The organism is Puia sp. (genome assembly GCF_035546395.1).
Classification (GTDB): domain Bacteria; phylum Bacteroidota; class Bacteroidia; order Chitinophagales; family Chitinophagaceae; genus Puia.
Genome location: NZ_DASZXR010000019.1, coordinates 630,971 through 746,313, shown reverse-complemented (window position 1 = coordinate 746,313; position 115,343 = coordinate 630,971). Strand labels below are relative to the sequence as shown.

Annotated in this window: 96 protein-coding genes, 2 tRNA genes and 2 riboswitches (1 of these 100 cut by a window edge); of the genes, 51 read left to right on the top strand and 47 right to left on the bottom strand. The window is 54.8% G+C overall.

The window, feature by feature from the left end:
- Positions 1–846, top strand: the 3' portion of a protein-coding gene (gene pbpC / locus VHE34_RS29500) for a penicillin-binding protein 1C (RefSeq protein ID WP_325594864.1). It extends 1,446 nt beyond the left edge of the window; the window shows 846 of its 2,292 coding nt (coding positions 1,447–2,292); its start codon lies off the left edge, out of view; the stop codon is at positions 844–846.
- On the opposite strand, the gene VHE34_RS29495 is transcribed toward pbpC, so the two are convergent.
- Positions 843–1,385, bottom strand: coding sequence for a hypothetical protein (locus tag VHE34_RS29495; protein ID WP_325594862.1), 543 nt, complete (start codon positions 1,383–1,385; stop codon positions 843–845). The two genes, pbpC and VHE34_RS29495, sit on opposite strands and share 4 nt — an antisense overlap.
- A 127-nt stretch (positions 1,386–1,512) precedes the next feature.
- The gene (locus VHE34_RS29490; RefSeq protein ID WP_325594860.1) at positions 1,513–2,253 is read right to left on the bottom strand and encodes a head GIN domain-containing protein; all 741 of its coding nucleotides are present in this window, start codon (positions 2,251–2,253) and stop codon (positions 1,513–1,515) included.
- A gap of 56 nt (positions 2,254–2,309) precedes the next feature.
- On the opposite strand from VHE34_RS29490, the gene guaA reads away from it, so the two are divergent.
- The 5 genes from guaA (at position 2,310) to VHE34_RS29465 (ending at position 9,330) form a co-directional block, all read left to right on the top strand.
- A complete protein-coding gene (gene guaA, locus VHE34_RS29485) occupies positions 2,310–3,863 on the top strand; it encodes a glutamine-hydrolyzing GMP synthase (protein WP_325594858.1) in 1,554 nt (517 codons plus the stop codon).
- Position 3,864: 1 nt separating this feature from the next.
- Entirely contained in the window at positions 3,865–5,079 is a 1,215-nt protein-coding gene (locus tag VHE34_RS29480) for an ABC transporter substrate-binding protein (RefSeq protein ID WP_325594856.1), read from the top strand.
- Between the two features lies 1 nt (position 5,080).
- Positions 5,081–6,127, top strand: coding sequence for a ligase-associated DNA damage response exonuclease (locus tag VHE34_RS29475; protein WP_325594854.1), 1,047 nt, complete (start codon positions 5,081–5,083; stop codon positions 6,125–6,127).
- 10 nt (positions 6,128–6,137) lie between these two features.
- Positions 6,138–7,796: an ATP-dependent DNA ligase gene (locus tag VHE34_RS29470; protein WP_325594852.1), complete on the top strand. Its 1,659-nt coding sequence runs from the start codon at positions 6,138–6,140 to the stop codon at positions 7,794–7,796.
- A 151-nt stretch (positions 7,797–7,947) separates the two neighbouring features.
- A complete protein-coding gene (locus VHE34_RS29465) occupies positions 7,948–9,330 on the top strand; it encodes a hypothetical protein (RefSeq protein WP_325594850.1) in 1,383 nt (460 codons plus the stop codon).
- 20 nt (positions 9,331–9,350) lie between these two features.
- Here VHE34_RS29465 and VHE34_RS29460 read toward each other — a convergent pair whose 3' ends face one another.
- On the bottom strand, positions 9,351–10,064 hold the full coding sequence (locus tag VHE34_RS29460; RefSeq protein WP_325594848.1) for a hypothetical protein: 714 nt from the start codon (positions 10,062–10,064) through the stop codon (positions 9,351–9,353).
- Positions 10,065–10,167: 103 nt separating this feature from the next.
- Here VHE34_RS29460 and VHE34_RS29455 point away from each other — a divergent pair, with 103 nt between their 5' ends.
- Positions 10,168–12,702 carry a ligase-associated DNA damage response DEXH box helicase gene (locus VHE34_RS29455; RefSeq protein WP_325594846.1) on the top strand — a complete coding sequence of 845 codons (2,535 nt, stop codon included), beginning with the start codon at positions 10,168–10,170 and terminating at the stop codon, positions 12,700–12,702.
- A gap of 38 nt (positions 12,703–12,740) precedes the next feature.
- On the opposite strand, the gene VHE34_RS29450 is transcribed toward VHE34_RS29455, so the two are convergent.
- Positions 12,741–13,238: a hypothetical protein gene (locus VHE34_RS29450; protein WP_325594844.1), complete on the bottom strand. Its 498-nt coding sequence runs from the start codon at positions 13,236–13,238 to the stop codon at positions 12,741–12,743.
- Positions 13,239–13,346: 108 nt separating this feature from the next.
- Between VHE34_RS29450 and pdeM the strand changes: the two genes are divergently transcribed.
- Positions 13,347–14,117: a ligase-associated DNA damage response endonuclease PdeM gene (pdeM, locus tag VHE34_RS29445; protein WP_325594842.1), complete on the top strand. Its 771-nt coding sequence runs from the start codon at positions 13,347–13,349 to the stop codon at positions 14,115–14,117.
- A 9-nt stretch (positions 14,118–14,126) separates the two neighbouring features.
- On the opposite strand, the gene VHE34_RS29440 is transcribed toward pdeM, so the two are convergent.
- A complete protein-coding gene (locus tag VHE34_RS29440) occupies positions 14,127–14,879 on the bottom strand; it encodes a LexA family transcriptional regulator (protein ID WP_325594840.1) in 753 nt (250 codons plus the stop codon).
- Between the two features lie 203 nt (positions 14,880–15,082).
- On the opposite strand from VHE34_RS29440, the gene secA reads away from it, so the two are divergent.
- The 3 genes from secA (at position 15,083) to VHE34_RS29425 (ending at position 22,174) form a co-directional block, all read left to right on the top strand.
- Positions 15,083–18,448 (top strand): preprotein translocase subunit SecA, encoded by a 3,366-nt coding sequence (gene secA, locus VHE34_RS29435; RefSeq protein WP_325594838.1) that lies wholly within the window; start codon positions 15,083–15,085, stop codon positions 18,446–18,448.
- Positions 18,429–19,529, top strand: a complete 1,101-nt coding sequence (locus VHE34_RS29430; RefSeq protein WP_325594836.1) for an alginate lyase family protein — start codon at positions 18,429–18,431, stop codon at positions 19,527–19,529. Before secA ends, VHE34_RS29430 begins: the two co-directional genes overlap by 20 nt.
- A 77-nt stretch (positions 19,530–19,606) precedes the next feature.
- On the top strand, positions 19,607–22,174 hold the full coding sequence (locus VHE34_RS29425) for a zinc-dependent metalloprotease (RefSeq protein WP_325594834.1): 2,568 nt from the start codon (positions 19,607–19,609) through the stop codon (positions 22,172–22,174).
- 27 nt (positions 22,175–22,201) lie between these two features.
- Here VHE34_RS29425 and VHE34_RS29420 read toward each other — a convergent pair whose 3' ends face one another.
- The 3 genes from VHE34_RS29420 to VHE34_RS29410 form a co-directional block, all read right to left on the bottom strand.
- The gene (locus VHE34_RS29420; protein WP_325594832.1) at positions 22,202–24,592 is read right to left on the bottom strand and encodes a bifunctional YncE family protein/alkaline phosphatase family protein; all 2,391 of its coding nucleotides are present in this window, start codon (positions 24,590–24,592) and stop codon (positions 22,202–22,204) included.
- Positions 24,593–24,702: 110 nt separating this feature from the next.
- A complete protein-coding gene (locus tag VHE34_RS29415; RefSeq protein WP_325594830.1) occupies positions 24,703–26,034 on the bottom strand; it encodes an amidohydrolase family protein in 1,332 nt (443 codons plus the stop codon).
- A gap of 5 nt (positions 26,035–26,039) precedes the next feature.
- Complete coding sequence (locus VHE34_RS29410; protein WP_325594828.1) at positions 26,040–29,168, bottom strand: amidohydrolase family protein; 3,129 nt, start codon at positions 29,166–29,168, stop codon at positions 26,040–26,042.
- Between the two features lie 192 nt (positions 29,169–29,360).
- Here VHE34_RS29410 and deoC point away from each other — a divergent pair, with 192 nt between their 5' ends.
- Genes deoC through VHE34_RS29395 form a run of 3 tightly spaced genes read left to right on the top strand, consistent with a single transcriptional unit; the run spans position 29,361 to position 31,685 of the window.
- On the top strand, positions 29,361–30,044 hold the full coding sequence (gene deoC / locus VHE34_RS29405) for a deoxyribose-phosphate aldolase (RefSeq protein ID WP_325594826.1): 684 nt from the start codon (positions 29,361–29,363) through the stop codon (positions 30,042–30,044).
- Between the two features lie 10 nt (positions 30,045–30,054).
- Positions 30,055–30,462, top strand: coding sequence for an SPOR domain-containing protein (locus tag VHE34_RS29400; protein WP_325594822.1), 408 nt, complete (start codon positions 30,055–30,057; stop codon positions 30,460–30,462).
- A 41-nt stretch (positions 30,463–30,503) separates the two neighbouring features.
- On the top strand, positions 30,504–31,685 hold the full coding sequence (locus tag VHE34_RS29395; protein ID WP_325594820.1) for a M20 family metallopeptidase: 1,182 nt from the start codon (positions 30,504–30,506) through the stop codon (positions 31,683–31,685).
- Here the strand turns inward: VHE34_RS29395 and VHE34_RS29390 are convergent.
- Positions 31,658–32,110, bottom strand: coding sequence for a hypothetical protein (locus VHE34_RS29390; RefSeq protein WP_325594818.1), 453 nt, complete (start codon positions 32,108–32,110; stop codon positions 31,658–31,660). The genes VHE34_RS29395 and VHE34_RS29390 overlap by 28 nt on opposite strands.
- A 701-nt stretch (positions 32,111–32,811) precedes the next feature.
- Here VHE34_RS29390 and VHE34_RS29385 point away from each other — a divergent pair.
- From VHE34_RS29385 to sucD, 4 genes are all read left to right on the top strand, one after another.
- Entirely contained in the window at positions 32,812–35,142 is a 2,331-nt protein-coding gene (locus VHE34_RS29385) for an NADP-dependent malic enzyme (protein WP_325594816.1), read from the top strand.
- A 66-nt stretch (positions 35,143–35,208) separates the two neighbouring features.
- Complete coding sequence (locus VHE34_RS29380; RefSeq protein WP_325594814.1) at positions 35,209–35,898, top strand: ABC transporter permease; 690 nt, start codon at positions 35,209–35,211, stop codon at positions 35,896–35,898.
- 25 nt (positions 35,899–35,923) lie between these two features.
- Positions 35,924–36,733, top strand: coding sequence for an ABC transporter ATP-binding protein (locus tag VHE34_RS29375; RefSeq protein ID WP_325594812.1), 810 nt, complete (start codon positions 35,924–35,926; stop codon positions 36,731–36,733).
- A gap of 20 nt (positions 36,734–36,753) precedes the next feature.
- Positions 36,754–37,626, top strand: a complete 873-nt coding sequence (gene sucD / locus VHE34_RS29370; protein WP_325594810.1) for a succinate--CoA ligase subunit alpha — start codon at positions 36,754–36,756, stop codon at positions 37,624–37,626.
- A gap of 85 nt (positions 37,627–37,711) precedes the next feature.
- On the opposite strand, the gene VHE34_RS29365 is transcribed toward sucD, so the two are convergent.
- Entirely contained in the window at positions 37,712–37,975 is a 264-nt protein-coding gene (locus VHE34_RS29365) for a hypothetical protein (RefSeq protein ID WP_325594808.1), read from the bottom strand.
- A gap of 164 nt (positions 37,976–38,139) precedes the next feature.
- Here VHE34_RS29365 and VHE34_RS29360 point away from each other — a divergent pair, with 164 nt between their 5' ends.
- Positions 38,140–44,151, top strand: coding sequence for an alpha-2-macroglobulin family protein (locus tag VHE34_RS29360; RefSeq protein WP_325594806.1), 6,012 nt, complete (start codon positions 38,140–38,142; stop codon positions 44,149–44,151).
- Here VHE34_RS29360 and VHE34_RS29355 read toward each other — a convergent pair.
- A complete protein-coding gene (locus VHE34_RS29355; RefSeq protein WP_325594804.1) occupies positions 44,148–44,654 on the bottom strand; it encodes a hypothetical protein in 507 nt (168 codons plus the stop codon). The genes VHE34_RS29360 and VHE34_RS29355 overlap by 4 nt on opposite strands.
- Positions 44,655–44,685: 31 nt before the next feature.
- Here VHE34_RS29355 and VHE34_RS29350 point away from each other — a divergent pair, with 31 nt between their 5' ends.
- Positions 44,686–45,756 (top strand): FAD-binding oxidoreductase, encoded by a 1,071-nt coding sequence (locus tag VHE34_RS29350; RefSeq protein WP_325594802.1) that lies wholly within the window; start codon positions 44,686–44,688, stop codon positions 45,754–45,756.
- Here VHE34_RS29350 and VHE34_RS29345 read toward each other — a convergent pair.
- Both VHE34_RS29345 and VHE34_RS29340 read right to left on the bottom strand, forming a co-directional pair.
- A complete protein-coding gene (locus VHE34_RS29345) occupies positions 45,753–46,586 on the bottom strand; it encodes a zinc-dependent peptidase (protein ID WP_325594800.1) in 834 nt (277 codons plus the stop codon). The genes VHE34_RS29350 and VHE34_RS29345 overlap by 4 nt on opposite strands.
- 197 nt (positions 46,587–46,783) lie before the next feature.
- Positions 46,784–47,575: a zinc-dependent peptidase gene (locus VHE34_RS29340; protein WP_325594798.1), complete on the bottom strand. Its 792-nt coding sequence runs from the start codon at positions 47,573–47,575 to the stop codon at positions 46,784–46,786.
- 62 nt (positions 47,576–47,637) lie between these two features.
- On the opposite strand from VHE34_RS29340, the gene aspS reads away from it, so the two are divergent.
- Both aspS and VHE34_RS29330 read left to right on the top strand, forming a co-directional pair.
- Positions 47,638–49,476, top strand: coding sequence for an aspartate--tRNA ligase (gene aspS, locus VHE34_RS29335; RefSeq protein WP_325594796.1), 1,839 nt, complete (start codon positions 47,638–47,640; stop codon positions 49,474–49,476).
- Positions 49,473–49,964 (top strand): hypothetical protein, encoded by a 492-nt coding sequence (locus tag VHE34_RS29330; protein WP_325594794.1) that lies wholly within the window; start codon positions 49,473–49,475, stop codon positions 49,962–49,964. Before aspS ends, VHE34_RS29330 begins: the two co-directional genes overlap by 4 nt.
- Here VHE34_RS29330 and VHE34_RS29325 read toward each other — a convergent pair.
- Positions 49,959–51,350: a S1C family serine protease gene (locus VHE34_RS29325; protein ID WP_325594792.1), complete on the bottom strand. Its 1,392-nt coding sequence runs from the start codon at positions 51,348–51,350 to the stop codon at positions 49,959–49,961. The genes VHE34_RS29330 and VHE34_RS29325 overlap by 6 nt on opposite strands.
- A 123-nt stretch (positions 51,351–51,473) precedes the next feature.
- On the opposite strand from VHE34_RS29325, the gene VHE34_RS29320 reads away from it, so the two are divergent.
- From VHE34_RS29320 to VHE34_RS29305, 4 genes are all read left to right on the top strand, one after another.
- Positions 51,474–52,739, top strand: coding sequence for a replication-associated recombination protein A (locus VHE34_RS29320; RefSeq protein WP_325594790.1), 1,266 nt, complete (start codon positions 51,474–51,476; stop codon positions 52,737–52,739).
- 16 nt (positions 52,740–52,755) lie between these two features.
- Positions 52,756–53,205: a GNAT family N-acetyltransferase gene (locus VHE34_RS29315; RefSeq protein ID WP_325594788.1), complete on the top strand. Its 450-nt coding sequence runs from the start codon at positions 52,756–52,758 to the stop codon at positions 53,203–53,205.
- 176 nt (positions 53,206–53,381) lie between these two features.
- The gene (locus VHE34_RS29310; protein ID WP_325594786.1) at positions 53,382–54,353 is read left to right on the top strand and encodes a hypothetical protein; all 972 of its coding nucleotides are present in this window, start codon (positions 53,382–53,384) and stop codon (positions 54,351–54,353) included.
- A 113-nt stretch (positions 54,354–54,466) separates the two neighbouring features.
- The gene (locus tag VHE34_RS29305; protein ID WP_325594784.1) at positions 54,467–54,910 is read left to right on the top strand and encodes a T9SS type A sorting domain-containing protein; all 444 of its coding nucleotides are present in this window, start codon (positions 54,467–54,469) and stop codon (positions 54,908–54,910) included.
- Between the two features lie 192 nt (positions 54,911–55,102).
- On the opposite strand, the gene VHE34_RS29300 is transcribed toward VHE34_RS29305, so the two are convergent.
- The 3 genes from VHE34_RS29300 to VHE34_RS29290 form a co-directional block, all read right to left on the bottom strand.
- Entirely contained in the window at positions 55,103–55,627 is a 525-nt protein-coding gene (locus VHE34_RS29300) for a 5' nucleotidase, NT5C type (protein ID WP_325594782.1), read from the bottom strand.
- Complete coding sequence (gene uvrA / locus VHE34_RS29295) at positions 55,624–58,488, bottom strand: excinuclease ABC subunit UvrA (protein ID WP_325594780.1); 2,865 nt, start codon at positions 58,486–58,488, stop codon at positions 55,624–55,626. Before uvrA ends, VHE34_RS29300 begins: the two co-directional genes overlap by 4 nt.
- An 83-nt stretch (positions 58,489–58,571) precedes the next feature.
- Positions 58,572–59,459, bottom strand: coding sequence for a DUF4382 domain-containing protein (locus tag VHE34_RS29290; RefSeq protein WP_325594778.1), 888 nt, complete (start codon positions 59,457–59,459; stop codon positions 58,572–58,574).
- A 202-nt stretch (positions 59,460–59,661) separates the two neighbouring features.
- Positions 59,662–59,783: riboswitch (SAM riboswitch) on the top strand.
- Positions 59,784–59,922: 139 nt separating this feature from the next.
- Here VHE34_RS29290 and VHE34_RS29285 point away from each other — a divergent pair.
- Together VHE34_RS29285 and VHE34_RS29280 are read left to right on the top strand one after the other, a co-directional pair.
- Complete coding sequence (locus VHE34_RS29285) at positions 59,923–61,152, top strand: PLP-dependent aspartate aminotransferase family protein (protein WP_325594776.1); 1,230 nt, start codon at positions 59,923–59,925, stop codon at positions 61,150–61,152.
- A 22-nt stretch (positions 61,153–61,174) separates the two neighbouring features.
- Positions 61,175–62,431, top strand: coding sequence for a homoserine dehydrogenase (locus VHE34_RS29280; protein ID WP_325594773.1), 1,257 nt, complete (start codon positions 61,175–61,177; stop codon positions 62,429–62,431).
- A gap of 48 nt (positions 62,432–62,479) precedes the next feature.
- On the opposite strand, the gene VHE34_RS29275 is transcribed toward VHE34_RS29280, so the two are convergent.
- The 6 genes from VHE34_RS29275 to VHE34_RS29250 all read right to left on the bottom strand — a co-directional run bounded on the left by VHE34_RS29275 (position 62,480) and on the right by VHE34_RS29250 (position 71,910).
- Entirely contained in the window at positions 62,480–63,265 is a 786-nt protein-coding gene (locus tag VHE34_RS29275) for a porin family protein (protein WP_325594771.1), read from the bottom strand.
- Positions 63,266–63,326: 61 nt separating this feature from the next.
- Positions 63,327–65,720 (bottom strand): ABC transporter permease, encoded by a 2,394-nt coding sequence (locus tag VHE34_RS29270; protein WP_325594769.1) that lies wholly within the window; start codon positions 65,718–65,720, stop codon positions 63,327–63,329.
- A gap of 126 nt (positions 65,721–65,846) precedes the next feature.
- On the bottom strand, positions 65,847–67,646 hold the full coding sequence (locus tag VHE34_RS29265) for an ABC transporter ATP-binding protein (RefSeq protein ID WP_325594767.1): 1,800 nt from the start codon (positions 67,644–67,646) through the stop codon (positions 65,847–65,849).
- A gap of 21 nt (positions 67,647–67,667) precedes the next feature.
- A complete protein-coding gene (locus VHE34_RS29260; RefSeq protein ID WP_325594765.1) occupies positions 67,668–68,975 on the bottom strand; it encodes a hypothetical protein in 1,308 nt (435 codons plus the stop codon).
- 148 nt (positions 68,976–69,123) lie between these two features.
- Positions 69,124–69,837, bottom strand: coding sequence for a HAMP domain-containing sensor histidine kinase (locus VHE34_RS29255; RefSeq protein ID WP_325594763.1), 714 nt, complete (start codon positions 69,835–69,837; stop codon positions 69,124–69,126).
- 57 nt (positions 69,838–69,894) lie between these two features.
- Positions 69,895–71,910, bottom strand: a complete 2,016-nt coding sequence (locus VHE34_RS29250) for a glycoside hydrolase family 97 protein (protein WP_325594761.1) — start codon at positions 71,908–71,910, stop codon at positions 69,895–69,897.
- Between the two features lie 28 nt (positions 71,911–71,938).
- Between VHE34_RS29250 and VHE34_RS29245 the strand changes: the two genes are divergently transcribed.
- Together VHE34_RS29245 and VHE34_RS29240 are read left to right on the top strand one after the other, a co-directional pair.
- Positions 71,939–72,511 (top strand): hypothetical protein, encoded by a 573-nt coding sequence (locus VHE34_RS29245; protein ID WP_325594759.1) that lies wholly within the window; start codon positions 71,939–71,941, stop codon positions 72,509–72,511.
- Between the two features lie 213 nt (positions 72,512–72,724).
- Entirely contained in the window at positions 72,725–73,087 is a 363-nt protein-coding gene (locus VHE34_RS29240; protein WP_325594757.1) for an SWIB/MDM2 domain-containing protein, read from the top strand.
- 51 nt (positions 73,088–73,138) lie between these two features.
- Here the strand turns inward: VHE34_RS29240 and VHE34_RS29235 are convergent, their stop codons facing one another.
- A complete protein-coding gene (locus tag VHE34_RS29235; protein WP_325594755.1) occupies positions 73,139–73,576 on the bottom strand; it encodes a hypothetical protein in 438 nt (145 codons plus the stop codon).
- Between the two features lie 208 nt (positions 73,577–73,784).
- Entirely contained in the window at positions 73,785–74,279 is a 495-nt protein-coding gene (locus VHE34_RS29230) for a nuclear transport factor 2 family protein (protein WP_325594753.1), read from the bottom strand.
- Positions 74,280–74,318: 39 nt separating this feature from the next.
- Between VHE34_RS29230 and VHE34_RS29225 the strand changes: the two genes are divergently transcribed.
- Entirely contained in the window at positions 74,319–74,561 is a 243-nt protein-coding gene (locus VHE34_RS29225; protein WP_325594751.1) for a CBU_0592 family membrane protein, read from the top strand.
- Between the two features lie 82 nt (positions 74,562–74,643).
- Here VHE34_RS29225 and VHE34_RS29220 read toward each other — a convergent pair whose 3' ends face one another.
- The 3 genes from VHE34_RS29220 to nagA are packed head-to-tail and all read right to left on the bottom strand — an operon-like array spanning position 74,644 to position 78,138.
- Complete coding sequence (locus VHE34_RS29220) at positions 74,644–76,119, bottom strand: beta-N-acetylhexosaminidase (RefSeq protein ID WP_325594749.1); 1,476 nt, start codon at positions 76,117–76,119, stop codon at positions 74,644–74,646.
- Positions 76,116–76,913, bottom strand: a complete 798-nt coding sequence (locus tag VHE34_RS29215) for a glucosamine-6-phosphate deaminase (RefSeq protein WP_325594747.1) — start codon at positions 76,911–76,913, stop codon at positions 76,116–76,118. The genes VHE34_RS29220 and VHE34_RS29215 overlap by 4 nt, the downstream gene beginning before the upstream one ends.
- Positions 76,885–78,138 (bottom strand): N-acetylglucosamine-6-phosphate deacetylase, encoded by a 1,254-nt coding sequence (gene nagA, locus VHE34_RS29210; protein ID WP_325594745.1) that lies wholly within the window; start codon positions 78,136–78,138, stop codon positions 76,885–76,887. Before nagA ends, VHE34_RS29215 begins: the two co-directional genes overlap by 29 nt.
- 116 nt (positions 78,139–78,254) lie before the next feature.
- Between nagA and VHE34_RS29205 the strand changes: the two genes are divergently transcribed.
- Positions 78,255–78,974: a type II CAAX endopeptidase family protein gene (locus tag VHE34_RS29205; RefSeq protein ID WP_325594743.1), complete on the top strand. Its 720-nt coding sequence runs from the start codon at positions 78,255–78,257 to the stop codon at positions 78,972–78,974.
- Positions 78,975–79,072: 98 nt separating this feature from the next.
- On the top strand, positions 79,073–80,536 hold the full coding sequence (locus tag VHE34_RS29200; protein ID WP_325594741.1) for a hypothetical protein: 1,464 nt from the start codon (positions 79,073–79,075) through the stop codon (positions 80,534–80,536).
- Here the strand turns inward: VHE34_RS29200 and VHE34_RS29195 are convergent.
- Positions 80,533–80,784, bottom strand: coding sequence for a hypothetical protein (locus tag VHE34_RS29195; RefSeq protein WP_325594739.1), 252 nt, complete (start codon positions 80,782–80,784; stop codon positions 80,533–80,535). The genes VHE34_RS29200 and VHE34_RS29195 overlap by 4 nt on opposite strands.
- A gap of 54 nt (positions 80,785–80,838) precedes the next feature.
- Between VHE34_RS29195 and VHE34_RS29190 the strand changes: the two genes are divergently transcribed.
- Complete coding sequence (locus VHE34_RS29190) at positions 80,839–81,027, top strand: hypothetical protein (protein WP_325594737.1); 189 nt, start codon at positions 80,839–80,841, stop codon at positions 81,025–81,027.
- Between the two features lie 89 nt (positions 81,028–81,116).
- Positions 81,117–81,479, top strand: a complete 363-nt coding sequence (locus tag VHE34_RS29185) for a hypothetical protein (protein WP_325594735.1) — start codon at positions 81,117–81,119, stop codon at positions 81,477–81,479.
- Between the two features lie 302 nt (positions 81,480–81,781).
- On the opposite strand, the gene VHE34_RS29180 is transcribed toward VHE34_RS29185, so the two are convergent.
- Positions 81,782–82,492 (bottom strand): LytTR family DNA-binding domain-containing protein, encoded by a 711-nt coding sequence (locus VHE34_RS29180; RefSeq protein ID WP_325594733.1) that lies wholly within the window; start codon positions 82,490–82,492, stop codon positions 81,782–81,784.
- Complete coding sequence (locus VHE34_RS29175; protein ID WP_325594731.1) at positions 82,489–83,511, bottom strand: sensor histidine kinase; 1,023 nt, start codon at positions 83,509–83,511, stop codon at positions 82,489–82,491. Before VHE34_RS29175 ends, VHE34_RS29180 begins: the two co-directional genes overlap by 4 nt.
- A gap of 170 nt (positions 83,512–83,681) precedes the next feature.
- On the opposite strand from VHE34_RS29175, the gene VHE34_RS29170 reads away from it, so the two are divergent.
- The 3 genes from VHE34_RS29170 (at position 83,682) to VHE34_RS29160 (ending at position 89,384) form a co-directional block, all read left to right on the top strand.
- Positions 83,682–85,907 carry a TonB-dependent receptor domain-containing protein gene (locus tag VHE34_RS29170; protein ID WP_325594729.1) on the top strand — a complete coding sequence of 742 codons (2,226 nt, stop codon included), beginning with the start codon at positions 83,682–83,684 and terminating at the stop codon, positions 85,905–85,907.
- A 36-nt stretch (positions 85,908–85,943) separates the two neighbouring features.
- Positions 85,944–86,708: a type I methionyl aminopeptidase gene (map, locus tag VHE34_RS29165; protein ID WP_325594727.1), complete on the top strand. Its 765-nt coding sequence runs from the start codon at positions 85,944–85,946 to the stop codon at positions 86,706–86,708.
- A 186-nt stretch (positions 86,709–86,894) separates the two neighbouring features.
- Positions 86,895–89,384 (top strand): ABC transporter permease, encoded by a 2,490-nt coding sequence (locus tag VHE34_RS29160; protein WP_325594725.1) that lies wholly within the window; start codon positions 86,895–86,897, stop codon positions 89,382–89,384.
- Between the two features lie 38 nt (positions 89,385–89,422).
- Here the strand turns inward: VHE34_RS29160 and VHE34_RS29155 are convergent, their stop codons facing one another.
- The 4 genes from VHE34_RS29155 to VHE34_RS29140 all read right to left on the bottom strand — a co-directional run bounded on the left by VHE34_RS29155 (position 89,423) and on the right by VHE34_RS29140 (position 93,480).
- A complete protein-coding gene (locus VHE34_RS29155) occupies positions 89,423–90,010 on the bottom strand; it encodes a dihydrofolate reductase family protein (protein ID WP_325594724.1) in 588 nt (195 codons plus the stop codon).
- A gap of 209 nt (positions 90,011–90,219) precedes the next feature.
- Entirely contained in the window at positions 90,220–90,933 is a 714-nt protein-coding gene (locus VHE34_RS29150) for a hypothetical protein (protein WP_325594723.1), read from the bottom strand.
- A 169-nt stretch (positions 90,934–91,102) separates the two neighbouring features.
- A tRNA-Pro gene (locus VHE34_RS29145) sits at positions 91,103–91,176 on the bottom strand.
- A 117-nt stretch (positions 91,177–91,293) separates the two neighbouring features.
- The gene (locus tag VHE34_RS29140) at positions 91,294–93,480 is read right to left on the bottom strand and encodes a carbohydrate binding family 9 domain-containing protein (RefSeq protein WP_325594722.1); all 2,187 of its coding nucleotides are present in this window, start codon (positions 93,478–93,480) and stop codon (positions 91,294–91,296) included.
- 42 nt (positions 93,481–93,522) lie between these two features.
- A riboswitch (Fluoride riboswitch) is annotated at positions 93,523–93,596 on the top strand.
- A gap of 36 nt (positions 93,597–93,632) precedes the next feature.
- Here VHE34_RS29140 and VHE34_RS29135 point away from each other — a divergent pair.
- From VHE34_RS29135 to VHE34_RS29125, 3 genes are read left to right on the top strand one after another with little or no spacing between them, the layout of a single operon-like run.
- Complete coding sequence (locus tag VHE34_RS29135; protein ID WP_325594717.1) at positions 93,633–94,931, top strand: voltage-gated chloride channel family protein; 1,299 nt, start codon at positions 93,633–93,635, stop codon at positions 94,929–94,931.
- Complete coding sequence (crcB, locus tag VHE34_RS29130) at positions 94,928–95,296, top strand: fluoride efflux transporter CrcB (protein ID WP_325594715.1); 369 nt, start codon at positions 94,928–94,930, stop codon at positions 95,294–95,296. Before VHE34_RS29135 ends, crcB begins: the two co-directional genes overlap by 4 nt.
- Before the next feature lie 22 nt (positions 95,297–95,318).
- Positions 95,319–95,792: a hypothetical protein gene (locus VHE34_RS29125; RefSeq protein WP_325594713.1), complete on the top strand. Its 474-nt coding sequence runs from the start codon at positions 95,319–95,321 to the stop codon at positions 95,790–95,792.
- Here VHE34_RS29125 and VHE34_RS29120 read toward each other — a convergent pair.
- The 3 genes from VHE34_RS29120 to glgP form a co-directional block, all read right to left on the bottom strand.
- Entirely contained in the window at positions 95,789–96,040 is a 252-nt protein-coding gene (locus VHE34_RS29120) for an alpha/beta hydrolase family protein (protein ID WP_325594711.1), read from the bottom strand. The genes VHE34_RS29125 and VHE34_RS29120 overlap by 4 nt on opposite strands.
- A 13-nt stretch (positions 96,041–96,053) precedes the next feature.
- Complete coding sequence (locus tag VHE34_RS29115) at positions 96,054–96,224, bottom strand: hypothetical protein (RefSeq protein WP_325594709.1); 171 nt, start codon at positions 96,222–96,224, stop codon at positions 96,054–96,056.
- 67 nt (positions 96,225–96,291) lie between these two features.
- Entirely contained in the window at positions 96,292–98,817 is a 2,526-nt protein-coding gene (gene glgP, locus VHE34_RS29110) for an alpha-glucan family phosphorylase (protein ID WP_325594707.1), read from the bottom strand.
- A gap of 104 nt (positions 98,818–98,921) precedes the next feature.
- On the opposite strand from glgP, the gene pgm reads away from it, so the two are divergent.
- A complete protein-coding gene (gene pgm / locus VHE34_RS29105) occupies positions 98,922–100,565 on the top strand; it encodes a phosphoglucomutase (alpha-D-glucose-1,6-bisphosphate-dependent) (RefSeq protein ID WP_325594705.1) in 1,644 nt (547 codons plus the stop codon).
- A gap of 95 nt (positions 100,566–100,660) precedes the next feature.
- Here the strand turns inward: pgm and VHE34_RS29100 are convergent, their stop codons facing one another.
- Both VHE34_RS29100 and VHE34_RS29095 read right to left on the bottom strand, forming a co-directional pair.
- Positions 100,661–101,506, bottom strand: a complete 846-nt coding sequence (locus VHE34_RS29100) for a DUF2911 domain-containing protein (RefSeq protein ID WP_325594703.1) — start codon at positions 101,504–101,506, stop codon at positions 100,661–100,663.
- Between the two features lie 138 nt (positions 101,507–101,644).
- Positions 101,645–102,673, bottom strand: coding sequence for a serine hydrolase (locus VHE34_RS29095; RefSeq protein ID WP_325594701.1), 1,029 nt, complete (start codon positions 102,671–102,673; stop codon positions 101,645–101,647).
- 65 nt (positions 102,674–102,738) lie between these two features.
- Here VHE34_RS29095 and VHE34_RS29090 point away from each other — a divergent pair, with 65 nt between their 5' ends.
- Both VHE34_RS29090 and VHE34_RS29085 read left to right on the top strand, forming a co-directional pair.
- Entirely contained in the window at positions 102,739–103,665 is a 927-nt protein-coding gene (locus tag VHE34_RS29090; protein WP_325594699.1) for a hypothetical protein, read from the top strand.
- A gap of 24 nt (positions 103,666–103,689) precedes the next feature.
- On the top strand, positions 103,690–104,004 hold the full coding sequence (locus tag VHE34_RS29085) for a hypothetical protein (RefSeq protein ID WP_325594697.1): 315 nt from the start codon (positions 103,690–103,692) through the stop codon (positions 104,002–104,004).
- A gap of 776 nt (positions 104,005–104,780) precedes the next feature.
- On the opposite strand, the gene VHE34_RS31255 is transcribed toward VHE34_RS29085, so the two are convergent.
- From VHE34_RS31255 to VHE34_RS29075, 3 genes are all read right to left on the bottom strand, one after another.
- Positions 104,781–105,086: a type II toxin-antitoxin system RelE/ParE family toxin gene (locus VHE34_RS31255; protein WP_414709929.1), complete on the bottom strand. Its 306-nt coding sequence runs from the start codon at positions 105,084–105,086 to the stop codon at positions 104,781–104,783.
- Entirely contained in the window at positions 105,080–105,310 is a 231-nt protein-coding gene (locus tag VHE34_RS29080) for a hypothetical protein (RefSeq protein ID WP_325594695.1), read from the bottom strand. The genes VHE34_RS31255 and VHE34_RS29080 overlap by 7 nt, the downstream gene beginning before the upstream one ends.
- A 101-nt stretch (positions 105,311–105,411) precedes the next feature.
- Positions 105,412–105,780, bottom strand: a complete 369-nt coding sequence (locus VHE34_RS29075; protein WP_325594693.1) for a DUF7677 family protein — start codon at positions 105,778–105,780, stop codon at positions 105,412–105,414.
- 89 nt (positions 105,781–105,869) lie between these two features.
- Here VHE34_RS29075 and VHE34_RS29070 point away from each other — a divergent pair, with 89 nt between their 5' ends.
- From VHE34_RS29070 to VHE34_RS29055, 4 genes are all read left to right on the top strand, one after another.
- Positions 105,870–106,139 (top strand): hypothetical protein, encoded by a 270-nt coding sequence (locus VHE34_RS29070; RefSeq protein ID WP_325594691.1) that lies wholly within the window; start codon positions 105,870–105,872, stop codon positions 106,137–106,139.
- A gap of 169 nt (positions 106,140–106,308) precedes the next feature.
- Positions 106,309–106,560 (top strand): hypothetical protein, encoded by a 252-nt coding sequence (locus VHE34_RS29065; protein WP_325594689.1) that lies wholly within the window; start codon positions 106,309–106,311, stop codon positions 106,558–106,560.
- Between the two features lie 792 nt (positions 106,561–107,352).
- Complete coding sequence (locus tag VHE34_RS29060; RefSeq protein ID WP_325594687.1) at positions 107,353–108,348, top strand: transposase; 996 nt, start codon at positions 107,353–107,355, stop codon at positions 108,346–108,348.
- Positions 108,349–108,552: 204 nt separating this feature from the next.
- Positions 108,553–108,822 (top strand): hypothetical protein, encoded by a 270-nt coding sequence (locus VHE34_RS29055; RefSeq protein ID WP_325594685.1) that lies wholly within the window; start codon positions 108,553–108,555, stop codon positions 108,820–108,822.
- A 203-nt stretch (positions 108,823–109,025) separates the two neighbouring features.
- Here the strand turns inward: VHE34_RS29055 and VHE34_RS29050 are convergent, their stop codons facing one another.
- Positions 109,026–109,304, bottom strand: a complete 279-nt coding sequence (locus tag VHE34_RS29050; RefSeq protein ID WP_325594681.1) for a helix-turn-helix domain-containing protein — start codon at positions 109,302–109,304, stop codon at positions 109,026–109,028.
- Positions 109,305–109,434: 130 nt separating this feature from the next.
- Here VHE34_RS29050 and VHE34_RS29045 point away from each other — a divergent pair, with 130 nt between their 5' ends.
- The 3 genes from VHE34_RS29045 to VHE34_RS29035 are packed head-to-tail and all read left to right on the top strand — an operon-like array spanning position 109,435 to position 111,141.
- Entirely contained in the window at positions 109,435–110,064 is a 630-nt protein-coding gene (locus VHE34_RS29045) for a hypothetical protein (RefSeq protein WP_325594679.1), read from the top strand.
- 6 nt (positions 110,065–110,070) lie between these two features.
- Entirely contained in the window at positions 110,071–110,787 is a 717-nt protein-coding gene (locus VHE34_RS29040) for a hypothetical protein (protein WP_325594677.1), read from the top strand.
- 24 nt (positions 110,788–110,811) lie between these two features.
- A complete protein-coding gene (locus tag VHE34_RS29035) occupies positions 110,812–111,141 on the top strand; it encodes a hypothetical protein (RefSeq protein ID WP_325594675.1) in 330 nt (109 codons plus the stop codon).
- Positions 111,142–111,181: 40 nt separating this feature from the next.
- Here VHE34_RS29035 and VHE34_RS29030 read toward each other — a convergent pair whose 3' ends face one another.
- From VHE34_RS29030 to dnaA, 3 genes are all read right to left on the bottom strand, one after another.
- On the bottom strand, positions 111,182–112,405 hold the full coding sequence (locus VHE34_RS29030; RefSeq protein ID WP_325594673.1) for a site-specific integrase: 1,224 nt from the start codon (positions 112,403–112,405) through the stop codon (positions 111,182–111,184).
- Between the two features lie 453 nt (positions 112,406–112,858).
- Positions 112,859–112,949: transfer RNA gene (locus VHE34_RS29025), tRNA-Ser, on the bottom strand.
- Positions 112,950–113,244: 295 nt separating this feature from the next.
- Entirely contained in the window at positions 113,245–114,678 is a 1,434-nt protein-coding gene (gene dnaA, locus VHE34_RS29020) for a chromosomal replication initiator protein DnaA (RefSeq protein ID WP_325594671.1), read from the bottom strand.
- Positions 114,679–115,343: the final 665 nt, after the last annotated feature.

Below are 115,343 nucleotides of genomic sequence, written 5' to 3'. Positions count from 1 at the left end.
ACCTTATCCAAGGTGAACCGGCCGGATTTCCCGCTCAACTGGGAGAGTACGGTGCATCTGCCAAAGATCGCCTGGAAGACCGGCACTTCGTACGGGCGGCGGGATGGGTGGAGCATCGGGTACAATAAACGATATACCGTGGGTATCTGGGTGGGCAACTTCTCGGGCCTCGGTATCCCTGAGATCAGCGGGGCCAATGTGGCGACACCGCTTTTGTTCACCGTATTCAATACGATCGATTATGACGATGATGCGAGCTGGTTTGGCAAGCCCGAAGATTGCGATGTGCGGACGGTGTGTTCAGAGACGGGGTTACCGCCCACGGACGACTGTACTCACCTGGTGACGGATTATTTCATTCCGCTTGTGTCGACGGCGAAGAAATGCGATAACCGGCAGGAGCTGTTCGTTTCGGCTGATGAGAAGATGACGTATTGCCGGGTTTGTCTTCCGTCCGCGGGATACAAGAAGAAGTGGTATACGGTGATACCGCCGGAAATGAAGGAATATTTCGAGATGAACCGGATCAGCTATCAACATATCCCGCCTCACAATCCGGCCTGTGAAAGATTATTCAGGGAAGAGGCGCCCGTAGTGACCTCGCCCGCGAATGGGAGTGAGTACCTGATCAACCGGAAGGACCCTGAGCCGTTGCTGTTGCGATGCCGGGTGAGTAACGATGTGGCGAAGGTGTTCTGGTATATCAACGACAAGTTCTACAAGAGCGGGGAGGCGGGGGCGAAGGAATTCTTTTTTCCCGGGGAAGGGCCGGTGAAGATCTCGTGTACGGATGATAAGGGGAGGAACCGGAATGTGTGGATACGGGTGAGGTATGTGAATCTTTAGGACGACCAGTTGACATACTGCCCTATCAGACGCCATTCGCCAGTGGTGGTCAGACGAAAGACATAGGTCGTGCCCCGACCGCAGAGACTGCCGCAATGGAAATTGAAGTCGATGACCGCATATTGGCCATTGTCTGTGAATTGCGGAAGGGAGGCAGTGAAGATGACATTTCCCTTCCGGATGAGTGAGTCGGCTTGTCTTCCGTTGATACAAACGGCTTTATTCAGTTTTGGCTGATGCCAGATATAGGGATATCGGGAGAGGTAGACTTTTCCCGCAAGCTCGTTGAGGACATTGATGGAGAGAGGTTCTTTTAGAACATATTGTATCCACCTGTCATAGTCGTATTTGACGAACAGGCAGGAATCGGCGCCTGTCATGAGATAGTATTGTTTGACGTCTTTGGGCATGACGGTGGTGTCGATGGAATTGATGAATTCTTCGGGACCGGGCAAAGCGGCGCCTGTGGGCGACTGTTGCGACCGGGCGCTGAGGGTGAGGAGAATGGGAAAAATCCCGATGACAATTCGGCGGAGCATATACTAAGTTCGAAAATAGTACGTTAAGAAGATTCTAAAACGGGAGCGCCCGGCGTAGGCCGAGCGCTCAATAGTAAATGATTATGGGGTAGCCGGGGCTAGGGCCTCCCGTTTGTCTACAAAGTGTTTATTCAGCTTTCTTTACGCTACCGGCGCCGCTGACGTGCTGGTTGACGTCGCTGGCATTTCCCTTATACTTGACGCTTCCCGCACCACTGACCTCTGCATCCAGTTTTACGCTGGCGTATACTTCGGCATCCCCGGCGCCGGAGATGTCCACTTTTGTATTCTCGGCGAGCAGCTCATAGCAATGCGCGTGAGCCGCACCGGTGAGGTCGAGGGTGACGTCCCTGGTCTGGCCTTTGAGGTAGACCGATCCGCTGCCGGTGACTTCGGCGCTAAGCTGGGGGGCGTCTATTTCCATTTTTATATCGCCGGCCCCGCTGACATGCAATTCGAGACTTTCGGGGTTGGTGATCTTTGTCTGGCCCAGGATGTCGCAAGCGCCCGACACATCGATGGAGTGGTACACGGGCGAGGTGACATAAATGCGGATGCCGTTTGTAGGCCTCAGGTTGAAACCCTTCCTTTCGTGGATATGGATCTTGTCCCCTGCCTGGCTGACCTCGATATACTGTAGGAGATTTTCGTCGGTCTCTATTTTAACGGCGGAACGATCGCCCTGGGAGACCATGATCTTTGCTGCGCCGTCGACCTCCACGTTCTTGAAATCACTGACCTGGCGATCTTCGGTCCGGACGTTGCCATTGCCATGCACCCTTTTTCCGAACATACCCTGACAGGAAGCGAGGAAGAGGGGGACGGAGAGAACCAAGGCGAACCGGAGTTTGGGAAGAGCGTTTCTCATTTTGTTTGTTTTAGGTTCGCGAAAATTAGGATTTTCTGCGGTAACTTCGCGTCACCATGACGGAAAAGATCTTAATTCTGGACTTTGGCTCCCAATATACTCAATTGATCGCCAGGGCTGTACGTGAGGCGAATGTATACTGTGAGATCGTTCCTTACCACAAATCCATCGAATTCGACGCATCACTGAAGGGGATCATCCTTTCGGGGTCGCCTTTTTCGGTCAATGACGCCAATGCGCCGCAAATTGATATCCAGGCTTTGAATCGGTTGCTGCCGGTGCTGGGGGTTTGTTATGGCGCCCAGCTTACGGCCAAGCAGTTCGGCGGGCGGGTGGCCAATTCGAACAAGCGGGAATATGGCCGGGCGTTGTTGCATAAGCAAAAGGACAGTGTGTTGTTGCGGGATGTGACGGAGCTGTCGCAGGTGTGGATGAGCCATGCCGATACGATATTGGATCTGCCGGCCGGTTTCGAGGTGCTGGCGAATACGGAGAATATCCCGTATGCGGCTTTTAAGAAGGGGGCGGCCTCGAATGGAACGGCTGCGGCTGAGAAGCCACTGTATTGTCTGCAGTTTCACCCCGAGGTGTATCATTCGATCGAGGGGAAGAAGATCATCAGGAATTTTTTGGTGAATGTCTGCGGTTGTAAACAGGATTGGACTCCCGCGCATTTCGTGAGCGATACGATCGCCGCGCTGAAGAAGCAGATCGGCGACCGGAAAGTGATCATGGCGCTTAGCGGTGGGGTGGATTCGACGGTGGCGGCGACGCTGATCCACCGGGCGATCGGGGACCGGTTACATGGGATCTTTGTGGACAACGGCGTGTTGCGGAAGAACGAGTTCGAGCAGGTGTTGAATACCTATCACCAGATCGGGCTCAACGTAAAGGGTGTCGACGCAAAAAAACTATTCTATACCGAGCTGGCGGGCAAGACCGATCCCGAAGCGAAGCGGAAGGTGATCGGCCGGCTTTTTATCGAAGTATTCCAGGACGAGGCGAAGAAGGTGGCCGGTGTGGAATTGCTGGGGCAGGGAACGATCTATCCCGATGTGATCGAGAGTGTGTCGGTTCACGGGCCGTCCGTAACGATCAAGTCTCACCATAACGTAGGCGGGTTGCCGGAGAAGATGCATCTCGAGCTGGTGGAGCCGTTGCGGTTCCTTTTCAAGGACGAGGTTCGGCGGGTAGGCGCGGAGTTGGGGATCCCCGATGAGCTGTTACAACGGCATCCATTCCCCGGCCCGGGGCTGGCGATCCGAATTTTGGGCGAGGTGACCGAAGAAAAGGTGCGATTATTGCAGGAAGCTGATGATGTCTATGTGAAGGGGTTGAAAGATCACCAGTTGTATTCCGTGGTTTGGCAGGCGGGGGCGATCCTGTTGCCGGTGAAGAGTGTAGGAGTGATGGGTGATGAGCGGACCTACGAATATACGGTTGCCTTGCGGGCCGTCACGTCGGTAGACGGGATGACGGCGGACTGGGCGCATCTTCCTTATACATTCCTGGCGGATATCTCCAACGATATCATCAATTCGGTGAAGGGGATCAACAGGGTGGTGTATGATATCAGCAGCAAGCCGCCGGCGACCATCGAGTGGGAATAGAATGAAAAGCGCATTTCTATATTCTTTGTTATTCTTCTTTTGCCTGGGCGTCAGGGCTCAGGTGGATACGACGCATCACGGGGTCGATAGCCTGCGGCGGGGAGTGGACAGTTCGCGGCGGATGATCGCCATTTTTGCCCCGTTGTATCTCGACTCGGCGTTTGATGCTACGGGCGCCTACCGATACGATAAGAATTTCCCCAAGTTCATCAATCCCGGGCTGGAATTTTATGAGGGGGCGCAGATGGCGCTGGACACTCTTGGCACCGAGCATGTTCCATTGGATGTGCGCATCTATGATACCCGTTCGGCAGGTATGACGCTGCAACAGCAGCTGGACAGCGCGATGTCCTGGGGAGCCGGGTTGATGATCGCACAAGTGAGCAGCGCTACCGAGCTGCAACAGATGGCTGCGGCTGCGTTGAAGAAGAACATTCCCTTTATCAACAGCAATTATCCCAACGACGGCGGGGTCACCAACAACCCCAGTCTTGTCATCCTCAACTCCACGTTGCGGGCGCATTGCGAGGGCATCTACCGCTATCTCCAGCGGAACTATCCCACCAAACCGCTTGTGTTCTTCCGGAAGAAGGGGACGCAGGAGGACCGCTTGAAGGGTTATTTTACCGAATTGGACAAGAAGACGGCGGGTGTTCCGCTGAAGATAAAATATGTCACGCTGGACGATAATTTCGGCGCCGCCGCGATGGCTGCCAATATGGACAGCAGTGCCGGGCAGACGGTATGCATTGCCGGCTCGCTCGATGAGGATTTTGCGGCAAAGATCTGCGCCCAGCTGGCGTATCTGAACAAGTCCTATCATACGACGGTCATCGGGATGCCGACCTGGGATGGGATCGATTTCGCGAGGCCGGAATTTGCGGGCGAGGAGATAACTTATTCCACGCCTTTCTATATCAATCCCGCCGATACCCTGGTGAAGCTGATCACACAGAATTTCAAAACAAAATTCTATTCCCGTCCCAGCGATATGGTGTTTCGGGGATATGAGGCCGCCTGGCGGTTTGCGAAAATGCTGTTGCTGCATGGAAAGGACCTTGGCGGCAGCATCGGGGAAAAGAAATTCAAGGTCTTCAATGACCTGGAGATCATGCCGGTGTTTTCTACCAGGCCGCCGATGACGCTGGACTACTTCGAGAACAAGAAGCTTTACTTTATCAGGAAAGTGGATGGGAATGTAGTGGGAGTGAACTAAAATGCCTTTAATCGAATTTACGGATAAGGGTCTCTATTGCGCCCGGGGCGCTTTTTATATCGACCCCTGGCGACCGGTGGACAGGGCCGTGATCACGCATGCCCATAGCGATCATGCGCGGGCGGGCAGCGGCGCCTATCTTTGTCACCGGCTTTGCAAACCTATATTGGACCTGCGGTTGTCCCTTGATGGCGTCCTGCCGGCAGTGCAGACTGTCGAGTGGGGCGAAGCTGTCGTTTTGAATGGGGTCCGGGTCAGCCTGCATCCCGCGGGTCATGTCATCGGAAGCTCGCAGGTGCGGATGGAATACAATGGGGAAGTTTGGGTGGTCAGCGGCGATTACAAGACCGAGGATGATGGCATCAGCGGGGCTTTTGAGCCTTTGCGATGCCAGGTCTTTGTGACGGAGTCCACTTTTGGATTACCGATCTATAACTGGAAGCCACAGGCGGAGCTGTTTGCGGGTGTTCGCGACTGGGTGGCGGAGAACCGGGCGCAGGATAGAACGAGCGTGTTGATGGCTTACAGTCTTGGGAAGGCGCAGCGGCTGTTGAAGGCGTTGGAGCCTATGGGCTCACCTGTGTGGGTTCATGGAGCTGTGTGGAATGTTCACCAGGCGCTTGCCGGCGCGGGAGTGTGGTTGCCTCCTGTGGAGCGGATCTTGCCGGATACGCCGAAGGAGTTGTTGCGGGGGCAGGTAGTAATTGCGCCTGGGAGTGCGGAGGGTTCGGCGTGGATGCGTCGGTTCTCTTCTTATTCGCTGGGGGTTTGTAGTGGCTGGATGCAGGTGAGGGGGAATGTGCGGCGGCGGAATGCGGATGCGGGTTTTGTCATGAGCGATCATGCGGATTGGAAGGGATTGCTGGCGGCGGTGGCCGCGACGGGGGCGGAGAAAGTGTTTGTGACGCATGGGTTCCAGGCGGTGCTGACGAGATACCTGAATGAATTGGGGGTTGCGGCGGCGGAGGTGAAGACGGAATATGGGGATGACGAGGGCGTAGTGGATAGCGGCGAGGGGGAGGCGCCGGGAGATGGAGACGCAGGATAGTTTTGGTGGGATGCGGCGGTTTTCTTCGCTGGTGACGAAATTGGGGACGAGCACGAAGACCAATGACAAGCTGGCGGCGCTGGACCGGTATTTTAATGAGGCGGCGGATGGCGATAAGGTGTGGATGATCGCGCTATTCAGCGGGCGGCGGCCGAAGCGGACTGTAACGACCACTCAATTATGGGAGTGGTGCCGGGAGATCACGGGGCTGCCGGGTTGGCTTTTTGAGGAGAGTTATCACACGGTGGGGGATCTGGCGGAAACTATTGCTTTGTTGCTGCCGGAGGGGGTGCCTGGGTTGGCGGGGAGCGGGTTTGCGGCGGCCTTGCCGGGGACCGAGTCGCTTGCGTATTACCTGGTTCGGCTGATGGAGTTGGGGAAGAAGGAAGAGGCGGAGAAGAAGGCCTTTGTGCAGCGAAGTTGGGCTTCGATGAATAAGGAAGAACGGTTTGTTTTTAATAAATTGATCACGGGTGGATTTCGCATCGGTATTTCGCAACAGACGGTGGTGAATGCGCTGGCGAAGACGGCGGGTGTGGATGCGGCGGTTGTCGCGCACCGGATCAGTGGCGACTGGGATGCGGCGACGACGCCATTTGCGGCGTTGCTGAGCGGCGAGGGGGCCGGGAGCGAGGTGTCGCGCCCCTACCCTTTCTACCTGGCGTATGCGCTGGAAGGAGAGCTGGCTTCGCTTGGTGAGCCCGGCGAGTGGCAGGCGGAGTGGAAATGGGATGGTATCCGCGGGCAGGTGATCCGGCGGGGGGATGTGCTGGTGGTTTGGAGCCGGGGTGAGGAGTTGATGACGGAGAAGTTTCCGGAGTACCAGGAGTTTTTGGGCCGGTTGCCGGTGGGGACGGTGCTGGATGGGGAAATTATTGGATTGCGGACGGGGGGTGGCGGTGAGGGATCGACGGGCGGTGGGTTTACGGTGATGCCGTTTGCCGCGTTGCAGACGAGGATCGGGAGGAAGAATGTGACGAAGAAGGTTTTGACCGAGGTTCCGGCGGGATTTATTGCCTACGATCTGCTTGAGTTTGGTGGGGAGGATTGGCGAGCGCGGCCGCTGGCGGAGCGAAGAGCAAAGTTGGCCGAGGTTGTTGCGGCGGCGGGGCATCCGTTGCTGGTGTTGTCGCCGATGGTGGAATTTGATGAGTGGAGCGCATTGGCGACTGCGCGTGAGGGTGCGCGCGAGCGGGGCAGCGAGGGGATCATGCTGAAGCGGCGCTCTTCGCCTTACCAGGTGGGGAGGAAGCGGGGGGACTGGTGGAAATGGAAGATCGATCCGTTGGTGATCGATGCCGTGCTGGTGTATGCGCAGAAAGGGCATGGACGGAGGAGCAACCTGTATACGGATTATACTTTTGCGGTGCGGGACGGCGATCGGCTTGTGACGTTTACGAAGGCCTATTCGGGACTGACGGATAAGGAGCTTGCGGAGGTGGATGCGTTTGTCAAGCGGAACTCCCTTGAGAAGTTTGGGCCGGTGCGGACGGTGAAGCCGGAATTGGTCTTTGAGATCGCGTTTGAGGGTATTGCTGCTTCGTCCCGGCATAAGTCGGGAGTGGCGCTGCGGTTCCCGCGGATCAACCGGTGGAGGAAGGATAAGACTCCTGCGGATATCGATACATTGGCGGGGCTGAAGAAGATGTTGGAATTGTTCGGGCGGTGAATGCCTTTGGGGGAAAAATAAGGGCATTCACCGAGAGGGGCCGATGATGGTCCTTGCGGACGATACGCCTGTGGCGGATAAGCAGTAAATTTACTCTATGACACGAGGCGTAGCCGACTGCATAACTCAATTGAAAAATTGTTGACTCGTTATGAAAAAGATGATGATCCTGCTCTTGCTGGGGATGGCGGGCATTGCCTTTATGAAGGGTGTGCCCATGGAGGACGAACCTGTCAAGGTCCCGGCCAGTCCGCAGCGCAGCGGAGATGCGGACAGGGGATATGCCTACCTGACGACGGGGGATTATATCAAAAGCGGAGTTCCCTACGATCTTTTCTTCCTGGGTGTCCCCAGGAATACCCAAAACTATCTGAAACGGGACAGCCTGAATGCGGTGGTCCCGCATGAATATACGGCGGTGAAGGCTGCCAATGGTGAGGTCGTAGTGGCGCCCAACTGCCTGGAGTGTCATGCGCAGGTTTTCGAGGGCAAGCTGTATGTCGGATTGGGGAATTCGATGATCGATTTTACCGATCGGCGAAAACTGAATCCCCGGGCGGCCGGGCTGGCGGAGAAAATGCTGATGCAGCGCGATGCGCGGAAATATGATGCGGCGATGCCCTTTCTGCGGGCGATGAAAGCGATCAGCGGTCAATTATATACGGAGGTAAGGGGTGTGAATTCCGCCGACCGGCTGGCGGACCTGCTGGTGGCGCATCGTGATCCGCAGACGCTGCGTTGGAGCAATGAGCCGGTGATCGATGTATCCGGCAAGGTGGTCCCGACAGATACTCCGCCGTGGTGGCTGCTGAAGAAGAAGCATGCGATGTTTTACAATGGTTTTGGCCGGGGGGATTTTGGGCGGTTCCTGATGGCGTCGAACCTGTTGACGGTGAGTGACAGTTCGGAGGCGAGGGAGGTGGATGGGCATTTCAATGATGTGCTGGCGTATATTTATTCTATTCAGCCGCCGAAGTATCCGAAGCCTATAAACGCTGCCTTGGCGAAGAAGGGCGGGATCGTGTTTGTGCGGAACTGTTCGAAGTGTCATGGCAATTATGGCAGTGATGGCAGCGGGGAGTATCCCAACCTGCTGATCCCCGAGTCACTCGTGAAGACGGATTCGATGTTGTACAAGGCCAATTATCAGAGTCCGCAGTTTATCGAATGGTTCAATAAGAGCTGGTTTGCGCAGGGGGATCACCCGGCGAGGCTGGAACCCTTTGACGGGTATATTGCGCCGCCGCTGGACGGTATCTGGATGACGGCGCCTTATCTGCATAATGGGAGCGTGCCGACGCTGGAGGCGCTGTTGAACAGCAAGCTTCGGCCGGCGTACTGGTCGAGGGACTTCGATCATCCGCAATACGATTATGAACGGGTGGGCTGGAAATACACCCGTGAAGACAGCGCAAGAGGCACGGCCGTGTACAATACGGACTTGCCGGGTTATGGAAATTATGGTCACCCCTTTGGCGACAAACTGAGTGAGCAGGAACGGAAGGCCGTCATCGAATATCTGAAGACGTTGTAGGATACCTGCGGCCACCGTCGTCACTTGTATCGGACATAGAGCTGATCGGACTGGCTTCCATAGTTGACAATATACTGCGGCGCCTTACCGGTCTGCATGATCCTGGAGACATAGAACGAATGTGTCTCGGCGAATTCCCGTCCGTTGTCAAGCCCTACCACGAAAGTGAAATAGCTCTTGAATCGGACGAGTGAATGCCCCTCATCGAAGTTCATCTCCTTATATCGGATCATAAATCCGTGCTCTTGTTTCATCTCCCGCCTGGGAAGGGAATCGGGAAGGTGGGTAAGAAGGGGGCCGGTATTGCTGAGCGACAGAAGATATTTGGTGATACCGCTGGAAGGGGGGATGAACTCCATTCCTTCCGGCAGATCGACGACACCATTGATCGTCGAACCGGTGGTGCTGATGCCGCCGATCCGGTACCCCATGGAGCCGGCAACACCGGAGAAGTTAGCCTGCGGAGAATAGAGGGCAATGGAACTTTCGTTGCGGATAAAGGCTGACTTTTTCCAGTTGACGTACAACGGTTGGGTGGTTTTATTGAAGAAAGTGGCCCATACCGGCCCATGATCGCCGTTGAACGAATAGGTGATGCGCAGGGTATCGTTCTCCCAGGACAATTGTTGTTGCTGGTTCTTTTGCATTTGGGAGGAGTCGATGGTAAGGTATTGGTAGGTGCTGCAACCCGAAAGGGAGGCCAGGAGCAGGAGTAAAGGGGTGAATTTTTTCATCGGTTTTTCTTGTTAAATTACTCAACGGTTCACCTCTTTTTGGTTAAAAGCTGATTAATGAAAATGAATTTAATCTTGTAATTAAAATACAATTAATATACGCGTGAGGCAGACCATCGGATATAAGGTGATCGAAAGCTGGATGAAAGCAGAAGGAAGGGCGCCATTTGCGTTCCAGGAAGAGGCCTGGGAGCAGATATTGGCGGGGCGGTCGGGGCTGGTGAATGCGCCGACGGGATGTGGGAAGACCTTTTCGGTGTTTCTTGGCGCGTTGATCGATTTTATCAATGCGCATCCTACGGACTATCAGACGCGAAGCGGTGGTGGGTTGCAGTTATTGTGGATCTCACCGCTGCGGGCGCTGGCGAAGGACATTGCCCGCGCGATGCAGGAAGTGATCCAGGGACTTGGGATGCGCTGGCAGGTGGGAAGCCGGAATGGGGATACGGAGATGAGTGAGCGGCAACGGCAAAAGCGCCGGATGCCGGAGGTGTTGATCATTACGCCGGAGAGTCTGCATTTGTTGCTGGCGCAGAAGGGGTACCCGGAGGTGTTCAGGTATTTGCGGATCGTGGCGGTGGATGAGTGGCATGAGCTGTTGGGGAGTAAGCGGGGCGTACAGGTGGAGTTAGCACTGGCGCGCCTGGTGTGGATGCGGCGGGGTGGGGTCTCGGTGATCGGCATCAGTGCGACGATCGGAAACCTCGAGCAGGCAAGAGATGTATTGCTGGCGTCGCTGCGCGGAGTGCCGGATGAGGATGGGGTGATCGGGGCGGCGACGGATGAGGGGGATTCGGCCGGGCGTGGGGCGGAGAGCTTTATCGTGCGGGCGCGGATCGAAAAAGCCATCGATGTCGAATCGATCCTGCCGGATGAGATCGAGAATTATCCATGGGCGGGGCACTTAGGATTGCGGTTGATCCACAAGGTGCTTCCGATACTCGAGAAGAGCCGGACGACGCTGATCTTTATCAATACGCGGGGGATGAGCGAGACCTGGTATCAGTCCCTGCTGAATGTGGCGCCCGACCTGGCGGGTGCGTTGGCGCTGCATCATGGATCGATCGATATGGAGCTGCGGAACTGGGTGGAAGAAGCGTTGCATGAAGGGAAGCTGAAGGCGGTGGTCTGTACAGCGAGTCTCGATCTTGGGGTCGATTTCCGGCCGGTGGAGACGGTGATCCAGGTGGGCAGTCCCAAGGGGGTTGCACGATTTTTACAGCGGGCGGGACGGAGCGGGCATCAGCCGGGCGAGGTGAGCAAGATCTATTTCCTGCCGACGCATTCGCTGGAGCTGATGGAAGCGGCGGCGTTGAAGTCGGCGATGGTGGAGGGGTTGATCGAGAGCCGGGAGCCGATGTTGCTTTGTTTCGACGTATTGATCCAATACCTGAGTACACTTGCTATTTCGGATGGGTTCCGGCCCGATGTGTTGTTCCCCGAGCTGCGATCGACCTATTGTTTCAGCGAGATGACCGGGGACGAATGGCGGGAGGTGTTGCATTTTATTACGGAGGGCGGGGTGGCCCTGCAGCAATATGATGAGTTCAAAAAAGTGGAGGTGATGGAGGATGGGTTGTACCGGATCAACAGCCGGCGGGTGGCGATGCGACACCGGTTGCATATCGGGACGATCGTCAGCGATGCGATGTTGAAGGTGCGGTTTACGAGTGGCGGGTTTATCGGGATGATCGAAGAATATTTCATTTCCCGGCTGGAGCCGGGGGATGTGTTCACGCTGGCGGGGCGCAACCTGGAATTTGTGGCGATCAAGGAGATGACGGTGCTGGCGCGGAAGTCGAATGCGAAGAAGTCGAGGGTGCCGAGTTGGAATGGGGGGCGGATGCCGTTGTCGGCGAATTTGGGGATGATGTTGAGGCGGAAGCTGGATGAGGCTTCGGCGATGGTGGAGGGGGAACCGACACCTGACGACATTGAATTAAGGGTGTTGAGGCCGTTGTTTGAGCTACAGGCGGCCTTGTCGTATATGCCGAAGGAGAATGAGCTGCTGATCGAGCAGATCGAGACCAAGGATGGGTTTCATTTGTTCGTGTATCCATTTGAGGGGAGATTGGTGCATGAGGCGATGGCGGCGTTGCTGGCCTACCGGATCAGTCTTACGACGCCGATCAGCTTTTCGTTTGCGATGAACGACTATGGGTTCGAGCTGTTGAGCGATCAGCCGATCCCGTTGGATGATACGAATGCGATGGAATTGTTCAGCGCGGAAAATCTGACGGCGGATATTCAGCGGAGTGTGAACAGTGCGGAGATGGCCCGGCGGAAGTTTCGGGATATTGCGGTGATCGGGGGGCTTATCTTCCAGGGCTATCCCGGCGAGTATGTCAAGGCGCGGCATCTGCAGTCTTCGGCGGGACTGCTGTTTAATGTGTTCAGCGAGTACGATCCGCACAACCTGTTGATCCGCCAGGCGTATAACGAGGTGATGGACCAGCAGATGGAGGAGCGGCGGCTGCGGAATATGCTGGAGCGGATCGGCCGGGGGAAGATCGTGTTGCGTTGGCCGAAGAAGCTCACGCCGTTCTGTTTCCCGTTGAAGGTGGACAGTATGCGGGAGGACCTGTCCTCGGAGAAGTTGGAGGACCGGGTGCGGCGGATGCAGGCGCAGTTGCGATGATGGGCGGCGGGGCTTGCGGGCCGGGCGCCGGGGATCGGCTACTTCAGGTATTTCAGCTGGGTGGCGTAGAGGACGACGAACAGAATGGCGATGCAATAGCCGAAGATGGCGCCCAAGCCGGTGGCGCTGCTGCCCATGAGGACCACGGTAAAGATGATCGGGAGCAGTTCGCCGATGGTATAGATGGTAAAGCCGGACTTCCTGAGCTTGCGCATCTGGATGGCTCCGGCGAGGCAGAGTCCACAGGCGATGAGGGTCAAGAGGAGAATGGGAACGCGCAGCTCGTAGGATTTGCGGGCTGATTCGAGGATATCGCCGCCGGAAAGTTTCTTTACGAAATCGGGCATCTGGTCTAAGTTGGTTGAGGAAAGAGTCTCATAGGTGGTTTTTGCTTTTGCGAAGGTCCAAAAGCTGCCAATGATGCCCAGCCCACAGCCGATGAAGGTGAGGATGGTCAGGACATTGATCATATCCGTCATTTTTTTTGGCTCTTCGAGGAAGGAGCCGCTGTCGGCGGGGCGATTGAGATCGGCCATGGTAGTTAATTTTAGTGTATCTAAGTAAATACAATTTTCAGGAATCGCCAAGGGGATGATGAAGAAGTTTGTGCTTTTCTACTATATTGCACCTAAGGGAACCATTCTATGCAACCAGCATTTCCATATCGTTTACGGGATCAGCAGCTATGGCTTTCGGCCGACCGGTGTATCTATTGGGAGGAGGGGCAGTCGCTGATCTTATCGGATCTTCATTTTGGCAAGACGGGTCATTTCCGGAAGGCGGGGATTGCGGTGCCGCAGTCGGTGTACCGGGAGGATTTGCTGCGGTTGCTTTGCCAGATCCAGTATTTCCGGCCGCGGCAGCTGCTGGTGGTGGGCGATCTGTTCCATAGCCGGGAGAATAAGGAGCTGGAGTTGTTCCTGAAGTGGCGGGAGGATTTTCCGCACCTGGGTATCCGGCTGATCGAGGGGAATCATGATATCCTGCATAAGGACTGGTATGAGAAGGCGGGCATTGTGGTGAGCCCGGGGGTTTTGCCGCTTGGGCCTTTTTCGTTCGTGCATGATATCGAAGATGCGGTTGGGGGGAATACTTATTATTTCTCGGGGCATATCCATCCGGGCATCCGGATTACGGGGATGGGCAGGCAGCATCTGCGGTTCCCATGCTTTTATTTCGGGGCTGCGTATGCGGTATTGCCGGCCTTTGGCCGTTGGACGGGTACGGTGGCGGTTGATCCGGCGCCGGATGATCATGTGTTTGCGATCCTTCCGCCGGCGGGTGGGGAGCGGGCGAGGGTGTGGGAGGCTGGGACGGCGGCCAGGAGGGGTATTGGCGGGGGTGTGAGGAATGTGACGGCGATGAGGCCCCGTGCCGGATGGACGGGGCCCGGGAGTATCTTTCAGATCCAGTAGAATCTGGGGTTAATTCATCTTCTTTTTCAATGTGGTGACCTGTTCCTGCAGGTTGGTGACCAGGTTGGCGAGCTGGTTGACATCCCAACGTTGCTGTGTATTGGCTTTGCTGATGATCATTTGGGCTTTCCAAACCTCAATCACGTCATCCGAATTGACATTATAAGGCTGATACGCCGTATTGTCACTTATCAGGGTCAGCTTGTTCCTGGATTTGTTATTCTTCATGACCCTTTTATAGACGATGCCTTCATTGCGTGACACGACGACATAGGTCTGGTTGCTTTTGATGTCTTCGAGGTCGTCCACTTTTTCCCCGACGATGACCGAGCCGCTGGGGGTGGGCAGCATCGAATCTCCTACGATCTCGAAGGCGCGGTAGGAACCGGGGGCGAGCATCGGGAGGGTAAAGGTATTGAGCTCATCAAGGAATTCGGGGTCGGCATAACCTGCGAGGTAGCCGGCGGCGGCTTTTACGGGCACCAGCTGGATATCGGTGCTGGCGGCGATGAGCTTCTGGGCGCGGCGCTTGGAGAGGTAGCTGCCGCCCTTGCTGTCACCGAGCTCTTTGCGGAGGAGCTCATCGAGCGTGAGCTTGAACATGTCGGACACGGTTTCCAGCACTTCCAGCCTGGGTTCGGCTCTTTCTTCCTCATAGGCGCCGAGGAGGGAGCGTTTGATCCCCAGTTTGCCGGCGAATTCTTCCTGGGTCCAGCCCCGCAGTTTGCGGAGGTATTTGAGATTTTGGCCTGCGATTGACATGGGCTAATATATTTAGCACTAAGATACTAACATATTTATCAACTCAAAAAAAATATTTTTTCGGGCCCCGCCCGCACCGGCGGTGCGGGCGGGGCGGGATGCGCGATATTTTGTACATTTGCCGTCCTGCCAATTTGACTTTTCGTCAAGGGTAGCACTATATTTGACTAAAATAATACAAAATCATTAATACTTAAGAAGTTATGTTAGGTATTCTATCCAAAATATTCGGCGGTAACAAGTCGGAAAAGGATATAAAGCAGATCCAACCCGTTGTAGAGCAGATCAACCAACATTTTGCGGCATTTCAATCCCTTAGCAATGACGAGCTGAGGGGTAAGACCGTAGAATTCAGGGCCCGGATCCGGGAGCATCTCAGCAAGATCGATACGCAGGTCGCCGAGTTGAACAAACAGGCGGAAGAACTGCCTTTCAACGATATCAATGGGAAGGACGTGATCTATCAGCAGATCGACGAGCTGAAAAAGGAGCGGGACGAGCAGATCGAAGAGGTGTTGGAGACGCTGTTACCCGAGGCTTTTGCGGTAGTGAAGGAGACGTCACGGCGGTTCAAGGAGAATTCCGAGATGGTTGCGACGGCAACGGAGATGGACCGGAACCTGAGCGTGAAGAAGGAGCATATCCGGATCGACGGGCATCAATCCGTATACAACAACAGCTGGATGGCTGCGGGTACGCCGATCACCTGGAACATGGTGCACTACGATGTCCAGCTGATCGGCGGTACGGTGTTGCACCAGGGGAAGATCGCGGAGATGGCCACGGGGGAAGGTAAGACCCTGGTCTCGACGCTGCCGGCCTATCTGAATGCGCTGGCGGGGGAAGGGGTCCATATCGTGACGGTGAACGATTACCTGGCCCGGCGGGACTCCGAGTGGAACGGCCCCATATTCGAATGGCTGGGTATCTCGGTGGACTGTATCGACAAGCATGAGCCCAACAGCGAGGCCCGGCGGAGGGCTTACCTGGCCGATATCACCTATGGTACGAACAACGAATTCGGCTTTGACTACCTGCGGGACAACATGGTGCATACCCCGGAAGAGATGGTCCAGCGCAAGCACCACTATGCCATGGTGGATGAGGTGGACAGCGTGTTGATCGACGATGCGCGGACGCCGCTGATCATATCCGGTCCGGTACCGAAGGGGGACGACCAGCAATATCATATCTTAAAGGGCCGGGTGGAGAAGCTGTTTGAAGCCCAGCGGCGGGTGGTCAACCAGTTCCTGATCGAGGCCAAGAAAAAGATCAGCGAGGGGAATGACGATCCGAAGGATGGGGGGTTGGCGCTGATGCGGGCCTACCGGGGTCTCCCGAAGTCGAGTGCGCTTATCAAATTCCTGAGCGAGCCGGGCGTGAAGGTGCGCTTGCAAAAGTCGGAGAACTACTATCTTTCCGATCAGCAGAAGGAGATGCCGAAGGTGGACGCCGAGCTGTTCTTCCATATCGACGAGAAGCAAAACCAGGTGGACCTGACCGATAAGGGGATCCAGATGATCACCCGGGAAGGGGAAGACCCGGAATTCTTCGTGTTGCCGGATATCGGCATCAAGCTTGCCGAGATCGAGAAGAGCGAGCTGAATGCGGATGAAAAATTGCAACGCAAGGAAGAGCTGCTGAATGAATATTCGATCAAGGCGGACCGGATCCACACGGTGCAGCAGTTGTTGAAGGCGTACACGTTGTTCGATAAAGACGTTGAGTACGTGGTGCTGGACGGCCAGGTGAAGATCGTGGATGAGCAGACCGGCCGTATCCTGGATGGCCGCCGGTACAGCGACGGTCTTCACCAGGCGATCGAGGCGAAGGAGAATGTGAAGATCGAGGCAGCCACGCAGACCTATGCGACGGTGACTTTACAGAACTATTTCCGGATGTATCATAAGCTGGCCGGGATGACGGGTACGGCGGAGACGGAAGCGGCCGAGCTTTGGGATATCTACAAATTGGATGTGGTCACGATCCCGACGAATGTGCCGGCGATCCGGAAAGACCACCAGGACCTTGTCTACAAGACCAAGCGGGAGAAATACAAGGCGGTGATCGAGGAGATCGAAAAGCTGAGGACCGAAGGCCGGCCGTCGCTGGTGGGAACCACCTCCGTGGAAGTGAGTGAATTGCTGAGTAAGATGCTGGCGGTGAAGAAGATCCCCCATAATGTCCTCAACGCCAAGCAGCATGCGCGGGAAGCGCAGGTCGTGGCGGAGGCCGGTCTGGCGGGCGCAGTGACGATCGCTACGAATATGGCCGGCCGTGGTACGGACATCAAGCTCGGGCCGGGTGTAAAAGAGGCCGGTGGACTGGCGATCATCGGTACCGAACGGCATGAAAGCCGCCGCGTAGACCGGCAGCTCCGGGGTCGTAGCGCCCGGCAGGGTGACCCCGGAACCTCGCAGTTCTATGTCTCGCTGGAGGACGACCTGATGCGGCAGTTCGGGAGTGACCGGATCGCTTCGCTGATGGACAAGATGGGTTATAAGGAGGGAGAGGTGATCCAGCACAGCATGGTGACGAAGAGCATCGAGCGGGCCCAGAAAAAAGTGGAGGAGAACAACTTCGGCATCCGTAAGCGGCTGCTTGAGTATGACGACGTGATGAACAAGCAACGGAATGTCGTCTATAAGAAACGGAATCACGCGTTGTTCGGTGACCGGCTGGCGCTGGATCTCGACAATGCATTTTATATCGTCGCGGAAGGGGTGATCAATTCGTTCCGGGAGCAGGATGACTATGAGGGTTTCCGATTGTCGACGATCGTCAATTTCGGCGTAGACACACAGATAACGCCGGAAGAATTCCTGAAGGGGGATGTCCAGCAGGTGGCAGAGAAGCTGTACCAGGAAGCTACGGCGAGCTATGAGCACAAGCTGGAGGATATCCGCAAGCAGGCGGTGCCGGCATTTGCGAGTATCCGGGCTACGCGGGACAGTCATGTGGAGAACGTGGTGGTGCCTTTTACCGACGGGAAGAAACGGATCAATGTGCTGGCCAGCCTGCAGAAGACGCTGGACACCAATGGCCGTGAGCTGACGAATGCGGTCGAGCGGCAGATCACGCTGGCTATCATCGACGATGCCTGGAAAGAGCATCTGCGGGGGATGGACGATCTGAAGCAAAGCGTACAGACGGCTTATCTCGAGCAAAAAGATCCGCTTGTGATCTATAAGGTAGAAGCCTTCGAGCTGTTCCGGAACATGGACAGCGAGGTGAACCGGGATATTATCAGCTTCCTTTGTCATTCCGGTATCCAGCAGGCCGGTCAGCAGCCTGGTCAGGCGCCGCCCGCGATCCGTGAGGGCCGCGAGCAGAAGACCGATATGAGCCGGCTGAAGGTGCGGAAGGACGAGATGGCCGCGGCCGGAGCCGGTGTTGGGGTAGGTCCGCAGGGGGGAGTGCCGCAGGAGGGTGGGAAGGATTATTATGAACCTTCCGAACCGGTGAAGCAAGAGCCAGTGAAGGTGGGGCCGAAGATCGGGCGCAATGATCCCTGTCCGTGTGGAAGTGGAAAGAAGTATAAGAACTGCCATGGCAAGGATGCGGTATAATCGTGTCTTTGTATTTATTTGCCTTTGCCTCGCCGTTAGCGGGGCAAAGGCGCAATATGTGGGTCTCTCCCGGAAAGAGGCTAACCGTTTGAGCAAGCGGGCGAAGGAGGACCCCAATGTGAAGCCCCTGTTCGATTCGATCCGGAAGGTTGCCGATGCCGCGATGGGCGAAGGCCCCAACCCGATCGACACCCTCCGCACGGAGGGACTGCTGCAGGGCGATCCCCGGAAGACGGCGACCTGGGAGGCGATCGGGGATTTTCATAAGATGTATGCCCTATCGATAGCGTGGAGGGTGACCCGGAAGAAGGAATATTTCAACAAGGCGAGTGTCTATCTCATTGCCTGGGCCGACAGCAATCATTCGCGGGGTGATCCGATCGACGACACCAATCTCGATCCGGCCATCGCGGCCTTTGACAATATCAAGGATTGGCTGACGCCGGCGGAGAACCGGCGGATCGGGCGTTGGCTGCGACAGGCGGCGGATGCGGAGATCCGTGCGGCTTACAACCGGCCGGAGCGGGCCACGGCCCGGAACAACTGGAATTCGCACCGGCTGAAGATCGTCGGGGAGATCGGGTTCGCCGTCGGCGACAAGGCGCTGCAACAATATGCCATCGAGGGCATCCAGGAGCAGATCGGCCGCAACCTGCTGGCCGACGGGCGTAGCGAAGACTTCGTTTCGCGGGACGCCTTACACTATCACGTTTACGATCTTGACCCGCTTTTGCGGCTTGCGATCGTCCTGCAACGGGCGACAAGGAAAGACTACTATCATTATGTAGCTCCGTCGGGATCCTCGCTCGTGGGATCGGTGGAGTGGCTTCTCCCCTTTCTCGACGGCAGTCAGACCCATGCCGAATTCGTGAACAGCACCGTCGAGTTCGACCGGCGGCGGGCACAGAACGGGGAAGCGGGTTATAAGGCGGGAACCCTTTTTGATCCGAGGTCCGGCATTGCCACGCTGGTACTGGCTGCCTATTTCGATGAGGGGAAGCTGGCGCTTGCCCGGCGGCTGGCTGGCAGCGGGGAAGGTTATCCCAGCTGGCAGGCGGTGATAAACGCGGTGAGCCGGTAAGGATGGAAGGATGAGCGGGCCGGTGGAGCGCGTTGTTTTGCTTAATTTCATCGGTCTAAAAAAAATCGAGCTACATTATGAGAAAAATTTTCAGCGGGCTGCTGCTGACGGCTGTCGTATCGACGGCTATTGCGCAACAACGCCCAGGCAACCCTAACCAACCACCGGCCGGCGGTAATGCCGGGAACCCGGCCCAGCGGTCTGCTGCCGGAAGACAGGAACCTCCCAAACCATATAAGGAAGTCATAACGGACAAGGCCATCAGCCGTACCGGGCTTTTCACCGTCCACCGGATAGAGGACAAATGGTATTTCGAGATCCCCGACTCCATCCTGGGCCGGGATATCCTTGTCAGCACGCGGTACAGCCGGACCTCGGCGGGCGGCAATTACGGCGGGGAAGCGGTGAACCTGCAAACCATCCATTGGGAGAAGGGGCCTTCGCATACGCTTTTCCTGAAAGTGCTGACGATTGTCAATGTCGCGGCGGACAGCTCCCAGCCGATCGCGCAGGCGGTGACGAACTCCAACATGAACCCGATCGCCGCTGCCTTCGACATCAAGGCGTACGGAAAGAGTGCGGACTCGACCTCCGGCACGACGGTGATCGACGTGACGGACTTCTTCAAGGGCGATAACCAGCCGGTAAGCCTGACGCCGGCGATCAAGCGCCGGTTCAACCTGGCGGCTATCGATGCCCCCAGAAGCTATATCGAAAGCATTCGCACCTACCCCATCAATACCGAGATCCGGACGGTGAAGACCTATACGGCTTCGACCGCGCCTGCGGCGCCGGTTGCGGGCGGCCGTGCGCCCCAGGGGACGCTGAATGCCGCCGAGGTATCGGGGGCCGTTACGGTAGAACTGAACAACTCTTTTTACCTGCTGCCCAAGACGCCGATGCGGCGCCGGCTGTTCGATGCCCGGGTCGGCTTCTTTGCCAGCCGTTATACCACCTACAGTGATGATCAGCAGCGGGTGGAAGAAACGGAGTTTATCCATCGCTGGCGGCTCGAGCCAAAGGATGAGGATATCGAGAAATGGAAGCGGGGCGAGCTGGTAGAACCCAAGAAACAGATCGTCTATTATATCGATCCCGCCACCCCGAAGCAATGGCGGCCTTACCTGATCGCGGGGATCAATGACTGGCAGGCGGCCTTTGAGAAGGCCGGCTTTAAGAATGCCATCGTCGGCAAAGAATGGCCGGAGAACGACAAGACGATGTCGCTGGAGGATGCGCGGTTCTCGGTGATCCGGTATTTCGCGAGCGATATCGAGAATGCTTATGGTCCCAATGTAGCCGATCCGCGTAGCGGCGAGATCCTTGAGAGCCATATCGGGTGGTATCATAATGTGATGAAGCTGGTGCATGACTGGTATATGATCCAGACGGCGGCGGTGGACCCGCGTGCCCGGAAGATGAAGTACGACGATGCGCTGATGGGCGATCTGATCCGGTTCGTCTCCTCCCATGAGGTTGGGCATACGCTGGGGTTGCGGCATAATATGGGCAGCAGCAGCAAGACGCCGGTGGAGAAGCTGCGCGATAAGGCCTGGGTGGAAGCCAATGGGCACACGGCCTCTATTATGGACTATGCGCGGTTCAACTATGTAGCGCAGCCGGAGGACGGCATCGCGCCGCGGGGGCTGTATCCGCGGATCAACGACTATGACAAATGGGCGATCCAATGGGGTTATAAGGGTATACCCGGTACGAAAGATGCGGAAGAGGATAAGAAGATATTGAATAAGCTGGCGATCGACAGCCTGAAGAATCCCCGGCTCTGGTTTGGCGGTGAGGGACAGAATTTCGATCCCCGCGCCCAGACCGAGGACCTTGGCGACAACGCGATGAAGGCCAGCGAATATGGGATCAAGAACCTGAAGCGTATCCTGCCGAACCTGCCCGAATGGTGCAAGGAGGAAGCGGATCAATATGATAACCTGCAGGAGATGTACCAGCAGCTGGTGGGGCAGTATGGACGGTATATGGGGCATGTGGTCAAGAATGTCGGCGGCGTACAGGAGACCTTCAAGAGTATCGAGCAAGCGGGAGATGTGTATGAGGCGACGCCGAAGGCAACGCAGAAAGAGGCTGTCGACTTCCTCAACAAGCAGCTGTATGCCACGCCTGCCTGGTTGTTGAATAAGGACATCCTGAACAAGTTCAGTAATCCGGGTGTCGAGGACCAGGTTGCTACGGTACAGGCCAACAACCTGAAGAGCCTGTTGTCGCCGGCGCGGCTGTTCCGCCTGTCGGTGTGTACGGCACGGTTTGGCAGCGCTGCCTATTCCGTGGATGAGCTGCTTACCGATGCGAAGAAAGGCGTCTGGTCGGAGCTGGGAGGCGCCGGGCCGATCGATCCGTATCGCCGGAAGCTGCAGAAAGAATATATCGCCGACCTGGTTGCGCTGATCGGCGAGGAGACGCCTTCGGCGCCGGTGATCCCTGGGGCGTTGCCGAGGGGCTTCAATATCTTTACGGGCGATATCCGGAATACGGATGTGCCTTCCGCTGCGCGGGCGCAGCTGGTGGAGCTGCGGTCGGAGATTACCGCGGCGATGGCCAGAGAGGCGGACCGGGCGAGCAAGGAGCATTTGCAGGATGTGGCGGAGAGGATACGAAGGGCGTTGAATCCGAAATGATTTGAAAAGAGGCCGATGGCCTCTTTTTTATTTTGTATTTACGAAGGCTGCGCGGCGGGGTTTGGGAATGGGACTCCCCTCGCCTTTTATCGCTTTCCAGAGAACGGCGTTGAACAAGTCATCGGGGATGCGATCGGGGTCGGCGAGATTGAACCGATGGGGCGAGCTTGCCGTGTTGCGGGCGTTGATGTCGACACCGGCCGGCAGGGCGTTGAAGGCCGTTGCGTCGGCGGTGGGCGAGAAGGCGCTCCACATCGGCGTGGAGCCTGCGTCGAACTGGCTCATGGGGGGAAGGCCGAGGATCAGCTCCATGGTGTGGAGGATCGAAGTTGTCGAATAGAGGGTATGGTTCACCGCATGTCTCTTGATAAAGGGGCTTATCAAATAAGCGGGGGAGCGATGGGCGTCGACGTGGTCAGGGCCGTCCTGGGCGTCATCTTCCAGCACGAAGATGGCGGACTCCTTCCAGATGGGGCTATGCGAGATATGGTCTACCAGCCTGCCCAGGGCAAGATCGTTGTCCGCTACCTGCGCGATGGGGGTATAGGCGCCTTTATGCAGACCGCTGGTGTGGTCATTCGGCAGATAGATGGTGCTAAAGCGGGGCAAGGCGTTGGCCTGCAGCAGGGAATCGAAATCGGCTTCGAATATCTTTTCGCGGCGGATATCCTGGATGTCCAGGTTCCAGCCCGGGTAGGACTTGCAATAATGCTCTTTTTCTTTCAGCACTTGTAAAGTTGGGAAACCATTGTCCTCGAATTCTCCATAGTTGCGGAAGGAGACACCTGCCCGCCGGCAGTAGTCCCAGATAAAACCCTTCGTTGGATTGGCGACGGGGCGGTGGCCGTCAAAGTCGTATTCCCCACCGCGGCCGCTATAGTTGGTGGGCCAGTTCTTTTCGACGAAGTCGGTGGCATAGCCGGCCATTGACCAGTTGTGACCGTCCGCGCTGACCTCGGCGTCGACATAGAAATTATCCAGCAGGACGAATTCTTCGGCGAGGGCGTGGGCGTTGGGTGTGACATTGCGACCGAAGAGGACGAGACTGGTGTCGCCGTTGCCCTGGGGCAGATCGCCGAGCACCTGATCGTAGGTGCGATTTTCTTTCAGTACATAAAAGACGTATTTAATAGGCGAGGCGTCGCTGCTGTTGCGGGGTATGGGATTGCCGGGGTTGCCCGCTGCATCCGAAGCCTTTGCGGCTGCCTGCACGAAAGGAGTATTGGCATAGGTGTCCAGGGTATATGCCGAAAGGGCTGCTTCGTCGGGCGTGGGGATGAACGAGAGGGTGCCTTTGAACAGGCTTCCGATGTACTGATAGCTGGTGGCTGTCGCCTTTTTATAATTGGCGTCATGCGCCGTGGGGTTGGGGCCGTTGACATTGGATAGGGACGACATTCCCTTACCATTGGCTACCAGGAGGGTGTTGTTTATCCTACGAACGCAGGTGGGATACCAGCCGACCGGGATGAAGCCATTGGACCGGCTGTGACCCGGGTGGCTGACATCGAAAACGGCGAGGCAGTTGTTGTCGGCATTGGCGATATAAAGAGTCTTGCCCGCTGCATCGAGGCAGACGCTGTTGGTCGTCGAGCCAATGATGGCGCTGGCCATCAGCCCGGCGTTGAGGGTTTCGATGACCTTGCGGCCTGCCACGTCGATGACGGAAACCGAATTGGAGTTGGCATTTGCGACATAGAGCGTGCGGGCTTTGGGATCGAGCGCCATGTCGGTGGGGTGGTCTTCGGTGGTGACCGAGTCTTGTATCTTATTTTCTCTTGTGTTATATATCCAGATCTTGCGGCCGCCCCAGGCGGAGATGTAGAGTTCGGGCTTTGCGGGGTTCAGCAGGCAGGTGTAGGCTTCGGCGGAGAGAGGTATCTTATGTTCGAGTTGTTTTGATTCTATATTGAATATGTAGAGCGAGTTGTCCTCTTTTGTGACGACGTATAGTTTGTCGTGGTTGTCGTCGAGGGCCAGACCCGTAGGGCTGATCTTGTCTTTTGGCCAGGGACGGCCGAGGACGAGGGTGTCCTTATTGATGAGGCTATCGCCTTTTACGGTATAGCGGATGATCCAGTCGTCGTTGCCGCCGGAGGCGTAGAGGTACGGGTGTCTTTTGCTGAAGGCGAGGCCGAGCCAGGCTTTACCGATGGGCGTGCTGGTGACGTGGCGGGTGGAGAGGTTGATGAGATCGATCGTTTGGGCGCCGTTGCCGTTATTGGTGACGGCGGCGTGGGTACCGTCCGGGGAGAGGGCGATGTTGAGCGGGAGGTCCGAGCTGAGGGGGATGGAGGTGCCGGCGGGGGTGAGGGACCAGCCGTTGGGCAGTTGAACGCGGGGCCCGGGTTGGGGCGACGGCGATTGTTGAGCGACGAGGCTGAGGGAGAGAAGGAGGGCGGGGAGGAGGAGTTTCATAGCAGCAAAAATAGGGACAAAAAAGGCCCCGCTTACGCGGGGCTCAGTTATCTAATTATTGTCCTTCGGACGATGGGCTTCCTGCCCATCCGGTCCTTCGGACGATGGGCCTATTGGCCGCCCAGGCCATATTTCGCCATGTACCGATGATATAGCTGTGTCTGCTTGTTCTCCAGGCTGACTTCGCGGCCCTGGATGAAGCAGTGTTCGATGAGGCTGGTACGCATATCGAGGATATCGCCGCCGCTGATGACGATGTTGGCATCTTTGCCGGGTTCGATGGAGCCGGTGCGGTCGTCGATGCCGGCAATCTTTGCGGCGTTGAGGGTGATGGCCTGCAGCGCCTGCTCTTTGGAGAGGCCGTAAGCGACGGCCGTGCCTGCGTTGAACGCCAGGTTGCGGTAGCGGGCCTCTTCGTGGTTGTCATTGAGGGCGAAAAGAACGCCGGCCTTTTGCAATATGGTGGGCGTCTTGAAAGGCTGGTCGACGTCATCGTCCTCTGTGGTGGGGAGGGCATGCAGCTGCTGGAGGATCACGGAGATATTGTTCTGTTTCAGGAGATCGGCGATGAGCCAGCTTTCGCTGCCGCCGACGATGGTCACGTCAAAGCCGAACTCCTTTGCGAAGTCGATGGCGGTGAGCATCTGCTTGACCTGGTCGCCATGGACGAACAGTTTTTGTTGTTTGGTAAAGAGACCTTTTACCGCTTCGAACTTTAGGTTGGTGGCCTTATGCGTCGTCTCGGCGTTGTAGGCTTTTGCTTCGCGGAAGAAGGCCTTTATCTCTTCGATCCTGGCGAGGGCTTCTTTTGTCGGATCGGTCGGGGGTTGATTTCCGCCGAAGCGGCCCCCGAAGCGCCGGGGGCGGGCGAGGAAGGTGGGCATGTTGAGGTGGATCGCGTTGTCCATTTTGTAGGCGGCGTCTTCCCAATTCCAGGCGTCGAGCTGGACGATGGTGGAGGAGCCGCTGATGGTGCCGCCTTCGGGTGTCGTGCCGGCCAGCAGGATGCCGTTGGCGCGGAGCGTACCGATGATCTTCGAGTCCGTGTTATAGGCGACGATGGAGCGGATGCTCGGGTTGAGGTCACCCAGTTCCTGGTAGTCGTTGGAGCCGCGGACGCCGCTGCCGATCTCTTTCAGGCCGAGGTCGGTGACGGAGAGGATCAGGCCGGGGTACACTTGTTTCCCTTTGGCGTCAATGACTTTAGCGCCCGCGCCGGCCGGGGCGTTCGCGTCCGTGCCGACCTTTACGATCTTGCCGTTATCGATCTCGATGCTGCCGTTCTCGATCACCTGGCCGTTGCCGACGTGGATGGTGCCGCCGGTGATGAAGAGCTTGCCAGCATAGGGTTTAGCCGGGTAGACGTCATCCTGGGCCTGGGCCGCGGACAGCGTCAGCAATAGCGCCGGGAGGAGTCGTAAGGTTCTATATATTGTGTTCATTCTTTTTACTTGTTGGAGTTTGCAATTTCAGTTTCGTCATCGCCCTGGTCGATCGTGAGCAGGCCGTCATGATGGTCGTGATCGCCGCAGCTAAGTTCAATGTGATAGCTGGGTGTGGCCGGGGCCATGGGGGCGCCGGTGCGTTTTTCGGCGATCATTTTCTGGATGAGGCGGTTGCGTTCGGCCGCGATGTTCTTGCGCAGCTGGGCGTCGCGATCGATATCATAGTAGACGATGCCATCCACGATGGTCTTCTCGGCGCGTGCATAGATGCTGAGGGGATTGTCGCTCCAAAGAACGAGGTCGGCGTCCTTGCCTTCTTTTATGCTTCCTACGCGATCGGCCACGTGCAGGGCTTTGGCGGGGTTGAGAGTGACCATTTTGAAGGCTTCGTCTTCGGTGAGCCCGCCGTATTTCACGCTCTTGGCCGCTTCCTGGTTGAGGCGGCGGGCCTGTTCGGCGTCGTCGGAATTGACACAGACATTCAGCCCTTCCCTGACCATGATCGCCGCGTTGTAGGCGATAGCATCCGACACTTCCACCTTATAGGCCCACCAGTCGGAGAAGGTGGAGGCGTTGCAGCCCTGCTCCTTCATTTTGTCGGCGACCTTATAGCCTTCGAGGATATGGGTGAAGGTGTTGACTTTGAAGCCAAATTTGTCGGCCACGCGGAGGAGCGCGGTGATCTCGCTTTGCACGTAAGAGTGACAGGTGATGAAGCGTTTGTGCTCGAGGATCTCCACGAGCGCATCCAGCTCGAGGTCGCGGCGGGTGGTACTGGGAGCCGCCTTGCGTTGCCGCTCGTAATCGCGGGCGCGGGTAAAGGCATCCGTCAGCACTTCTTCCACGCCCATGCGGGTGTCGGGGAAGCGGTTGTTGTTTGTCGAGGTGGTGCGTTTTACGTTCTCCCCGAGTGCAAACTTGATAAAGGGATCCCAATTCCTGAACTTCAGGCCTTCGTCGTCCTGACCCCAGCGGAGCTTGATCAGCTGCGTCTGGCCGCCGATGGTGTTGGCTGAACCGTGGAGGATATGGCTGCTGGTGACGCCGCCGGCGAGCTGGCGGTAGATGCTGATGTCTTCCGGGTTGAGGTTGTCCGCGATCCGCACTTCGGAGGTGACGGACTGGGCGCCTTCATTGATCGAGAACGCTGCGATATGCGAATGTTCGTCGATGATGCCGGGGGCCAGGTATTTACCTGTTCCGTCGATCACCTGGGCGGCGCCCGCGTCGAGGCCTTTGCCGATCTTCACGATCTTCCCGGCTTTTACCAGGACGTCGGTATTGGCGAGGCGGCCTTCTTTTTCGTTTGTCCAGACGGTCGCGTTTTTGATCAGCAGATCGTGTTGGGTTGGAAGGCTGTCCCAGCCATATCCGTCGAAGGGATATTGCACCCTGCCGATGTGGTTGGGGCGGTGGCGGGGGGTGCTGTCGGCTGCCGGCGGTGCTGCTTTTGCGAAGGTGGCGGACCAGATGACGAGGTTACCGGCGGAGTCGGTGCCGTTGCCGTTCCAGGTCTGGCCGTTGACGACGCCGCTGAGGCGGGTAGCGTTCACGGGGCGCCCGCCGGCGGGTCTTCTGCCGGCGCCGCGGGTTCCGGCTCCGCCGCCTTCCGGCGGTGCAGGGAAGCTGAGAGAGACAAGCTTGCCGTCATAGCTGAACTTTGCGGGTATTGTATCCTTCCCGATAATCGATGCCGAGGTTGGCGTCTTTATGTCCAGGATGAGTGTAGCGGAGGTGCCGTTTGTTGAAGAAACGATAAGATTATATTGTCCTTTGGATTCTTTCCAGGCTTCTTCTTTTACGGCGTATTTCTTACCCTGTACCCAGTTCTCGACAATATTGGTCTTTTCGTTGAAAACGGGGCCGGTGGTGATGATGAAGTTGGCAAGCTTGCCGGCGTCGAGAGAACCTACCTTGTCGTAAATGCCGACCAGGGTAGCCGGGGTCTTTGTCAGCGCTTCGAGGGCTTTCCCTTCGGTGAGGCCGAACCCGAAGGCCTTGCGCAGGTTGGTATAGAACTGTTTTGTATCGCGGAGATCGGCCGTGGTGAGACAGAAGGGGATGCCGGCTTTTTCAAAGGCGCCGGGGTTGGTGGGCGCCAGTTCCCAATGTTTCATGTCGGCGAGGGAAACGAAGCGGGCGTTGTCCGGGTCTTCCAAGTCCTGGGCCTGCGGGTAGTTGACGGGGACGATATAGGAGGCCTTTGTGGCGGCGATCTCCTTTATGCGTTGGTATTCGTTCTCACCTGCCTTTATAATATACTGTACGCCGAACTCGTCGCCGATGCGGTCGCCGTGGAGGTCGCCCCATTTGTCGCTGCCATCGAAGATCTGCGGCAGGCTTTGTTCCTCGTTCCAGGCTTGGAGGCTGAGGTTGGTCCCCTCATGCACCGGCTGGCTTTTGTACCAGGCGGCGTCGATATAGGTCTGGCGCAACAGTGCGATGGAGCCCATCAGCGAGGAGGGATAGCTTTGGGTGGAGGTGCCTTTATTGAGCGAGTAGAGGGCGGCGGCTCTTTGCTTTACGATGACGAGGTTCTCGTTGTCATTGGCCAGTGTGACCACGACCCCGGTGCCGCGGGCGATGCCGTCCTTGACATGAGTGAGCACGGTGCCGAAGCCGAGGTCGCGGAGGGGCTTGGCCTTTGCGTCATCGACGTTGAAGAGCTTTGAGGCGTCCGTCTCGGGATGAACGGCCTGGTTCCAGTTATACGCTCCCTTGGTGGCCGATTCAATCTGCGCCGGTTGGCGGAAGAAGTCGGCCGGTGACGCTGCTCCACGGCCGCGCTGGCCTTCGGGGGTGGGGATGCCGTAGTCAGTATAGAGATCGATGAACGAAGGATAGATGTATTTCCCCGCGCAGTCGATGACGACGGCGTCTTTGGGGATGGGGACCTGCCCGGTATTGGCGGCGACGACCAGGCCGTCGCGGATCACCAGGGTGGCATCGATGAGGGTGGTTGCGCCGTCCTTTACCAGTGTGGCATGGGTAAAGGCGTAGCAATGTTCCCGCTGGTCGGCGACGCCGTTGACGGGGAAGGTGGTCTGGGCCGATGAGAATACGGTGAGGAATAGCAGGGAGGACGAGAGGGCGAGGATCTTCCCCCTCGGGTGGTGTCGGGAGTTTCTCATGTCGTAGTAGTTTTAGGTTCGATGAAAAATGAGCCTCAATTTAGGTAAATGGAGTAATTTTAGGGTTTGAATATTTTACTAGCGGTAAAACACTTACAAAAAGTCGGCGAAAAATTGACCCAAAAAATGATTTTTCACCTCCTTTGGCTAATGTCTGTACGCAAAGCGTACGGATAGAGCTCCGCTCAATCAATGTCGGTGAGTATGTTGGCGCGTTATATTGACCATACCATTTTGAAACCTACAGCCTCTCATATAGAGATTAGTAAGATATGTAGGGAGGCGGTGGAATATGGATTTGCTGCGGTGTGTGTACCGCCGCCGTTTGTGACTTTTGCTTTGCAGGAGCTGGGTGGTGATGGACGCGTGAAAGTGGCAACGGTGATCGGTTTTCCCTTTGGCTATTCCGTGGCTTCGGCCAAGCTCGCCGAGGTGGAGCAGGCGCTGGCGGACGGGGCAGATGAATTGGATGTGGTGATCAATCTCATCGCGTTGAAGGCGGGGGATTGGGGCTTGCTGGAGAAGGAGATGCGGTTGTTGACGACGGCGATCCATACGGCAGGCAAGATTGTGAAAGTCATCATCGAGAGTGGGGTTTTGACGGATGAGGAGATTGTGCGTTGTTGTGAGCTGTATGGTGGCGTGGGTGTGGACTTTTTGAAGACTTCGACGGGTTATGCGGAGAAGGGGGCGGCGGTGGAAGCTGTCCGGCTGATGCGGGCGCATTTGCCGGCGGGGGTGCGGATCAAGGCTTCGGGCGGGATTCGGACTGCGGCATTGGCACAGCAATTGATCGATGCAGGTGCGGACCGGCTGGGGTGTAGTGCGAGCGTGGAGATCGTTAAAGGTGAGGCTGGGGCCGGCGGGGGCTATTAAATATAATATTATGTATAAGATCGTGTTTGTCGCCTTTTTATTCATTGCCCGTCAGGGGTTGGCCCAGACCGACACGGCGGGCGTGGTGGTGAGGAAGGATCCGCGGGTGGATTCGCTGGTGCAAAAGCAGATCGAGATCAACGATCTGACCACCCGGGATGCGCGGCGGAATGTCCCGGGGTTCAGAATACAGGTGATCAATTCCCCCGACCGCAACAAGGTCTATGCGGCGAAGGTGAAGGTGTATGAAGAGTTCCCCGATCTGAAGCCGTATCTTTTGTATCAGGCACCCAACTACAAATTAAAAGTCGGCAATTTCAAGACCCAGGAAGAGGCGGAACAGGCGATGCAACAATTGTCGCGACTGTTTCCATCCGGCCTTTACGTGATACGGGACATCATCGAGATCAAGCTTTGATGAGTCTCATTTATGCTTTGCTTCGGGCCATTTAATACAATATGTTAAAAGAAAATATCCGGCAATTAGCCAGGCAGTACGCCCCTGAATTCATCGATATCCGGCATCATCTGCATGCGCACCCGGAGCTTTCCTACCAGGAATTCCAGACCTCGGCATTCGTACAGGAACAATTGGCAAAAATGGGCATCCCCTTCCGGGTGATGGCCGGCACCGGCGTGGTCGGATCGATCGAGGGAAAGAACCCGGGCAGCCGGGTGGTTGCCCTGCGGGCGGATATGGACGCCCTGCCGATACAGGAAGCCAATGAGGTTCCGTATCGCTCCCAGAACCCAGGGGTGATGCATGCCTGTGGGCATGATGTGCATACGACCGTGCTGCTGGGCGCGTCGAGGGTATTGCAGGAGTTACGGAAGGAATGGGAGGGAACGGTAAAGCTGATCTTTCAGCCGGGGGAGGAGAAGAATCCGGGCGGCGCCAGCCTGATGATCAAGGAGGGTGTGCTGAAAGATCCCGCTCCGCAGGCCATCTTCGGGCTACATGTTCACCCCGGGCTGGAGACCGGAAAGCTGAGTTTTCGCGGCGGCATGGTGATGGCCAGCGCCGACGAGCTATATATTACGATCCGCGGAAAGGGCGGGCATGCCGCTGCGCCGCATCTCACCGTCGATACGATCCTTGTCGCGTCGCACCTGGTGGTGGCGATGCAGCAGATCATCAGCCGGAACCGGAACCCGTTGTCGCCGTCTGTGTTGTCGATCACTTCGGTGCAGGGTGGGTTTACGACGAATGTCATTCCCAGCGAGGTAAAGCTGATGGGCACCTTCCGGGCGATGGACGAAGAATGGCGGTTCAAGGCGCATGAGCTGATCCGCAAGCAGGCGACGGAGCTGGTACACAGCATGGGGGCGGAGATCGATCTGCATATCGACGTCGGCTATCCCATGGTGCATAACAACGAGGCGCTGGACGCAGTGGCGCGGGCGGCTGCGAGGGAATTCATGGGCGCGGACCGGGTGCTCGAGACGGAAGTGAGAATGGGGGCCGAAGATTTTGGCTATTATACGCAGCAGATACCCGGCTGTTTTTACCGGCTTGGGGTGATGAATGTGGAGAAGGGCATCACGTCGGGGGTGCATACGCCGACCTTCAATATTGATGAGAGCGCGATCGAGATAGGGGTGGGGATGATGGCTTATCTTGGTGCGACCCTGCGGTTTTGAGCGTTATAATAGAGAGTGGAATCATTTGTCGGCTTGTATCCTGGCGGGTATTTCCGGTCCAGCTCGGAGTCGCAATGGTACCCTTCGCGGATTTCCTCCCAACCTGAATAGATAGTGAGCCGGACCTGGGCGACATTAGCGGAGCCGCCGCAAGAATAGATCCTTCCATTCCTGCTTTCCAGTCTACGGACCCAGGCAGTATCGATTCGCTTGAATATCAATTGCTCCGGTGGAAATGGCGGCCCAATTAAAGAGTCAGGCTCGAAGGAATATTGTGACCTGTATGCTTCCACCTCATCAAAGATATCTTCGCCGAATACACCCTTGCGATCTTTTCTGAAAGCCATTCCCCCGGCATCAAACTGGACGCCATGGGTAGACTCATGAACGAAGGTGCCGATACCAGCCACCTGGAGTACGATCATACCCTGAGGATGCTGAATGGAGGGATGCTCATAGTATGTTTCTGATTCGTCGTTCGAGCCTACTCCCAAACGGACCGAATAAACCACTTTACTTTTTCTTAGCCCTTTCAAACCCTTAAGAAGATTATGTAAGGCAGGTTCCCGCCTTTGCAATTCAAACACCTGCAATCCCAATAACCGGATCGTTTCCCCGTCTAAGAACGACCGTATGGAATCTTTTTTTAGCGAGTCGCATTTTTCAAAGATCTGACGCTGCAGACTTGCATCTTTTCTACGGATTTGTCTGACCAGTTTTTTCCAGACCCGTTTTGTCTTTGGGTCGATCCGAGTGGGAGAAGTGTTGTGAAAATCTGTCCAATAGCCTGAAGTTGCCGCGGAAAGGAGCGGTAAGGCAAAGAGTGCACAAAAGATGACTCGTTTGCAGGACAGGCAAAGGTGCGTAAAAGGCATAAGGTCAAAACGGGGTCAAAAAAGGGACAAAACGGGATTAATGGTTTGAATTACAACCACTTAAGCGTAAACTTACAAAGAAGACGCGCATTTTTGCTGCAGTGGTACCGAATTCGACCAAAATGGGTGTTTTCACGGGGAATGCGGCCTGGGGCAAAAAACGGCCGGTGCAGGGTAAAAATGGATAAAAGCCTGATTTGCGGCATTTTCGTATTTTGCACCCGGTTATTATGTCCGCGTAAATACCTGTAATGCAAAAAAAACAGCTCCGTAAAGAGCAGGCGCTTGAATATCATTCCAAAGGACGGCCGGGAAAGATAGAGGTCGTACCGACGAAGGAGGCAAAAACACAGCGGGACCTCTCCCTTGCCTATTCACCCGGAGTGGCGGAACCCTGCAAGGAAATCCACAAGAACGTCGAGGAAATCTATAAATATACAGCCAAGGGCAACCTGGTGGCGGTGATCACCAACGGCACGGCCGTGCTGGGATTAGGGGATATCGGCGCCGAGGCATCGAAGCCGGTGATGGAGGGGAAGGGGGTATTATTCAAGATCTTCGCCGATATCGACGTCTTCGATATCGAGATCAACGAGAAGGACCCCGAGAAATTCGTGCAGATCGTCAAAGCGCTGGAGCCGACCTTCGGGGCTGTCAACCTGGAAGACATCAAGGCCCCGGAATGTTTTTATATCGAGGCGGCGCTGCGGGAGAAGCTGAAGATCCCGGTGATGCACGACGACCAGCATGGCACGGCCATTATCAGCAGCGCCGCGTTGCTGAACGCGCTTGAGATTCAGAAGAAAAAGATCGATAAGGTTCGTTTTGTGGTCAGCGGTGCGGGTGCTGCGGCGATGGCCTGCGTAAAGCTATATGTGGCGTTGGGGGCCCGGCCGGAGAATTTTATCCTGTTTGACAAGGACGGGGTGTTGCATATCGACCGGACCGATCTCGACGACGAGAAGAGGAAGTTTGCGGTACAAAAGAACGACTGGACGCTTGAAAAAGCGATGAAGGATGCGGACGTCTTCCTTGGGCTCAGCGTTGGGAACCTGGTGACCCCGGAGATGGTCAGGAGCATGGCCCGGCGGCCTATTGTGTTCGCCATGGCTAATCCCGACCCCGAGATCACCTATGATGCCGCGACGGCTGCGAGAGAGGATATCATCATGGCCACGGGCAGGAGCGACTATCCCAACCAGGTGAATAATGTGCTGGGATTCCCTTTTATCTTCCGGGGCGCGCTGGATGTCCGGGCGACGCAGATCAACGAGGCGATGAAGCTGGCGGCCGTCAAGGCCCTTGCCGAACTGACGAAGACTCCTGTCCCGGATATCGTCAACATGGCCTATAACGAAAAGAACATCCTTTTCGGACCTACTTATATCATTCCCAAGCCGCTCGATCCGCGGCTTTTGTCGACCGTCGCGCCGGCGGTGGCGCGGGCGGCGATAGAGAGCGGTGTGGCGCAACACCAGATCGACAATTGGGAAGCATATGCTATCGAGCTGAACCGCCGACTGGGGCTGGATAATCAGCTGATGCGGGTGATGAGCACCAAGGCGCGGCTGAACCCCAAGCGCGTGGTGTTTGCCGAGGCGGACAACGTAAAAATCTTAAAAGTTGCTCAGCTGCTGTACGATGAGGGGATCGCTTACCCGATGTTGCTGGGCGATGAACGGAAGATCAGGCATATTGCGGCCAGCAACCAGATAGACCTGGAGGGCATGCCGGTGATCAACCCGTATAATGACGAATACGAAGACCAGCGGAGGCGGTTCGGGGAGATCTTCTTCCAGAAGCGCCAGCGGCGGGGCTTCAACAAATACGAGGCCTACAAGCGGATGCGGGAACGGCTGTACTTCGGCTGTATGATGGTAGAGACGGGCGAAGCCGATGCGATGATCTCGGGGTTGACCAAGAACTATCCCGATACGATCCGCCCTGCTTTGCAGATCATTGGTACGGAGGACGGGGTAAAGAAGATCGCCGGGATGTATCTCCTGCTGACGAAGCGGGGCCCGCTGTTCCTGGCCGATACTACGGTCAACTTCAATCCGACCGCCGAAGAACTGGCGGATATTACGCTGCTTGTGGCACGCGAGGTCCAGAACTTCAATCTAACTCCCCGGGTGGCCCTTTTGAGCTATTCCAATTTCGGTACGAGCGATTCGCCGGAGGCGCGGCTTGTGGCCGAGGCCCGGGAGATTGTCAAGAAGAAGGAGCCGGGGCTTATCGTCGATGGGGAAATGCAGGCCAGTGTGGCGCTCAATAATGATATCCTGCGGGAGAACTACCCCTTTAGCGAGCTGGTGGACCAGGAGGTGAACACGCTGGTGTTCCCCAATCTCGCGGCGGGGAACATCGCCTATAACCTGTTGAAGGAAGTGGGGGGCGCCGATGCGATCGGGCCGATCCTGCTGGGGCTTAAAAAACCCGTGCATGTCCTGCAGCTGGGCAGTACGGTCCGGCAGATCTATAATATGGCGTTGGTCGCCATTGTCGACGCACAGATCAAATGCAAGTCCACCTCGGAGGAAGAAGCGAGGAAAGCGCCGTGGTGGAAGCGGGCGAGGCATTAAATGATATAATTTTAGGTAATGACTTTTTTTACGGAATTCGGGCGTTATCTGTTAACCTTACGGGGAATGTTTACCAAGCCGGAGAACGGCAAGATGTATTGGAAGGAATTCATGCATCAATGCTCGGAGATCGGTATCGGGTCGTTGGGGATTGTGGCGATCATTTCGGTGTTTATGGGCGCGGTGTCGACGCTGCAAACGGCGTATCAGCTGGTCAGCCCGCTGATACCCCTGTCGACGATCGCCCAGATCGTGCGGGATACGGTCATCCTGGAATTCTCGCCCACGCTGGTGTGTATCGTACTGGCGGGGGTTGTGGGCAGCAAGATCGCGAGTGAGCTGGGCAATATGCGGGTGAGCGAGCAGATCGATGCGCTGGAGATCATGGGGATCAACACCAAATCTTATCTCATCCTGCCGAAACTGCTGGCCGCTACGGCGACGATCCCGATGCTGGTCGTCATCTCGATGGTGCTGGGCATGCTGGGGGGCCGGCTGGCGGGAACGCTGACGGGTATTCTTTCGCCTGCTGCCTTCGATAAGGGTCTCCACCAGTATTTCAAGCCTTATAATGTGTTTTTTGCCATGGCAAAGTCCTATACATTTGCGTTCATCATCTCGAGCATTCCGGCTTATTATGGCTACAATGTTTCGGGTGGGGCGCTGGAGATCGGGCGGGCGAGCACGAAGTCGGTGGTGGTGTCCTGTGTTTTGGTATTGTTTGCCGACTATGTGTTGTCGGCTGTATTGCTTTAAGTGGCTCCGGCCCAAACCATTTCAAATGATCGAGATCAAGAACATAAAAAAGGGATTTGGCGAAAAGACGGTGATCGATGACGTGAGCACTCAATTCCGGACCGGGAAGTGCAATCTGATCATCGGCACGAGCGGCAGCGGGAAGACGGTGTTGATGAAATGCCTGGTCGGCCTTTTTGAGCCGGATTCGGGCGAGATCGTGTACGACGGGATGAACTTCTCCGAGATGACGGAAGAGCACCGCAAGGAGTTGCGGCAGAATATCGGGATGCTGTTCCAGGGATCGGCCCTTTTCGACAGTATGACGGTGGAGCAGAACATCCTTTTCCCGCTGGATATGTTCACGAAGAATACCGCGGGCGAGAAGTTGAAGCGGGTGGACGAGGTGCTGGAGCGGGTGAATCTGCAGGGGGCCAACAGCAAGTTCCCGGCCGAGATCTCGGGGGGGATGAAGAAGCGGGTGGGGATCGCCCGGGCGATCGTATTGAACCCGAGATACCTGTTCTGCGACGAGCCCAATTCGGGGCTGGACCCGCAGACCTCGCTGCTGATCGACAAGCTGATCAAGGAGATCACATTGGAATACAATATCACGACGGTGATCAATACTCACGATATGAACAGCGTGATGGAGATCGGGGATCACATCATGTATATGTACCAGGGACACAAGGAATGGGAGGGGACGAATAAAGAGATCATCTTTAGCAAGAACAAGCTGTTGAATGACTTTATCTTTGCCTCGGAATTTCTGCAGGATGCCAAGGACATGCGGATGCTGGAATCGAAGGGGAAGATCGACAATAACCGCAATATGGATGAATTGCTCAAATAAAAAATATCAAATCTACTCTAATGGCAATCTTAGTTAACAAACAGTCCAAAATTATCGTACAGGGATTTACGGGTACAGAGGGGACGTTTCACGCTACGCAAATGATCGAATATGGTACGCAGGTGGTTGGCGGTGTTACGCCGGGTAAGGGTGGCAGCACGCACCTGGAGCGTCCGGTGTTCAATACCGTGGCTGACGCTGTAAAGGCGACGGGTGCGAATGTATCGATCATCTTCGTTCCGCCGGCTTTTGCGGCCGATGCGATCATGGAGGCGGCGGAAGCGGGGATCGGGCTGGTGATCTGTATCACAGAGGGTATCCCGGTACAGGACATGGTGAAGGCTAAGAATTACCTGTTGGGTAAGAATACGCGGCTGATCGGGCCCAACTGTCCGGGCGTTATCACGGCCGGGGAGTGTAAGGTGGGGATCATGCCGGGGTTTGTCTTCAAGAAAGGCAAGATCGGGATCGTGAGCAAGTCGGGTACGCTGACCTATGAGGCGGCGGACCAGGTGGCGAAGGCGGGGTTGGGCATTTCTACCGCCGTAGGGATCGGCGGAGATCCGATCATTGGAACGCCGACGAAAGAGGCGGTAGAGTTGCTGATGAACGATCCCGAGACGGAGGGCATCGTAATGATCGGCGAGATCGGCGGTAGCATGGAGGCCGAGGCGGCGCGGTGGATCAAGGAGAACAATCGCAAGCCGGTAGTTGGGTTTATTGCCGGTCAAACGGCGCCTCCCGGCCGGCGGATGGGTCATGCGGGAGCGATCATCGGCGGTGCGGATGATACGGCGGCGGCGAAGATGAAGATCATGGCGGAGTGTGGGATCACGGTGGTGCAGACACCGGCGGAGATCGGTTCCACGATGGCGAAGGTGCTGAAGAAATAATTTTTCTTTTTATACGTGGAAAAGGCTCCCTTTCGGGAGCCTTTTTTGTTTGATGGCCTATGTGTAGTCAGAAACAGTGCCTGTCTTAGTAGCAGTTCCGATCACGGTTGAGGTCGCGCCGGTCGAAGCGGAGGTTGCGGCGATCGTGGTAGAGATCGCGGCGATCGTGGGCCAGGTCGCGCCGGTCGAATGCGCGGTCGTATCTTACGTCGCGGCGGTCGTGACGGATATCGTTACGGTCATGACGGATGTCCATGCGGTCGTTGCGAATATCATGACGACCCTGGGCCTGGGTGCCAACGGCGAAGAAGAGGCCGGCTGCGAGGAGTATTGTCAATTTCGTTTTCATACAAGTAAATTTTAAGTTTTTGTTGAACTCAATAGCGGGTTCATATATAAGATGCCGGCTAAGGCGTTGTGTTTAAGGGCTAAAAGTTAGGGTCCTGTTAAAAGGGCCGATCTTTGTGTAATGGGTTCAGGGATCGCATCTTATCTTTAAATAAATTATCTCCTATGGGCCTTAAGCGGGTATTGTTCTTTGCGTCGTTTTGTTTGTTGGGGTTTATCGTCGATGCGCAGGTGAAGTCAGCGGATTATGATGCGAGGTGGAAGGCGGTTGATTCGCTGATCCAGAAGAAGGGATTGACGCAGTCGGCGTTGAATGAGGTCAATAAACTTTCTGTTATAGCGCGGAAGGAGAAGAATGATCCGCAGCTGATCAAGGCGTTGGTGTATCGGTTGAACCTGGAGCAGAGTCGTACGGACAGTGGGGTACTGTTTGCTATCAAGGACCTGGAGAAGGAACTTGCCCCGGGGCTCGACCAACAGCCGGCCCGATCGATCCTGGAATGTATCCTGGCCAAATTATATATTGACTATCTGCGGCAGCACCAGTACACGATCGAAAGCCGGACCACTACGGTGAACTTTGTCAAGACGGATGTGGCTACCTGGTCGGTGCAGGACCTTACTCAAAAGATCGTCGCTGTTTTCCGGGCCGCGCTTGCCGATGAAGACGTGCTTTGGCGGACCCCGGTCGACAATTATTCACCGATCGTGATAAAAGGGAATACGGCCGGTTTGCGCCCGACCCTTTTCGATCTGCTGGCGCATGTGGCGTTGGACTATTTCAAGACCGGGGAGACCGCCCAGGCCCGGTTGTTGTTCGAGCGGCTTTTGCAGCGGCATCGCGCTGACAAGACCCCGAATGCATTGATCGATGTAGAGATCGAACAACTCGTTTTTGAACATCAGTATGGGGACGCGGCGGATAAAGAGCAGCGGTACATGAACGGCCTGCGCCGGTTGACGGATCGGTATGGCGATCTTCCAGCTGCGGCGGAAGCCTGGTATCTGCAGGCGCAACAATATGCCGACCAACCTGGTGTCCCGAAGGATCAGCGGGATACTCTGGGAAACCGAAAAGCGATAGAGATCTGCGAGAAGGTGATCGCGCAGCCCAATGAGAGCGAAGGAAAGCAGAACTGTTCGAACCTGCTGACTGCGCTGCAACGAAAAGAGCTGACGCTGACCACCGAACGGGTGAATATTCCCGGAAAACCGTTCCGTGCGCTGGTACGTTGGAATAATCTATCGCGGCTGTACTTGCGGATCGTCCGGTTGGACTGGAATGGCGCTGAACGAGAAAATGTTTATGACAGTATCTTCTGGGTTAAGCTGCTTCAATTGCCGGCTGTCCGCAACTGGTCGCAGGACCTGCCGGATACAAAGGACCATAACCCGCATCAGACGGAGATCGCGGTGGGTTCGCTTCCGCCGGGTCACTATGGTATTGTAGCTGGTACGAATGCCGACTGGAGCTTGAAGGGATCGGCGATGTGTTTGCTGGACCTGTATGTTACGCGGATAAGTTGGATCAGCCAGGACGACGATTATTTCGTGCTGGATCGGCAGACCGGTCAACCGCTGGCAGGCGCCTCAGTGCAAGTGTGGTACCGGGAGGACGGCGGGAAACGGAAACAGGACCAGAAAGGGGGATCGTATACGGCCGATCAGCAGGGGCACTTCCGGCTTGAAAAGAAGAGCAGACCGGATTCCTGGGCTTCGACCATCCTGGAAGTGACGATCCCGGGAGACCGATTTTCGACGACGGAACCGATCTATCGGCTCTATTCTTCTACTGAGCAGGCTACGGGAGAGCCAGAAGACAGACGCGAATATGAACGACGGCTCGCGCGCTGTTTCCTGTTCACCGACCGGAGTATCTACCGTCCGGGTCAGACTGTTTATTTCAAAGGGATCGAGGTGACGAAGGATGCCGGTGATCATAAAGACAAACCGGTGACGGGTGATCCGGTGAAGCTGTTCCTGCAGGACGCAAATAACCAGGTCGTGGACAGTCTTTCTTTGACCACGAATGAATTTGGAAGCTATCATGGCGCCTTCCGGTTACCGGAGAACCGGCTCAACGGTTCATATACGATCCGTATGGGAGACAACCGGGGCAGTGTGGATTTTTCGGTAGAAGAGTATAAACGACCGAAATTCTTTGTCGATTATGACACGCTGAAGGGTAGCTACCGGGTAGGCGATAGTATTCGTGTGACGGGAACTGCCAAGGCCTATTCGGGGAACGGGATCGATGGGGCGAAAGTCGTTTATCGGGTGACGCGCAGGGCTCGTTTCCGGTATTCCTGGCTATTTTGGCGGCGGGTGATGCCGAACAGCTTTACGGAGATCCAGCATGGTGAAATAAAGACCGATGGACAAGGAAAGTTTTCTGTCTCCTTCTTTGCCTTGCCGGACCCGAAGGTGAGTCCTGACACGAAGCCGGAATACGACTACGAGGTGAGTGCGGACGTGACGGATCTCAATGGGGAGACACGAAGCGGGCACGCGTCGATCGTGGCGGGTTACACGGCCCTCCGGCTGGGAATCGATCTGCCGGCAGGGGGGCAGTTGCCGACAGGCAGTTTAGGGAAGATCCCGGTAACGGTCAGCAATCTCGCCGGTCAGCCGGTGAACGCCGATGTCGAGTTGACCATGACCCTTTTACACGCTCCGCAACGGTTGATCCGTGCACGGCTTTGGGAAGCGCCTGACCGTTTCGTGCTGAGTGAAAAAGCGTTCCTGGATTCTTTCCCGCATGACGAGTATCGGGAAGAAGGCAAGAAAGAGAGTTGGGAGAAGGAGAATGTTACCTGGTCGACGGCTTTGGCCGTGCCCGCATCGGGGAAAATGGATGCCGTGGTACCCGGACCTGTGCAACAGCCGGGGTGGTATGTCCTTGAAGCCCGGACGGTGGATAAATATGGCCAGGCGGTGGTCGACAGGCAATATATCCAGTTGTATGACGGGAAGACAGGGCGGACGGCGAGCCCGCAATACTTGTGGCCGGCCGATGACGTGATCTCCGCGGACCCGGGGATGCGGGTGAGTACAGCCACGGGGTCATCGGATGTGGCGCTGAATGTCATTCGGATGGTGGAACGAAACGGCGGAAAGGAATATACCTCCTTTGCCATGAATAAAGAAAGAAAGAGTACGGAGTGGATGGTCACAGAAGCGGACCGGGGCGGATTTGGCGTCACGGATATTTTTGTGCGCGACAACCGGGTCTATACTCATGCGATGACCGTGAGAGTTCCGTGGACGAACAAAACATTGAACATTCATTATGTGAGCTTCCGGGACAAGACCGAGCCCGGCAGTGCGGAGAAATGGCGAATGACCCTTAGCGGAAGCAAGGGGGAGAAGGTGTCGGCGGAAGTTTTAACGGCGATGTATGATGCGTCGCTGGATGCATTCCGGGCGCATGATTGGACGAAGCCTGATCTCTACCCGGACTTTGGTGGGCCTGCGGCCTGGTCGACCGGGCAGATGTTTACCAGCGTCCGGTCACAGGGGCGGCCGTTCTTCGAGCGGTGGGTGATGGGGCGTCAATATTCGTATGACGTGCTGTTGCTGCCGGGGAGTGCCCTGACGCCGCGATATCAAATCCTGCATGACATGAATCCGGATATAAGGTACAAATCGAACGAGCGGCCGGCGATGAGGGCTGATGCGGTGATAGAAAGGAATGTCACATACAGTGGAGAGATGTATGCGGATGCGAAAGTGATGAAAAAGGAGGACGCGGCTGACTATTTTGGGTCGGCGCCGACGGCGCCGCCGCCTGCGCAGCTGCGGAAGGATTTCCGGGAGACAGCATTCTTTTTTCCGGATCTGTCGACTGACAGTGCAGGGAATGTCAGCTTCAGCTTTACGATGCCGGAGGCGCTGACGAGCTGGAAGTGGATGACGCTGGCGCATACGCGGGATCTGGCCTTTGGGTATGCGGAGAAGACGGTCATTACGCAGAAGGAGCTGATGGTGCAGCCGAATGCGCCGCGGTTCCTGCGGGAGGGGGACCGGATGGAGCTGCCGGTGAAGGTGGTGAATTTGACGGATTCGGAGATGACGGGGCAGGTTCATTTGGCGCTGACCGATCCGACGACGGGGCAGACGGCGGATGGGTGGTTCGTCAACCGCCAGGCTAATCAATATTTCACCGTGCCTGCGCATGGGAGTGTGTCGGTTGGGTTCCCGCTGGACATTCCTTACCAGTACAACCGGCCGCTGACGTACCGTGTGACGGCGGAGGCGCGCAACTATAGCGATGGAGAGGAGGCGACGTTGCCGGTGGTGAGCAACCGGATGTTGGTGACCGAGAGCCTGCCACTGAATATGCCGGGAGATGGGACGAAGCATTTCCGGTTCGAGAAATTGTTGAAGAGCGGGAGCAGCGAGACGCTGAACCATCATGCGCTGACGGTGGAATTCACGGCCAACCCGGCCTGGTATGCGGTGCAGGCCCTCCCCTACCTGATGGAGTATCCTTATGAATGCGCCGAGCAGGTGTTCAACCGGGCTTATGCCAATGCGCTGGCGACCCGGATCGTGAGCAACACGCCGCGGCTGCGGGAAGTTTTTGAGAAGTGGCGGACGGCGGATACGGCGGCGTTGCTGAGCAATCTGCAAAAGAATCAGGAGTTGAAGAGTATCCTGTCAGAGGAAACGCCGTGGGTGCTGGAGGGGAAGAGCGAGGAGCAGCAGAAGAAGAATATTGCGATGCTTTTCGACCTGGACCGGATGAGCCGGGAGCTCGAGTCGGCGGTGGATAAACTGCGGGGGATGCAATCGACGGGCGGTGGTTTTCCCTGGTTCAAGGGGGGGCTGGACGACCGGTATATCACGCAATATATCCTGACGGGGATCGGGCGGCTGCGGCAGCTGAAGGCCGTTCCGCCTTCGCTGGATGACAAGCTAAAGAATATTGTAGCCCTTGCACTGCCCTTTTTGGATGAGCAGCTGAAGAGGGAATATGAGGAATTGCTTGCTGCGCGGAAACGCGCGAAAGGGCCCAGGCCGATTTCCGGCGACTGGGTCAGCCCGGTGGCGATCGAATACCTGTATATGCGGAGCTTTTTCAGCGATGCCGGCATTCCCGGGAATGTTTTACCGGCGGTGAGCTTTTATCGCAAGCAGGCGCAGAAGAGTTGGGTGGGTCTTGGAAATTATCTGCGGGGCATGGCGGCGCTGGCGCTGTACCGGACCGGTGATGTGCAGACGGCGAAGGATATCCTTGCCTCCCTGAAGCAGAATGCCATCCGGGACGAGGAAAAGGGCATGTACTGGAAGGGAATGGAAACCGGTGGGTACTATTGGTACCAGGCGCCGGTGGAGACGGAGGCCTTGCTGATCGAGGCATTCCGGGAGATCGGCGGGGATGCCGGAGCGGATCGGGATATGAAGACCTGGCTGTTGCGGCAGAAGCAGACCCATCACTGGGCGACGACCAAGGCGACTGCCGATGCCTGTTATGCGCTGATGCTGGGTGGACAGGAGTGGTTGAATGCGGAGCGGGACGTTGTTATTACGCTTGGGGATAAGGCCATCGATTGGCCCGCTGGTAGCGGGGATGCGGGGACGGGTTATAATAAGAAGGTATTCGACGGACCGTTCGTCAACCCTTCGATGGGAGACATCACGGTGAGAATGACGACAAAGGGGAATGGTTCGCCGGCTTGGGGAGCGGTGTACTGGCAATATTTCGATATGCTGGACCGGGTCACGATGACGGGACGGGATAAGGTTGCGTTGAGCGTGGAGAAGAAACTTTTTGTGTCGCGCAATACCGATCGCGGGCCGGTGTTGGAGCCGCTGGCCGATAATGGGTCATTGAAGCCGGGCGACAAGGTGGTGGTGCGGATGGTGATCCGGGCCGACCGCAGCATGGAGTATGTGCATCTGAAGGATATGCGGGGAGCGTGTTTCGAGCCGGTGAATGTACTCAGTGAATATAGGTGGCAGGATGGATTGGGGTATTATGAGAGCACGCGGGATGCGAGCACAGACTTTTTCTTCTCGTGGCTACCGAAGGGGACGCATGTGTTCGAGTATACGCTGTTTGCGGGGCAGGCGGGGAATTTCAGCAATGGGGTGACGACGATCGAGTGTATGTATGCGCCGGAGTTTGCGTTTCATTCCGAGGGGATACATGTAAATGTGGAAGCGGCGCGTTAAAGGGGAATTCTTTTTACGGAGGCGCCGACGCTTTTTATGAAGAGATAGTTGGTCGTTCCGCCGACTACTGCGCCGACGACGGGGACGAGGCGGCCGCCGACTTTTGCGCCCATGCGGAGCAGCAGCTTTTCTGCCACATTTTCGAGGAGCTCGCGGGTGAGGATCAGGCCGGCTTCGAGGCCGAGGGAGATGCCGACGACGGACATCAGCTGTTCGAAGGTGACGGTATAGCTGCCGCGGCGGGCATAGATGACGGCGAGGGTGACGCGGAATTGTTGGGCGAGATTGTTGAAGAGGTCGGCGGGGATGCCGACGATGACGGTTACGGCTCCGCCCATGCCGGTGATGGCGCCGGTGGAGGCTGCCAGGCGGGCGCAGTGTTCTATAAAGCCATCGAGCCCCATTCGGTCGACGCCTTTTTGGATGCCATGCTGGTTGATGCTGTCGAAGATCTTTCTGAAGCCATAAAAGGCCAGACGTTGAGACAGACGGTGTCCTTCCATAACTTATCTTCATGCAAACTTCAAACCAAGGATGGGACAGGCGGTTGATTTTTTGGTGATCGGCCAGGGCATTTCGGGGAGCTTCTTATCCTTTGAGCTCGAGCGGGCGGGATTGACGCATCTCGTGATCGATGAGGCGTTGCCCCATACGGCCTCGCGGATCGCGGCGGGGCTGATCAACCCTGTGACGGGTCGAAGGCTGGTTACGACCTGGATGATCGACGAGTTGCTGGGTTTTGCACGGGAAGCTTATGGCAGGCTGGGTGAGGCGTTGGATGGCTCCTTTTTCTCCCCAGTGACGGTGGTGGACTTCTTTCCCACGGCGCAGATGCGGCTGGCATTTTTGCGACGGCTGGAAGAGGGTGGGCCTTATCTGCGGGTGCCCGGAGATGAGCGCGACCAGTTGGATCGTTTTCAGTATGAGCTGGGGTATGGGTCGATCGGGCCCTGCTATCTTGTCGATGTCCCCGGCCTGCTGGATGCGTGCCGGCGGCGGATGAAGGCGGCGGGGGGCTTGCTGGAAGAACGATTTGAGTTGCGGGACCTGATCGTCGCCGGCGACGGCGTGCGCTATCGCGACCTCGAGGCGCGGCGGATCGTGTTTTGCGATGGGGCGGCGGGCTTTGATAATCCTTATTTTTCGCGGCTGCCATTTGCTCCAAACAAGGGGGAGGCCCTGATCGTGGAGGTGCCGGGATTGGATATGAAGGACATGATCGCCAAGATGGGGATCAGCCTGGTGCCCTGGGGGGACGACCTATATTGGACAGGTTCGTCGTATGAATGGTCGTTTGAGCATGGGGAGCCGACGGAGCTTTTTCGGCAGCGGACGGAGGCGACGTTGCGGAGTTGGCTGAAGCTCCCCTTCCGGACGCTCGAGCATTTTGCCGCGGTCCGGCCGGCGACGCTGGAGCGCCGCCCGTTTGTGGGGTTTCATCCGGCGTATCCGGCGGTTGGGATACTTAACGGAATGGGGACGAAGGGGTGTTCGCTGGCTCCATATTTTTCGCATGCGCTGGTACAACATGTTTTGACGGGCGCGCCCATCCGGGCGGATGCCGACGTGAAAAGATTTACGAAGGTTCTTTTGAGGCAGACTTAAACTGCGGTGGCCGTTTCGGGACGCAGGAGGATGGTCGTGCTGCCGGTGACACAATCCAGCGGGTCCTGGTTGAGGACGCGGGACATGGCCTTGTACAATTCGGGGAGCTCGTGCCGGAAGGGAACCGGGCTTTCGAAGAAGACCTCGACGGCCACGGCCCAGAACTCGTGGTAGTTAGTGGCCGCATAGTCGCCCAGCATATTGCGGATGCCGTGTTCACCCTGCATAGCGGTAAAGATGGGGCGGGCAACCTTGGAGAAGTTGGGGAATTCTTTTTTAAAGTGTTTGTCTTCCTCGGTCTGGGTAATGAAATTGACATAGGCGAGGGCGTGTGCCATCTCATGAAGGCCGACATTGCAGTTGGCCGTCTGGCCGGTGATGCCGCGCATGAAGTTATCCCAGGAGAGGTAGATGCCGGTTTGATCCACATGGCCCATAAAGGGACGGGAATAGAATCCGTAGTGATAGTCATCCCGGAGGATGAAAATGTCATCGAAATAGTTGAGCTTGAACTTATCGAGGCCGAATGTGAGCTGGACGGCGGCGGCGCTGACCAGGATCGGCATTTCGGCCGACTGTTCCACCTCTATATAATGGAAGTTCTTCGAATGCTGGAAGAGCCAGGTGCGGAAGAGGAATTTCCGCTGATCTTCCAGGCCCAGGCGGTTATAGTAGCGAAAGTGGCGGGCTACCACGGAATGGTAGAACGTTTCTTTTCCGAGGAACCTTTTGAACTGATGTCTTGTGTAAAGTCGTTGAAAAAGGGATGTGACCGGACGATTTAGAAGTAGAATCCCCAGCACCAATGAAAAAATGACAATGATTTCCATAAGGTTCATTTTCTGTAGTTCTAAGAAGTGATAAAACAAACCAGGTCTTACATTGGCTATGGATACGGAACTCAGGTTTTCAGATTGGATGGGAAAACCTACAGTGGGGTTTAATCAAGAGGAATGAATCGTACGGATGCCAACAAAGTAGACATTATTCCTGAAAAAGAGAAGTGTTGTGAAAAAATTTTTATCAATCAATTGATTGTCAAAATTTTACGAGGCGTCAGCGGATCCTGGTTGAGCAAGACGCAGAGAGAGGAGTAGAGGTCCGGCAACTGGCGTTTGAACGCTGTCGACTTTTCGAAGAAGGTTTCGATACAGACTGCCCAGAATTCCTGGTAGTTGGTGGCGGCATAGGGGTCGAGGAAGATGCTTTCGCCCGTCTTCATGCGTTCAAAGATGGGGCGGCCAACGGCGGAAAAGGCAACGAATTGATCATGGAAGGCATAATCGCGGCCTTCCCGGACCGTAAAATTTACATAAGTGAGCGCATGGGCCATCTCATGAAGACCGACGTTCTGTCCGTCGGAATAATTGCTGAACTCACGGAGAAAATGCGCCCAGGAGAGATAGATGCCATCCTCGCTTACATGGCCTTCGAAGGGCATGTTGTAGAGACCAAAAAGGTATTTGTCCTTTATAATATAGATGGTCCTGAAGTGATCGAGGAGGAAATGTTCGAGGCCGAAGGTGAGTTGTACAGCGGCTGCGCTGATGAGCAGGGGCATTTTTTCCTCGGGTTCGATGTCGACATATTTAAATTCCTTTGCCTGCATGAAGAGCATCACCCTTCGCAGGAACCGTTCACGGTCCATGTTGCTGAGGCTGCGGTAATAGGGATTATAGCGGGCAAGCAGGGTATTGAAGTTGTCTCGCTGCAGCTCGAGGGTGCGGTTGCGCAGCTTGAACCGGATCCGCTTCAGTCCTGCGGTGATCAGGACAACCAGCGGCAAGGCGAGGATCGAAAGTATGGTACCCGGCTTCATTATCCGGAAAAATAGCAATTTTTCCCGCATCCTACCTACCTTTGGCGCTCAAAAAACGGGCAATGTATAGGACTCACACCTGTGGAGAATTAAGAAGCGCCCAGATCGGCCAGACCGTGACGCTGGCAGGATGGGTGCAGACGCTTCGGAAATTTGGCAGTATTACTTTTATCGATCTGCGTGACCGTTATGGCATCACGCAGCTTCTGTTCGGCGAGAACCTGAACAAGCAGCTGTCGGACCAGCCCCTGGGCCGGGAATATGTTCTGCAGGTGAAGGGGGTCGTGACCGAGCGGACCAGCAAGAACCCGCAGTTGCCCACGGGCGATATCGAGATCACGGTGCAGTCCTTTGCGATCCTGAACAAGGCCGCGACGCCGCCTTTTACCATCCAGGACGATACGGATGGGGGCGATGACCTGCGGATGAAATACCGGTTCCTCGATCTGCGGCGGCCGGCCGTCCGCAAGAACCTCGAGTTGCGGTATGCCGTGAACCGGGCGGCCCGCAATTATCTCCATGAGAATCATTTTATGGACCTGGAGACTCCTTTTCTGATCAAATCGACGCCGGAGGGCGCCAGGGATTTCGTGGTGCCGTCGCGGATGAACCCGGGCCAGTTCTATGCCCTGCCGCAGTCGCCGCAAACCTTCAAGCAATTGCTGATGGTGAGCGGTTATGACCGGTATTTTCAGGTCGTGAAGTGTTTTCGCGACGAGGACCTGCGGGCTGACCGACAGCCTGAATTCACCCAGATCGACTGCGAGATGAGCTTTGTGGAGCAGGAAGATATCCTGGCGATGTTCGAGGGCATGGTGAAGTACATCTTCAAGACCGTGAAGGATATCGACTATACGGCTGTTGTGGAGCGGATGACCTGGGAGGAAGCGATGTGGCAATATGGTAATGACAAACCCGATATCCGGTTTGGGATGAAATTGTTGAATTTGAAATCCGCCTTTACGAAGGGTGGGGCGATTACCGCCACCGGCGAGCTGATCAATGGCGCCGGGTTTGGCGTTTTCGACAATGCCGAGACGGTGCTGGCCATCGCCGTGCCGGGGGGCAATGAATATACGCGTAAGCAGCTCGATGAGCTGACGGAATGGGTGAAGCGGCCGCAGATCGGCATGCAGGGGCTGGTGTATATCCGGTGCGCTGAAGATGGATTCAAGAGCAGTGTCGACAAGTTTTATGGTACCGAGAAGCTGAAGGCCATTGCGGATGCCGCGGGGGCGAAACCCGGGGATCTCGTCCTGGTGCTGGCGGGCCGTGAGGAGCGGACGCGGAAGGCGATGAGCGAGCTGCGGCTGGAGATGGGCAAGCGGCTTGGGCTGCGGCGGGAGGATGAGTTCAAGCTGTTGTGGGTGCTGGATTTTCCGTTGTTCGAATATGCCGAGGACGAGAACCGCTGGGTGGCAAGGCATCATCCTTTTACGGCACCTAAGCCGTCGGACATTGAAGTGATGATCAATAATAGCCCTGTTATCGAGGATGCGGATAAATATCTCGAGCATCCTTACAGTCACATCAAGGCGAATGCCTATGACATGGTCCTCAACGGGAATGAGATCGGGGGCGGTTCGATCCGCATTTATCAGCGTCCGCTGCAGGAGAAGATGTTCGCTGCGCTGGGAATGACCAATGAAGAAGCGCTTCATAAATTCGGTTTCCTGCTGGGGGCCTTTGAATATGGTGCTCCCCCGCATGGAGGGATTGCGTTTGGCTTTGACCGGCTGTGTGCGATCCTGGGCGGCAGTGAGAGCATCCGGGACTTTATCGCGTTCCCGAAGAACAATGCCGGCAGGGACGTGATGCTGGATGCGCCGAGTACGATCGACGAAAAACAGCTGAAGGAGCTGTCGATCCAGTTGGATACGAGTGGGAGGGACAGTCTATGAAACGAGCATTGAAAGTAGCCAGCGTACTGACCTGGTTCAATCTGATCTTTTGGGGTCTTATGACTGTATTTGTATTATTGGCGGCGCCGGTCATGGGCCTCGTGGCGTTGGTAGGCGCCGTTTTGTTGAGCGCCATTCCGCTGAACTGCTACGCTGCCCTGCAGCTGCATAAGAGCATCCGCCGGCCTGAGATCCGGCTTAGCCACCAGACGCCTGTCGGCATCCGGTTCATTGGGTTTGTGTCCCTGTTCTTTGGTCTGACGACGGTGATGGATCAGTTGACCAATCTGCAACAGCCGGCCAAGATGCTTACCCTACTGAAGGAATCCATATCCGGCATGAAGGGGCTTGAATTTATGACTGTGAATACGGTCAGGATCGTATCGGTGGTGGGTCTTGTGTTGGGATTGGCCGTGGTAGTGAATGTGATCCTTAATTTCCGGCTTTTGCGGTGGTATTACCTGGTGCATCAGAGCGATGCCTCATAGTTTTGAGCGGCGGCTGATGACGAGGCGGGCCAGGAGGGCCAGCAGTGCGACCGCGATCGTTGCGAGGAAGAGCAGGCGTTCGACTGCGCCCAGGGGCCTTCCTTTTCCTTTCTGAATATTTGTCCGGCAGTCGGCAAGGTAGTTGTAGATGCCGGGGTAGTGGGGATTCAGTCGTTGTACGACTTCGAAGCTCTGCAATGCTGCGCCATACCGGTGCCGGTCGTATTCTTCCAGCGCCTGCGCGAAGCGGTGGGTAGCGCTGCCGGGCCTGGCGTCGATGCCGGCGCTGTCGAGGTATTCATTCAGGATGGTGACAGGGACGGCGAAGTTGAGCCCGGCGGCGAGGATACCATTGTTCTCCAGACTGCCGAAGGTTGTGAGTCCTACCACTTCGCCCCGTTGGTTGCAAACGGGGCCGCCGCTGCTTCCATGATTGATATTGGCGTCCATCTGGACCAGGGGCCAGCCGCCCACGGAGCGTTTTATGGCGCTGACGATGCCGGTGGTGAGGGTCGGTTCGATGGCGGAGGCGGCGGAGACAAAATCATTATTCGTTACGGGGCCGGGATAGCCATAGACGAAGAGCTGCTCACCTACCTGGGGAAGATCGTCAGGGGCGAGTGTGAGCACCGGCATTTCTTCTTTGGCGTCGATCTTGAGAATCGCGATATCCTTGCCGGGCATCGGCTGGCCTTTGATGATGACGCCTGCCTGGCGTTTGACCGTATCGGAGTGTTGTCTGCCGCTGTCGCTGCGGTAAACGACATAGATATTCTTCCGGAGATCGTAAAGGATCATCGAGAAGAGGCGGGAGTAAACGGAGGCGTAGGTGTCGTAGAGCAGGCTGCGTTGTTGTTCGGTAAAATGCGTGGCCCAGGAAGTCTCGAGGGCGGCGATGGAGGCTTCGGTGATCTGGCGGAATGCCGAGAGGATGAACTGGCGGCGGATAAACGCATCGTCCCGATCGATCAGGTGGCAGTTGGTTGCCACATAGCCATCTCCGGTGATGAAGAAGCCGGTGCCGGTGGAGGTGATCTGTTCGGGTTGCTTGATGTAATCGAAGGTCGTCTGGAAGAACCGCGTCGGGCGGCTGTTCATTTCACGGAGGACGATGTCCAGTTTTTGTTCGGCGGTGACGCCGCCGCCATGGTCCAGGTTTTGAATGGAGTCCAGCAGGGTATTGAATGCCCTGTTATCCATTTTCATGCTATTGACGTAGACGTTGGCCGTGTACTCGGTCCGGATCATGACGATGCCCGGACGGTTGAGGGCATAGTTCTCAACCCCCGACAATTTGGGGTCCTGACCGGCGGCCATAGCCATGAGAGCGACCAGGCTCAAAAGAAAAGCCAACAGGCAAGGATTTGGCTTGAGGGTTTTGATCATTTCCGGCAAGAATTTTTGCGCCTTCGGCGCTTAGCGCTAAAGTTGGGCCTTCGGCCAATAGCCCTCCGGGCTATTAACAGCAAAACGGATAACTTGTTGTACTATTGTTGTTTAAATTTTGTTATGGTAGCTCCACAGGCCCCGCTGGCCGAGCGGCTTCGTCCGCAGACGCTGGATCAGCTGGTCGGTCAGCAGCATCTGACCGGGAAGAAGAGTGTATTGCGGACCGCCATCGAGCATGGGAAGCCGCCTTCCATGATCCTTTGGGGGCCGCCGGGAACGGGTAAGACGACCATTGCCGGGATCATTGCCAACACCCTGCGGGTACCCTTCTATACGCTCAGCGCCATCGCGGCGGGGGTGAAGGAGGTACGGGAAGTGATCGCCGAGGCCAAAGATAAGGAGAAGGCCATCCTTTTTATCGACGAGATCCACAGGTTCAACAAGGGTCAGCAGGATGCCTTGCTGGGGGCCGTCGAGAAGGGGATCGTTACCCTGATCGGCGCCACGACGGAGAATCCTTCTTTTGAGGTAAACAGCGCCTTGTTGAGCCGTTGCCAGGTGTATGTGCTGAAACCGCTGACCGATGAGGACCTGAACAAGCTGATCGACCATGCGCTTAGCGCCGATGCCTGGCTGAGGGAACTGGGTATCGAGGTGCGGGACCGGGAGGCGTTGATCAATATTTCCGGCGGCGATGCGCGGAAGCTGCTGAACCTGCTGGAGGTGGTCTGCGATGCGGTGGGCAAGGGCGCCGTCGTCACGGATGCCATCGTGATGGATATCGCGCAGCAACGGATCGCGCTGTATGACAAGAAGGGCGAACAGCACTACGATATCATCTCCGCTTTCATCAAATGCATCAGGGGAAGCGATCCTAACGCTGCCGTATATTGGCTGGCGAGGATGATCGAGGGCGGCGAGGATGTGAAGTTCATCGCAAGAAGGATGCTGATACTCGCGAGCGAGGATATCGGCAATGCCAATCCGAACGCCTTGCTGCTCGCCAATGCCTGCTTCGATGCGGTGAACAAGATCGGCTATCCTGAAGCCAATCTCATCCTTTCTCAATGCGCCATCTACCTGGCAACATCACCCAAGAGCAATTCCGCGACGACGGCTATCGGCGCGGCGCAGGCGGCCGTGCGCAATAACGGCGACCTTCCGGTTCCGCTGCATATCCGAAATGCGCCGACGCGGCTGATGAAGAACCTCGATTACGGCAAGGGATATCAATACAGCCACAGCTATTCGGGAAATTTTTCTTTGCAGGAATACCTGCCGAAGGAACTCGAGGGAACGAAGTTCTACGAGCCGGGGAAGAATGCGCGGGAGGAGGAGCTGCGAAAGTTCCTCAAGGGTCTTTGGGGCGACAAATATGGATACTGAGAACTTTCTTTTAAATATGATAAACTGGAGCATTAAACCTTTCGATCAATTGACGCAACAGGAATTGTACGCCATTCTCCGGCTGCGCAGCGAAGTATTCGTCGTCGAGCAGAACTGTGTCTTTCTCGATATGGATAACAAGGATCAGCATTGCGAGCATATTATGGCGTGGCGGGGATCCTTGCTTGCCGCTTATTCACGGATCGTGCCCGCGGGAATTTCCTATGTGGAATCTTCGATAGGAAGGATCGTAACATCCCCTGCTGCGAGAGGCAGCGGTATCGGCAGAGAGTTGCTTGTGAAGAGCATCGATTATTTATATGGGTTGTATGGACGATGCGATATTCGTATCGGTGCGCAGTACTATCTGAAAAAATTTTATACCTCTTTTGGATTTGTCCAGAAAGGGGAAATATATCTCGAAGACGGAATCGAACATATAGAGATGCTGTTATCCAAGCACTAATGCAGTTCCCTCATTGGGAATGAGTTGGGAAAGTTTTTCGAATGTCCCCTGTGGATAAAATAGTTAACTCTATGTACACAATTTGATTCCCGATTTTCGTTTCTTACATACAACCCCCTTTCCAATTTCGATTGAGAGGAGGAATCCAAACCATCGGAAAACTAAATCTAATATCAATGAAACAGAGTTTACACTCCTTGAGATGGAAGTGTTTGTTTGTGGCCGTAACCTTATGCTTCTCGTCTTCCGTTTTCGCCCAGGAAGATGCACAAAAAACAACCGAGGCCGGTATCACAGTAGGACCCATGGTCTTCTTAGGCGACCTGGGTGGTCACGCGGGGAAGGGTACGACCTTCATCAAGGACTATAACATGAACACTACGAAGCTGGCATTTGGGGCTTTTTACGCCGCCTATCCCACGCAGTGGTTGGGTTTTCGACTCTCAGCAACTTTTGGCAGTATCGAAGGAGATGATGGCAACATCACGCCGAAAGGCGGTGATGAGGAGACTCGTCTGGCCCGTCACCTCGATTTCCGCAGCAAGATAATTGAAGGAACGATCATGGCCGAAGTATATCCGACGGTGTTCCTGGAAGAGGAACCGGATGATGTGACTGCCCGTCTTCGTCCTTATGGCGTCATCGGTTTGGGTTTGTTCCATTTCAATCCGCAGGGCAGCTACCGCAATCAATATGGCGATGTGACCTGGGTCGATCTGCAGCCTCTGCACACGGAGGGTCAGGGTTTCCCCGAGTATCCCGACCGCAAGCCTTATAAGCTGACGCAGATGAATATCCCGATCGGTGTAGGTATCAAGTACTTCCTGTCCGAGAACCTGAACCTTTCGTTCGAGATCGTGCATCGCAAGACGTTCACGGACTATATCGATGACGTGAGCACCCGGTATGTCGATCCGGCGTTGTTCGCGAAGTATCTGTCCCCTTCGCAGGCGGCCATCGCGCTGGCGATGTCCAACAAGTCTGCCCAGGGTTACAATACGCCCGGATATGGCGTCAATGCGAAGAGAGGCGACCCCACCCAGAACGACGCGTATTTCACGGCGCAGTTCAAACTTGGGATCCGCATCGCGGGACGTACCGAGACCCGCTGGAGGAACTCTACGCACTGTCCGCTGTTAAGGTTCTAAGAATTAGCTTTAGTTGTTGATCGTACTCATATTTTTCTCAGATCGTTGTTTTAAGTGTTTGTTTTAAGTTGTTGTTTAATCCGTACCCTTTTTTTTCATCTATCGATTGATCTATGAACCATTTTGTACCCCTGAAGAAAACTAACCCGTCTCTGAGCGCCGTATACAGGCTGGCCATCATCGGTCTGGCCCTTGGCGTTCAATGTTCTTCCGCCCTTGCGGCCGGCACGGACCCGAGCCCGTCGCAAGTCACTTCTTCAAGAGGGTCCTATGATACTATCCACAGTATCCAGATCAATAAAGCCCAGACCAGCAAGAAGCACAAGATCAAGCTGTATTCCGATGCGAGGCAGCAGGTGCTGTTCTTTTCTGCTAATGGGGACGAGGGTAAGGTCTACCAATTGTACCTGTTCGACATGGACGGCCGGCTGGTGAGTCAAACCCGTATCCGCAGCCGTGAGACCACGGTGCTTTCAAATATTTCAGAAGGAAACTTTCTTTTCGAGGTTTTCACCGATGACGAGCGTATTGAAAATGGGCAATTGACGGTGAGGTGATATCTCCATTAATGTCTAACCAATAAGCAAGCAGGGAAATTGGTAAAATCCGAATATCCGAAGGTTAAGTAAAACCTGATCCGTTCCCTATTTAGGTACCCTTTCTAAACACAAAGATTTTATTAATCACTCCCTGCTACCGCTTATTGGGAGTCATTCCAAAAAAATCGCCGCACAAAGCGGCGATTTTTTTTACAGGAAAATCTTCGCCGCCTCTTTCCAGTTGTTGATGCGGTCGTAGCCGGTGACGTTAAGGTTATGCTGGGAGGTGTATAAATAGGGTTTCCCTTTGAATCCTTGCAGGTTTTTCAGGTGGTCGTCGATCATATAGTCGCCGAAGACCAGGTCCTTGCTGCCGGTGAGGGCGATCTGTTTCCAGGTGAAGAAGGGAAAATGATCCATCAGCCATTCATATTTATCTTTCAGGGAATTGGGGAACTCCATGGCTGCGGAGACGATGAACACCTCATAGCGTTTGTTGAGCTCCCGGAGCACGTCCACGCTGTCTTCCATGACGGGCAGGTGGCGGAAGAAGCCGGGGGAACGGAGGCGGTCGAGGATCAATTGCCGGTGTTGTTCGGGGAAGCCGGTCAGCCAGCTGCCGATCATCCTGCTTTTATCGGGTTCGGCGCCATATTCTTTCTTATACCATTCTATCATTTCGCCCATCGGGTCGGCTATGACCTCGTCCATGTCGATAATAATGCGTTTGCTCATAGTTCGTCTTTCAGGAATTTTGCAGTATGGCTCTCCTTGTTCTTTATCAACTCTTCGGGAGTGCCTTCGAAGAGGATCCTGCCGCCGCCGTCGCCGCCTTCGGGTCCGATGTCGATAATTTGGTCGGCGACCTTTATCACGTCGAGGTTGTGTTCGATGACCAGCACGGTGTTGCCGCGATCGACGAGTTTGTTGAGGACATCGAGCAGGTGCCGGATGTCCTCGAAGTGAAGACCGGTGGTGGGTTCATCGAGGATATAGAATGTTTTGCCGGTATCTTTTTTGCCGAGTTCGGTGCCCAGTTTGACGCGTTGTGCTTCGCCACCGCTGAGGGTAACGGCGGACTGGCCGAGGGTAATATAGCCCAGGCCCACCTCCTGCAACACCTTTATCTTGCGATAGAGGTAGGGAACGGCCTGGAAGAATTCGACGGCTTCGTCGACGGTCATATCGAGGACATCGCTGATGGATTTGCCTTTATAGCGGATCTCGAGTGTTTCGCGGTTATAGCGCCGGCCGTTGCATTTCTCGCAGTGGACGTAGACGTCGGGCAGGAAGTTCATTTCGATGACGCGCATGCCGCCGCCTTCACAGACGTCGCAGCGGCCGCTTTTTACGTTGAAGGAGAAGCGGCCCGCGTTATAGCCTCGGATCTTTGCTTCGGGTACCGAAGCGAAGAGGGTCCGGATATCGGTGAAGAATCCGCAATAGGTGGCGGGGTTGCTTCTCGGCGTGCGGCCGATGGGTGACTGGTCGATCTCGATCACCTTGTCGATGTTCTCGAGGCCCTTTACACTTTTATATGGCAGCGGCGTTACGCGGCTATTGTAGGCGTGTTTGCTGAGGATGGGATAGAGCGTCTCGTTGATGAGGGTCGATTTCCCGCTGCCGCTTACGCCGGTGACGACGATGAGTTTTCCGAGGGGGAATTTAGTGTCGACGTTCTTCAGGTTGTTGCCCCTGGCGCCTTTCAACTCGAGGAATTTCCCGTTGCCTTTCCGGCGTTCGGCGGGGACCTCGATCTTGCGGCGACCGTTGAGGTAGTCCGCCGTGAGGGTATTCAATTTGAGCAGGGCGGGTGGGCGGCCCTGGGCGACGACGCGGCCACCGTGGAAGCCGGCCTTCGGGCCGATGTCGACGAGGTAGTCCGCGGCGAGCATGATATCCTTGTCGTGTTCGACGACGAGGACGCTGTTGCCGATATCGCGAAGGTTCTTCAGCGCCTGGATGAGGCGATGGTTATCGCGCTGGTGGAGGCCGATGCTGGGTTCGTCGAGGATATAGGTGATCCCCTGCAGCTGCGAGCCGATCTGGGTGGCGAGCCTGATCCGTTGGGACTCCCCGCCGCTAAGCGTCCGGGAGGAGCGGTCGAGGGTAAGATAGGTCAGCCCCACATCTGAGAGGAACTGGAGTCTTTCGCGGATCTCTTTGAGAATATCCTTTGCGATGATGTTCTGTTTGTTGCCGAGCTTCTTTTCGACGGTGGCGAACCATTCCATCAGGAGGTTGAGGTTCATGGCGCTGAGTTCGGCGATGTTCTTCTCCCCTACCCTGAACCAGAGGCTTTCCTTGCGAAGGCGGGCGCCGCCGCAGGTATCGCATGTTTTGAGTTCCATGAAGCGTTCGACCCAGTCGCGCAGGGACTCGCTCTGGCCGCCGCCGGAGAACCAGCGCTTCAGCGCCGGGATGATGCCTTCGTAGTCCGTGGTGTAGATCTGCCCCATGCCGGCATTCTCATCATATTCCACGTCAAGGGTTGTGTCGCCGGCCTCGTTGCCATAGAGTACGAGGTTCAGCGCCTTTTTGGGCATTTCCTTTACCGGGGTATCGAGGGAGAAGCGGTTCTTTTTTGCGAGGGCCTGCACCTGGCGGAACATATAGGCTTCGCGTTCTTCGCCGAGGGGCGTGATGGCGCCTTCATTGATACTTTTTGAATCGTCGGGAATGATCGCGTCCAGGCTGATCTGATAGACGACGCCCAGGCCCTTGCAGGTGGGGCAGGCTCCGTAGGGAGAGTTGAACGAAAAGCTGTTTGGCGAGGGCTCTTCATAGCTGATGCCGGTGTCTTCGCACATCAGCTGTTTGCTGTATTGAAACAGCTTGTTATCGTCGTTGAGCAGGAGGAAGAGCAGGTCTTTGCCCATCTGGAGTGCTTTCTGAACGCTTTGGCCGAGCCGGGCCTTCATATCCTCCGTAACGGCCAGGCGATCGATGACGACCTCGATATCGTGGATCTTATAGCGATCGACCTGCATCTTGGGGACGAGGTCTTTTACTTCGCCGTCGACCCTGACCTTGAGATAGCCTTTTTTCCGGATGTCCTCGAAGAGCTCGCGGTAATGGCCTTTCCGGCCGCGGACGAGCGGTGCGAGGATGGAGATCTTTTTATTCTTGAATTTTTTGAAAACGTTGTCGACGATCTCCTCTTCGCTGAACTTGGTCATCTTCTTCCCGGTGTTGTAGGAATGCGCTTCGCCGATACGGGCGTAGAGGAGGCGGAGGAAGTCATAGATCTCTGTGACGGTGCCGACGGTACTACGGGGATTCTTATTGGTGGTCTTTTGTTCGATGGAGATGACGGGGCTGAGGCCAGTGATCTTGTCGACGTCGGGTCGTTCCATGTCGCCGATGAATTGCCGGGCATAGGCGCCGAAGCTTTCCATGTACCGGCGTTGGCCTTCGGCATAGATCGTGTCGAATGCGAGGGAGGATTTACCGCTGCCGCTGATGCCGGTGATGACTACCAGCTGGTTGCGCGGGATGCGGATGTCGATGTTTTTGAGGTTGTGTACCCGCGCGCCGGATACTTCGATGCTCTCTTCGCCGGGCTGTTGTGTACCGGCTTCCGTATTTATCGCCATATCCGCGCAAGTTACGAAATCTTTGCTAAAAAATTTGGGCCGGAGCAGCGCTCCGGCCCACGATACAGCTAACTAGTTATGGCTCAGCGATGTAAAGTAATGGTTGGCAGTTTCACCGTCTTCATCGAGTCGACCTTTATGTTCAGGATGGTCGTGTCCTGGTAGCCGTTGCGGCCTTTGAAGTTGAAGGACCAGGTGCCGGCCGGAACGCCGCGGAACTTATATGCGCCATTTCCGAAGGGCACGGCATAGATCGTATCGGCGCCGTTGGTGCCGGTGACGAGTGCGCCTGCGCCGGGCGGCAATACGGTACCTTGTACTTTGGAGCTGACCATGTCGTTAAAGACGACGAAGAAGGGCTTCAGGTAGAAGGTGCCGCTCCAGAAGAAGATCGAGCGCCCGAGATTGAAGTCCAGCCACAGCTTGAATTCGTTGTTGGTGACGTTCTGTACGTTGGTGCGGCCGACATTGATGGTGAATGATGGGCTGGGTCCGAAGATCTCGAGCGGATAGTGCGTTGTGCTGTCGGTGTAGATGGTATTATCGGAGCCGAGGGTGACCCTGATCTTGAGGATCTTCCCCGTGGAATAGAGTCCGGAAGCCAGCAGCGTGTCGGTGCCGTTGCGCAATTGGAGAAGATCGTATACACCGGGCGTGATGTTGAGCGTGTCCCAGATGACGGAGCTGTTTTGTCTCGTGCGATGTTCGCCGCAATAGCTGTCGTCCCATTGATCATCATGGTCGGCATCATTCTGTTTGGAGGCGGTGTCTATTTCCACTGCCACCTGGCGGATGTCGATCAATACTTTTGTATAATCGGCGGGGCCGTCCATCATGTATATCGATACCTGTGATTGTCCTTTAGGGATGTTGGGATTGGAGTCCGAAGAGTTGCTCTTGTGGCACGCAGCAAAAACTAATACGGCCGTGGCGCCGGTTGCGGCTGCCAGCCATTTGGTTACCGTTTTCATGTTTGTGTAGTTTTATGCGTAGAGATACTCCATCCTTCATCCAAGGGTTGCCAAAAACCGTTCCAAAAATGCGTTATTGACCGGTTAAGGGTTGGTTAACCTATGTTAATCAACCATTAACGGTCAGTCTGAACAAAAAACCGGGGGTGGATTTGGAAATATCGCGAAGGTGATGGTATATTTGCGGCAGTTCTTACAACATCTCTTATCAAGAAAGGCTGAGGGAAATGGCCCGTTGAAGCCTTGACAACCTGCATTCATCCGCATTGCGGAGGATTGTAAGGTGCCAACTCCATCCCGATGGAATATCGGGACAGATAAGTCAGATCCCGGCTTGAAAATATCGATACAACATATTCAAAGCTCTTCTGACAGATCAGAAGAGCTTTTTTTTGTCCTCTTCTGAAGGCCTTGGTAAGTGGTGTCGCTGAACAATTTTTTAATCAATAAAAATTTGTTTCTCATGCAAGCGACAACACAACTGATCCACAGCATTCCTGTTGACCCCGCAACCGGCGCGATTGCGGTGCCTATTTACCAGACCTCGACTTTTGTGCAGGAGGCGCCTGGGGTGAACAAGGGTTTTGATTATGCGCGTACGGGCAATCCTACCCGCGCCACACTGGAAAATCTTGTAGCACAACTGGAAGGGGGCAGCACCGGGGCTGCTTTTGCCAGCGGGCTGGCTGCCATCGACGCGGTAGTGAAGCTGCTGGAAGCCGGCGACGAGATCGTTGCGGTGGATGACATTTACGGCGGCGCCTTCCGGCTTTTCGAGCAGGTGTACCGCAAGTTCGGCATCACCACTCACTATGTGGACACATCGAATCCCGAGGCTGTTTTTCATGCACTGACCCCCAAGACCAGGCTGATCTGGATCGAGACGCCGACCAATCCTACGTTGAAGATCACGGATATCCGGGCGATCGCCCGGATTGCGAAGGCGCATAAATACGTCGGTCCTTTGGACAAGCCGCTTTCAGCGGCTCAAGGCGCATTGCTTTGCGTGGACAATACCTTTGCTTCGCCGGCCCTGCAGCAACCGCTGTTGCTGGGCGCCGATATCGTGGTGCATTCCGGGACCAAGTACCTGGGCGGGCATAGCGATCTCATCGCCGGGCTGGTGGTGACCGCGGAAGCCGAGCTGGGGCAGAAGATCAAATTTCTGCAGAACGCCACGGGGTCGATCCTGGGCCCGCAGGACAGCTTCCTGCTGATCAGGGGTATCGAGACCTTACATCTGCGGGTACGGCAGCACTGTGCCAGTGCGCGCGCTATCGCCGCCTTCCTCGAAAATCATCCCGCGGTGAACAAAGTATTCTATCCGGGGTTAGTTAAGCATCCCGGTCATAACGTAGCTGCGGGTCAATCCAAGGGGTTTGGCGGGATCGTTTCCTTCTCATTGAAGGAGGACAGCATCGATGCGGCTACCGCCTTTGTCACGTCAACCCAACTTTTCAAGCTTGCCGAGAGTCTTGGGGGGATCAAGAGCCTGGTCTCGCATCCTGCCCAGATGACGCACAAGTCGATCCCGGCCGAGAAGCGGAGGGCTGCGGGTGTGACGGATGGGCTTGTCCGGCTTTCGGTGGGGCTGGAAGATGCGGAGGATCTGATCGCCGATCTGCGGCAGGCCTTGGACCGGTTGCCGGTGAAGGCGGCAACGCGGAAAAAGTTGGAATTAGAAAAATGTTAACGATAAAAAACAAGTGCAATAAATGGACACACATAAGCAGCTGACGATAGGTCTTTTTGGTTTTGGCGTAGTGGGAGAGGGTCTTTACAAGGTGCTGAAGCAAACACCTTCGCTGAGGGCCTCCATCAAGAAGGTATGTATCAAGCACCCGGGCAAGAAGCGGGATGCTCCGGCGGAGTTATTTACGACGGACCGGGAAGTTATCCTGAATGATCCGGAGATCAATGTGATCGTGGAAGTGATCAACGAGTCGGGGCCGGCCTTCGAGATCGTAACGCGGGCGTTGAAGAGCGGCAAGTCGGTTGTCAGCGCCAGCAAGAAGATGATCGCCGAGCATCTGCCCGAGCTGCTGGAGCTGCAGAAGGCGACGCACGCCTCATTCCTGTATGAGTCGGCGGCGTGTGCGTCCATCCCGGTGATCCGGAACCTGGAAGAATACTATGACAACGACCTGCTGCATTCGATCAAGGCGATCGTTAACGGCAGCACGAACTTCATCCTGACGAAGATGTTCGAAGAAAGCCTCGATTTCCAGGAGGCGTTGTTGCTGGCACAGCAGTTGGGGTTTGCGGAAAGCGATCCTTCGCTGGATGTAGAGGGCTATGATGCCGCCAATAAGTGGACCTTCCTGCTGACGCATGCTTATGGCATCGTGGTGGCGACCGATGAGCTGGTCTTCAACGGCATTCAGCATGTGCAGGCTGCGGATGCGGAGGTGGCGCGGGAAAAGCACTATGATATCAAGCTGGTCGCGCAGGCCAAGAAGCTGGCCAATGGGAAAGTGGCGGCGTTTGTGCTGCCGCAATTCATCAAACAGGACGATCATCTTGCGTTTGTGAAAAACGAGTTCAATGGCGTGGTGATCGAGAGCGGGTTTGCGGACAAGCAATTCTTTTACGGCAAGGGGGCGGGCTCCTTCCCTACTGCGTCTGCGGTGCTTAGCGATCTGTCCGCCCTGCGGTATGAATACAAATACGAATACAAGAAGCTCTATCATCATCAGCCCCATGAACTGACGGATGATTTTCATGTGCGGGTCTACCTGAGCTTCGATGACCTGAAGTATATCCCGAGGGAACGTTTCGAGGCCATCGAGGAATGGCATGCGGACAACGACCGCAAGTACCTGGTGGGCGTGATCCATTTCCGGGACATCAAGGGGCAGACCTGGTGGAAGGAGAATGGGACGTCGCTTGTTCTGACGCCCGACCCGATCATCGAGGACATGGAGGTGCGGCAGCTGAAGAAGAAGAGCCTGGAGTTGGCGGGACTTATTTAGGGATCCGGCTTTGCGGCCGGCCGCCTGGTTAGCCTGCGGCGCCGGGCGTCAGAGCCGGTAGGCATAGCCCAGCGAAAGCAGCACGTTACCCGTATTGTTCTTCCCGTCTTCCTTATATTTCTGGATATTGATGAACCCGTATTCGAAGCGGGTGTCGAAGAAGATCTTATTTCTTGTTCCCAGCGGCTTTGCGACGCCGATACCGCCGGTTACGCCGACATTCCATCGCTTAATGCTGGAAGTGACATCGGTCGTTGCAGCAAAGTCCTGCGGCGGCACCGGGCCGTACTGGGTCCCGAGGGGCTGTTGTCCCTGGGGATCGGCATAGATGAGGCTGGCGCCGCTGGTCTTTTCTTTGGCGTGGAGGAGGTAGCCGGCGTAGGGTCCTGCATTGACATAAAACTGCCAGGGAGTGCCCCAGGTAAGCTTAGCCAGGATGGGCAGCTCGAGGTAATCGAGGATTGCCTTGTTCTTGAATTTTGCGTAGAGAAAAGATCCGGGGGGCACCATCTGCGCGAGTTCGGGCGGGAGATCGGAGATCGGCTGGAGGCCGTCCCGTTTGCCGCCCTGGCCGGCATAGTTGAGCTCGGCCTGGAGTGACCAGTGGCCGTGCAGGCGGTGTTCCGCGAAAATACCGAAGTTGGCGGCCAGCCGGGAGCTGTAGTTGTCACTGAGTGGGTTGCCGCCGCCGCCGGTGAGATTGGGGATGCTGATGCCGCCCTTGAGGCCGAGCCAGGGGGTGCATGGGGTGTGCGTGCTCTGGGTGGTTTGCGCATGAGTCACAAGGGCATGCGACAGGCATGCCACCACGAGAAAGGGATGGAAATTTCTCATGATGTCGCAGTTTGAGTATAGATGGATATACTCCTCTATACAAAGGAATGCAGCGGTTGGTTCACTCGGCCCGGAGGCTGTCCACCGGGTTGGCGCGAGCGGCCTTAATGGCCTGGAAGCTGATCGTCAGCGCGGCGATAACCAGCGTCGTTGCGGCGGCTCCGACGAAGACCCAGCCATTGAGGGATACCCGATAGGGAAAATTATCGAGCCAGCGGCCGACGACAACCCAGGCGACGGGGATCGCGATGCCGAATGAAAGGAGTACCAGTGCGATAAAATTCCGTGCTACGAGGGCGCTTACGCGCCAGACGCCGGCTCCCAGCACTTTGCGGACGCCGATCTCTTTGGTGCGTTGACGGATCGACAGCAGAGAGAGCCCGAAGAGGCCGATACAGGAGATAAAGACCGTGATGACGGCGCTGCTGGTGATGATCCGGCGCCATCTTGCTTCCTGCTCATAGTATTTGAAGTTATCGTCTTCGACAAAGGAATGTTCGAAAAGATGCCAGGGATAGAAGCGCCGGTAGACGGCTTCGATCGCCGCCAGGGTCCGGGGCGTATTGGCCGGGTCGAGGCGGATCGCATAGGCGCCATACGGATCACGGGGGCCGGTGATGAAAACCTCGGGGCCGATCTTCTCTTTTAAGGTCGCGAAATGATAGTCTTTTACAACCCCAACCACGTACAGTTTTCTATCATCACCATTTAGCCTGTCGATGATCTTACCGATCGGGTGCTTCCAGCCGGCAGCCTCCGCAAAGGCCTGGTTGATGAGGGCGGACCGGGCGGAGTCGGCCGGGAAATCCCGTGAGAAGTTGCGGCCGGCCGAGAGGGATATGCCCATGGCAGACAGGTAGTCCTCGTCGACATGCATGAACCGGACATCGATGTCATGGCCTTCGGCGCGGGCCAATGTGCCCCACGTGCCGTTCAGGGTCTTGGCGACCGATCGCACACCGGGTATCCGGCTTACCTCGGTCTTGAAGGCGTTTTGCAGCGCCAGGCTGTCCGTATCACTGGACACACTCACCGTAAGAAGGTTCTTATCGTTATAGCCCAGGTCAGTATGCGAGAGGTAATCATACTGCGAATAAAAGAACATCGTGGCGATGATCAGGAAGGTAGCAAGGGCAAACTGCAGCACCACCAGCCCTTTTGCGAGGTAGTTCCTGCCACGCAACCGGGTGACCCGATGGTAGAGCGTTTCCACGGGTTTGAACCGGGAAAGCACGAGTGCCGGATAAAAGCCGGCGATGAAACCCGTTGCAAGATAAAGCCCGAGAAAGGCGGCTGTCAATGGACCGTCGACGAGATAGCTTAGGCTAAGTCGTTTGTTGGCCATTTCGTTGAACAGCGGAAGGGCCAGGCTCGCCAAAGTCAGCGCGAGGATAAAGGCGCAAGCGCATACGATGAAGGATTCACCGAGGAACTGACGGATGAGTTGGCTGCGGCTACCGCCTACGACCTTTCGCAACCCGATCTCCTTGCTGCGTTTCAGCGACTGGGCGATGGTCAGGTTGATAAAATTGATACAGGCGATGATGAGTATAAAGGCGGCAATGCCGATGAGGATGTAAGAATAGGCGGGGTCGCTCCTGTTACTGATGCCCGCATCGAGGATCGAGGTATCCAGGTGCATTTTTGAAAAGGGCTGTAACCCCCAGACGGTACTGATCTCGAAGCCGCGTTTGGCCAGCTGGGCGCGTTGTTCCGCCGATGCCGCCCAATAGACTTCTTGCATTCTGGCGGACACCCCCTGCGGAGAAGCCCCCGGTTCCAACAACAGATAGGTGCTATAGGAACCATACAGCCAGCCAGCATTGGGGTGCAGACGTTCGAACTGGGCAAATGGCAGGAGCATATCGAATTGGATGGAAGAGTTTTCGGGCGATCGCTTTGCGATCCCGGTGACGGTGAATGTTTGAAACTTTCCATCGATCTCCAGCTCCAGTGTTTTTGCGACCGCATCGCTTGTTCCGAAATATTTTTTTGCCATTTCGTCGGTAAGGACAATGGAATACGGCTCGCTCAACACTTTTGCGGGGTTACCGGCCAGCAGGGGAAAAGAAAAGACCGTGAAAAAGTTGTCGTCCACCCATGTTGCAGTCTGGCGGAAAACCTCCTTACCCCGGCGGAGCGTGAAAGAGTAATCATTGGTGCGGACATAGCTTTGGATCCCCGGGATGGCGTGTTCGAAGGCAGGTCCCTGCACCATCCCGGAAATACCCATCGTCATGTCTCTGCCATGTTTCTTATCGATGATGTGCCGGGTGACACGATACAGCCGGGCATTGTTCTTTTGAAACCGATCAAAGGTGAGTTCATCCTTGGCGTACAGTAAGATGAGCAAGCAACAGGCGAGGCCGATGCCGAGGCCGACGATGTTGATCAGTGAAAAGACGGGGTTGCGGGCAATGGTGCGGAGGACGATGGTAAGGTAGTTCCGGAACATGGCGTTGTGTTTTGGATGATGTTCAACCGAAAACCCGATGCCAAAGCGGGATTCGGCTAACTCCTAATGGATTAGGAGTTTTGCTTTTGCGGTTCCCTGTCCGGGTTCGATACAGAGAGTGTCCGGTTATGATACAGCCTGCTGTTCCTTCTGGTGGCGCCACATCTCCTGGAAGTGGGGGTCGGTGTCGCGGAGCTGTTCGAATGCTCCTTCGGCGACGATGCGGCCCTGGTGGAGGACGTAGATGTAGTCGAACCGCGGGAGGAGATGGAGGCGGTGGATGGAGGAAATGACGCCCTTATCGGCGAAGGCTTTGAAGAGACCTTCGTAGATGAGTGCTTCGGTGCGGGTATCGACGCTGCTGGTTGGTTCATCGAGGAGGACGAGGTCGCTGTCGCGGGCGGCGAGGATGCCCCGGGCGAGTGCGAGCCGTTGTTTCTGGCCGCCGGAGAGGTTAACCCCTTTCTCACGGATATCGGATTCGAGGCCCTGGGGCAGCTGGCGGATGACTTCGGTGAAGTGGGCGCATTCGCAGACCTCGAGGATCTCTTCTTCCGGGAAGGGCAGGCCGAGGGTGATATTATAGGCCAGGGTGTTCTCGAAGATCTCGGGTTCCTGCGGAAAGAGGGTGACGGCTTCGTTGACCCGGTCGAGCAGGGCCTGGGGGCTTTCGGTCCCGACCGACCTGTCGCCGGCCTGGAGCTGTATCCCGAAGCCGGTTTCGGGCATGTAGAGACCGCGCAGCAGGGCGAGGAGCGTGCTTTTGCCGCTACCGCTCTCGCCGATGAGGGCAATGCGGTGGCCGCGCCGGATGTTCAACTGCAGGTTGTGGAGACTTTGGGCGCGTTGCTGCTGGTCGTAGGTTTGCTGGTAGGAAAAGCTCAGGCGGGTGATGAGCAGGCTGTTCCAGCCGGCGGGCAGTCCGTCGGGGCGATCGGCGCGATGCTGTTGCCGGTATGCTTCCGTGATGGCCGAAGCTGTCTGTACGTTGGTGTTGTAAGTAATGATATCCGTATACATCCAGGCAAAGTCCTGGAAGCTACTGGTAAACGTGTTGACATAGAGCAGCAGGGTGCCGAGGCCGCCGATGACGAATACCTGGCCGGGGTTCCAGTGCTGGTGGACATAGCCGATGGTGATGAGGGCGTAGATGCTGACGATGAGCATTTCGGCGCAGAACCATTTCCATTCGTTGACGATCGCACTTTTGCGGAAGGGCCGGAAGATTGCCATCACTTTATTCATCAGTCCCGTTTCCATGCTCCTTTCGAGGCGAAGGGTGATCACGGTCATGATATTGGAAAGGCTGTCAAAGAGCGTTGCGGAGACGGCATGTTCCTTTTCGTTGACCTCGTCGAGCAGCTGTATAAAGGGCTTGTCGAATGCGCGGATCGCGAGAACCGTCACCGCACCCAGCACTACTGCGATGCCTCCGTACAGGGGCGAGAACCACAGGATGGCGACAACCGCAAAAATGAACTTGGTGATCGCGTTGATGAACATGAAGCCGCGGTCGAAGAATTCGCGGAGCGCCTCATAGGCTTTGCGGACCCGGTTGATGGTGGAACCGCTGTGGTGATCCTGTTGCCACTTGACGGGAAGGTGCAGCACCTGGTGGTATTTCTCCTGCAGGAAATTGCGGCTGACGTGGAAGGCCAGCGTCCGTTCCATGACCCGGGCGGGGCCATGAAAGCACCATTGCAGCAATTTCAGGCCGATGTAAGCGCCACCATAGAGCATTCCGTTGCGCAAAACGTGCACGTGATCGAACTGGAGCCGATTCAGAAACCAGCCGAACAGAATGGGATTCAAGAGATAAATGCTGTTGGCGCAGATGAACATGAGATAGACCAGCAAGTACTTTTTCTTTTCGTTGCGGGTATAACGCCAGGCGGTGCTGAGCAGGGAAAAGTAAGGATTGTTCATCCCGGCAAATCTACGATATCCTTAAAAACTTTCGTTCAGGTTGAGGAAGAAGCCTTTGTTCCCAAACCGGCCCCAGGCGTAGTCGAGCGCCAGGTTGGTGCGGGTGTTCTTGTTAAAGAGAACCCGGAAGCCGGCGCCATAGCCCGGTTGGAATTGCTGGAACAGTTTGGTGCCATGCGCGTCGTTGCCGGATTGGAGGTTGCCAAAGACCACGCCGCTGATGAACTGGTTGTTCATGATGGGAAAGCGCAGTTCGGCTTCAGTGTCGTTGAACCGGGTGCCTTTGAAGTATTGGGCCGTATAGCCGCGGCCGCTGCGGTAGGTGCCATCTCGTGCGGTGCCGGGCAATTCGAGATAAGGGATATCGCCGCTGACGAGATAGGAGCCCCAGTTCCAAACGGCGAATACGAATTCGGGATGCGCCCGGGAGAGGCTAAAGTATTTCCGGATATCGGAAGTGACCTGTACCGAGTTCTTTGTGCTGCCGATCCAGGTCTGGTTGATGCGGACACCGGCGTCGAAGTAGATGCCTTTATAGGCGCGGTTGGGGTTGTCGCGGGTGATGTATTCGACGTTGAAGAGGAATCCGCCCGCGATATAGTGATCCTTTGGAAATCCGTGGCGGTTGTCATAAACGCTGGACGGCGTAGAATTATTGACCGTGTCGCCGAGGTTGATATGGGTCCGGATCTCATAGGAGAGGCCGGCGCCGAGAAAAAGGTTCTTTGCCACGTTCTTGTACACCTTTTCCCGAAAATTATAATAGTGGGAGTGGATCGGATAGACCTTGTGTGTCGGATCGCCGAGCACGGAGTCGGCCGGGTTCTTGCCGTCGACGGGTCTGCCGATGCCAAAGCCAAAATCGGGCGTTACCGTTTTAGCGGCCACGAGATTCCCCTGGAGATTGAATTTATTGCCGGGGGTAAAAAGATTATGATTGACGTAGAAATAGATGATCCCCTTTGTCGTGATGGAGGCGGAAGTGGCGCCTGTAGAGAAAAGGGTCCTGGGATCGGTGCCGAGGCGTCGACCGGCCACGGCTTTTATCCCGGCCTGCGCGCCGATGGTGGGGTTTGCTGCTACATTGGGGACCACGGTGATGCCTGAGCGGTTGTGATCGGGGGGTGCGGGGCGCCCATGGCGGAAGATGAACCGCATCATATCGCTGAAATCATATTGACCCGAGACGTCCTCCTCCGGGGGTCGCTTTTCGGGCAACCGTCGCCGCAGGGAATCCACTTCGAGGGAGTCCGCGGGATGACCGGCCTGGCCGTACGCGATGCCGGCGACGAGCATCGATCCAATGAATAAAAATCCTGCCTTTCTCATGGTATCCTTGTATTCTTCTATTTACAAACGCCATTCCGTATTATCTTGCGAGAGTAAATTTACGTTCGTATGGATAAATATTCCCGGAAATGGGTTGTCAATTGGGGCAATAGCGCGACAACACGCGCGCGGGGAATGCACGGTTGCTTCAGCATGCGCCCGATCTGCTGAGCGGGAGTGTAAAATAAAAACAGGAGCCTGCGGGTTCGTTCCTGTCCGCGCGGATGGTGCCTTTATGCGCCCGGATGATGCCCGAAGAAATGTAGAGTCCCATTCCAAAGCCGCCGTATTTACCGGCGACGGTCTCATCCTGGAAATATTTCTCGAAGATGCGGGTCCTGTTCTCCGGCCGGATGCCGATGCCCTGGTCGCGGACACAGACCGTCAGGTTATCCGAATCGAAGGAGCAGTCGATGTTGATATACGTATCGGGGTTCGAATATTTTGCGGCGTTGGCTACGAGATTGGTGAGCACCTGTTCGATGCGCAGGGTGTCCATATAAACCCAGGCCTCGGAATGACATGGCTGCCATTGGAGGTGGTGGCCGGGCACAAGATATTGCAGCTGGGGCGCTGCCTCCCGCAGGTAGACGTTCCAGGCCCATTCCTGCATGCGATAGGTCATCTTCCCCGATTCCATCCAGGAGATATCGAGCAGTTGCTGAATGAGAGAGTAGAGTTTGATGGCCTGGCGGTCGATCTTCTCCAGGTAGTACCGGGTCTTTAGCATGTCTTCTGCCGAGCCGGCCTCCCGGGCCAGGTGTGTAAAGGCCATGATGGACGTAAGGGGAGTCTTCAGTTCGTGACTTACAACCGTGACAAGTCTGTCCAGCACTTTCCGTTGTCCGTTTCCCTCTGTCATGATGATGCGCGGGTGCAATTTTCAGGCCAGGGGCGGAAAATGTCTAAGTCCTTGAGTTTACAGGCGTCGCAATATTATTGCCGAGCCGCCGCCGCTGGTCATCGATGCTTCGATGCTGTCGGCAGGCTGAACGACGCGGACCGTGCGGACCAGGTGATTGGGCTTTGCGGCCGCATCGGGTGCATCGCTATAGATCGTCGCCTCGTAGCGTCCTGTGGGCAGGAAGTTCAGCGGGATCGTCATCGTACGGGCGATAGGGCCATTGATCGTTCCCACGAACCAGTCCGGCCCTTTGCGGCGGGCGATGGTTGCCCACTGGCCAGGCATTGCCGTGGGAACCTTTGTCTCGTCCCAGGTGGAGGGGACTTCTTTTATGAACCCGAAGCCCGGCTGGCCCTCGTAGGCGACGGGATAATCGCATACCATCGGAAGATAGCTTTCCAGTACGATATACATCGCAAGCATGTGACAGCGGGTAGCCAGCACGAGAGGCCGGGTATATTGCGCCCGGTATTCCGACCGGGGCACTGCGCGGAATCCGCCCAGATGATAGTCGGTGGCGCCCGCCACCAGCCGGGTGAAGACCAGGTTGAGATCGTCCTCGGGCGTGATGGGATTATCCCATTTATCGTTCTCATAGTTGAGTGTACCCTCGCGGGTCAGCTCGTTCGGCCAGGTGCGGATCAGCCCCGTCGGCTTATAGGCGCCATGGAACTGGACGTGCAGATGATGAGCGGCGGCCCTGCGCAGGATCTCCGTCTGGATATTCACCATCTGTTGGTCGTCCCGATCCATAAAATCCACCATCATCCCTTTTATTCCCCAGTTTTCGAACTGGGCGAATGTTTTTTCGAGCTGCTTCATGAGTGGCTGCCAGTGTACCCAGACGCGGATACCAACGCCTTTTGCAGCGGCGTAATCGCAAATCTTTTTCATATCGAGACCGGGTATGGGCCGGCTGGGGTCCGAATGCGGGCCGGGGGCGTAACTGATCCCGTCGTTGACGTACCAGGCGGTGCCGCCGTAGCCGATGACGGTGTGGTAGGCTATGCCGTTGCGGGCGCAGAAGTCGATGTAGTACTGGTTGGTCTCGAAATTGATCCCCGGCGCGAATGTGGTATCGGGGACGATATCGCCGTTCCACCAGTGAAAATCCGTCTTGCCGGGTTTGAGCCAGGACAGGTCTTTTATCGCGCAGGGGTCGTTGAGATCGGTGAGGAGAAAAGACTCGAGGAAGGCGCCGGGGCGTGGGCCGATGAAGAGCACGCGCCAGGGCGAACGGTGGGGCAGGGTTGCTTTTACCCGGATCCCGTGTCCGCCGGGGAGTGGGGAGAGATCGCTTTTCAGCATTCCGTTGTGTTTGACGAGATACATTCCGGCGTAGTCGGTGAGCTGGGCCTCGGTGATGGTCATGTAGAGGGGGCCGCCTTCGGCGGGCTGGCTTTTGCCCGCGTTGCGCGCCGGGAACTCGAGGAAGACGGGCATGTCCATGAGCGTATCGCTTTTCACCTCATGGAAAGGCAAGCGGGTGTAGCGGCCTTCGTGGGAGGTTGTATAGCCGGGAAGGTAAGAGGCTTGCAGGAACGGATCGCCGGCGAAGCGGATGTTCGTGTTCTCGGCCAGCAGTTGGTATTGTGTCCAGCCGGGTTGTTTTGGGAAGACCCACCGGAAGGCGACGCCATCGTTATAGGCCCTGATGATGAGGTTGAGCCGGCGATGGCGGCGGGGTTCCTGCAAAGTGATCGTGGACTCGTTATAACGATCGTTTACCTGGCTGTTGCGACCTACCGGCAGGGTATAGCTGTCTATTCCTTCCCGGGTGGTGGAGTGTATTTGCAGGCCCGCGCCAAAGAAAGAGGCGGCTTTTGTCCCCGGTTCCTGGAATACCAGGTCGATTGGCGAAGCGTCGATAAGCATCGTTTCGTCGTAAAATACGCTATAAACGGGGCAGCTGTCGGTGGGGCGGACGAGAACCCGGATATGTTTATCGGGAGAGGTCAGCTCTATATTGGCTGAGGCGGTGAAAAAAAGGAGGAGAGCGCAGGAAAGCGGGAGCCAACGGGTAGCAAGCATCGGATGCAATTTTTGCAAAGATAGGCTTATGGAAATTTTGCAATCGGTGCATCTCCCGACGGGAATATGGCTTTCCAATGCCGTTGGCCGCCTTTTCCTGGGTTTGCTGTATCTGCTTTTCGAGGAATATCCGCGGTTGGCGGCCTTTTTCCTGGCGAGACCGGCGCCGCCCGTGTTGTCGATCCGGGGGCGGGGATTGGGGAATATCGTGCGGCTTTCGGTTCTTTTCCTGCCGTTGGCGCTGATCAGCAGCTTTCATTTCCCGACGAAGGACCCGGTACTTGGGGGGAGATATGTCGTGAGCCGGTGTTGGATCAACGATGTGGATATCTCACCCGGCGATTGCAGCGACAGCGTGATCGAGCGGGTATATTTCGACCGGGGGAATCACTGTGCGGTGTTGTACCACGGGGGTGAAAAGATGCGGCTTGGAAACTTCGTCTATGATCCAAAGTCAAGCCTGGTGCGGGTTTCATGGTATTACCCGGCGACCGCCAACGACACCCTGACCGCCCGTGCAGGGGTGTTTCCGGGGGGGATCGGGCTGGATGGAAGGATGGGAGGCCGGCCTATCCGGATGGAGTTGGCGCGGAAACCGTGAGATGAATTTGGGCGTTTTCCCTCGTAAAATAGCCCGAGTCTTTCGGGTTCCGAGGAAAAATAACCCTCGGACTCGGGCACCATTTTGTCGGACCTTCGGTCAGCGGCCCCGTGGTCCGCTTTGCCACCGCCCGTCGAAAATTTTAAAAATTATGCATTCAGAAATTTTAAAATCTGTACATTTATTTCATTAACCCATTAAAATGAAATAATCATGGCAAAAGCTGTAAAGAAAGCTGCGAAGAAAGCAGCAAAAAAAACCGCCAAGAAGGCTCCTGCAAAAGCAAAAAAAGCGGCCCCGAAAAAAGCGGCTAAGAAATCGGCCCGCAAGCCTAATGCGGCATTTATGACTCCGCTGTCTCCGAGCGCTACGCTCGCCGAAGTGATCGGCAACGCTCCGAGGCCGAGAACGGAGATCGTAAAAAAGATCTGGGACTATATCAAGAAGAACAACCTGCAGGATAAGAAGAACAAGCGTATGATCAATGCCGATGCCAAGCTGAAGGCTGTGTTTGGCGGCAAAGACCAGGTTAGCATGTTCGACCTCGCGAAGATCGTGAGCAAGAACGTGAAGTAACTTCTTTTTTCGAATTGTGAAGCCCGTCATCCAGTGGTGACGGGCTTTCTTTTATAGGTCTACTTCGAGTTCCTGGCCGGCTATGGCATAGACGAAGTTCTGCAGCTGGTGCACATACTTGATGGGTACGCGGGTGGGCGTGGAATGTCTAAGCTTGAGGCCATCATCGGTGAGTTCGAAATCCGTGTGTGTATTGCCGTAAGTGAAGATCCATTCGTCACGGACGAAGTTGCGGAAGCCGCATTTCTCGAGCACTTTTGGCGTGAGTTGGATGGGTTCGATCTCCTGCAGTTCGGCTTCCTTTACAACCTCGACGACCTGCATGGTATAGGAATAGTTGTAGCCGTTGCTAACTTTCGATGCCTGCCTGTTTACGTTTAACTGCGTGTCGTATACGACGGTGTTGGAGTGTATCTGCTGGACGGTGATCACTTCGCCCCTTTGGTTAAGTACCTTGTTCCCGAATCGAAGATCTTTTGCGTGTAACATAGAGTCCCGTTTTACAATTTTGAAATACGACGAATTGTCTGCGGTGATTCACGGGAATAGACTCTATCCAGGTAGGATTAACAGCGTAAAAGTAACAGGCGATACTGAATTTTGCAACCCTTAGGGTCAAAAAAAGTCTTGATCAACCGCACTTAGCTATTTGTAACGATTGGTTATCAGCCTCCTGGAAAATGTTAAATGTGCATAATTAACTCGTGTGATCGTGAAGGACCTTCCAGCCTTTTGGCGTGTGCACGCAGGTGAGGGAGAACCAACCCGAGAGTGTGGGAAGATTATGGCCATTCAGCGTGAACCGCCCTGTCAGCAGGACATAGTTGCCGTCGAGGGGTGTTATTTTGAATTGATCGAAGGTGAGATGCTGGCGGGCGGCGCCTTCTTTGAAATAGGTTTGACGGTAGTGGATCATCATCGAGTCCTTGCCGATGAGTCCATGGTGGGACATCATGGTGGCGCTGTCGTCATAGGAGTCCATGAAGCCGGCGAGGTCGCCTTTGTTCCAATCGGCCGCGGACTTCTGCATGACGGCGATGAGTCCGGCGGTGTCCGCCTTTGCGGCGGCGATTCCGGTGGCGGTGGATGCCGGCTGCGTTGTGGTGTCGGCCTTTGCGGGTATGTTGCCGGCGGGGCTTTGGCAGGCGACGGCCAGGAAGGCTGGGGTTATGAGGAGGAGAACCTTTTTCATATGGTTCTAAAGATAAAGAAAAGACCGTAAGTTGCGGTCATGACGAAGACAGACTGGACCGGGGCCGTCGGCGTGACGTTGCTGCTGGTTGCTTTTTTTCTGAATTTGACGGGCAAGATCGGCAAGGAGAGCTTTGCCTATCTTTTTTTGAATGTGCTTGGGGCGGGGATTGCGTGTCTCGCCTCGGTGCTGTTGCGGTATTGGCCGTTTATTATCCTCGAGGGATGTTGGACGCTGGTGTCGGTGTTGGGATTGGGGGTCGCACTTAGAAAACGGTTGTGAGGTCTTATTCCTTCAAGCATTCCCGGTCTTCGCTGTCAAAAGCGGAGGGATGAGAAGTGCGGAGAGAGGTGTCGCATGTGGTTCAATCCGGGTTACGGGTTTTATTGAGGCGGTTATAGAGATCGCGGATGCGAAAGGTTCGCAGGGCGTTCTCGCTGGCCAGCTCGGCGGGGTAAAAGAGATACGTATTGAGTTCAGTGAAGCGGCTAGTGAGGGCGGCGTCCTGTTCGAGGAGGGTGCGGAGGCGGGCGGCCAGGGCTGCGGCGCCGCTTGGGGTGAGACCGGGGGCATTCGCTTCGGCTTCGATCCGTTTGAAGAGGAGGTGCTCGGCGCGGATATCGGCCATGAGGATATAGTGTGCGTATTCGGATTCGTTGGTTTGGGGTTGGAGGGGTTGGAGGGTTCGAAGGGTTTGGGCGGCGGTGATGCCGGTGTCGGTGAGGGCGCGCCAGAAGGTGCGGGACTGGTCGGGGGTGAAGCCATATTGCTTTTGGCAATAGCCGGCGACGAAGGCATCGATGTCGAGGGGCGCCTGTTGCTTCAGGCTTTCGGAATACGCGGCGATGAGGATATTGAAGCCGGAAATCGGATACACATGGCGGGTGGCCTGCAGGTCGGAGAGCTCGCCTTCTGACTCATAGCTATACGAATAGGCGCCGGAGGTGGACCAGGAGGTGAGGACCATGCCCTGGTAGCCCATCCGGCGGCAGGCGGGAACGAAGTCGCGGATGTTGGAAAAGTGCTTTTTCCAGTCGGTGCTATAGTAGTTATCGGGGCTGCTGCGGATGGCGGGCGCGCCCCAAATGGTGTAGCCGCTGGCCAGCAGCTTTTTGTGGTCGCCGAAGTGATCGAGGCTCCAGCCGTAGTTCCAATCGACGAGGATGGTACCTTTGGGCAGGCGGCTGACGGCTTCGGGATATTTCAGCACCATATCGGCCCAGAGCATCGGCGTCTTCCCCAGTTTCAATACGATGTTGCAGAGCATGCTGACGTAATCCATATACAATTTGGAGATCCCTTCTTCGGCGGCTTTTTTGCGGCAGACGTCGCAGTGACCGAGGAGGTAGGTCTCGTCGCAGCCGATGTGGATGTACTTCGAAGGATGGGTCTCGGCGAGCTCGGTATACAGCTGGGTGAAAAGGAGGCTGTCCTGGACGGTGCTGCGGGTGGGGCAGATCTGGGAGAGGGCCTTGTTATCTTCCCGCAGACCGGCATAGCGTTCGTGACGGAGGATGTATTCGACGTGGCCGAAGCTTTGTTGCAGCGGGATGACCTCCATATTCAGCGACTTGCATAAGTCGATGAAGGAGATGATCTCGGCCTTTGTGTAGGCGTAGCGGTTGGGGATGAGGGGGTGTTTTTCGAAGGGATAGGTCCCTTCATATTCCATGATCAGGGTGTTGATGCCGCCGGAGTGGAGTCGCCGGGCGAAGGTCTTTAGCGCGGGCATGGTCATGACCTGGATGCGGAGATCGATGTGAAAGGCCCTGACGGGAAAATCGGCCCAGGCGCTAAACGAGACGCCCAACATAATAATAAACAATGCGAGTTTTCTCATAGCTGTAAGAGTTTGCTGCTGTCTTTGTCCAGGAAGAGCTGGACAGCGGAGTGTTGTTTTAATATGGTGGAGGGAAATCTTTCGGAGACCGGTTGATCGAAGGTGTTGGCGACGGCGCGGGCCTTGCGGTCGCCGGGGACCATTGCGAAGGCATAACGGGCGGCCATGAGCGCGGGAATGGTGATGGTCAGGGCCTGTTCCGGTACGTCGGCGAGGGTTGGGAAACAGCCGTCATTGACCTGCTGCTGGCGGCAGTCCGCGTCTAGGCTGACTATTTTGACGGCCACGGGGTCGTGGAAATCGGCCACGGGAGGATCGTTGAATGCGAGGTGGTTGTTCTCGCCGATGCCGAGGCAGAGGATATCTGTCGGGTGGGCTTCGAGCAGTGCAGCATAGCGATGGCATTCGGCCTGTGGATGGGCGGCGAGACCGTTCATGAGATGGACCTCGCGGAACGGGACTTTTTCGAAGAGATGGGTCCTAAGATAATATCCGAACGATTGTGGGGCGTCGGGCCCCAGCCCGAGGTATTCGTCCATGTGAAAGGCATTGATCCGGTCCCAGTCGAGGGGTTGGCTGATCAACGCCGCGAGGAAATCGTTTTGTGAGGGTGCGGCGGCGAAGACCATATTGAGGGTGGGCTGGGTTGCGAGTAAGTTTTGGATGGTTTCAGCGACGGCCATTGCGGCGGCTTTTCCGAGCCCCTCGCGGGTTTCGAAGATGCGGACGTGGATGTTGTCTTTGAGGCTGCTGGATGGCAGTTTCTTATTGGTTGGCCGACGATCGACTGGCATATTTCTTTTCTTTTTGATATATGATGTTCCCGCCGGCGATGGTGTATTGAATATTTATGTCCGCATCGAAGATCGTGAGATCGGCGTCGAAGCCTTTCGCGATGGACCCCTTGTGGTCGGCGATACCCATGATGCCGGCGGGGGTTTTGGTGATCATCCGGATGGTGTCTGGCAGCGACTGGCCGGAGTCGAGCATCGTTCTTACCAGGCGGTCGGCGGTGGCGACGCTACCGGCGAATGCACTGCGATCGGGCAACTTGGCTACGCCGTCCTCGATGATGACTTTCAGACCGGCGTCCTTTGCCCCCAGGATGCTTTCGCCCGGCGGCATGCCGGCGCCGCGCATGGCGTCGGTGATGAGGGCGGTTTTGGTGGGGCCTTTTTCTTTACATACCAGTTGCAGCAGCGGTGGCGGAAGATGGATGCCATCGGCGATGATCTCGACTGTCATTTCTTCGATGAGGAACGCGGCTTCGACGGCTCCGGCGAAGCGGGCGGCGTTTCGGCGGGTGACGCCCAGCATGGCCGAATACAAGTGGGTGGCATGGGTATACCCGTGTTCGAACGCTTTTACGATGTCGTCATACAATGCTTCCGTATGGGCCCAGGCGGCGAGGATCCCTTTTTGTTTCAGGCGCCCGGCCATCTCAAGAGCGCCGGGCAGCTCGGGGGCTACGCTCCAGCGGCGGATACCGGGGAAGCGGGCTATGAGTTCTTCGTATTCGGCCGGGTCGGGATTGCGGATATGACGGGGATCCTGCGCACCGCGCTGCGACATGGCGAAGTAGGGGCCTTCGAGGTGCATACCGATGAATCGGGCGCCGCCGGTGGGTTTTCCGGCGAGGCGTTCATATGTCTCCAACGTGGCCAGGAGCTGTTGTTTCCCCGCGCTGAGGGTCGTGGGCGTCATTGCTGTGGTGCCGTGGCGGGCATGGAGTTGGGCGATGGCGAGGAAGGCCTCTTCGGTGCCGTCCATGAAGTCGTGGCCGCCGCCGCCGTGGACGTGGAGGTCGATGAAGCCGGGGGCGACAAAGCAGCCTTTGGCATCGATGATCGTGGTGGCGTTGGTGGCGGGGGTATTGGTGGCGGAGGCGTTGGTGGCGGGCGACTCCACGGGCGTTTCTTCGATGGCGACGATCAGGCCATCGGAAAGCAGGATGGCGCCATTGGGGAGGACCCGATCGGGCGTAATCAGCGTGCCATTTACGATTTTGATGGAAGACATGGGTGGAAATACGGTATGCTAAATAACAAAATTATCCGGGAAGACCCGCCTGAAATAAAGCGGGTTGTTTGGGCGTTTGTTGGAGTGCCGGCCCGCCAAACGGCCGGCGTTGCGCCATGATCGACCTGCCGACCACAGAAAAACATTCAGAATCACCCCGGACGCCGGTGATCTTTGCCGGGGTTGTGGGCATGATCTTCCTGTTATTCCTGCTCATCACAACCGGTGGCACGGGGCTTTTGAGGCTGTTGGGCCTCACTCGCTCCCTAACGGTAGCCGTATTCGCCAACCGGACACTTTTCTGGGTTTGCCTTGGCCTGGTGTGGTGGTATGCCGTCAGAGTCGAAAAGCGGCCTCTCCTGCTCTGGAGCGAGCGGCGACAGGGCTTTTTGCATTACGTGGGCGCGCTTATTCTGCTTCCGGTGGTCATCACCGTGGTGCTGCTCATCGTCAATTCGCTACTCTATGCATTGATCCATAAGACAGAACATAGCGAGGCACTGGAGCGGATGGTCCGGTATTGCCGGGCCCATCCTTTTTTGCTTTTTTATTCGGCGATCACCGCGGGGTTTACGGAGGAATTGCTGATGAGGGGATACCTCTTACCGCGGTTGGAGATGTTGGTCTGGAACCGGGGTCTTGCGATATTCCTTAGCTCGTTGCTATTCGGGTTGGGACATTACCAGTATGGGACGATCAAAAATGTCGTGGGAGCGATGGTGATCGGGCTGGTGCTTGCGATGTATTACAACCGATATCAAAATATCAAAGTGGCGATCTTGTTCCATATCCTTTGGGATATGGCGGCCTTCTATCTCTCCTTCCGGCACGTGTGAGATAATGATTTGGTAATAGAAAATCTGTATCTTTGAGCCGGCTTTCATGATACGATTGCATTTGATATTGGCAGCGGTACATATAAAAGGGAATTTGTATGAGTGACATTCACAACAAGGACCTGGGAACAAAACAGAAAGCGCTTGCCATCAACCTTGACCCACAGATTTATGGTTCCTTCGCGGAGATCGGCGCCGGCCAGGATGTGGCGGCTTATTTCTTCAAGGCAGGGGGGTCGTCGGGCACCATCGCCAAGACGATGTCGGCCTATGATATGACCTTTTCCGACGCGATCTACGGCGTGCAGAAGGGCCGGAGATATGTCAGCGAGGCCCGCCTGTTGGCGATGCAGGAGAAGGAATATGGACTGTTGATCGAGCGGCTCGCCGAATCGCGGGGGGAGCGGACCACGTTCTTCTCCTTTGCCGACACGATGACGGCGTTGAACTATCACAAGACGAACGAGGGGCATGGCTGGATGGGCGTTCGGTACCAGCTGACACCAAACGGTCCGTACAACGATGTGATCATCCACGTGAAGCTGCTGGACAACGACAATGTGCTCCAACAGGCGGCGGTGGGAGTGCTTGGCGTGAACCTGCTGTATGCCTGCTATTACTACTATACGCATCCGAATATTTTCCTGCTCTCTTTGATGGACAACCTGTCCAAGGACGCGATCCAGATCGACATGATCCGGTTCGAAGGGCCCGATTTCGAAAAGGTGGATAACCGGCTCATGTCGTTGCACCTGGTGAAATACGGTTTTTCAGATGCGGCATTGTTCGGTCCGGACGGCAAGAACATGCAGCCTTCGGAGGTGCTCCACAAAAAACATGTCGCGGTGCTGCGCGGGCGGTTCCGGCCGGTGATCAATGTCCACCTGGATATGCTGAATAACGGGGTCCGGCAATTCCTGCAGGAGCCGGATGTGGACAAAGACAACGTAGTGGTGTTGACCGAGCTGACGCTACAGGCGTTGAAGGAGCGGGATGCCGATCCGACGGCGGAAATCGACGAGAAGGATTTTCTTGACCGGGTGGATATCCTTTGTGCGTTGGGACAGACGGTGCTGATCTCGGATTTTCATGAGTACTATAAGCTGGTCGCTTATTTGTCGAAGATCACTAAACTGAAGATGGGGGTGGTGCTGGGATATCCCAATCTCGAATACATCTTTTCGGAGGAGCATTACCAGGATCTGCAGGGTGGTATTTTGGAATCCTTTGCCACTCTTTTCAGCCGGAATGTGAAGCTTTTTGTGTATCCCACGCTGCGAGCCGGGGTTATTTATAATTGCCTGCGCTTTAATCCGCCGAATCACCTGGTGGATCTGTACCGGTACCTGATCGCCAACAACAAGATCGAGGATATCCGGCACTACCAGGAGAGCAACCTGCAGGTACAGACGGACCGGGTGCTGCAGATGATCAAAAATGGCGAAGAGGGATGGGAGCAGTACACGCCGCCTGAGGTGGCAGCCATTATTAAAGACCGGTGTCTTTTCGGGATGGTTTGTGAGCCGAGGGAGAATAGGGCAAGCGCCGGCGGGGCGGCCTAGTGCTTTTCCCGTTCGGTCTGTTTCCGATCGTTCTCTTTGGTCTCTTTTCGATCATTCCCTGCGGCATCCTTTCGATCGGCGGCGTCGTTGTCTTCGACTTCCTCTTTTATTTTCTGCATAACCGAAGAGACGGGGCCTTTCATGTGTTCCTCGGGATCCGTGGTGTGGAGCGTTTCCGGGTCGGGCTGGCCCAATGGTTGCTTCTTGTCTTTTTTGGGTTTGTTCTTATCGTGCTGTGGTGTTTCCATGATACTGTTTTTTGATAGCTTCATAAAAAATTGTGCCATCGGGCCTATCCATCAATGAAACTGTACCAATACACACTGAGCCTTGGCGAAAGGAGGCGGGGTTTTCAACTGATCACCGGCGATGTCCTGCGGGTTGCGACGGGCATCCGGGAGATCGGCAAGGGCATGTGCCAGGTGTTTATCCCTGGCAGGGGATCTATCTATGCGAGCATCGGAACCGGGGCGGCAGCCGGGATCTCGTGATTACGTGTTGGGGGGAATAATGTGCGGAGAGTTCCGGATGCATGCTGGCGCAGTGGTGCGATCTTCCTACATTTGACAAAAAACCTTCCATGAATTTTACCAAGATCGTTCCGAGCATCTTCTATGCCGACATCCAAACGGGTTTAAAGACCTTTATCGACTGCCTCGAATTTCGCATCACCCATGAAGAATTGAACTCCGCGAATCCCTACTGCGTCATCGAAAAGGACGGATTGGGTATCCTGCTGTTCGAAAATGCAGAATATGCGCGGCAATTCAGTCCCGAATACCGGCTGGTGACCAATAATATCGAAGAGGTTCATGCGCGGGTGAGCTCCGGTTTTCCGGAGATGCTGCATCCCAATCTTTCCACCATCACGCTGCGGCCCTGGGGGGCGCGGGAATTTGCGCTGGTAGATGGACAGATCGGGGTTATTGTTCAACAATGGTAATTTTCGACTTTTTTTGGAAGCCCCGACCGTTGAGGGTAAAGTCTCCCCGAATGGATGCGCGATCCATTGGTATAAGAGGGTTTGTCAGCTGAGACTGTTCACTTGCCTGTCTGAAGAAACGCCATGAGCCAAATAAATACGACGAGCGCCGCTGCCTGATAGTAAGCCCAAAAAGCGCCCATGCCATTTTCCTTATCAAATTTGACCAAACTTACAAACGCTCCAACGATGGGTATCCAATATAGTCCTTTGTTGGCCATAACCCGATCATCGATCGTATATAAAGTTACGGCAATTCGTTGTTAAAAAGTTCTTTTTTGAATGATAGCCATCAGTTCGTCCCTGAATTTATCGCTGATGGGAATTTGCGTCTCCCCGATGTAGACAAAACCGGCCTGTATCTTGCTCAGCTGCCGGATGTTGACGATAAACGAGTTGTGTACCCTGGCGAAAGGCGGCTTCAATTGGGCTTCGATATCCTTTAGCCGCCGATAGGTCAGGACCTCGAATTTGGCGGTGACGATCTTCACATATTCCTTCTGACTCTCGAAATAGAGGATCTCATCGAGCAATATCTTACGCAGCTCATTACCGGTTTTTGCAAAGAAATACCCCTCCGGGTCTTCCGTATCCTTTGGCCCGGCCGGCATTGCATTTAGAAAGTAGTTCCCGATCTTCTTTGTCGAAGCGATGAAACGTTTCAGGGTGATCGGTTTTAGCAGGTAATCGATGGTATTGAAGGAGTAGCTCTCCGCCGCATGTTCTTTGTAGGCCGTGGTAAAGACGATGGCCGTGCCGGCCGGCAGAAGAGCCGCCAGATCGATCCCGGAGAGCAGGGGCATCTCGATGTCTAAAAAAATAAGATCGACCTCGTTGTTCTTCAGGAAGGAGATGGCATCCAGCGCATTCAGGCATTTTGCCAGGAGCTGCCACTCCGTCGTCTGGCCGATCAGCACTTCCAGCAGGTTCACTGCATTGGGTTCATCATCGACGATGATACACCGGATGTTCATGACAAGGGTATTTTGAGAAATGCCTTAAAATAGCGTCCGTCGTCCTGGGTCGCCAGATGGAAATCGGTGCCGTAGAGCAGGGTCAGGCGCTGCCGGAGATTCTTCAGCCCGAGGCCGGTGGGTTTTGCCTTACCAGGATTCCGGTTGATGCTATTCATGGTCTCAAATATAAGATAGCCATCCTGTTCGGCAATCCTGATGCATATCCGGTTGCGTCCGCTGATCTTATCGATGCCGTGTTTGAAGATGTTCTCCACGAAGGTCATCAGCAGCATAGGTGGAAGCTGGATGCCGGTTTTAAAATCCTTTAAAAATTCAAGCTCCGGCTCCGGCATGATCCGGATCTTTTCCAGGGCGATATAGTTATCCAAAAACTGTACTTCGGTCTCAAGGGGAACCTTATCCTGGATATTCTGATCGATAAAATACCGCATGATATCGGAAAGCCGTTCGATGAGCAAGGCAGTACGGGGTGACTCCATAAACGCCTCGTAGTACATGTTGTTGAGCGTGTTGAAGAGGAAATGAGGTTGTACCTGCGCCTTGAGCAGCTTCAGTTCGAACTGGCTCCGCTGTAACAAGGCCTCTTCCGACTTTTGCTTTTCCGAGAAATAGGCGATGGCCAACCGGATGATCAGGCTTAGGACAAACACCGTCAGGCCCGAGAGAAAAAACGAGAGATGCGTGTCCGCGTCCTGGATTTTGAATGCCCTGGCAAAATACCGGCTGCCGATATAGAGCGAAACATATCCCTTTACCAGCCCGGCGATGCCTACGAGCAAGACGGATGCCATCGCATAGAGTACATATTGCTTCCGTTGGAAAAGGCGGGGATAGAGGATATGGATATTCCCGTAGATGATCAGGGCATAAAAAGAGACCGCATTGAATGCGAACAGCGCCGAGGGCGCGACGCCATCCGAGGACAGCATCGAGATCCAGCTGATCACCAGAATAGCCGACCAGACCAGGTATTGCAATTGGGTCAGCGTTATCTTTCTTTTTGCGAAATAGCTCATACGATGCCACAAAATAATCGATTTGGAAGGGTATCCCGGTATGATTCAACGAATTTCCCATTTCGCTCAATAGATCCCGGATGGCCTGATTATTTAGCCGGATTGGCCGCGGGTTGAATTGTCGGGATGGGACCCGGCTAATAGGCGTTGATTTGTCTTCAAAAATGGAGATGCTGAAATTATTCCTGTCTATCCTCCTCCTCCTTTTTAGCATGATACCGCGTCTCCGGGCGCAAGGGTCCGCCCGGGACTCCGCGTTCCTGAACAGCGTGCAAGTATTCAAAGAGGTGGAGGTGGTAGGCAAGGGCCCCACCCTTCGCAGCGGCCCGGATAAGAAAGTCTTTTCCGTCAATCAAAGCCTTGTCAGCGTCGGTGGATCCGCGGCCGACCTGTTGGCGAATATCCCGAGCCTGGAGGTGGATGCCAATGGCAATATCAGCCTGCGCGGAGCCACGAAAGTAAAAGTGCTGGTCGACGGCAAACAATCCGTTATCGGAGGCGGGTCCGTCGGACAGATCCTGCAATCCATTCCCGCGGCCGCCATCGAAAAGATCGAGATCATCACCAATCCTTCGGCGAAATATGATGCCGAGGGGCAAGGGGTCATCAATATTATTTTGAAAAAGGGTGCGAAGCTGGGCTATAACGGTTCTTTGACGGCATCGGCAGGTACCAGGCAGAACTATAATGGAGGCGCCAGCATCAACTATCGCGCCGGCAGGGCCGATCTATTCGGGAACTACACCTTCCAACGCAGGAATACCTATAGCAACGGCTATCAATATATCACCTATTTGAATTCGGGTGACTCTACCTATTATTCCGATGAGCGGTTTCCGTCGACAACCATCCGTAATATACATGCTGCGCAGGCGGGGGTCGACTATCGCCTGTCCTCCAGGGACCAGCTCAGCGTTACCGGGCTGTACGATGCCACTACAACCGACCGGCATGAATACCTGACCGTCGATAACCTGACACAACAACAAACGCCAACGCAGCTGAGCAACCGGGCCAATACCACCAATGGCTGGAATACCAGCTGGGGAGTCACGCTGGACCTGGCGCACCGATTTAAAAAAACGGCGGAGGAACTCAACTTTGACTTTGCGTGGTCCACCGGATCCGGCAACAGCTTCCAGGTGTATAATACCGACATATACAACGTAGATGGTCGCGCGGTCAAGCCAACACCGGACATCCTGCAGGATACGAAAGGGGGGACCAACAGGAATTACAATATCCAGCTGGACTACACGCTGCCCCTTGGCAAAAGCGGGCGATTGGACGCGGGTTGGCGAAGCCAGCTGACCACCAGCGATAAGCGGCAGTGGGACGCCAACTTCAACACATTGAGTGGATCCTTTACTGCCGACTATTCATTGATCAATTTCTTCCATACTGACAACGCCGTGCATGCGGCGTATCTCAATTACCGGCAGCAGATCGCGGCCTATACGCTGCAGGCCGGACTGAGGGCGGAGGCGGGGCGATTCGCCGCTACGCTGCAAAACTATGATCCCACCGGGGTCCTTGTCAGTACTCCGATGAACCTCAATACGAATGGACTCTATCCGGCCTTGTTCCTGACCCGGCGGTTGGAGCATGCCCAGCAAATACAACTGAGCTATACCCACCGGGTCGGCAGGCCGACCCCGAGAGAGCTCGACCCTTTCCCTGATGTATCCGACCCTGTCAACTATGACATGGGAAATCCGACATTGCGACCTGAGGATATCCATTCCGTTGAGCTGACTTATGAGAAAAATGGGGCTGCTTCCATTCTTACCTCGGGGTTGTACTATACCCAGGTGGACCATGTGATCAAGCATGTCCAGACCGATCCCGTCCATGACGTCACTATTACTATTTCCGAAAATCTTCGGCGGGCGATCAATACCGGTGTGGAGTTGATCGGTAGTGCGCGGGTCAGCCGGATCTGGAGTTTCACGGCGAATATCAATGTCTATGGCCGCGTCAATTCGGGGGCCCCGCAATTTGGGATCGGGGCCACCAGCGGTATCAGCTGGAACGGGAATATCACCAATGATCTTTCGCTTGCCAGGGGGCTGAGTGCGCAATTGAGGGCTGATTATAAGGCCAGCGAGGTGATCTTGCAGGACCGGTATCGCCCGGCTTATGGCTTTGATGCAGGGGCGAAGTATGATTTTGCGCATAACCGGGCTACGCTGGTGTTTAGTGCGAGGGATATCTTCAATACGCGCCGGCCCGGGTTTTTGCGGGTGAGCGATGCCCTGTTGTTGAGTTGGCAGCGGGTGACCTATAGCGCCAGGGCTTCACTGACGTTCACCTGGCGTTTTGGGAATAGCGGCAACGAGCCGAAGCGGTTGAAGCGGCCGGAGGAGCAGCAGGGTAAGCGGATCGAGAACAGGTGAATGCGTTGTACGATTTTGTTGGCTAACTTTACCGGCATGTCTATAACAAAAGAAACGGAGCTGACCGGAATGAAAAAGGCGAGCGAAGCCGTTGCATCTACCTTAAAAGAAATGCGCAACTATGCTCAACCCGGGATGACCACAAAGCAATTGGACGACTTCGGGGCAAGGATCCTCGCGGATCTCGGGGCGAGATCGGCCCCTTACCTGACCTATGGTTTTCCGGGCAGTACCTGTATCAGTGTAAACCACGAGTTTTGTCATGGCATTCCTTCCGACACGCGAATATTGCAGGAAGGAGACCTGGTGAATATAGATGTTTCGGCGGAATTGGGCGGCTTTTGGTCGGACAACGGCAATTCGTTTGTGCTTGGGAAAGACATCCATCGCCATCAACAACTCGTGGACGCTTCAAAGCAAATTTTGCATAGGGCCATCTATGCGATCAAGGGGGGCGTTCGGGTGTCGGATGTCGGGCATCTGATCGAGACGGAGGCAAAGAAACGGGGTTACAAGGTGATCAGGAACTTAACGGGACATGGGATCGGCAGGAGCCTGCACGAAGAGCCAAGCGATATCGCCAATTATAAGGACCGATTCAACCTGACAAGGTTCAGGAAGAACTCTGTCGTTGCCATCGAAACCTTCATTTCAACAATCTCGACTTATGCCGAAACTCTTAACGACGGTTGGACAATGGTTGGGAATAAAGGGGGATTTATGGCCCAGCATGAACATACCATTTTGGTTACGGAGGGGAAGCCGGTTATTTTGACGGAAATGAATGGGGTTTGGAATTAACCCCTTCGTCACGGTAGGAACCCTGTTCGTTCCGGATCAGAGCCCTGTATCGAAACCGGACAATATTTTGCGTAGCGTCGGTTCGAAAGAGTTATCAGCCAAATTCTTAGCCGACTGGCACCTGCTTTGTGTGATCATTGCGTGCCTGTCTTATTGCACGCCTTCTACTACCAAAAATCGACAATTATGCTTAAAACCTACTGGCTGGTCGCCGTCCGTAGAATGCTCCGGTACAAGGTCCACAGTATCGTTAATATTCTTGGCCTGACCATTGGGTTAGCCTCCTGCCTGGTCATCTTCCTTTTGACCCGTTTTGAATTAAGCTATGATACCTTTCACGCCAACAAAGATCGTATCTACCGGGTGGTAGGCAATAACATCACTATCGATAAGCTCGATCCCGCGAAATTTGGATTTCTGCCTACCGCACTTCCCGTCAACCTGCATGGGGAACTCACCGGGGTCCGGCATGTGGCGGCCTTTTATAACTTCAATGCCCGGGTCAACATTCCGTCGATTGGAGCGAACAGGGCCAACTCGCCGCTTGGCGAGTTGTTCGATCAGCCGGAGGCCGGCACACCCAGCACCATTATCATTACCGACTCGCAATATTTTGAGACGTTCACATACCGGTGGCTCGCCGGCAATGTCGCCACCAGCCTAAGCCAACCGGGATCGGTGGTACTGACGGAAAAGGAAATGGTCCGCTACTTTGGCAAGATTACTCCCGATCGGGCGATCGGCCGAACGGTGATCTATGCCGATTCGCTCGCCACCACCGTTACCGGTATCGTGAAAGATTGGCCGGGCAATACCGATCTGAATTTTAAAGACTTCATTTCTCTCAGCACGGTCCCCGGCACCTTTCTGACCGGCAGCATTCATGCGGGCGAGTGGGCGGGGTGGGGGCACAATGCCCAGGCTTTTGTCGAACTGGCCCCCGGGCATACTCGACAACAGGTGGAACGGCAGCTCCCGCCCATTCTGAGCAGATACTGGCCCCATCAGCCGGGCGACACGGCAACGCTGGCGCTTCAGCCGCTGGCGGATCTTCATTTCGACGCGGACTACCGCGACGCCTATTCGCGCAAGGCTCATCTGCCGACATTATACGGCCTCATGGCCATCGCGGGTTTCATCCTGCTGCTGGCCGCCGTCAATTTCATAAACCTCTCGACCGCCCAATCGCTGTTGCGGACCAAAGAGATCGGTATCCGGAAGGTACTCGGCAGTGGCCGCAAAGACATTGCTCTCCAGTTTCTCGGTGAGACCCTGCTGATCACTATCTTCGCTGTCCTGCTGAGTGTCGTCCTCGTTCCGATGGTTATCTCGCTCCTGCACGAATATCTTCCGGCCGGACTTCATCTCGAGATATCCTGGGTGACGTTGGTGTTCCTCGCGGGGATCACGATTGCGACGGCGCTATTGGCCGGCTGGTACCCGGCCCGGATGATCTCCCGCCTCCTGCCGGTACTCAGCCTTAAAGGGCAAACTTCGGCCGCGGTGACACCTAACCGTTACTTACAGCGCGGGCTGCTTGTATTTCAGTTCACCATTTCCGTGGGCTTTATTCTCTGTACGGTCATCGTCGCCCGCCAGCTTCATTATATGTTGAATACGGATCTTGGCTTTTCCGCGGATGCCGTCCTGACGATCCGCCCGCTGGACGCGGAGTTACGATCGAATCCCGATCCGGCGAAGCATTCGATGGCTCTTGTCAACAGGCTCCGGATGCTTCCCGAAGTGGCGGCCGTCAGCCGGCATATGCTGACCCCTATTTGGCGCGGGCATGGGACCACCTCCCTCGCCTATAGAGGTCCGAACGGGGAGAGGAAGATCATCGCCGGCTTTGAGATGGCCGACACCAATTACCTGGGCGTCTTCGGCCTGCAACTCGCGGCTGGACGGAATCTCTACCCTTCCGATACGATCCGGGAACTCCTCATCAACGAGACTGCGGCACGGCAAATGGGCTTTAGCCGTCCCCAGGATGCGATCGGAAAGATGGCCATTACCGGCATCGACGATATGGGTGGGCCCATCGTAGGTGTCATCCGGGACTTTCATTCCCAGTCGCTGCGAGAGGCGATCACCCCTTACTTCGTCAGCAGCGACCGTGAATCTCAGACAACGGTCAGCCTTCGCCTTGCACCGGCGGTTCGTAACCCGGAAGCCCTGCATGCACTGCTTGGAAAAATAGATAAAATCTGGCGTGAGATCTATCCGAACCAAACTTTCAAATATGCATTCCTCGACGACAGCATCGCCATGCTGTATTCCAGGGAACAGCATCTATCGGGTCTTCTACGTCTGGCCATGTTCATCGCTATTGCTATCTCCTGTACGGGGCTGCTGGCGCTCGCCACTTTTGCCGCTGAACAGCGCAGCAAAGAAATGAGCATCCGGCGGGTATTGGGTGCCAGCGTCGGCCGGATCATCGCTTTGCTGACGGGGTCGTTCCTCTGGCCTGTGGCGCTTGCTTTTGTCATCGCTGCGCCTGTTGCCTGGTATTTTATGCACAGTTGGCTTGAGGGCTTTGTTTACCGGACTACGGCGCCATGGTGGCTCTTTGTGGTTTGTGGGGTTGTCGCCGTGGCGATAGCGTTGGTGACGGTGGGGTACCAGGCTTTTCGGACGGCGACGGCGAATCCCGTGAAGCGTTTACGAAACGATTAGATTAGTGGACGGCGGGGTTGCGGCTTGTGAGCGAAGAGTCAGGCCGGATGATAAATACGGGTTACAATCCCGCCCGGGAAGGACTTGACGTCGACTAATTTCAGGTCTCGTGGTTGTTCGAGGCCGTCGAAGACCGGCTGCCCTTTGCCCAACAGGACGGGATGGGTGGTCAAACGATATTCATCGATAAGCCCGGTCACAACCAGGCTGCGCATGAATCCGGCGCCGCCGATCGCATAGATCGGTTTTCCGGGCTCCGATTTGAGCTCATTTATCCCTTTGGCCAGGTCGCCGTTGAAAATCCGGGCTGCTGCCCAGGAGGCCTGGGCCGGCGACGGCTCCGCGTTGGGGACGGGGCTGAGGCCCTTGTATCCACTTTTGCTGAAGACAGCCTTTGGGATTTCGTTCATCGGCGCGGCGAAGGGACCGCTGGCGGTTGGCCAATAGGAGGACAAGCCTTCAAAGGTCTTTCGGCCCATGATAATCAGGCCTGCCTCCCTGAATCCCTCGGCGGCGGCTGCTCTCGAGGTTTCGTCCGAGCTTTTGAAGACCCAATCGTTCTCTCCGTTGGGGCCGCCGACGAAGCCGTCGACCGTGAATGACATTCTCATGATCAATTTTCGCATAAATAAGAGGTTTGATTATTTGCAAGCATTTACTTGCAAATATATGCGCAAGGATTTGCTTGCGCAAATTTTTTTTGTTTTTGGGTTGTGGGAGGGTTTTAAGGGGCTGGGGAGCGGTTTATCGACGGGGTGTTGCGGTATATTTCGGAGTCGCAGGGATAAATCGACTTTTTCCAGATGATCCCAGCGGCCGTAGATCCCACCCGCCTCTAAAATAAATGGCCGGCGATAAACTCCCCTATTGCCTGCCAGGGCTGGTGAAGCCTGAATTCCCATACAAGAAAGTGAACAAAAATTCCGGTCAGGACAATGGCATTGGCCTTGTAAGATCCTTTTCTCAATAGATCGCCCAATAAGAATGCGGCGACGATGGCGATCTCGGCGTAGAAAGTGTAAGCGATTGCCGTGTCGAAAGGGACATTGTTATATATTGCCAACGCCCGGCCCAGGCCGGGGCCGATCATCATGACGGCAGTACCGATCATGTAGCGCATGTGGTTGTAGGTATTTTTCCGATTGACAATGGCCAGGCAGTAAAATAATGCAAACTGAACGATGTCACCTGACTGCAATGCCAATTTGCCTACCCTTTCAACGTGCGGAAGCGGTGACTTATCGTAGCCGAATTTTGTGATCAGGATCATAGATAGGAGAACGATCGGCGCGATGACAAAGGAAAGTTTGCCGATCAGCCGGTGAAGAGACAGCTTTCCTGCCCGGATAAGCAAGGGTTGGACGATTAGGAGCGCCATCCATGTCATCATCATGGCGCCGTGGAAATGCTGGATGGGTTTAAATCCGTCGAACGAGGGGAAGAAGATGATATAGGTCCTGTAAAAGCCCCAGTTGACAATCAGCCAAACGAAGAAAAAGAAGAGGCTGACGCGGGCGTAAGGCGCCTGCGATTGGGTCGTGGGTTGCATGGGGGGAGCATTTATGGGGTTTGTTGAATATACGTAAAATGGCCGGATGGGCCAAAATAAAATGGCTGCGGCTTTGAATCCGGGAGGAAAGTTGCTGTTTACTGCTCCTCTTGAAAAATAGGTATCTGAAAATATAAAACCCGCCGTGGTGGCGGGTTTTGAATTATTGTCGGGAAGACAGGATTCGAACCTGCGACCCCCTGGTCCCAAACCAGGTGCGCTACCGGCCTGCGCTACTTCCCGATCCGGATCGGTCCGGTAATGAGGCGCAAAAATAGGGATTTGTGGGGGAACCGCCTAGGGATTTGGAAGAAAAGGGCGGGTTGGGGCTGCGGGGGCTGGGATTATGGGCCGGGGCGCCTAGAGATTCCACCAATAGTTGAATTTGAGGACGACGGCGCGGTTGCGGACGCTGAAGGGCGCTGTAAGGTAATTGTCGGTGTAGACGAGGAAGAGGTCCGAAGCGGGCTTGTAGCGCCACTGCAGGCGGGTGTTGAGGTTCATGTTGCGGGTTTGCTGGTTGTATTGGACGTAGGTGGTGAGATAGAGGTTGGTGGCCATCGTGATGTCGAGGCGGGGGCCGATGAGCCAGAAGTGGGTGTGGCCCCAGGGCTGGGGCAGGGTGAGGTCCGTGTAGTTGGCGCTCATCGTGAAATTGACGTAAGGCTGGATCCGATAGCCGACATCGCCACTGAGGGTGAACTTGTTGCCATCGGCATAGTAACCCCCATAGCGGAGAGAGGCATCCCAGGTGAAGAGGGACTGGGGCTTGCTGACATAGTCTGCGCCGAGCGTATTCCAACGATGCCGGGTGCCGGTGGCCAGGGTGGAGATGCCGGTATTGGTGGGATCGAAGGGGGCCAGCAGCTGCACATAGTCATTCATCCCGACCGCGGCCAGGGTGCTTTTGTCGCGGAACGTGGTCAGCCAGGTGAGGATGGTCTCGTTGTCGGTGCGGTGAAAGGCTTCATTGTAATAATACGTCGACGTCAGCTGGGGTCCATGGCTCAACACTACCCCACCCCGGGGCAGGAAGAGATATTGTACCAGGGGGTTGATCTTGAAATACCCGGTGCGGGGGACATAACCTACTTCGGCATTGTAGTGAACGCCGGTGTATTCGTACTCGGCGCCGATGAGCCAGTGCCGGTCATTGTACTGCAAATTGGCCGCATGCACCCAGTCGTCGCCGCTTTTGCCGGGGCTAAAGGCTTTTAATGCCAGGATCTTGCCGGTGAAATAATTGTTCGACGAAGCGAGGTTGAACTCGATGCCGGCATTGCGATTGTATTGGGAATATTGCGGCAGGGTCGTGTCCTTGCCGGGCTGATAGTGGATCGACTGTTTGTTGATGAAGATAAATCCAATGTTACTCCGCGAGAAGATTTTCCGCTGCAGCGCCACCATCGAGAAATTCTGCTGTGGCAGGCCGATCGAATCGACCTTCCCCGTCTGCATATCCATGAGTCCGATCCGCCAGTTTGGATCGAGCTTGCCGCTGAGACGCGCACCGAACTCGATCGGAGCGCCCAACCCGATTCGCCGGGAGAAAAAGGGCCGGATATTGGGATAGCCGAGGTTGTTGAAGTGATCGGCGTTCTCCAAAAAGAACTGCCGCCTCTCGGGGTAGAATAATTCATAGCGACTGAGATCGATCACCTCTTTGTCGACGTCCACTTGCGAAAAATCGGGGTTCACTGTTAAATCGAGGTTCAGCGAAGAAGTGACGGCGATCTTTGCGTCCCCGCCGATCTCCTTCCTGTATACATTCGCGCCGTGAGCCGCATAGTCTTTCTGCACTCCGCTCAGCACATAGGGAATGATGGAGATATTCGGCCCGGGCGGCGGCGGGGGCTCGTCCCATACCAACACACCGGTATAGGCCAGCGACGCGGTGGGAAACTGACGGGGCACGGGCGCCCACGCGGATTTCTCGGTGGTCTTGAGGTCGTTCCGGCTGAAGTTGATGCCCCAGTGGGTGACGCCTTTTTTGTAGCGAAGGGTCTTGAAGGGAATGGCGAGCTCCAGCACATAGCGATCGCTATACCGCCGGACCACCGAGTTCCATTTGTTGTCCCAACTGAGATCGACCTTCCCGCCTTCGTACATCAGCCCGTCCCATTGGCCGCCCGCGGCGTTGGCGCCGAAGGAAAAACCACTGGTTTGATCTTCGAAGGGATCGATGAAGAAGATGAAATTGTCATTCTTCAGAAAACTGAAATCGCGTCTCAACGACTCCACCATATCGGGACCCGGGCCGGGGAGAAAACATTCGGCTACGAGGTAGAGGCTGTTCCTATCGTAGGTCATCCGGACCTCCGTTCGCACATTGGCCTTGCTGGTATCCATCGGCAGGACCATATAGAAATTGCCGGCACGTTCTGCTTCCTGCCAGGCCGGTTCGTCGATGACCCCGTCGATGTGGATCGGACTCGTGGCCCGGTGAATGTGCAGTTCGAATCCACTGTTCTTTTTCTGCGCCAGGGCCGGAAAAGCGAAAAGGAGCAACCAACAACTCCAACAAGCAGCTAATCGATTAAGGATCATTGCAAAAAAATACAATTTTTTACCGATATTGGGGTATCTTTGGTGGCGAAAGGTGATGGTGTTCCACCTTATGAACCGCCCTGGCCCGGCCGAGGGACGATGGCGCCTACGAATTGTCAATTATTCATTGATCAAATTCTTAATTTGTAGGCATGAAACGACCTAAGGTTTCGTTCGAACAGTTCTCGATCCTCTCCCATTTACTTCGTTGGACGTTGTTTGTGATCCCGGTCTCGCTTACGGCAGGTTCGCTTGTCGCGCTCTTCCTATGGTCGCTCGATAAGGCGATCCATTTCCGCTTCGACCATTCCTGGCTGCTTTTCCTGCTTCCGTTGGCCGGCGTCGCGATCTACCTGCTTTACCAATACCTGGGCAAGAATTCCGATAGGGGGAATAACCTGATCATGGATGAGATCCATAAACCGGGGGGTGGCGTGCCTGTTCGGATGGCGCCGTTGGTGCTGCTGACGACCGTGATGACCCATCTTTTTGGCGGATCGGCGGGAAGAGAAGGTACGGCGGTTCAGATCGGGGGAAGCCTCGCCCAATTCTTTGCGCGTCGCCTGCGGCTGTCGGCCGAAGACACGCGCACCCTGCTCATGACCGGCATCGCGGCCGGCTTTGGCGCGGTATTCGGCACCCCGATCACCGGGGCCATCTTTGCGTTGGAAGTCCTGGCGCTCGGCAGGATCAAACACGACGCCCTGATGCCCTGCTTTATCGCCGCCGTCCTGGCCGATATCACCTGCAGTGCCTGGGGTATCCACCACACCTCCTACCGTATCTCCTTTGCAGAAACGGGTGTCACGCTATTCTCCTTCTTCCATTTCGATGCGATCCTCCTTGCCAAGGTGATTCTTGCCGGCGTCCTTTTTGGAATCGCAGGTTATGCCTTCGCCGGTCTCTCGCATACCCTAAAAAACTACAGCAAGCGCTGGATCAAGCCTCAATGGTTGATCCCGGTCGTGGGGGGATCGATGATCATCGGGCTGACCTTCCTCCTGGGAACGGAGGACTACCTGAGTCTTGGGGTGGCGGGAAAAACCCCATCCGCGGTGACCATCCCCTCCTGCTTTCATTCCGGCGGCGCCACGATGTTCAGCTGGTTCTGGAAAATGCTGTTCACGGCCATCACCCTCGGGACGGGGTTCAAGGGTGGAGAGGTAACGCCGCTGTTCTTTATCGGCGCGGCGCTGGGAAATACGCTTGCGGTTTTGACCGGGGCTCCCGTGGACCTGATGGCCGGTCTCGGATTCATCGCCGTTTTTGCCGGGGCCACCAACACTCCCATCGCCTGCACGTTCATGGGAGTGGAGCTGTTTGGTGGCGAACATGTCCTATATTACGCCGTCGCCTGCTTTACCGCGTACTATTTCAGCGGTCATTCGGGGATCTATCCTGCGCAAAGGGTGGAGTTTTCTAAATTTGGGATCAAGAGAGAGCCATCATGAAAATACTCTTCATCATCGGTCTTGGAGGCGCACTTGGCAGCATCGGCCGCTACCTGGTTCAAATGGCCCTCGGCAGGTATGTCACGCTGACCTTTCCCCTCGGAACGCTGGTCGTCAATATTACGGGCTGTTTCCTGATCGGCCTGCTCTATGGCCTTGCCGAGCGGCATGCCTGGATGAGCATCGAATGGCGGCTTTTTCTTATCACGGGGATCTGCGGTGGATACACGACCTTCTCCACCTACTCCTATGAAAGCATTACCCTTCTCAAACACGGTAATTATTCCTATCTTATCTTCTATATTACCTCCAGCGTCATATTCGGTTTGCTGGCTACGCTTGGGGGGATGCTGGCGGTGCGATAATAAACCTTATATTGCCATCGCTATGCTACGCGCGACAGCCAGTTTTGACAAGACCCAAATTCCCGGCGCTTCGATCCCGCTGCTGCTGAATTTCTATCAGCAGGAACTGGAATATCAGCGGGTACATTCGATCACGGTCACGAAGGATACACTCTGGTTTAGCAACCGGCCCTTCGGCATCGGCCGGACCCGCTTCGGCAATCAATATTTCTGCTTCTCCGAGGGCTATATACTTGTAGAGGACACCGGCAACGAATACCGGGTGTTCTTCGAAGCCAGCCTTAAGCGGATCCTGGTGCTGGGGGGCACGCTGGCCGCGGTGTGCGCCCTGTCGGCCTTTATCGCGTCCGGCTTCAACTGGATCGCCATTGGACTTGGTTTGCTTATCTTCCTGCTGGTCTCTGTCGTCAACTATATTTACACCCGCCTTTTCTTCCCGGTGTACTTTACCGATCTGCGGGATGAAATGGAAGAATCCCTACGGAACCTTCCCTAGCGCATGAATTTCCGGACAAAGAAATCGGCTGCCGCGGCGTAGACCGTGACCGCATTGTTGAAGTTCATCCAGTGATGGGTGTCGTCGACGATCATCAGCGATTCATAAGGCACCCCTTTCTTCTCCAGTCTACGAATGAGATCGACGCTTTCGCTGAAGTGGACGTTGCGATCGTCATCACCCTGGATGATCAGCACGGGCGATCGCCAGGTGTTGATCGCGGATACGGGTGAGGAAAGCCAGGCCACCTTCAATGCCTTTTCATGGTCGGGGGCCTTTTCTACCTTCCTCGTCCATCGCCCAGGCAAGGCGGGTGCCGGTCGACGCGGCTGTCAGGCCGGTCGGAAAAGGATATTTTTTAAAGGCAAGAAAAGGGGTGAGTTGTGCTGTCATTTGCAGCGGCAGCAGCAGGAATAGCCAGAGTCTTCTCATGTGCGTAGCGAGGTTTACGCAATAAGATACGACATTTCTCTATTCCGGCGGCCTTTGTGCCTTCTCCTTATCGTTGCCAGCGGATCAGCGTGTCTTCCAACGGCAGGGAAAGGTTCTCATAGCCGGGGATCACCCGTACGGTATAATCGGTTGCGGGCCGGTCTGTCTTTACCGTTGCCTGGTATAGTGCGGAACCATCGCCGGGTCGCATGACAATTCTTTCCGGAGCGTCCTCATTCTTACCGTCCGCGTAGAGCTCGACGGCCACCTTCGTGGGATCGATCCCATTGAGATCAATGGAAATATGGAACGACCAGCCATCGCCGGTATGGGTAGACTGGAGATCGCCGAGATGCAATCCGCTCCATTTCTCCTCCAGCTGCCGGTGCACTTTGTTGATGCGGATACCCACGGCGCCATTGTCGGCGGCGCGTTGCAGGTAGTTGGTCGCGGCGGGCAGGTAAAAATTCTCCGTATACTCCCGCACGGTCCGGTTGGCCGAAAATTGGGGCGTAAGGGTGGACATGCTTTTCCTGATCCGCTGCACCCAGCGTTCGGGAATTCCGTGCGTATTGCGATCATAAAATTCGGGGATCAGCTGCTGTTCGAGGATCTCATACATATCTTCCGCCTCCTTTGCGTCCCAGGCGGGGTCATCGCCGTGTTCCCTTCCATCGCCCAGAGCCCAGCCTACTTCGGGGGTATAGGCTTCCACCCACCAGCCATCCAGCTCGGAGACGTTGATGCCGCCATTGACCAACACCTTCATTCCGCTGGTGCCACTGGCCTCCCATGGGCGGCGGGGTGAGTTCAGCCATACGTCGACACCCTGTACCAGGTGTTCGGCGAGAAGCATATCGTAGTCGCTCAAAAAGATGACGTGCTGATAGAGGTTATTGTTCTGGATGAACTGCACCCATTGCCGGATCAGGGCCTTGCCACTTTCATCGTTCGGCGAGGTCTTGCCGGCCAGGATGAGCTGCACCGGCCGCTGGGGATTGGTCAGGATGCGGATGAGCCGTTGTTCGTCGTGGAGGAGGAGGAACGGACGCTTATAAGGAACGAACCGCCGGGCAAAGCCCATGGTCAGGACGCCGGGATCGAACAAATTCCTGGCCATCCCGATCAGATCGGCGGAGCCGCCGGCAACGGCTACCTGGCGGGAGAACCGGTCACGCGCATAACGGATGAGGCTATCGCGGGACAGGTTGCGCATCTTCCACAGAAACTCATCCGAGACCGAGGAGATGTTCTCCGTGAGACCTTCAAGATCGCCTTTCCAGCGTTGCTTGCCGCAGGCGTGGGTCCAGACCTCGTCGGCAAAGGCGCTGTCCCAGCTGGGCATGTGAACGCCGTTGGTGACGGAACCCACCGGGACCTCGATCGTCGGCCAACGCTGGAATAACGGCTGGAATAGATGCTGGCTGACCTTGCCATGCAGCTTGCTGACCCCGTTGACGGCGCCGCTGCCCCGAACGGCCAGCCAAGCCATGTTGAAACCTTCGCCGCCGTTGTTCGGGTTCTCGCGACCCAGGGCCATCAGGGTATTAAAGTCGATGTGCAGGTCATCCCATGCATAGGCGCCAAGATACTGGCCAATGAGATCGGGACTGAAATGGTCGAAGCCCGCGGCCACAGCCGTGTGCGTGGTGAAGAGATTGCCGGCGCGGGTAACGGCCAGCGCCTCTTCGAAGCAGAGGCCCGTCTCCTTCATCAGGTCATTGGCCCGTTCGAGGACGAGAAAGGCGGCATGTCCTTCGTTCATGTGACAGACCTCGGGCCGGATGCCCAGCGCCCGGAGCAGGCGCCAGCCGCCGATGCCGAGGATGATCTCCTGCTTTATCCGTAGGTCTTCCCCGCCGCCATAGACCTCGCTGGTGATGCCGCGATGGATGGGGAGGTTCGAAGCATCGTTGCTATCCAACAAAAAGAGCCTTGCCCGCCCCACCTGCACCTGCCAGGTGCGCAGCCAGACCGGGTAGCCGCTTAGCTCGACCTTTATCCGCAACCATTCCCCGCTGGGCAGCCGCAAGGGCGAGATCGGGAGCTGCATGGGATCATTGAAGGGATATACTGCCTGTTGATTCCCGCCGCGATCGATCGACTGGCGGAAATAACCCTGCTGATAGAGCAGGCCGATGGCTGTGACAGGAACCCCGAGATCGGCGGCAGATTTCAGCTGATCACCGGCCACGTTGCCCAGCCCTCCCACATAAATCGGCAGGGCTTCGCTGAGCATGTATTCCATGCTAAAATAGGCGACGGTCGTTAGTGGGGAGTCCGGATATTTCTGCTGAAACCAGCGAGGACCGGTCTCGGCTTCTTCTTTTGCCTTTATAAGGTTGTTTACTATTTCCCGGAAAGCGGGATCGGCCAGCCGGTTCCTTAATATCTCCCGGGACAGGGTCATCAGGATGATCCAGGCGTTGTGGGTAAGTTCCCAAAGTGCGGGGTCCAATTGACGCCAGACCTCATCGGCGGCGTGATTCCAGGACCAGCGCATATCCAGGGCAAGGCGAAGCAGATCATCTGAGCCTTCAATATCGGAAGGCATGAAACCGAAGGGCTGATAAAGGTTGATCTTTTGGTCCATTGGATGGCGATTTGGGCTGATTATACACACAGCAAATATGAATGTTTACCGTGGTGTTGTTTTTAACCGGGAAATAATGAACTTCGGTATGAAAAAATACAATTATGGCAATCCATCCGCTGGCAGGAAAGCCTGCCGAACCTCAACAGCTTGTCGACCTTACGCGTCTGATCACCGCTTATTATTCGGAAAAACCCGATCCCGGGATTCCTGCTCAGCGGGTGGCATTCGGGACTTCCGGTCATCGGGGAAGTTCGTTCGATGCGGCCTTTAATGAAGACCATATCCTTGCTATTACGCAGGCCATCTGCCTGTACCGGCTGGAGCAAAAGATCGACGGTCCGTTATTTTTAGCTGTCGACACTCACGCGCTCTCCTGGCCGGCGCAGATCTCGGCCCTGGAGGTACTGGCGGCCAACGGCGTGGAGGTGATGATCGCGGACGGTACCGATTACACGCCTACCCCGGTGCTTTCGCATGCGATATTGACCTATAACGATGGACGGACCGGTGGGCTTTCCGACGGCATCGTGATCACCCCTTCTCATAATCCGCCGAAGGATGGCGGATTCAAATACAATCCGCCGCATGGCGGGCCTGCAGAACCTGCGATCACCGATTGGGTACAGAAAAAAGCCAATGAATTCCTGGAGAATGGACTACAGGGTGTAAAGCGCATCCCTTATTCCCGCGCCCTGCATGCTTCCACGACCCACAAATATGATTACCGGCAGCCCTATATAGCCGATCTTGGCAATATCATCGATATGGACCGGATCCGGGCCTCGAAGCTTCATTTCGCGGCCGATCCGCTTGGGGGCGCCGGTGTTCATTACTGGGAGCCGATCGCCGAGCATTACAAGCTCGACCTTACGGTCGTCTCGACGGTGGTGGATAATACGTTCCGGTTCATGACCGTGGACTGGGACGGCCAGATCCGCATGGACCCTTCCTCGCCGTATGCGATGGCTTCGCTGGTGAAGATGAAGGATAAATTCGATATTTCGTTTGCCTGCGATACCGATCATGACCGGCATGGAATCGTTACGCGGAGCCAGGGGCTGATGCAGCCCAACCATTATCTTTCGGCTTGTATCTTTTACCTGTTCCAGCACCGGGCGAAGTGGCCGGCGGGGGCGAGAGTGGGGAAGACGCTCGTGAGCAGCCAGATGATCGACCGGATAGCCGCCAAGATCAACCGTGGGCTTTATGAAGTGCCGGTGGGTTTCAAATGGTTTGTCGATGGATTGCTGGCGGGCACGCTGGGGTTTGTGGGCGAAGAGAGTGCGGGCGCCTCCTTCCTGCGCAGCAACGGAAAGGTATGGACGACGGATAAGGATGGGATGATCGCGGGCCTGCTCTCGGCGGAGATGACGGCGGTGATGGGAAAAGATCCCGGGCAAATCTACCAGGAGCTGACCTCAGAGTTGGGGAATCCGGTGTACGACCGGGTCGAGGCGAAGGCGACGCCGGAGGAGAAGAAGAAACTTTCCAAGCTTTCTCCTTCGATGGTGAAGCAGACGGAGATGGCGGGTGAGAAGATAACGGGTATCCTCACTACGGCGCCGGGGAATGATGCGCCGATCGGCGGACTGAAGGTGACGACCGAGAATGGGTGGTTTGCGGCGCGGCCGTCGGGGACGGAGGATATCTATAAGATCTATGCGGAGAGTTTCAAGGGTACGGATCATTTGAAGATGATACAGGAGCAGGCGCAGAGTATTGTCAATGCGGCGTTGAAGGGGTAGGGGTTGGCGGGGCCTGTGTCGGCCGGCGTTGGCGGCCGGCGTTGTTGCGGCCGGCGTTGTTGCGGCCGGCCTTATTGGCGACTGGCCGCTTGCGGTCAGCTGTGCTTCGCGGCTTCCAGCACTTCCTTGTTCAGGCGGATATATTCGGCGTTGGGTTCTGCGGTCGCCAGGCGGAGTCCTTCATTGGCGGTCGCGATAGCGCCGGGCTTGTCGCCGAGTTTCAGCTGGATGCGAGCCATCCAATATTTTATATTGTATTCGTTCGGCTGCACTTTGTCGTATTCCTGCATCCAGGCCAGGGCCTTGTGCATGTCTTTATCGTGATTGTAATAATAGATCGCGGCGAAATACCAGGGCTTTCTTTCGCCTTGCATGGCTTTGTCGATGTTGGCCATTATCCGCGCGTCGACATCGGTCGTCATTTTCATCGATACCATTGTGTTCTCCCACATGATCTGAAGATCGCCTTGTTCGACGTTCATATTGGCGAACTGGATGGTGAGCGTTTCGAGTTTTCTGTCCATTTTGGCCGGTCTCACTTTGAAACGGAGGACGTCCTTTGTTGAATCATATGCGTAGGCGCCCCATTGGTTGGCGGTTTTATTGAGGATGATGATCCATTCATTTGCGCCCGGGATCGTGAAGAGGGAGTATTCGCCGGGGGCGAGCGGGTGGCCATCCAGGTTGATCGAATCGGTGAGCTTTAGCTTTGTGGCCGCGTTGGCGCCGGTGCGCCAGACGAGACCGTAGGGTTCCATGGCGCCGAAGATGGTCCGGCCTTTTGTATTGGGGCGGGAATAGGTGATCGAGACGGTGCCGAGACCGAATTCCTGTTCGATCCGCTGGGTGGTGCTGGGTTGGGGGATCTTGAGGTCCTGTGCTTGTGCGGCGGCCAGGAGCGGGAGCCCGATCGAGAGGAGGAGGACGGTGGTAATTCTCATATAGCGTTGGTTTGCCATGGAGAACGCAGGATTTGGCCTGGCGGTTGGCCCCGGTCTTGGGGACTTGCCGTTTGCGAGCGGGTGTTGGGGACTTACCGGGTTGCGAGCGGGGTTTGGGGACTTGCCGTTTGCGAGCGGCTAGAGCGGCCGGCCCTGGCTGACGGCGTCGAAGAAATACGGGAAGATGATATCGAGGAACCGGCCGGCACGGCGGATCGCGTCCTGGTCTTCGCGGCTTTGATTGATGGCGAGCACCATTTTCAACCCCGGGACGACGATGAGGAATTGTCCCCCCCACCCCAATCCATAGGTCATCTCCTGTCCTTTGTAGGTGATGTGATACCAACAGAGTCCGTATTGCGAACCACGGAATCCCCATTCGGTGTGATAGACGACATCGGGATGAAGGACCTGGGCGATCCAATTTTTTGGGACAATCTGCTTTTCGTGATATTTTCCGTCGTGCAGGAGCAATGATCCGATGGTCAACCAGTCGGCGGTCCTCAGGCGGATGTTCTCCAGGCCGGCGAGATCATAGTACCCGTCCTTCATTTTTGCCCATTCGACGGTTGTGATGCCGAGGGGATCAAGGAGGTTCTTTTTGGCAAAGCTCAGCGCGTCCATGCCGGCACTCTTTGCCAGGATAATTCCCAGCAGATGGGTCGCGGCGTTGTTGTAATGGAAGACCTCGCCGGGCGTGGACAGTAAGGGTGCGTTGAGGACGAAGCCGGCGGGGTCGGAGAGCGCGAGATATTCGGCGATACCGCCCCGTTTGTCGAGGTCCTCATGATGAAGCCCGGAGGCCTGGTTCATCACCTGGCGGAGCGTGATGTCCTGCTTTCTTTTGTCGGGATCGTTCTTTAACTGCGGGAACCAGCTGGTCAGCTTTGTATCGAGGCCTGGGATGAGGCCTTTATCGATGGCGATGCCGATGAGGAGACTTCCCATGCTTTTTGTCAGGGACTGATCGTCGAAGACGTCTTCTTCTTTTGTTCCATTGAAGTGACGGTCATAGCGGATCGTGTCGTTTACGGACATGGCGATGCTGTAGAGGCCCGGGAGCTTGTCCAGCTCGATGGGGCCGTCGTCTTTCGTGGGTATCGACTGCGCTGATGCGGGGACGTAGAGAATAGTGGTGAGGAGAAGGGAAACGAGTGTTTTTCGCATGCACGCGAAGTTAATCCTTATCGGCCACTATTGGCTATTTGTCGATGTATAGGTAACTTTCCTCCATGAACGAAAAACGAACGATCGCTGCCTCCTTTCTTTTCCTGGTGCTTTCCCTACCGGCCCTTGCGCAGGTGAATATGTTCGGCGAGGGGATCATCAGCACGGGCGACTATGAGACCCATCCGGCCTTTTCTCCGAGCGGGGACACGCTTTATTTCCTGAAAGGCCTGCCTGACGCCAACTTCTTCTCTATCTGCGTATCTTATCGCAGGAACGGGCAATGGTCCAAGCCCCAAGTGGTTCCCTTCTCGGGGCGGTGGCTGGATGCCGATCCTTTCGTCACCCGGGATGGGAAGACCTTGTATTTCGTCTCCAACCGGCCGGTGAAGGAGGGTGATCCGGTGAAGGCGGATTGGGATATCTGGAAGGTCTCCATTTCTCCGGGTAACTGGGGAATGCCGGTGCATCTCGACAGCCCGTTCAACAGCAGCAGCAGTGAGTATTTCCCGACGCTTGCCGACAACGGCAACCTTTATTTTGGCTCCGGCCGGCCGGGGGGCAAGGGGAGGTCCGACCTCTATGTTTGCCGGTGGGTGAATGGTCACTACGGTGAGCCGGAGAACCTGGGTGATTCGATCAATACCGGGGACAACGAATACGAGCCTTATATCTCACCAGACGAGCGATTTTTGATCTTTATGGCGACGCGCCCGAATGGATTAGCCAATGCCGATTTTTATATCAGCTTCCGGATGAACGGGGTGTGGAGCAAGGCCCGGCGGCTTTTAGCGCCGGTCAATTCCGATGCAACGGAATGGGGTGGGAAGATGGGCCGGGATGGGAAGTTCTACTTTGGCAGCGCGCGCAATAGGATCACCGATGCGTTGCCGGAGCGGGAGGATATGCAGCGTTTCGATCTCCGGCTGCACAGTGCGGGGAATGGGCTTGGGGATATTTATGCTATTGACTTTAAAGACATAAAGTGGTAACTTTAGAGTACAAAATCTTCTCCCATGGCAAAGTCATCTCTCCTGCTGCTTTGCTGCACCCTTTTCGCTTGCAGCGTCTGGGCACAAAAATCTCTTTCGGATCCTTTTATTCCGCAGAAACTTACGCTTAAACGGGCTGATCTTGGATGGACGGCCGGTTCCAGCTACCTGACCTTTGCGAAGAAGACCTGGGATGCGGGCGATGACTCGCGGAGTATCCTATACACCGGGCCGCAGAAGAAGGAGGCTTTTGATCTGCGGTTGCCGGAGATGAGGAATAAGAAGGTGGATTTTGAGATCAAGGCGGGGAGACAGGAGCCGCTTTTCAGGAGGCAGTGATACCGTTCCGGGCGAGATACGGCAGTTTTTTTTCCTTTGTAAAGGTAGTATTGATCGGGCATCCCAGTGACGCGGGAGCAGGCCGGAGCATCAGTCCTTGCTTTTGCGGCTAATATGTCTCCTGTTGCCGGTGTCATAAGCAAGCTGCATGACCTTTTTTACTTCGGTGTCTAAATCCGTCCGGTTAAAGATCTTCAGATGATGTACGAAAAATCTGTCGCCCAAATTCTCTATTCGATGAAATCGAACTTTCCCATCGTATGGCCTTGTCAACACAAAATGAACTGCGATGAAATCGTTGCCCAGTTTGTTGACGGAACAAAAACGCATCTTCGTGAGCAAGGCAACTCTTGTTTTTACGGGATGTAATTCAAAGGGGCCTATTTCTCTATATTGGGCAATAAAATAATGGAAGAGATCGACGGATCTTTCGGTTTTGCCTTGCAGGAAACTGTCGACGGAGTAGTTACCGCAGGAATGCGATTGGTTTTTGTTGTAAAATTTGTGCCCGCAGTTTAGACAAATCCACATGGCAATTTTGTACCGAATTTACAGGAAGGTCTTGAATATCTCATGATGGGAAAGTCGTTCCTTAAGCGGAGAGGGGGGATTCGAACTTTAACCTCTTCCGTATTTATTTTCAATTTGTTAGACTCGTGTAGGCTGGATGGGACACCGATTTGCCACCTTGCGATTTAGCGACGGATTTATATAAAGATATTCAAAACTGTATAAATCTGCTAGCGACCATCGGGGCTTCGACAGGCTACTACAATTTAGTGAGGTCTCGGCTCCATCTTCGTGTGCCGGATCATAATAACGGTGATTTGCTTTTGCGATACGTGGTAACTAACCCGATACTTGTAAATTTCCAAAGCCCGATAAGATCCATCATTGTCGAGGCGATATTTGTCTTGGGGGTATTTTTCGGGGTAATCAGCCAGTTCTTTTATAGAGGCTAAGATTTTGGCTCTAACCTTTTCAGCGTTTTTGGGAGAGTCTAGCTTTATGTAGGTGTAGGCTTCTTTTAGTTGAGATTTAGCAAGATTATCGATAACAACCTTCGGCTTAATTTTCACCATGACTTCATTTCCTTTTCTAAGTCTTCAAAGGTGGTATACTCACCGCGACCAACCCGCTCCATAGCTTCGTCCAATTCCTTATTATATTGCTCGACGGTGATATGATCGGGTTGGTCTCTTCGGCCTTTCATGAAGGTCTTAAGTAACTCGACAACGGATTTCTTTTCAGCATCATTGAGCTGCATAAAATAGGCGAACATTTCCCGATCTACTGCGTTTGCCATTTGACCATGTTTTTACAAATTTACTCATTTATTTTATTTGGGGTAGGTAGGTATTATATGAAAACCAGTCAATCACTACTCTATAACTTATTAACAATCAACTATAAATTCAAAATACACGTCGTTAAAATAGGATTGGCAACACCGCAAACAATGCCCCGCGGCTCATGCCTTGCCGTCTCCCAATCTTCATACGCGAGTGTCGCTATATACGTAGGATCACAATAGGCGCGCAGATAGTCGGTGGCACGCTTCTGGGCACATTGGGAATTCAATACTGTGCCTTCTTTGTCCAACTCAATAACGTTCACAAAGATGGCATATACCTGTTCTATAGCGCGAGGCTCCTGACCATAGAGGGAAAGATAATCGATCCCCTCCACCATATAATGCGTACCGTTGGATGGGAAATAGGCAAATGTCCGAAGAGCACCGCTGAAAGACGGGCTTAATTTGTTGGTCATCATCATCGGTTTAAGGTCAACAATATATCGTACTCAAGCGGTTTGTGGACCGGTAGCGTTTTAAAAAATACCCCCCAATCTTTATCTTGTGGAGAATGACATCCTCCGAACAACACCCCTACTTCCCTAGTTGCGATTGGGAAGGCTTCTACAACGACCCACGCGGCAGCCGCCCAAGAGGGGAAATGACCATGACCCTCGATTTTTCCAACGGCCGGGCGAGCGGCGGCGTGTCCGATCCCGTGGGCGTCTACACCTGGTCCGGTACCTATGACACCAGGGCCGAGAGCTGTCAGCTTACGAAGACTTATGTGGGGGCTCATTCAGTAGAATATAGCGGCTATGCGGACGAGAACGGCATCTGAGGAAAATGGACCATCAAAAAATGGCGGGCAGGCGAGTTTCATATTTGGCCAAAGAAGAACGGCGCAGGGGAGGAGAACGCGGAGGCAAAAGAAGCGGTGAGCGTCACGGTCAATGAACTTTTGGCTTGAAAGTAATCCTGAAAATCGTACCTTCCACGCTCCCTTTTCTATGGGTAGACCCTTCAGCGATATTACCCTCTATATTCCTTCACCCCATGCCAACGGCACCCCGGAAAGTCGGGCAGAGACCGGCCTTTTCAACTTCGTCAGCGATCTCTACGTACAGCACATGAAAGGCTACAAGCCACCACGCGCCACGCGCGTAACTATCCAGCCAGCTTACTATGGGGTATGGGACCGCTGCTGGAATTTTGGCTCCATCTTCGCCATTGCTCTCCACCGATCCAGGAAAATTTATTGAGTTTGTTGATAATACGAAGGGGACTTTCTGTCTGGCTTCTCTCTATTTCGAAGGCGAGAATGCCGCTCTATTGGATGATCTCGTGGAAGAGCGGTTCATGAGCTTAGTGTAAGCGATTCTGAAATAAGACTGGTCGGGTTGGGCTTCCAGGTGAGATTGATAATTGGTAGCGATCCGGCACAGTTGCGCCGGATTTTAATTTTATGGAAAATCGGGAGTTTGGAGGGAAAACCGCAATCTTCGCGGGAGGCCCGTTATTGCCTGTTGTAGAGACCCGCAAAGAAAATCCGCCCGTTCATAGTCGCCGCTGCTGCTCTTAGGACGACATGTTGGGGCAATAACTGACCTCTCGCGAAGCGCCAAAGCCGGGTCGGGTGTTGGGCCTGGTTCCGCGGCTGCTCGCCTGCGGCTGCATATTCCGGCGGCGACTTTTTCAATTCGGGTAACACTGTTACCCGAATTCACTTTGTCGACCTTTCCCAAGCCCATTTCCTATTACTGCTGACAACAGTATATCTTGCTGTATACCTTCACGTATACTCAATCCCCCCGGGATGGGGAAGGGGGGCGTCTCCTCAGCAGCTGTACATAACCGTAAAAATCTTATCTATGTCTTTTATGGCAGGTCCAGGTGAACTCTACATCTTGCCAGGCTACGCGGCCTTCTGCCAAGTATTAGTCCTGGATCCTGTCAATTTTTGCAGCCAATGACCAAATAGAATCGTAGACATTCAGGTCTTATACAGTTTTAGTCGAAAAGCAGCTATTTTATTCACTATTAACACGTTATGAATGAATGAGACTTTCGTCGGCATCGACGTTTCCAAGGCTAAGATCGACGCTTTTATCTACGGTAAACAAGCCTACAGACAGTTCAACAATGACTTCAAAGGTTTCGACACGATGATCGCCTGGTTGGTCAAAGTTGATCCAGCGACCGAACTATCCGGAACATTTATTTGCTTTGAGCATACAGGACTTTATTCCCTGCCTCTCGCTACCTATCTTGAAAAAAGGGGAATCCCTTATTCCATGACCTCTCCGCTTCAAATCAAGAAATCGATGGGAATAGCAAGAGGAAAAAATGACCAGGTTGATGCAAGAAGGATCGCCGAATATGCCTTTCGGCACAGGGATATCCTTCAGCCGACAAAATTGCCTTCCAGGGCGATCTTCAAATTGCAACCCTTGCTTACCCTCCGGGACCGTCTCGTAAGGAGCAGGGCCGGATTTGAGTTTACCATAAAAGAGCAAAAGAAGTTTCTGGACGCTGATGATTTCACGGCTTTGTTTGAAACCTACAGTCGGCTCATTGTAAGCCTGAAAATTGAAATAAAGCAGCTGGAGAAGGAAATCAAAGTTCTTATTCAAAGCGACCCTGATATCTGCCGGACCTTCGACCTGATTACCGAAATAAAAGGTGTCGGATTGCTCGTTGGCGCCTATATTATTGCCGCAACCCACAATTTCACACGCTTCCAAGACTGGCGGAAATTTGCTTGCTATGCCGGTATAGCCCCATTCGATTTTCAGTCGGGAACTTCCGTAAAGGGGAAGCCCAGAGTGAACCATATTGCCAATAAGCAGGTAAAGAAGATCCTGCACCTGTGCGCTTTGTGCGCCTCGTCGAAAAATAAGGAAATGGTCCTGTACTATAAAGCTCGGCTGGAAGCTGGCTACAACAAGATGAGTACCCTGAATGCCATCCGAAACAAAATGCTTGCTCGAATTTTCGCCGTCGTGAAAAGACAAACGGAGTATGTAGAGCTCATGAAGCATGTAGCATAAATGCGAACGGCGTATTAGCGTCAGGACAGCCGAATTGTTAATATGCAAAGGAGGGTGAATGCGAAAGTAGGAAAGAGCGCCATTATACCAGCGTTCCTCTATTTTACGCAGCAGGCTATTTTTTGCCCCAAGACTCGCAGTCTCTGCAGTCCATAAATTTGAAAAAGATAGATAAATCATCCTTTTATTTGAGTATTTTCGGATATGGCACTTATATTTTTAGACAAGAGTGAATGCGCCCTATGTGGTAAAGTGTTAAAGGAACATGACGAAATCGTTGCGCTTCCTGCTGCATCTGACACCGCGAATCCGTTATATAAGTACTTTGATCAAGGGTTTCATAAATCGTGTTTCGAGCTTTGGGACAAAAAAGAGGAGGTTCAAGCTATTTTGCAGAAACAGAAAGAGGACTTTGAAAAATCCGATTATTACAAAGAAATGTCATCAAGATACGGCAAACCTAAAAACATCTAGCAATAGGAGACACCTCCGTCTTTGCTCTTTCCATTCTCAAAATAAATTTGGTCAAACATAGAATACTGGGCGCCACCACGCGCACTCAAATTCGGGACTAACCTGAACTGGAAGCCCAAAACTATGCACGAATCCACCCCTATGAGGAACCCCACCGGGAAACCTTCCTCATCCCTCCTTTGATCGGCTCGCTAGTATTTGATCTAATTGAGCAGACAATAGTAGGTTAGTCCGCCAATCTTGGTGAAGGGTATCTTGCCATTGTTCCGCAGGGTCTGTAAGGTCCCGGCTGAGATGCCCAGCATTTTCCTCACTTCATATGACTTAAGCCAGCGTTTGCTGGTCTTGTTCAGATGGCCTTCCAGCATCATTTTTATGTCCATCACCATTTTTGTCCGAAATTCCTCCAGATCCTTTATTGTGACCAGTTGGGAGGGTGAAGGCTTTTGGTCATTATCCATTAAATAAAGTAGTTTACCCATAGGTTCTTTTTAGCCCAATTTACCAAAGGCAGAACCGGGTCTTTCAGTATGGGGAACAGATACGAAAAGATTTTTTAAGGAAATTGGGGCGAAATCAATCCAATTGACTATTTTTCTCAATAATCAATTGATGAAAAAGCTAGTTCTAATAGTAGTTATTCCGCAAGTATTAGGTTGTTCAAGCGGGAGCCCCTTAAAGGAGAAAAATGCAGATAATGGCGCCACGGTTGTATCTTATCCGGCAAGACCCGTAATAAAATACAAGGATAATGGAGACGATACCGGGGACGGAGATTTCGCCTTATCTATCGTTGCTATCTCGGAGACCGACACCATTATAACATATAAGGCGTTATCAACCTCCGAAAACGGAAATTTGGGGTTGGCTCTTGATATTCCTAAAAAGGACGGCGAAAGAGGGTTTGGCCAATCTATTTTATTAAAGAGCATTGGCTCGGAGAGTGATAATTTTATTCGCTTCATGACGAAAGTCTATAATCAAAAACTGGACTCGTCAATCCATTTTTTTAATAAGACTCTATCAGTCGCCTATGTCAATTTGAACACCTTCGCTGGCGCTTTAGGCGCCAATAACCAGTATGATACTGCCGTAAATGAATACAAGCTCTTTTTTGAAGGTCCGAATAAAGATGACTATGCAGAATTATACCTTAATATTAACAAACGAGAAAAAATAATTGAATTTAAAGAGAAGGACCAGGAATATCGACCTCAACTGATTAAGTTCTTCCGGGAATAAATTACTATGGACTTGTTGCAACAATACCTTGAGGGCGATACCCTTCGGGTTTATGAAGAGATCGAGCGCATGGGCTCCGTGGCCTTTGAAAGAGGTAAATTCCGAGAGGTCCGTGCCGTCTTGACCGAAACTATGAACCGGGTCGCGCATAATCTGGATGTGATCTACCGAGCATTGATTGACGAAAGGTATTGTTTTAAAGAAAACCCTCGGCATGATTTTGAAATTCCTCTTCTGGCGCCCAAGTGGGGAACTCAATTCTATATCTATAGACTAGAAGCGGTGGTCAGGAAATTCGGGTATGTCCCCTTGTCACTGAAAGCCTTTTATAAAGTAGTTGGCTCCTGCAATCTCACTTGGGACTATGATACTAATGATATGATCCCCTGGGAAGGTGCTGACCCTTTGCAAATCTGCCCGATAACTGATCTTCTGTCGGAAGCAAAGCAAATGGAGCTTGATGATGATCCTATGGGACTTCAAGTATCGGCAGATTTCTACCATAAGGACAATATCAGCGGTGGTCCTCCCTATAGTGTTGAACTTTCAGAGACTCCCCAGGTGGACAGCCGGTTCCTAGACGAAGAGCATGAGACTACTTTCATCGGCTGTCTTCGGATCGCCTTTGACGGTTGTGGATTTTCCAGGCCTTTCGCCGTTAACGACCAACCAGATTTTGTTAGGTATTGCAAAAGGGTAAGACCGCTGCTTAAACCCATTTAAAAGTTGATTTTTTTATTTTATGCTATGAAATCACTTTCTGTAACTGTAACCGAGGTCGTGGACGGTAGTAGCTACCCGGGCTGGGTAAGGGCTATTTTCAATGACGTAAATGGTAAAGAATGGTCAATAGTTGATAAGACTGTATATTTCGATGTTTATGAAACGCTCTATCCGGATGCTATTTATCCTCAATCCGCACGGATAGAATGCCACATCATTGGTGAACGCTTAGATAAAGACAACAGACTGATATTTACCATCGATATCGGTGCTCCCTTTGGTTTGGAGGCAGAAAATGGAACGACAATATTCGATATATATTCTGAACTAATCGAGGATAATGAATCGACCTAAGCCTAATTGCTCTTAGGTTATATTATCACGCAATATTCTTTCATTTCAGTTCATACTTCGTTCTCAGGATTGTCATGTCCTCACTGACTTTCCTGTCGAGCACCTTTGCATAGTGCTTTGTTGTTTTCAGGTTCCGATGCCCCAACATCTTGCTGACCGACTCGATGGGCACTCCATTGCTAAGAGTGACAGTCGTGGCAAAAGTATGGCGGGCGATATGAAAAGTGAGATTTCGCGGAATTCCACAAACGTCCGCGATTTCCTTCAAATAAGCATTCATCTTCTGGTTACTCAAAACTGGCAGCACTCTGCCGGAATCACAGCAAGGCGGTAAATCCTGGTATTTCTCAACAATTGCCCGCGCCGGCGGAAGTAGGGGAATCCGCGATTGAGTATCGGTTTTCTGTCGGTGGGTGAAAATCCAATAGTTGCCGTCGATACCCTGGGCGATCTGAGAACGCCGTAGTTTCTTCACATCAGCATAGGCTAAGCCGGTGTAACACGAAAACAAAAAGATGTCCCGAACGATATTTAACCGATCCGTCGGGAAAACCTTCGTGCCAATCTCTTCAAGCTCCAGTTCGGTCAGGGCTTCCCGCTCCACTTCCTGCTTGGTCCGCTTGAAGCCGGCAAAGGGGTCCCTGGTCAGCCAACCCTTGCGTATGCACCCATTCACAATTTTCTTAAGATTGCTGATATATTTCAAAGTTGTGTTGTGTGCACAGTTCCGTTGAGTTTTCAACCAAAACTCCAAATCCGCGACAAAATCATAATCCATTCGCCGGATATCAATATCCTCCAGGGTGTACTTCCATTTGATAAATTCACGAACATGGTCCCGGCAGGTGTTATAGCGATCCCGCGTTGCCGGACAAAATTCTTTCCCAGCCCGGATGAGTGCAGCCATCTGGTCATTGTGCTGCCGAAACACCTCAAGGAGTAGACGGACCGGCTCGGTGAGTCCAAGCCACTTTTCACGGAAATTCGAAAAATTGAGGGTGACGGTATCCATCACCATTTCCCGCTCCATCTGCAAGACTTTGCTCGATAGGGTATCCAAGTACAAATTCAGTTGCCGGGCCTGGGTAGTGTTTCCTTTCAACCGCCCGGCAGCGGCGGACCATTGCGCGGGATCGACGAACCGTTGGATGCTTTGCTCAAGACGCTGCCCATTGACGGTGATACGCATGTAGACGGGAGCCAGGCCGCCGCTGGTTTTTTTGGATTTGCGGGCATAAAAGAGGGTGCTCATGCGATGTTCCATGTTCCACTGATTTTTGGTTTTTGAATCGGTTTTGCGTCCGTCACCAAAAGCGGCTGATCTTTAGGAATTGCAGGCCAGGAGGGCGTCTTGCTCGATTCGGTGCACCAAAATTCCGATATAGAACGAGGCACCGAATCAGGCTCCATGAACCTTGAAATCCTTTAGATCAACTTGTAGTGGAAAAATTCAAAAGGGCCCGTAGAACCAGCGTCTTACGAGCCCTTGAAGGCATTTGAAAATAATCTTAGCGGAGAGGGAGGGATTAGCTGCGCCCGCTATCGCGGTGCTCGCTGATCCCTTAGGGGAGGGGCTTAAGACTTTATCATTGGACCTTCAGGCGGCTTTCAGCCGCCTTCGTTTTTTGTTCTCCGCATCCGCTGCGAGCAGAGGTCGCGCGTCTGCTCCGAACAAAAAACCCGCAGCTATCGCTGCGGGTCCAATAATGAAGTCTTGCGGAGAGGGAGGGATTCGAACCCTCGATACAAGTTTAAGCTCGTATAACGGTTTAGCAAACCGGCCCTTTCGGCCACTCAGGCACCTCTCCGAAGGGACCATTCCGCCTGAACCGGGGATTGACCCGGCTTTCGAAATGGGAGGCAAAAATAAAGATTTATTGCGGTTTGGCCCAAAATGAGGGCGGGTTTTTTGTTTTTTGGGGTCCACGGCGGGCGCCGCTCCGGGGGAGTGTGGGGGCCATGGGCGGGGAATGGGCTGCGCGGGCGCGGACGTGGGCGCGGGCGTGGGACGAAAGAAAAACCCATCCCGGCAGGGGGATGGGCGATGTATCCTTGGGTCTATAAGCAAAGGCGGTGTCACATGGCGGCATTTAAATGGCGACATTACATGGCGGCGAGCTGGACTTTCTGTTGCAATTCCATCACGTTCTCGCGGAAGAGGCTGTCCGTGTCCATCAAATCTTTTACGGTCTGGCAGGAGTGGATGACAGTGGTATGGTCACGGCCGCCGAAGTGTTCGCCGATGGTCTTGAGAGAATTTTTGGTGAAGGCTTTGGCCAGGTACATAGTGATCTGCCTCGCCTGAACGATCTCTCGCTTGCGGGTTTTTTGCAGTAATTTATCATAAGAGACATCGAAATATTCACATACCATGCGCTGTATGGTTTCGATAGTAATTTCCTTACTGCTAGTTTTCACGAAATTACGGAGCACCTTCTTTGCCAATTCCAGGTCTATTTCCCTCTTATTCAGCGAAGATTGTGCCAAAAGAGAGATCAATGCCCCTTCGAGCTCGCGTACGTTCGTGTTGATATTATAGGCAAGATACTTGACTACTTCCTTTGGCATTTCGAGGCCGTCATTCTTCATCTTCCGCTCGAGGATATCGATGCGTACATCGTAGTCGGGCACCTGGAGGTCGGCGCTGAGGCCCCAGCGGAAACGGCTGAGGAGACGCTCCTGCAGACCGTCGAGATCCTTTGGCGGCTTGTCCGAGGAGAGGATCAGCTGCTTGCCGGACTGATGGAGATGGTTGAAGATGGCGAAAAAGGCATCCTGGGATTTTTCGGCCCGGCTGAAGAACTGAACGTCGTCGATGATGAGGACGTCCACCAGCTGGTAGAAATGGATGAAGTCGTTGATCGCGTTATTGCGGCTGTGGTCGACGAACTGGTTGATGAACTTCTCCGAGCTTACATATAATACCACCTTATTCTGATGCAGACGCTTTACCTCGTTGCCGATGGCCTGGGCCAGGTGCGTCTTGCCGAGACCGACGCCGCCATAGATGACCAGGGGATTGAAGGAGTTGGCGCCCGGCTTTTCGGCGACCGTCTTTCCTGCCCGGCGTGCAACGCGGTTGCAATCTCCCTCGACAAAAGAGTCGAACGTGTACACGGGGTTGAGCTGCGCGTCGATCTGCATCTTCTTGAGCCCCGGGATCACGAAGGGATTCTTGACGGGATTATTTATTATGAGGGGAAAATCCATTTCGTTGTTGGAAAAGGTTTTGTACCCATGAGCCGGAACGTCCATTGTCAAGGGCTTGTTCTGGTGATTGCCGCTATCAACCATGATCCGGTATTCCAGCATCGCATCCTTTCCCAATATCCGTCTCAGGGTCTTTGCTAATAAATTTACATAGTGTTCTTCGAGGTACTCATAAAAGAACTGGCTTGGGACCTGGATCACCAGGACGTTGTTCTTCAATTCAACAGGCTTAATCGGCTCGAACCACGTTTTATAATGCTGCCACTCTACGATATCCTTGATTATCTCCAAGCAACTACTCCAAACTTTGTCAAACGTTTTTGCCATTATTCAGTAACCAATTTTTATGCCGATTTAAGAATTGTAGTTTCTAAAATGTTCTAAGGAATCGGATTCTAAAAAGTTGCGCAGGGCGGCGAATATCAAAACTTTTCGGGAAACAAAAAATTTTTTATTCACTTGTTTTTTTTGCTGTGAATACAGTTTTGTCATTGGAAAAAACCGATTCATTTTTTTTCTACAAAACCTATGTCCCGCTTGCGTGAGATGACAGTGACGCAACGCTGATCCGACACTCATCCGAGGTCTTTTTCATTCTCTACAAAACCATTTCTTTTGGACTTATTAACATCGATGCGGGTTGGAAGCGATTGCAGGGCAACCACCTCCTCGAGGCATAGAACGACAGTAGTAGTGGATCCAGGCGTAATACGGCAGTTGACCCTGCCGGGATGTTTTAAACCTACCTTGTATGAAGAAGGAAGACGTGAGCTTCGATGTGAACGAACCTTTCTTCATATATGTAGAGTTTGTTGTGAGGTGATTGAAGATACAAATAATTTAATTGCCTTTTCGAATCCGAGAATCTTTTTTTAAAAGATAGACCCCAAGATTTTCAAACTATTTTTTTTCGGTTTCATCCCTTTTCCAGCACTATTCGGGATGAAGATTATATCTCAAACAGGCAGAAGTATTTATACTAATTTTGCCCG

Excerpts from the sequence above, each read along its gene's own strand:
- VHE34_RS29495 (WP_325594862.1), bottom strand. The coding sequence starts at position 1,385 with ATGCTCCGCCGAATTGTCATCGGGATTTTTCCCATTCTCCTCACCCTC.
- VHE34_RS29490 (WP_325594860.1), bottom strand. The coding sequence starts at position 2,253 with ATGAGAAACGCTCTTCCCAAACTCCGGTTCGCCTTGGTTCTCTCCGTC.
- guaA (WP_325594858.1), top strand. The coding sequence starts at position 2,310 with ATGACGGAAAAGATCTTAATTCTGGACTTTGGCTCCCAATATACTCAA.
- VHE34_RS29480 (WP_325594856.1), top strand. The coding sequence starts at position 3,865 with ATGAAAAGCGCATTTCTATATTCTTTGTTATTCTTCTTTTGCCTGGGC.
- VHE34_RS29475 (WP_325594854.1), top strand. The coding sequence starts at position 5,081 with ATGCCTTTAATCGAATTTACGGATAAGGGTCTCTATTGCGCCCGGGGC.
- VHE34_RS29470 (WP_325594852.1), top strand. The coding sequence starts at position 6,138 with ATGCGGCGGTTTTCTTCGCTGGTGACGAAATTGGGGACGAGCACGAAG.
- VHE34_RS29465 (WP_325594850.1), top strand. The coding sequence starts at position 7,948 with ATGAAAAAGATGATGATCCTGCTCTTGCTGGGGATGGCGGGCATTGCC.
- VHE34_RS29460 (WP_325594848.1), bottom strand. The coding sequence starts at position 10,064 with ATGAAAAAATTCACCCCTTTACTCCTGCTCCTGGCCTCCCTTTCGGGT.
- VHE34_RS29450 (WP_325594844.1), bottom strand. The coding sequence starts at position 13,238 with ATGGCCGATCTCAATCGCCCCGCCGACAGCGGCTCCTTCCTCGAAGAG.
- pdeM (WP_325594842.1), top strand. The coding sequence starts at position 13,347 with ATGCAACCAGCATTTCCATATCGTTTACGGGATCAGCAGCTATGGCTT.
- VHE34_RS29440 (WP_325594840.1), bottom strand. The coding sequence starts at position 14,879 with ATGTCAATCGCAGGCCAAAATCTCAAATACCTCCGCAAACTGCGGGGC.
- secA (WP_325594838.1), top strand. The coding sequence starts at position 15,083 with ATGTTAGGTATTCTATCCAAAATATTCGGCGGTAACAAGTCGGAAAAG.
- VHE34_RS29430 (WP_325594836.1), top strand. The coding sequence starts at position 18,429 with ATGGCAAGGATGCGGTATAATCGTGTCTTTGTATTTATTTGCCTTTGC.
- VHE34_RS29425 (WP_325594834.1), top strand. The coding sequence starts at position 19,607 with ATGAGAAAAATTTTCAGCGGGCTGCTGCTGACGGCTGTCGTATCGACG.
- VHE34_RS29420 (WP_325594832.1), bottom strand. The coding sequence starts at position 24,592 with ATGAAACTCCTCCTCCCCGCCCTCCTTCTCTCCCTCAGCCTCGTCGCT.
- VHE34_RS29415 (WP_325594830.1), bottom strand. The coding sequence starts at position 26,034 with ATGAACACAATATATAGAACCTTACGACTCCTCCCGGCGCTATTGCTG.
- VHE34_RS29410 (WP_325594828.1), bottom strand. The coding sequence starts at position 29,168 with ATGAGAAACTCCCGACACCACCCGAGGGGGAAGATCCTCGCCCTCTCG.
- deoC (WP_325594826.1), top strand. The coding sequence starts at position 29,361 with ATGTCGGTGAGTATGTTGGCGCGTTATATTGACCATACCATTTTGAAA.
- VHE34_RS29400 (WP_325594822.1), top strand. The coding sequence starts at position 30,055 with ATGTATAAGATCGTGTTTGTCGCCTTTTTATTCATTGCCCGTCAGGGG.
- VHE34_RS29395 (WP_325594820.1), top strand. The coding sequence starts at position 30,504 with ATGTTAAAAGAAAATATCCGGCAATTAGCCAGGCAGTACGCCCCTGAA.
- VHE34_RS29390 (WP_325594818.1), bottom strand. The coding sequence starts at position 32,110 with ATGATCGTACTCCAGGTGGCTGGTATCGGCACCTTCGTTCATGAGTCT.
- VHE34_RS29385 (WP_325594816.1), top strand. The coding sequence starts at position 32,812 with ATGCAAAAAAAACAGCTCCGTAAAGAGCAGGCGCTTGAATATCATTCC.
- VHE34_RS29380 (WP_325594814.1), top strand. The coding sequence starts at position 35,209 with ATGTTTACCAAGCCGGAGAACGGCAAGATGTATTGGAAGGAATTCATG.
- VHE34_RS29375 (WP_325594812.1), top strand. The coding sequence starts at position 35,924 with ATGATCGAGATCAAGAACATAAAAAAGGGATTTGGCGAAAAGACGGTG.
- sucD (WP_325594810.1), top strand. The coding sequence starts at position 36,754 with ATGGCAATCTTAGTTAACAAACAGTCCAAAATTATCGTACAGGGATTT.
- VHE34_RS29365 (WP_325594808.1), bottom strand. The coding sequence starts at position 37,975 with ATGAAAACGAAATTGACAATACTCCTCGCAGCCGGCCTCTTCTTCGCC.
- VHE34_RS29360 (WP_325594806.1), top strand. The coding sequence starts at position 38,140 with ATGGGCCTTAAGCGGGTATTGTTCTTTGCGTCGTTTTGTTTGTTGGGG.
- VHE34_RS29355 (WP_325594804.1), bottom strand. The coding sequence starts at position 44,654 with ATGGAAGGACACCGTCTGTCTCAACGTCTGGCCTTTTATGGCTTCAGA.
- VHE34_RS29350 (WP_325594802.1), top strand. The coding sequence starts at position 44,686 with ATGGGACAGGCGGTTGATTTTTTGGTGATCGGCCAGGGCATTTCGGGG.
- VHE34_RS29345 (WP_325594800.1), bottom strand. The coding sequence starts at position 46,586 with ATGGAAATCATTGTCATTTTTTCATTGGTGCTGGGGATTCTACTTCTA.
- VHE34_RS29340 (WP_325594798.1), bottom strand. The coding sequence starts at position 47,575 with ATGAAGCCGGGTACCATACTTTCGATCCTCGCCTTGCCGCTGGTTGTC.
- aspS (WP_325594796.1), top strand. The coding sequence starts at position 47,638 with ATGTATAGGACTCACACCTGTGGAGAATTAAGAAGCGCCCAGATCGGC.
- VHE34_RS29330 (WP_325594794.1), top strand. The coding sequence starts at position 49,473 with ATGAAACGAGCATTGAAAGTAGCCAGCGTACTGACCTGGTTCAATCTG.
- VHE34_RS29325 (WP_325594792.1), bottom strand. The coding sequence starts at position 51,350 with ATGATCAAAACCCTCAAGCCAAATCCTTGCCTGTTGGCTTTTCTTTTG.
- VHE34_RS29320 (WP_325594790.1), top strand. The coding sequence starts at position 51,474 with ATGGTAGCTCCACAGGCCCCGCTGGCCGAGCGGCTTCGTCCGCAGACG.
- VHE34_RS29315 (WP_325594788.1), top strand. The coding sequence starts at position 52,756 with ATGATAAACTGGAGCATTAAACCTTTCGATCAATTGACGCAACAGGAA.
- VHE34_RS29310 (WP_325594786.1), top strand. The coding sequence starts at position 53,382 with ATGAAACAGAGTTTACACTCCTTGAGATGGAAGTGTTTGTTTGTGGCC.
- VHE34_RS29305 (WP_325594784.1), top strand. The coding sequence starts at position 54,467 with ATGAACCATTTTGTACCCCTGAAGAAAACTAACCCGTCTCTGAGCGCC.
- VHE34_RS29300 (WP_325594782.1), bottom strand. The coding sequence starts at position 55,627 with ATGAGCAAACGCATTATTATCGACATGGACGAGGTCATAGCCGACCCG.
- uvrA (WP_325594780.1), bottom strand. The coding sequence starts at position 58,488 with ATGGCGATAAATACGGAAGCCGGTACACAACAGCCCGGCGAAGAGAGC.
- VHE34_RS29290 (WP_325594778.1), bottom strand. The coding sequence starts at position 59,459 with ATGAAAACGGTAACCAAATGGCTGGCAGCCGCAACCGGCGCCACGGCC.
- VHE34_RS29285 (WP_325594776.1), top strand. The coding sequence starts at position 59,923 with ATGCAAGCGACAACACAACTGATCCACAGCATTCCTGTTGACCCCGCA.
- VHE34_RS29280 (WP_325594773.1), top strand. The coding sequence starts at position 61,175 with ATGGACACACATAAGCAGCTGACGATAGGTCTTTTTGGTTTTGGCGTA.
- VHE34_RS29275 (WP_325594771.1), bottom strand. The coding sequence starts at position 63,265 with ATGAGAAATTTCCATCCCTTTCTCGTGGTGGCATGCCTGTCGCATGCC.
- VHE34_RS29270 (WP_325594769.1), bottom strand. The coding sequence starts at position 65,720 with ATGTTCCGGAACTACCTTACCATCGTCCTCCGCACCATTGCCCGCAAC.
- VHE34_RS29265 (WP_325594767.1), bottom strand. The coding sequence starts at position 67,646 with ATGAACAATCCTTACTTTTCCCTGCTCAGCACCGCCTGGCGTTATACC.
- VHE34_RS29260 (WP_325594765.1), bottom strand. The coding sequence starts at position 68,975 with ATGAGAAAGGCAGGATTTTTATTCATTGGATCGATGCTCGTCGCCGGC.
- VHE34_RS29255 (WP_325594763.1), bottom strand. The coding sequence starts at position 69,837 with ATGACAGAGGGAAACGGACAACGGAAAGTGCTGGACAGACTTGTCACG.
- VHE34_RS29250 (WP_325594761.1), bottom strand. The coding sequence starts at position 71,910 with ATGCTTGCTACCCGTTGGCTCCCGCTTTCCTGCGCTCTCCTCCTTTTT.
- VHE34_RS29245 (WP_325594759.1), top strand. The coding sequence starts at position 71,939 with ATGGAAATTTTGCAATCGGTGCATCTCCCGACGGGAATATGGCTTTCC.
- VHE34_RS29240 (WP_325594757.1), top strand. The coding sequence starts at position 72,725 with ATGGCAAAAGCTGTAAAGAAAGCTGCGAAGAAAGCAGCAAAAAAAACC.
- VHE34_RS29235 (WP_325594755.1), bottom strand. The coding sequence starts at position 73,576 with ATGTTACACGCAAAAGATCTTCGATTCGGGAACAAGGTACTTAACCAA.
- VHE34_RS29230 (WP_325594753.1), bottom strand. The coding sequence starts at position 74,279 with ATGAAAAAGGTTCTCCTCCTCATAACCCCAGCCTTCCTGGCCGTCGCC.
- VHE34_RS29225 (WP_325594751.1), top strand. The coding sequence starts at position 74,319 with ATGACGAAGACAGACTGGACCGGGGCCGTCGGCGTGACGTTGCTGCTG.
- VHE34_RS29220 (WP_325594749.1), bottom strand. The coding sequence starts at position 76,119 with ATGAGAAAACTCGCATTGTTTATTATTATGTTGGGCGTCTCGTTTAGC.
- VHE34_RS29215 (WP_325594747.1), bottom strand. The coding sequence starts at position 76,913 with ATGCCAGTCGATCGTCGGCCAACCAATAAGAAACTGCCATCCAGCAGC.
- nagA (WP_325594745.1), bottom strand. The coding sequence starts at position 78,138 with ATGTCTTCCATCAAAATCGTAAATGGCACGCTGATTACGCCCGATCGG.
- VHE34_RS29205 (WP_325594743.1), top strand. The coding sequence starts at position 78,255 with ATGATCGACCTGCCGACCACAGAAAAACATTCAGAATCACCCCGGACG.
- VHE34_RS29200 (WP_325594741.1), top strand. The coding sequence starts at position 79,073 with ATGAGTGACATTCACAACAAGGACCTGGGAACAAAACAGAAAGCGCTT.
- VHE34_RS29195 (WP_325594739.1), bottom strand. The coding sequence starts at position 80,784 with ATGGAAACACCACAGCACGATAAGAACAAACCCAAAAAAGACAAGAAG.
- VHE34_RS29190 (WP_325594737.1), top strand. The coding sequence starts at position 80,839 with ATGAAACTGTACCAATACACACTGAGCCTTGGCGAAAGGAGGCGGGGT.
- VHE34_RS29185 (WP_325594735.1), top strand. The coding sequence starts at position 81,117 with ATGAATTTTACCAAGATCGTTCCGAGCATCTTCTATGCCGACATCCAA.
- VHE34_RS29180 (WP_325594733.1), bottom strand. The coding sequence starts at position 82,492 with ATGAACATCCGGTGTATCATCGTCGATGATGAACCCAATGCAGTGAAC.
- VHE34_RS29175 (WP_325594731.1), bottom strand. The coding sequence starts at position 83,511 with ATGAGCTATTTCGCAAAAAGAAAGATAACGCTGACCCAATTGCAATAC.
- VHE34_RS29170 (WP_325594729.1), top strand. The coding sequence starts at position 83,682 with ATGCTGAAATTATTCCTGTCTATCCTCCTCCTCCTTTTTAGCATGATA.
- map (WP_325594727.1), top strand. The coding sequence starts at position 85,944 with ATGTCTATAACAAAAGAAACGGAGCTGACCGGAATGAAAAAGGCGAGC.
- VHE34_RS29160 (WP_325594725.1), top strand. The coding sequence starts at position 86,895 with ATGCTTAAAACCTACTGGCTGGTCGCCGTCCGTAGAATGCTCCGGTAC.
- VHE34_RS29155 (WP_325594724.1), bottom strand. The coding sequence starts at position 90,010 with ATGCGAAAATTGATCATGAGAATGTCATTCACGGTCGACGGCTTCGTC.
- VHE34_RS29150 (WP_325594723.1), bottom strand. The coding sequence starts at position 90,933 with ATGCAACCCACGACCCAATCGCAGGCGCCTTACGCCCGCGTCAGCCTC.
- VHE34_RS29140 (WP_325594722.1), bottom strand. The coding sequence starts at position 93,480 with ATGATCCTTAATCGATTAGCTGCTTGTTGGAGTTGTTGGTTGCTCCTT.
- VHE34_RS29135 (WP_325594717.1), top strand. The coding sequence starts at position 93,633 with ATGAAACGACCTAAGGTTTCGTTCGAACAGTTCTCGATCCTCTCCCAT.
- crcB (WP_325594715.1), top strand. The coding sequence starts at position 94,928 with ATGAAAATACTCTTCATCATCGGTCTTGGAGGCGCACTTGGCAGCATC.
- VHE34_RS29125 (WP_325594713.1), top strand. The coding sequence starts at position 95,319 with ATGCTACGCGCGACAGCCAGTTTTGACAAGACCCAAATTCCCGGCGCT.
- VHE34_RS29115 (WP_325594709.1), bottom strand. The coding sequence starts at position 96,224 with ATGAGAAGACTCTGGCTATTCCTGCTGCTGCCGCTGCAAATGACAGCA.
- glgP (WP_325594707.1), bottom strand. The coding sequence starts at position 98,817 with ATGGACCAAAAGATCAACCTTTATCAGCCCTTCGGTTTCATGCCTTCC.
- pgm (WP_325594705.1), top strand. The coding sequence starts at position 98,922 with ATGGCAATCCATCCGCTGGCAGGAAAGCCTGCCGAACCTCAACAGCTT.
- VHE34_RS29100 (WP_325594703.1), bottom strand. The coding sequence starts at position 101,506 with ATGAGAATTACCACCGTCCTCCTCCTCTCGATCGGGCTCCCGCTCCTG.
- VHE34_RS29095 (WP_325594701.1), bottom strand. The coding sequence starts at position 102,673 with ATGCGAAAAACACTCGTTTCCCTTCTCCTCACCACTATTCTCTACGTC.
- VHE34_RS29090 (WP_325594699.1), top strand. The coding sequence starts at position 102,739 with ATGAACGAAAAACGAACGATCGCTGCCTCCTTTCTTTTCCTGGTGCTT.
- VHE34_RS29085 (WP_325594697.1), top strand. The coding sequence starts at position 103,690 with ATGGCAAAGTCATCTCTCCTGCTGCTTTGCTGCACCCTTTTCGCTTGC.
- VHE34_RS31255 (WP_414709929.1), bottom strand. The coding sequence starts at position 105,086 with ATGGTGAAAATTAAGCCGAAGGTTGTTATCGATAATCTTGCTAAATCT.
- VHE34_RS29080 (WP_325594695.1), bottom strand. The coding sequence starts at position 105,310 with ATGGCAAACGCAGTAGATCGGGAAATGTTCGCCTATTTTATGCAGCTC.
- VHE34_RS29075 (WP_325594693.1), bottom strand. The coding sequence starts at position 105,780 with ATGATGATGACCAACAAATTAAGCCCGTCTTTCAGCGGTGCTCTTCGG.
- VHE34_RS29070 (WP_325594691.1), top strand. The coding sequence starts at position 105,870 with ATGACATCCTCCGAACAACACCCCTACTTCCCTAGTTGCGATTGGGAA.
- VHE34_RS29065 (WP_325594689.1), top strand. The coding sequence starts at position 106,309 with ATGGGTAGACCCTTCAGCGATATTACCCTCTATATTCCTTCACCCCAT.
- VHE34_RS29060 (WP_325594687.1), top strand. The coding sequence starts at position 107,353 with ATGAATGAGACTTTCGTCGGCATCGACGTTTCCAAGGCTAAGATCGAC.
- VHE34_RS29055 (WP_325594685.1), top strand. The coding sequence starts at position 108,553 with ATGGCACTTATATTTTTAGACAAGAGTGAATGCGCCCTATGTGGTAAA.
- VHE34_RS29050 (WP_325594681.1), bottom strand. The coding sequence starts at position 109,304 with ATGGGTAAACTACTTTATTTAATGGATAATGACCAAAAGCCTTCACCC.
- VHE34_RS29045 (WP_325594679.1), top strand. The coding sequence starts at position 109,435 with ATGAAAAAGCTAGTTCTAATAGTAGTTATTCCGCAAGTATTAGGTTGT.
- VHE34_RS29040 (WP_325594677.1), top strand. The coding sequence starts at position 110,071 with ATGGACTTGTTGCAACAATACCTTGAGGGCGATACCCTTCGGGTTTAT.
- VHE34_RS29035 (WP_325594675.1), top strand. The coding sequence starts at position 110,812 with ATGAAATCACTTTCTGTAACTGTAACCGAGGTCGTGGACGGTAGTAGC.
- VHE34_RS29030 (WP_325594673.1), bottom strand. The coding sequence starts at position 112,405 with ATGGAACATCGCATGAGCACCCTCTTTTATGCCCGCAAATCCAAAAAA.
- dnaA (WP_325594671.1), bottom strand. The coding sequence starts at position 114,678 with ATGGCAAAAACGTTTGACAAAGTTTGGAGTAGTTGCTTGGAGATAATC.